Here is a 114742-nt window from a genome sequence, read left to right as displayed (position 1 = left end):
GACCAGTACCGCGCGTTCTGCCACGTCGACGACGCGACCGAGGCGATGGTCCGGTTGATGGCCAGCGAGCACGCGGCCGACCAGACCGTGCACATCGGCAACGACACCGAACAGACGAGGATCGGCGACCTGGCCCAGTTGGTGCTCCGCACCGCGGCCTTCGCCCCCGCGCCGGAGCTGCTTCCGGCGCCACCGGGCTCGGTGGTCAAACGCTGCCCGGACATCACGAAGCTGCGCTCCCTGACCGGGTTCGAGCCCAAGGTCTCGCTGGAAGAGGGCGTGCGGCACACGTTCGAGTGGTACCGGGACAACACGTCTTAAGGAGATCCACGATGGCGGGCGGGGAAATAGCCTTCTACTACGGCGCGGACCAGGCGGCCAAGCTGGCCGGATACCGGCGGGTCGTGCTGCAGGGCGACCTGTACACCACCGACGAGGTGCGCTGGCTGCTCGACCGAGACGTGCAGCCGCTGGGCTATCTCAGCCTCACCGAGGATCCCGGCCCGTCGATGCCATGGCAGCGCACCGAACACAACCCCGACTGGGGCGGCGCCTTCGTGTACGTCGACGACCCCGGCTGGGTGACGCACGTCCTCGACCAGGCCATGACCATGCTGCGTCGCGACTTCGCCGGCCTGTTCCTGGACACCCTCAACATCGAGCTCACGTTTCCCGATGAGGTCCCGCACCTGCTCGACCTGATGACTCGCCTGCGGGCCGAGACGTACCCCGCCTATCTGCTGGCCAACCGGGGCTTCGGGCTGCTGCCCGGCCTGGGCGAACTGGTGGACGGCGTGCTCTTCGAGTCGTTCTCGGTGCGCTGGACCGACGATGGCGGGTATTCGCCGTGGCCGCCGGACACGCTGACCGTGCACGCGCAGTACGCCGAACGGCTGCGGGAGCTGGACGTGGACCTGTACGCCCTGGACTACGCGGATACGGCGGAGCTCACCGAGTTCGCCGTTCGCCGGGCCCGCCAGTTCCACATGCCGTGCTTCGTCAGCAACCGGGAGCTCACACGGTTGTGAGCGCGTGCACCCAGGTCGCCTCGGCGGAGGCGGCCAGGTCGTATCTGGGGGCCCAGCCCAGCACCTCGGTGGTGTGGGTGAGGTCGGCGGCGATCCAGTCGACACCGGGCGACTTGGCGGATGGCGGGTCCGCCTCCAGCACCTCGCCGGCGTAGCCCGCGGCGTCGGCGAGCAGGCGGATCAGCGTCCGGGTGGGCACCGCGTCCCGGAGCCCATGTTGCACACCACCTCGGCCGGCCGGGCGGCGAACACCGCCGCGACCACGGCCGCCGCCACGTCCCGGACGTCCACGAAGTCGCGGTAGGCGCCCAGCGGGCCCAGCCGGATCCGGCTGGTGCCCTCGGCCAGCGCGTCGCGGATCTCCCGCACCGCCCGGCCGGCCACGTTCTCCGCCGGGAGTCCGGGCCCGACCGGGTTGAACACGCGCAGCACGATCCCGTCCAGCCGGCCGCCGGCGGCCGCGACCTCGACGAGTCGGGTGGCGGCAAGCTTCGTCACGCCGTACGCGCTGACCGGGCGGGCGCAGTCGGTCTCGCGCACCGGCCGGCCGCGCTCGACCACGCCGTACTCGGCGGCCGAGCCGAAGCTCACCAGCCGGAGCGGACGCTCCGGCGGTCGCCGCGCGTCGATCGTCTGCACCGCCTCGATCAGCGTCGCGACCGCGGCGGTGTTCGTGGCGAGCAGCTCGGCGGGCGTGCCGGCCAGCCGACCGGCGCAGTTGACGACCGCGTCGACCCGGGTGCTGGCGAGCAGGTCCGCGAGCTGCCCAGCCGAGCCGGTCACCAGGTCGTGCTGCACGCGGGGAACGCCCACGGCCGGTGACCGGCGGCCGGCCGCGATGACCTGGGTGACCCGTTCGTCGGCGGTCAGCGCCCGGCAGACCTGCTCGCCCAGGAAGCCGGACGCGCCGAACACGAGCAGCCTGGTCATGGGCGAGCGCCTTCGAGGACCTTGGGCAGCAGCAGGGGACGCAGCTCCTCGAACCGCTGGTTCGCCTCGTCGTAGTCGTCGGGCCGGCCGATGTCCAGCCAGAACCCGTCGAACTCGAAGGCGGCCGGGTGGCTGCCCCGGGCCAGCAGGTCCAGCACCAGGTCGTCGAAGCCGAACGGGATGCCCTTCGGGTACGGCGCCAGCGTCTTGGCGGACAGCCCGTAGACACCCATGCTCACCGCGTACGACTGGGTCGGCTTCTCGGTGAAGCTGACGATCTCGTGGACGTTGTTGGTTTCCAGGCAGCCGAAGTCGATTTTCACGCTGCGCCGGTAGGTCGCCACGGTCAATGGCGCTTCCGAGGCGATGTGCGTGTCGAGCAGCTCGCCATAGTTGAGATCGGTGAGTACGTCGCCGTTCATGACCAGGAAGTGCTCCGGGAGCTGGTCGATGATGTTGAACAGCGGGCCGATCGTGGAGAGCGGCTGGTCCTCGTCCGCGTAGTCGACGGTCATGCCCCAGCGGGAGCCGTCGCCGACGAACGCCTGGATCAGCGAACCAAGGTGCCCGATGGCGAGCGTCGCGGAGCGGAACCCGTACGCGCGCAGCTGTTGCAGGATGATGTCGAGGATCGCGTACTCGTTGCCGATCGGTACGAGTGGCTTCGGCAGGCACGTCGTGTACGGGCGCAGCCGTACGCCCCGACCTCCGGCAAGAATCACTACGTGCATGAGTTGTCCCCCTTCGTGTCGCTACCACCGGTAGAGCCGTACGGTGCTGACGCTTGTGCCCAGCACGACCACGAGCAGGGCCAGTAGCACCGCGTTGCTGGCCAGGAAGATCGGGACCTCGCCGTACGGCGCGAGGCGCTGGCTGAGGGTCGCGACGGCCGCCACGAGCCCGGCGAACACCATCCCCAGCACGCCGAGCACCCAGGGCAGCCGACCGTGGTTGATCAAGACAAAGCCGGTGAAGTACGCCCCGGCGAGCAGGACGTGCGCGGTTGTCACCTGCACGCCGCGCTGGGTCAGCAGATCGTGCTCCGCCAAGCCGATCAGCAGCGCGGCGGCGAACATGCCCGGTATCAGCAGGCTGACCGCGACCCCGCGGGCGAACGCCGCCCAGATCGGGGAGCGGAACTGCCAGGGGTAGCGGATCTGCCGGAGCAGCTTCACGCCCGTCTCCTGGAACCGGCGGGACCGCCATTCCACCGCGCCCATCGCGAGCACCAGCGGCGCCGCGCTGATCGCCAGCTCCGTCGGTGCCTCCAGGAACCGGACGTCGATGAAGAGCAGGTAGGCGGCGGACAGCGAGGCGTAGAGCGCCACCGGCAGCGAGCTGAGCACCTCCCGGGCCACGGCGGGCGGGAGGTCGGTGGTGACCCGGCCCGAGGGCCGCCGCATGGTGACGTAGGCGGCGACCACGGTCAGCCCCACCGACACGATCCCGACCGACACCACCTCGGCGTCCAGTGTGGACGGACGGCCGCGCACGATGTACAGCACGCCCAGCACGACCGTCGGCAGCATGGTCGCGAACACCACGACCTCCAGCCGCCGCATCACCAGCACGCCCACCGACAGCTGGAAGCCGATCTGCGCGACCACGAGCGCGATGACGCCCGCAGGCAGGTGCTCGACCCGGACCAGGAGCGCCGCGCCGGCGCCGGCGACGACCACGCCGAGCGCCACGCCCCAGCGCAGCACCAGCACCGACGCGTCCGGCCGGCCCTTGCCGAGCATCCGGTACGCGACGCTGCTCAGGCCCATGCCCCACACCCACCCGGTCGCGGTGGCGAAGACCATGCCGGCCACGAGAGCGGGTACGCCCAACAGGCCGAGCACCGCGGGGTACGCCGCACTCGGCAGCGCGTACAGCAGGCCGTGCGACAGTTCGCGGGCGGTCTGCCACCGGGTACGCGGCCGCGCCGCGCTCCGCACCTCGACGGCCGGCGGTACACGGCGGTGCACCTCGCTCGCCAGCACGAAGACGTCGCTGTACCCGTAGACGTCCCGGGCGATCCGGTCGGTCATGCCGTCGCTCTCCAGCACGGCGGCCACCTGCAACGCGTCCACCGCGGTGCCGCACAGCGGGCGTACCCGCGAGGCCAGATCCTCGACCGGGTCCACGCCGTGGACGGGGTGGTCGCTGATCATGAGAGCTCCTGGTAGACCCGGCGGTAGTCGTTGAGCGACTGATCGAGGGTGAACCTGTTCAGCACCCGCCCGCGCGCGGCGGTGCCGAGCCAGCGGCGCAGCTCGCCGTCGAGGAGCAGGGACAGGCAGCCGTCCGCGATGGCGCGGTGGTCGCGCGGCGGCACCACGAACCCGGCGTCGCCGACCGCCTCGGCCACCCCGCCCACGTTCGTGCAGACCACCGGGCGGCCGGTGGCCATCGCCTCCACCACCGTGTACGGGAAGCCCTCGGAGATGCTGCTGAGCACGACGAGATGGCCGGCGTGGTACGCCTCGGTCGGGCGGGTGACCCGGCCCTCGAACGTGGCGGCGTGCGCCAGACCCAACTCGTCGATCAGCGCGCGGCAGCTGTCGTAGTAGCCCCACTGGCCGGTCGCCACGGGCCCGAACATGCGCAGCCGGGCGTTGGGTACCTCGGCCCGGACGAGCGCGAACGCCTTGATGAGCGTGTGCAGATCCTTGATCGGGTCGACCCGGCCCATGAACACGACGGTGGGCACGTCCGGCTCGGTCTCGGCCACCGGAAACTCGGCCGGGTCGATCCCGTTGTACATCGTCCACATCCGGTCCTCGTCGGCGCCGTGGTACAGCGCCCACCGCCGGTTGTAGCTGGAGTGCGGGGCGAGCACGTCCGCGGAGATGTACGCGGCGACCGCCAGCGCGCGGAAGAAGTTGAGCAGCAACACCTTCACGGCGTGCGGCACGTCCTCGTCCACCATGCTCAGGTACCGCTCGCGCAGGTACACACCGTGCTCGGACATCACGATCCGCGCCCCACAGGCCCATTTGCTGGTCAGTCCCACGAGCGCCGAGAGACCGTTCATCGCGAGGTGGCAGATGTCCACGTCCAGCGGTGGCCGGGACAGCGGCCGGAGCGTGTGCTCGATGAGGTCGGACGCCATGAGCGCCTCGGCGAGTGTAAGCGAGCCGGCGCCGCCGGAGTGCGCGGCGCGGTCCACGCCGGCCGCCTGCCACGCGTCCATCAACTGCGTCAGTGCCCGGTCCGAGAGCAGCGCCGCTCCCAGGTCCGCGCGCTGGGCGTACTCGAAAAGACCTCGCAGCGCCAGCGCGAACGTCTCACCCGTGTGGCGGGTGGCCGCCGGGCCGGTCGCCGGCGGCGCGACCAGCGCCTGCGCGAACGCCTGGTACGCCTGGCCGAACCGCCAGCCGGGGACGCCCTGCCGCGCTCCGCGCGGCGCCTTGGGCGCCCGCCCCCACAGCGGCACGTTGATGACTTCGTCGAGGTTTTCCGGCTGCTCCCACAGGCTCAGCTCCTGGCCGGTCACCGTGAGCGCCACCGCCGTGAACCGGTGCTCCTCGATGCCACGGATGAGCTGATCGCACCAGACACTCACACCGCCCAGATGAAACGGGTACGTGCCTTCGGAGACCAGCGCGATGCGGAGCCTTTCCCCGCCGTGGCCGCCGGCCGGAATGACTATCCCTGGTTGGGACAGCTCCCGGCCGGTGGCCACCGCCGCGGCGGCGCCATCGAGTAGCTGTCGCGTGGCGACCTCGTCGCCGGTTCCGACCGCCATTGCCGCCTCCTTCAGACCAGAACCCGACTCACGCCGTGGTACGCGGTACCGGCGTGAAGGTGCGCGGCGTGTTCGCGCTGAGCGTCACCCACGAGATCGAGTCGGTGCCGTACGTGGCGAAGCCCGTCGCCCGGACACCCGTGAGGAACAGCCCGCCGGTCACCGGCGAGGTGGCCGTGAGCGTGTTCGCGGTGCGGTCCCACACCACGTCCGCGCCGCCGCTGCCGGTCGCGAAGTGACTGGTCCGGTTCGCCACGTACGCGGCGAGGTTCGGCCAGGTCGGAGTCTGCAGCGGCACCTGGTAGTAGAGGCTGTACTTGCGGGCGATCTCGTTGACCCAGTCGAACGTCAGGCTCTTGCCCGACGCGTACTGCCGCAGGTTGCCCTGGTGCAGCGTGTGCGCGTAGACCGAGCCGCTCATGACGTGCTGCAACGCGATGTCGGATTCGAAGCCGACGATCTCGTTGTATGTGAGGTCGCGCGGCCAGAACGGGAACTTGCCGTTCGGCCCGTAGAACGAGTTGTAGAACAGCGTTTCCTCGGCCGGCGCCGTCACGTGGTACGCGATGTTCGTCGGCCAGTCCGGCACGAGCAGCAGGCTGGGCTCCATCGGGTGGTAAATGCCGCAGTTGAAGCAGGACGGCACGTGCGACGGGAACGACATGTTGCCGTGCAGATACTTCACGCCCGCGTCCTTGGCCGCCCGTAGCAGGTCGGCGTTGGACGCCATCAGCCCGTGGTCGGTCGGCGGGTCGATGTCGTTGTTCGGATCCGGGTGGTAGACGCCAAGCCCGGAGTACTCGCCGGTCTTCAGCACCTCGGTCGGCACCGTGAAGCCGCGCTGGCGGGCCACCGTGAGATTCTGCTGGATCTCGGTGAGGTTCTCCGCGTACGGCGTGAAGTTCATCTTCGGATGGCTGTACGTGTGGTTGATCCACCGGAAGTTGTTGCGCAGGCAGCGCGAGTAGCTGGTCAGCGGATCCGGGCTCAGCAGCGACGTGCACGACCCGTGCGCGGTCCGGTGGATGCCCTCGCCGTTGTACGGGACGTTCAGTTGGAACTGGTTGGCCCGCGGGTAGCGGGAGCGCATCGCGTTCTGCTGCTGGTTGGTCGAGTTCGCGTCGGTGCCCGACATCCGGAAGCCGGGGTCCGTCTCCAGGTGCCCGTCGGGGAAGAGGTGGTCGGTGTAGTTGAACCAGTCGTCGACGTCGACCTCGAGGTAGTGCCGCCGCTCACCGACGAACACACCCTTGGTCGCCCAGCGGACGAGGCCGTACGCCAGCAGGAACGTCTGCACCAGGTACTGGTTCGAGGTGAACGTCAACGCGGCCCGCTCCCGGCCGTCGGTGGACGTGCTGATCACGCCGAGTGTGTTCGTACCGCTGTTCATGGTGGCCGTTGCGGTGCAGCCGGCCGCCAGCGTCGAGTAGTAGACATACGACAGCGAGATCGGCACCCGGACGGTCGGGATCAGGTAGTCGAACTGCTGCCGTCCGGTGGTGCTCAAGGTGGCGTTGATCGGTGTGTCGCCGACGCCGCCCTCGGTGCCGGCCCGCAGGCAGTAGTCCTCCGGGAAGGTGCCGTAGGCGGTGTAGAGCGAGACCTGGCGCACCTTGTAGTCCCGCTCGTACTGCCACAGCAGGTTCCACTCGTCGGCGTCGAACGCGCTGACGAACCCGCCGGCCCCGTCCGACATCAACAGCGAGTTGTTCGACAGCAGGATCGAGGTGTAACGCCCGCCGCCGTCGGCGCGGGTCAACCGCTCCCACGTGAGCGGCTCGCTCGCGGCGAGCAGCACGTCGTACGGCGTACCCATCCGGTCCAGCGTCGACTTCCAGGTGGCCAGCCCGAAGTCGGTGCTATCCAACGCGACTATGAGTTGGCGCAGTCCCACCTTCTCCGGTGCCACCGCGACCGCGGCCGCGGCCGCCGCGCTCGTGGACAGGCGGGAAGTGGACGTCGAAGGCTTCTTCGGATCCTTGATCGGGATCTTGGTTAGATTCGTCTTCGGTAGTGCCTTCGGGATCGTCGGCTTGGTCGGCCTCAGCTTGCCTCCGCCGAGCACACCGCCCTGGCCCGCGGCAACCAGGCCGCCGGGGTCGGGCGGGGCCTTTTTCGCGACCGCTTGGTTTCCGGCGCTCGCCATCACACACACCAGCAGCATCACCAGTACGGCGGCGATGCGTGCGGCAAAGCGTCCGGCCAAAACGCGAGTCTTCATGAGTATTTCCGCCTCCCAGGCCATGGCGGCCCCGTCATTGAGGTATCAGCTGATGGCCGTCCCGTACGGCCGACCACTGGAGTTCGTGTCTTATGGCTTCCGTCAACGACAGGGTCGGGCGCCAGCCGAGCAGCTCGCCCGAGCGCACACTGTCGTTGAAACCACCCGCGCAGTCCCCGAAACGCCGGGGCACTTCCCGGGCGCCGATAGACCGCCCGATGACCGCCTCGAACGCGCCGAGCAACTCGCGTACGGTGGTGCCCCGGCCGGTCCCGAGGTTGATCGCCGCATAGCGGTTCGGCCCGGCGGGCGGCACGACATCGTCGAACCGGCGCAGCGCCTGGACGTGCGCCCGCGCCAGGTCCCAGACGTGGACGTAATCCCGAACTCCCGACCCGTCGCGGGTAGGCCAGTCCACGCCCGTCACGGCGAACGGCTCGCCGCCGCGCGCCGCAGCCACCATCCTGCCGAGTACGTGGGAGGACTCGGCGGACTGCGGACCCGTACGGAGCTTCGGATCGGCCCCGATCGGGTTGAAATAGCGCAACGCGATGACCCGGACGGGATAGGCCCGCACGCAGTCCTGGAGGATCTGCTCCACCATGGCCTTGCCGTGGGCGTACGGGCTCGTCGGTGCGATCGGTGATGTCTCGTCTACGGCGAGGTCGCTACCGGCCTGGTAGACCGACGCCGAGGAGCTGAAAAGGACGCGGCCACAGCCGTTCTCGATGACGCTGTCCAGGAAGGCCACCGACTTCGCGACGTTCTCGCGGTAGTAGAGCAGCGGCTGGGCCACCGAATGAGGCACCACGATGAGCGCGGCGCAGTGGACGACGGCTTCGATCTCCGGATGCTCGGCGAAGATCTTGTCGACCAACCGGGCGTCCGCGATGTCACCCTCGTAGAAGATCCGGCCACGGACGAACTCCGTACGGCCCGCACTGAGGTTGTCGAGGACGATGGGCGTTATCGGTTGGCCCGTGCTCGCACCGGCCTCGTCCAGACAGGCCGACGCCACGGTGCTGCCGATGAACCCGGCACCGCCGGCGATCAGAACCTTCATCGCGACGGTCCTTCGCGGACTGTCGCGATGCGGCCAGTAGCGGGTCTGCGACTGCTCGGCATCCGTACTGGCTAGCACCGGGCGCGTGTTACCGGCGTCACCCTCGCGTTACGGCAAGGCCCGGTGGGCGTTCGACGCCCTTTGGCGGTGGTAATCCGTCCGGACAAGTGAGGCCGCACGGCACGACCTCCGGGAGACGCCCCCCAATCGGCTGACGAACACCTAATCCCTTCGTCATCCCCAGGCCGCGCGTGCTCCGTCCGCCCGCTGCGCCTGGGAGCGCGCCCGCTTGTGCTCGTTTGGTGAGTAGGGCGCCCCCAACACATATCGTGGGTATCGGTCTGATTTATACCCGGGGCGTACCGGGATCTTGGGCCTGGTTATGTCGGACACGTCCGTACGCAAGATCCCGCCCTGCCCCACCAAGTCCACTGCCAGCACCCAGGAACCCTTAACGCCGTCCACGGGGCAACTACTCGCCACGGTCGTGGATGGCCTGGGGTCTCGCGGTCGGGTATGCCGGATACGTCCGAGCGGCCGGCCCGATCGCCCCGGCCACGTCGAAGCTGCAAGTGGATCTAGACGAGAAATGGCTGAGATTGAACCATTTCTCGTCTAGATCTACTTGTTTCGCGTCAATCGTGGCGGCTTCCTGACCAAAGTCGGTGCCGCCAACTCCATGATCACGACAGTGCCGACACCGCTTGACAAGGGCCCAGTTTCCTTAACTACCCGGCCTTGGGGGCGCCCCTGTACAGCCCAGCGCGGGCCCTGCTCACCCAGCCGCGCCGATCAAGGATTTCCGCGCCGATCAAGGGCGAACGGTCGTGGATTGGAGATCCAACCACGACCGTTCGCCCTTGATCGACGCACAAGCGGGCGGGGCGCACAGCGGGGCGGGGCGCAAGGCGCGGCGGCCCTAGTCGGGGACGCGGCGGTAGGCGCCGTCGCTGGCGGAGGTGGCCATGGAGGCGTACGCGCGGAGCGCCGCCGACACGGAGCGCTCGCGGTTGACCGGCGTGTACGGGCGGTCGCGCTTGTCCTGGGCGATCCGGCGCGCGTCCAGGACGTCTTGCGCGACGTTCAGCGACAGGGTCCGGGCCGGGATGTCGATGGCGATCTCGTCGCCGTCTTCGACCAGGGCGATCAGCCCGCCGCCGGCCGCCTCGGGCGAGACGTGGCCGATCGACAGGCCGGACGTGCCACCGGAGAACCGGCCGTCCGTGATCAGCGCGCAGGCGCGCCCGAGCCCGCGTCCCTTGAGGAACGAGGTCGGGTAGAGCATCTCCTGCATGCCCGGCCCGCCCTTGGGGCCCTCGTAGCGGATCACCAGCACGTCGCCGGCCCGCACCTCCTTGGCGAGGATGCCGCTGACCGCGTCTTCCTGCGACTCGTACACGCGGGCCGGGCCGGCGAAGCGCCAGACCTCCTCGGGCACGCCGGCGGTCTTGACCACGCAGCCGTCCGGCGCGAGGTTGCCGTGCAGGATGGCGAGGCCACCGTCGGCGGTGTACGCGTGCTCCCGGTCGCGGATGCAGCCGTTCGCGGCGTCGACGTCGAGCCGGTCCCACCGGTTTTCGGTGGAGAACGGCTGGGTGGTGCGCACGCCGCCGGGCGCCGCGTGGAAGAGCTCGATCGCCTCCGGCGTGGCCTTACCGCTGCGGATGTCCCAGTCCGCGAGCCACTCGTCGAGGTTGGGCGCGTGCACCGCGCGAACGTCGCGGCGCAGCAGCCCGGCCCGGTCGAGCTCGCCGAGGATGGCGGGGATGCCGCCGGCCCGGTGCACGTCCTCCATGTGGTACTTCGGCGAGTTCGGCGCGACCTTGGACAGGCAGGGCACCCGGCGGGAGATCGCGTCGATGTCGGCCACGCCGAAGTCGAGCTCCGCCTCGCGGGCCGCCGCCAGCAGGTGCAGGACCGTGTTGGTGGAGCCGCCCATGGCGACGTCGAGGGCGACCGCGTTCTCGAAGGCGTCCCGCGACGCGATGGAGCGCGGCAACACCGAGGCGTCGTCGTTCTCGTACCACTGCTTGGCGATCTGGACGACCAGCTCGCCGGCCCGCTCGAAGAGCGCGCGCCGCGCGGCGTGGGTTGCCAGCGTCGAACCGTTGCCGGGCAGCGCGAGGCCGATGGCCTCGGTCAGGCAGTTCATCGAGTTGGCGGTGAACATGCCGGAGCAGGAGCCGCAGGTGGGGCACGCGGAGCGCTCGATGCCGTCGAGCTGCTCGTCGGTGACCGCGTCGTTGGACGAGGCGATCATCGCGTCGATCAGGTCGATCTTGTCGTGCACGATCCCCTCGATGGCGATCGTCTTGCCGGCCTCCATGGGGCCGCCGGAGACGAAGACCGTCGGGATGTTCAGCCGCAGCGCGGCGATCAGCATGCCCGGCGTGATCTTGTCGCAGTTGGAGATGCAGACGAGAGCGTCGGCGCAGTGCGCGTTGACCATGTACTCGACCGCGTCGGCGATCAGCTCCCGGCTGGGCAGCGAGTAGAGCATGCCGCCGTGGCCCATCGCGATGCCGTCGTCGACGGCGATCGTGTTGAACTCGCGCCCGACGCCGCCGGCCGCGGCCACGGAGTCGGCGACCAGGCCGCCGAGGTCTTTGAGGTGCACATGCCCGGGTACGAACTGCGTGAAGCTGTTGGCGATGGCGACGATCGGCTTGCCGAAGTCGTCGTCGGTCATGCCGGTGGCCCGCCACAAGGCGCGCGCGCCGGCCATCGTGCGACCATGCGTGGAGGTCCTGCTCCGCAGCTCAGGCATGAAACCAGTCTGTCACGGTCCACGTGCCGGGATAGACCCGCGTCCGATTAGGCGCTTCGTGCCAATCCGGGACAGGTCGCACACGCCGTCCCCCATGGGCGCTTGATATCCGGCAGCATGGGTTCGTGCACCTCCCCTCGGTGGTGGCGACCGCTGCGGCGGCCAGCGCGCTTTTCGCACTGGTTTGTGCCGGTTCGCTGGTCGCATCCGCGCGTCGACGCACGGGCGCGACCCGGCGTGCCCACCGGCTGCTCGCCGGCGGGGCCGCCGTCGGCGCGGTGACCGTCGCCGGCGGGATCGCGGCCAGCCTGGCCGTGCAGCAGCACGTCGTGCACACCCAGCATGACAAGACGTCGCTCGGCAGCCTGCTGGCCGTCGGGGTCGCGCTGAGCTGCGGTCTGCTGCTCCTCGGCCTGCTCACGCTGCCGGGGGCCGCGCCCAAGCCGGCCGGGGCGCTCCGGCACACCCTCGACGGGCTGGTGATCGCGGCGGCGCTCTGGTTCGTCGGCTGGGTGCTGGTGTCCAAGCCGACCCACCTGCTGGGCGACCACACGCCGTACTGGTGCAAGCCGCTGCTCATGCCGGCGGCCGTCGCGGCGCTGGCGCTCGGCGTGAGCGCGATTACGGCTATGCGCGCGCCACGGCCGCGCCGGCCGCTCGTGGCGGTCGGGGTCGGCGTCACGGCCGCGGCGGCGGCCGGGATCGGCCTGGCCGGCGGCGTCTGCCAGGGCATGACGCTGCTGGCTGACCTGAGCGCGATCGCGCTGCCGGCAGCCTTGGGCCTGGTGGTGTACGCGGCCCGCCGCGCCGACCGGCCCGAGGTCGACGACGAGGAGGCGGCCGTCGATGGCGACGTGACCCAGCGCGGCAGCGCGTACGCCTTCCTCCCGATGGCCGCGATGGCCACCTCCGCCCTCTACCACCTGGTGCGCGGCGGCGACTTCGACCTGGTGGGCATCGTGACCGGCAGCCTGGAAGGGTTCGCCCTGGTCGCGCGGCAGTGGCTGGCGCTGCGTGACGTCAAGGCGTACGCCGAGCGGCTGCAGGACCGGGAGGCGTACTTCCGCGAGTTGGCGCACACCGACCCGCTGACCGGGCTGGCCAACCGGCGCGGCCTGCTCTCCGCGCTCGAGGACGAGCACGTGGCCGGGGCTTCCGCCGTCCTGCTCGCGCTCGACCTCGACGGCTTCAAGAACGTCAACGATCTGCGCGGCCACGACGTCGGCGACGCGGTGCTGGTCGAGGTGGGCCAGCGCCTCCGGATGAACCTGCGCCCCGGCGACGTGGCGGCCCGGCTGGGCGGCGACGAGTTCGCGGTGCTCATGTGGGCGCGCCCGGCCGAGGCCAAGCGAGCGGCGACGCGCCTGCTGGGCGTCCTCGGCGGCCCGTACGAGCAGGAGCTCGGCACGGTCTTCCTGTCGGTCAGCATCGGGCTCGCGAGCTGCGCGACCGTCCCGGACGTGAAGGCGTTGCTGCGCAACGCCGATCTGGCGTTGCGCTGGGCGAAACAGCGCGGCAAGAACAGGGTCGAGCTCTACGACGTCGGGTACGACGCGAAGCTGCGCCGGCGTACGACGCTGGAGCACGAGCTGCGCGGCGCGATCGACCGGGACGAGCTGCACCTGCAGTACCAGCCCGTGGTGATGCTGCCGTCGGTGCGCCCGGTCGGCGCCGAGGCCCTGCTGCGGTGGAACCATCCGGTGCTGGGCAGCGTCGGGCCGGACGAGTTCATCCCGGTCGCCGAGGAGTGCGGGATGATCAACAAGCTCGGCGCCTGGGTGCTGCACCAGGCGTGTCACCAGCTGTCCCGCTGGCTGGCCGAGGGCCACGACGTGTGGGTGTCGGTCAACGTCTCGCCGCGTGAGCTGCACGCGACCTGCTACGTCGACCAGGTCAAGGAGGCGCTGCGGGCGCACCGGGTGCCGCCCCAGCGGCTCGTCCTGGAGGTGACCGAGCACGCGATGGCCGCCGACGTCGAAGAGCTGATCCGGCGGCTGGGTGACCTGCGCGCGACCGGCGTGCGCATCGCGCTCGACGACTTCGGCTCGGGCTACTCGTCGCTGGGCCAGCTGCGCCGGCTCCCGGTCGACATCCTCAAGATCGACCGCTCGCTCGTGGTCAAGCCGATGGTGCGGGTGATCGTCGAGTTGGGTCACCAGTTCGGCCTGGAGGTCATCGCCGAAGGGCTGGGCGAGCAGGAGGAGATGGCGATGGTCGTCGCGGCCGGCTGCCGCCTCGGCCAGGGCTACCTGTCCGGCTGGCCGGTGCCGGCCGAGCACTTCGAGGCGCGGCTGGACACCGCGACCTCGCCCGGTGCCCGGGCCGTCGCAGTTCCTGTGCAGGCAGGGCCCGGACAAGCGGGGCCTGGTCAGGTGGATCACGTAACGCGAAACGCTCAAAATGTGAGATCAGTTGACTCATCGCATGAGATGCGTCAGGCTTAGCCCCATGTCGACTTGGTCGTCTCGAGTACTTACCTGAGCGCACTCTCCCACTGGAGAGTGCGCTGGCCCTCGTGCGTTCGCACGCGGGCCTTTTTCATGTCTAGACCTCCCGAGACCGCCAACCACGAGCCCGAAGGCTGAATTGCCATGACGAGACCCACGCCAGAGACCCTCGCCAACCGCGCCCCCTCGCCGGCCACGCTCGCCGCGGCGGCTGCCTCCTCCGCATCGGTAGCGCCGGCCGCCCCGGCCAAGGTCACCGGGGCCGTCTCCCTCGTCAAGTCGTTGGAGGCGCTCGGGGTCGAGGTCATGTTCGGCATTCCGGGCGGGGCGATCCTGCCGGCGTACGACCCGATCTACGACTCGACGGTCCGGCACATCCTGGTCCGGCACGAGCAGGGGGCCGGTCACGCCGCCACCGGGTACGCCCAGGCCACCGGCAAGGTCGGCGTGTGCGTCGCCACCTCCGGGCCGGGCGCGACCAACCTGGTGACCCCGATCGCCGACGCGTACATGGACTCGGTGCCGATCGTCGCGATCACCGGTCAGGTCCCGCGGCCCGCGATCGGCACGGACGCCTTCCAGGAAGCCGACATCCAGGGCATCACGCTGCCGATCACCAAGCACAACTACCTCGTCACCACGCCGGAAGAGATCCCGCGGATCCTGGCGGAGGCGTTCCACCTGGCGGCGACGGGCCGGCCCGGGCCGGTGCTGGTGGACATCCCGAAGGACGTGCTCCAGGCGCAGACGACGTTCTCCTGGCCGCCGACCATGGAACTGCCCGGCTACCGCCCGACGCTGCACCCGCACGGCAAGCAGATCCGAGAGGCGGCCCGGCTGATGACCACGGCCCGCCGCCCGGTGCTGTACGTCGGCGGCGGCGTCCTCAAGGCCGGCGCCACCGACAGCCTGCTCAAGCTGGCCGAGCTGACCAACATCCCGGTCCTGACCACGCTGATGGCGCGCGGGGCGTTCCCCGACTCGCACCAGCAGCACCTGGGCATGCCCGGCATGCACGGCACCGTCTCCGCCGTGTACGCCCTGCAGAAGTCCGACCTCATCGTCGCGCTGGGGGCCAGGTTCGACGACCGGGTCACCGGCAAGCTCGACTCGTTCGCGCCGAACGCGGCGATCGTGCACGCGGACATCGACCCGGCCGAGATCGGCAAGAACCGCACCGCGGACGTCCCGATCGTGGGCGACGCCCGGCACGTCATCGACGAGCTGATCCAGGCGGTGACGGCCGAGCACGCGGCCGGGCACCGCGGCGACCACACCGAGTGGTGGGCGCAGCTGAACGACCTGCGCACCCGCTACCCGCTGGGCTGGGACGAGCCGACCGACGGCACGCTCTCGCCGCAGTACGTCATCAAGCGGCTCGGCGAGATCGCCGGCCCGGACGCGATCTACGTGGCCGGCGTGGGCCAGCACCAGATGTGGGCCTCGCAGTTCATCTCGTACGAGAAGCCGCACACCTGGCTCAACTCCGGCGGCGCCGGCACGATGGGGTACGCCGTCCCGGCGGCCATGGGCGCGAAGGTGGGCAAGCCCGACACCGTCGTGTGGGCGGTCGACGGCGACGGCTGCTTCCAGATGACCAACCAGGAGTTGGCCACCTGCGCCCTGGAGGGCATCCCGGTCAAGATCGCCATCATCAACAACGGCAACCTCGGCATGGTGCGGCAGTGGCAGACGCTCTTCTACGGCGAGCGCTACTCCAACACCGACCTGGGTACGCACAAGCACCGCATCCCCGACTTCGTCAAGCTGGCCGAGGCGCTGGGCTGCATCGGCCTGCGCTGCGAGAGCGCGGACGACGTCGACAAGACCATCGAGGCGGCGATGGCGATCAACGACGCCCCTGTCGTGATCGACTTCGTCGTCGGCAAGGATGCGATGGTGTGGCCGATGGTGGCCGCCGGCACCAGCAATGACGAGATCATGTTCGCCCGCGACATGCGCCCGAGCTTCGACGAGGATGACCTCTGATGACCAATAAGCACACGCTCTCCGTTCTGGTGGAGAACAAGCCGGGAATACTGGCCCGGGTGGCGGGCCTGTTCGCCCGTCGTGGGTTCAACATCGACTCGCTGGCGGTCGGGGAGACCGAGCACCCCGAGGTCTCCCGGATGACCATCGTGGTCAACGCCGAGGAGTCCCCGCTGGAGCAGGTCACCAAGCAGCTCAACAAGCTGGTGCACGTACTCAAGATCGTCGAGCTGGACCCGACCGTGGCCGTCCAGCGGGAGCTGCTACTCGTGAAGGTCCGGGCCGACCGCCCGATCCGTTCGCAGGTGCTGGAGACGGTCAACCTCTTCCGGGCGCGCGTCGTCGACGTCGCCCCGGACACGCTCACGATCGAGGCGACCGGCACGGCCGACAAGCTCGACGCGTTGCTGCGTGACCTCGAACCGTACGGAATCAAGGAAATGGTGCAGTCTGGCCTCGTGGCCATCGGGCGCGGCTCGCGGTCGATCACCACCGGACCGGCGCTGCGCGCCGCCTGACCCAAGAAAGGTACAAACGATCATGGCCGCTGAGGTCTTCTACGACGACGACGCCGACCTGGGCATCATCCAGGGCAAGAAGGTCGCCGTCATCGGGTACGGCAGCCAGGGCCACGCCCACGCGCTGTCCCTGCGCGACTCGGGTGTCGAGGTGCGGATCGGTCTGCAGGAGGGCTCCAAGAGCCGGCCGAAGGCGCAGGAGCAGGGTCTGACGGTCGGCACCCCGGCCGAGGTGAGCGCGTGGGCCGACGTCATCATGCTGCTCGCGCCGGACACCGCGCAGCGGAAGATCTACGCCGAGGACATCGCGCCCAACCTCACCGCGGGCAAGGCGCTCTTCTTCGGCCACGGGCTCAACATCCGGTACGGGCTGATCGAGCCGCCGGCCGACATCGACGTGGCCATGGTCGCGCCGAAGGGCCCGGGGCACCTGGTGCGCCGGCAGTACGTCGACGGCAAGGGCGTGCCCTGCCTGGTCGCCGTCGAGCAGGACGCCACGGGTGGCGCGCTGGCGCTGGCCCTGTCGTACGCCAAGGGCATCGGCGGCTCCCGCGCGGGCGTCATCAAGACGACGTTCACGGAGGAGACGGAGACCGACCTGTTCGGCGAGCAGGCGGTCCTCTGCGGCGGCGCGTCCGCGCTGGTGCAGACCGGCTTCGAGGTGCTCACCGAGGCCGGGTACACCCCCGAGGTGGCCTACTTCGAGTGCCTGCACGAGCTGAAGCTGATCGTCGACCTCATGTACGAGGGTGGCATCGCCCGGATGCGCTACAGCGTCTCGGACACCGCCGAGTACGGCGACTACACCCGTGGCCCGCGCGTGATCGACGCCCGGGTCAAGGAGGAGATGCAGCGGATCCTGGGCGAGATCCAGGACGGCAGCTTCGCCCGCGAGCTGATCGCCGAGGACGACGCCGGCCGCCCCAACTTCATCAAGTACCGCGAGCAGGGCGCCGCGCACCCGATCGAGGAGACCGGCAAGAAGCTGCGGGCCATGATGAGCTGGGTCGACCGCCCCATCACCGAAACCGCCTAAACCGCTTGATCAGGGCGTCCCTCACGTTGCTAGAGCGACTTGAGGGACGCCCTGATCACGGGTGGGGTGAGAGCGTGTTGCCGGCAGATTGCGCGGGCGTCAATTCAGCGAGGGACCCTATCGCTTACGCGCGCTTAATCGATGGCTCAGGTACCGTCGATTCATGCGTCTGGAGCAACCGCACCGAACCGAGCGCTTCGGCGCCGTCCGGATCCACGAGCTTCAGCGCGTCATCGAGCTCGACTCGGGCGCGCAGCGCGGCGCTGACCAGGGCGGAAGCCATAGCCAGATCGTTGCGCCGGATAACATCCGCGCGATCGAATCGGAATTGGTCGTCGTTATTCCGTGCATGAATGAGACACGCAGAGTAATTGAGGGCGTGCTCTCCGGAATTCCGCACGACTGTCTCATCATTCTCGTCAGTAACAGTGCTCGACAGCCGATCGATCGGTACGAGATTGAGGTGCAGAGCGTCGAGCAGTTCTGCCGGGTCGCGGAGCGTCCGGCGATGGCCATACACCAGCGCGACCCCGGCCTGGCCGCGGCGATCAAGGCGGCCGGCATGCCGGAGATGATCGACGACGAAGGGCTGGTCCGCACCGGCAAGGGCGAGGCCATGCTGATCGGCATGGCGATGGCGGCCATGACCGGCCGCCGGTACGTCGGCTACGTCGACGCCGACAACTACGTCCCCGGGGCGGTCAACGAGTACTGCAAGGCGTACGCCGCCGGGCTGCACCTGGCCTCGGCCGACAGCCCGTACTCGATGGTCCGGATCTCGTGGCACTCCAAGCCCAAGCTGCGCGACGGGCGCCTGTTCTTCAGCCGGCGCGGCCGCAGTTCCGAGGTGACCAACATGTTCCTGAACCGCCTGGTGGCGGAGTACTCGGGCTTCGGCACCGAGGTGATCGCCACCGGCAACGCCGGCGAGCACGCGCTCAGCCTCGACCTCGGCCTGCGCATGCGGCTGGCCGGCGGGTTCGCGGTCGAGCCGTTCGAGTACGTCGAGCTGTTCGAGCAGTTCGGCGGGGTGCTGCCCGTCATCTCGCCGCAGGTGCTGCCGCACTCGGTGCCGGTGCTGCAGATCGAGACCCGCAACCCGCACTTCCACGACAACAAGGGCGAAGACCACGTCAAGGGCATGCGGATGCAGGCCCTCAACGTGCTCTACCACTCGCCCGTGGCGCTGCCCGCGGTCCGCGAGGCCATCCTGGAGTTCATGGTCGCCGAGGGGGCGCTCACGCCGGGCCAGGAGCCGCCCCGCGAGCGGATCTACCCGCCGGTGGGATCGCTCGCGTTCGACACGTTCCTCGACGCGCTGTCGACGGAGGCCGAGTCGTTCCGGCAGATCGGGCGCCGGTTGGCGCGTGTCGATCGTCACCCCGTGGGGTAATGGCGCCGGTTGTGTCGGTTTTGTGAGGGCGCTCACGCTGAGGCGGGAGCGACGGAGGGTTCTCGTGCGCCTACGATCGCGGTGAGGGCGCACCTCCATCGAGATCCGTCCGCTCGCTTGGGGGAGGCGCAGGGCGCAGAGCGGCGCGCTGTCTCAAGGTGTGCGCCGACCCGCCCAAACGACTCTACGAGGACAGATGACTCCCGTCGTACTCATCGCTGAAGAGCTCGCTCCCGCCGCCATTGACGTGCTCGCGCACGACTTCGACGTACGCCATGTGGATGGCACCGACCGCGCGGCCCTCCTCGCCGCGCTGGCCGAGGCCCACGCGGTCATCGTGCGGAGCGCTACCCAGATCAACGCCGAGGCCATCGCCGCGGCGCCCAAGCTGAAGGTGGTCGCCCGCGCCGGCGTGGGCCTCGACAACGTCGAGGTCGCGGCCGCGACCGCCCGCGGCGTCATGGTTGTCAACGCCCCGACGTCCAACATCGTCTCGGCCGCTGAGCAGGCCGTCGCGCTGCTGCTCGCGGTGGCCCGCAACACGGCCAGCGCCAGCTCCGCGCTCAAGGCCGGCGAGTGGAAGCGGTCCAAGTACACCGGCGTGGAGATCCAGGGCAAGACCGTCGGCGTCGTCGGCCTGGGTCGCATCGGCGTGCTCTTCGCGCAGCGGATCGCCGCGTTCGGCACCCGCCTGATCGCGTACGACCCGTACGTCCAGCCGGCCCGCGCGGCCCAGCTCGGCGTGCGCCTGGTGGGCCTGGAGGAGCTGCTGCGGGAGAGCGACTTCATCTCGATCCACCTGCCCAAGACCCCGGAGACGGTCGGCCTCATCGGGGAGAAGGAGCTGGCCACCGTCAAGCCCGGCGTCCGCATCGTCAACGCCGCGCGCGGCGGCCTGATCGACGAGCAGGCCCTGGCTGACGCGATCGCCGAGGGCCGCGTCGGCGGTGCCGGCATCGACGTGTACGTCAAGGAGCCGTGCACCTCGTCGCCGCTGTTCGCGTTCGACAACGTGGTGGCGACCCCGCACCTCGGCGCGTCCACGGCCGAGGCGCAGGACAAGGCCGGCCTGTCCGTGGCCAAGAGCGTCAAGCTGGCGCTGCAGGGCGAGTTCGTGCCGGACGCGGTCAACGTGCAGGCCGGCGGCGTGGTGGCCGAAGACGTGCGTCCGCTGCTGCCGCTCGCCGAAAAGCTCGGCAAGGTCTTCACCGCGGTCGCCGGCGGGGTGGCCTCCAGCGTCACGGTCGAGGTGCGCGGCGAGGCCGCCGGCAACGACGTCTCGGTGCTCAAGCTGGCCGCCACCAAGGGCCTGTTCACCTCGGTGGTCGAGGAGCAGGTGACGTACGTGAACGCGCCGCTGTTCGCCGCCGACCGGGGCGTCGAGGTCGACCTGCACACGCACGCCGACTCGGCCGAGGAGCCGACCCTGGTGTCCGTGCGGGGCGCGCTGCCCGACGGCCGTACGGTCAGCGTCTCCGGCACGGTCGTCATCAGCGGCAGCCGGGAGACCATCAAGCTCACCGAGGTCGACGGGTTCGACCTGGAGCTGACCGCCGACGGCATCCTGCTCTTCTTCCGGTACGCCGACCGGCCCGGCGTGGTCGGCGCAATCGGTTCGCTGCTCGGCGAGCACGGCGTCAACATCGCGGCGATGCAGGTGGCCCGGCGCGAGGCCGGCGGCGAGGCGCTGATGACGTTGACCGTCGACGGGGCGGTGGGCGCCGAGCTGCTCACGGAGGCCGCGGATGTGATCGGCGCGACTGCGGCCAGCGCGGCCGACCTCCGCGACGAATAGCACCCTCTTCCGTGATCAGGGCGTCCTTCAAGTCGCTATAACGACGTGAAGGACGCCCTGATCACTGGGAGGACGCGACGCGGCTCGGCGGCGGGTAGACGGAGCCGTCCTGCAGGTCGAGGAGCATGAGGTTGTTTTCGCCGGCCAGGCGCTCGATGGCCTCCAGGACCGCGTCGGCGCACGACTCGGACAGGCACATCATGACGTGGTCGGGCGCGACGTGCAGGGGAGCGTCGGTCCATGGGCTGTCCGCGACCGGCTCCTTGTCGGAGTACTGGGCGGTGAGCTCGGCGTAGAAGGCGCCGATCCGGCGGTCGACCTGGCCCTCCGCGTGCTCACCTTCGCGGCACAGCTCATGCGCCGCCCGTACGTCCGCTGGCGTGGCGCCATCGTCCAGGGCCCACACGACGAGGTCAAAACTCACGGGCACAGATATTGCCATCCGGTGAACGTCAAGGGGACCCGCCCCATACGACACGCGGTGCGGGCGCTTGTCTTGCGTCGCCCGCGGCCGAATCGATACCGTGTTCATCCGGTTACACACCGCGTGGGCGCGTCTTCGGGTGACGTGGTCCACGGGTGTTGATCGCACCTCCCGTGTGCGCGAGCCACGCGTACTCGATCTTTGATCAGCCCTCGCGGTTCCTTGCCGAGACCGCGGGGGCTGGTCTTTAGGTGGCTCTTTCAGGTGGGGCGGCACTCGGCGATCAACATCCGGTAACCGTCCACTGTGGGAAACCAGCCCAGGCCGGCCGGACCGGCGGCGAAGAGGGCGGTCGCGTACGCGTCGGCCACGGCCAGGTCGGGCCCGGTGACGACGGCGGCGCCCTCGTGACGGACGATCTCGGCGACGTGCGGGTCGACCACGTGACCGCGGTGGCCGGTCAGTCCGGAGGCGCCCACCGCGCCCTCGGTCATCTCCAGGACCATGGCGATCCGGCGGGGCTCGCGCGGATGGTGGACGGCGACGCGCCATGGGCCGCCATGGGGCGCGTGCCCGCGTACCGTGAGATCCGCCTCGCTGACGACGGCGTAGTCCTCGATGCCGGCGGCGCGCAACCGCGCCGCGGCGCGGTCGACGGCCCAGCCCTTCAGCAGGCCGCCCGGGTCGAAGCCGCCGGGCACCGCCCAGGCGTCGAACCATCCGTCGGTGGCGGCGCGCATCGCGTCGCACCGGGCCACGATGTCGGCCAGCGGCGGGTACGCCTCGGCGGACACCTCGCCGCGGCGCAGCAGCGAGACCAGGCTGTTGCGGCGCAGCGGGCTGTAGGTGACGTCGATCGCGCGCAGCTCGGCGACCGCGTCGGCGATGGCCTCGCTGATCGCGCGGCGGCTCATCCACTCGGGCGCCACCAGCATGAGCGAGAAGTCGGCCGCGGAGGTGTGTACGGCGTGCCGGGCCACCACGCGCCCGGCGGCGGCCGCGGTCGAGGCGCCGAACGGACGGTTGGCCGGACCCTGGTAACCGAGCCACAGGTCGGCGCGGCCCCGGCCGTCCCTGATGGTGCTCCTCGGGGCCCGTGCGATGCTCGTGCTCGGCCCCGATGCCTGCTGGATCGCCATGGTGTTAGAAGGTAGGGGGTAAAGGTGACTGGATCATGGGTATTTTCTGAGAACCTCCTGTGTACCAAATGGCGGGAGGCTCGTACCGAAAATCGGGACGGGCGATTAACGTTCCTTCAGCACACTTCCGACGAAGGGGTTTGACGTGGCACGGATCGCGGTGGTGGCCGGGGATGGCATCGGGACCGAGGTAGTCGCGGAGGCCCGCAAGGTCATCGACGCCGTACTGCCCGGGGTGACCGCCACCGAGTACGACCTGGGCGCGGCGCGCTACCACCGCACGGGTGAGGTGCTGCCCGACTCGGTCCGCGACGAGCTGGCCGGCCACGACGCGATCCTGCTGGGCGCGGTCGGCGACCCGACCGTCCCGCCGGGAGTCCTTGAGCGCGGCCTGCTGCTCAAGCTCCGCTTCGACTTCGACCAGTACGTCAACCTGCGCCCCGCCCGGCTCTGGCCCGGCACCTCCAGCCCGCTGGCCCACGTGAAGGCCGGCGAGATCGACTTCGTGGTCGTGCGGGAGGGCACCGAAGGGCTGTACGCCGGCGCCGGCGGCACGATGCACCGCGACACGCCCGCCGAGGTGGCGACCGAGGAGAGCCTCAACACCCGGCACGGCGTCGAGCGGGTCATCCGCGACGCGTTCGCGCGGGCACAGCGCCGCGAGCGCCGCAAGGTCACCCTGGTGCACAAGACCAACGTGCTGACCCACGCCGGCTCGCTGTGGTCGCGCGCGTTCGACGCGGTGAAGGCCGAGTTTCCCGACGTGGAGACCGAGTACCAGCACGTCGACGCGGCCGCCATGTTCATGGTGACCCAGCCCCAGCGGTACGACGTGGTGGTCACCGACAACCTCTTCGGCGACATCCTCACCGACATCGCCGCCGCCGTGACCGGCGGCATCGGGCTGGCCGCGAGCGGGTCCATCAACCCGACGCGGCAGTTCCCCTCGATGTTCGAGCCGGTGCACGGCTCCGCCCCGGACATCGCCGGCAAGGGCGTGGCCGACCCGGTCGCGGCCGTGCTGTCCGCTTCGCTGCTGCTCGACCACCTCGGGCACGCCGACGAGGCCCGCCGAGTATTCGAGGCGGTCGCGACCGAGCTCGCGTCCCGTACCCCGGGCGTGCCGGTGCGTACCGCCGAGGTCGGCGACCGGTTGGCCGCGCAGGCCGCCTGACGCCCGCTGGACGTCGTTCCACCCCGCGCTTTGAACGAGCGTTCGGGGTATCCTGCATTCCCGTACCCTTTGGAGGTCCAACGCCATGAGCGGTGGTGACAAGCTCGACTTCGAGATCCGTCCGAATCCTCAGCCGGTATCGGCCGCCGAGCGCGCCGCGCTGATGGCCAACCCGGGATTCGGCCGCATCTTCACCGACCACATGGTCACGATCCGGTACGCCGACGGCAAGGGCTGGTACGACGCCCGCGTCGAGGCCCGGGCACCCATCCCGATGGACCCGGCGAGCGCGGTCCTGCACTACGCCCAGGAGATCTTCGAGGGGCTGAAGGCGTACCACGCGGCAGACGGTGGCGTGACCATGTTCCGGCCGGACGCCAACGCGCGCCGGTTCAACGCGTCCGCCGAGCGCATGTCCATGGCGCCCCTGCCCGAGCAGGTCTTCCTGGACACGCTGCACCAGATCATCGAGATCGACCGGGAGTGGGTCCCGACCAGCGACGACAGCAGCCTCTACCTGCGCCCGTTCATGTTCGCCAGCGAGGTGTTCCTCGGCGTCCGTCCGGCCCAGGAGTACCTGTACGTGCTGATCGCCTCGCCCGTGGGGTCGTACTTCTCGGGCGGGATCAAGCCGGTCGCGCTGTGGGTCTCGCAGGAGTACACCCGGGCGGCGCCCGGCGGCACCGGCGCGGCCAAGTGCGGCGGCAACTACGCCGCATCCCTGGCCGCCCAGGCGGAGGCCATCGAGCACGGCTGCGACCAGGTCATCTTCCTCGACGCGGTGCAGCGCAAGTACGTCGACGAACTCGGCGGCATGAACGTCTTCTTCGTGTACGACGACGGCACGCTCGCCACGCCGCCGCTGTCCGGCACGATCCTGCCCGGCATCACCCGCGAGTCGGTGATCACGCTGGCGCGCGCGGCCGGGCAGACCGTGGAGGAGCGGCCGGTCAGCATCGAGGAGTGGCGCGCGGACGCCGAGAGCGGCCGGCTGCGCGAGGTCTTCGCCTGCGGCACCGCGGCCGTGATCACCCCGATCGGCACCGTGCGCACGCCGGACGGCGAGTTCGTGATGGGTGACGCCGGCCCGGGTGAGGTGACGATGTCGCTCCGCCAGCGGCTGGTAGACATCCAACGCGGCCGCGCCACCGACCCCTACGGCTGGGTCCACCGCGTCCTCTAGCCCACTCCGCCCTTCTCTTAGCGCCTTCCGCTGGCGCCTTCTGCTAGGCGCCTTCTCTTGGCGTCGATCAAGGGCAAACGGTCGTGCTTTGATCTCCGAACCACGACCGTTTGCCCTTGATCGGCGAAGAAGTCCTTGATCGGCGCGCCGCGCAGTGGCGGGTAACCGGGCCTTCGGGAGAGCGGGCGGGGTGCGTCCCATGGGTGCGGCGCGGCCGCTGCGCGGTGCATAACCTCGCGAGGCCGCGGTGGGCGCCTAGCGGTCTGCGCGCCAGGGGCTTGCGGCGCGTCCGGCGTGCTGGCGCCTCCGCTATCCGGCCTCGCGCTGGGCCCGCCGCCTGCGCGCCCCGCAGGGGCCGGCGCCGAGCGATCGTGGCGAGCTATTGCCCCTCCAGGGGCAGCTAGTCGCCACAGTCCCGTCCGTGCCCGAACCACGAGGGAGGGCGCCGGCCCTCCGTCGATCAAGGACTTCTGCGCCGATCAAGGGGAAAGGGTCGTGGATCGGAGATCAAAGCACGGCCGTTTGCCCTTGATCGACGCAAAGAGGGGGCGGCGCCAAAAGGGCGGGGCCAAGAGGGGGCGGGGCGGCTGGGCTCAGGCGAGCAGGTGGGTGCGTAGGGCCTCGATCTGGTTCTTCGGGAGGCCGGCGGCCAGGAGGTAGCCCTCCGCCGAGCCGTGTCGCTCGCGCAGCTCGGCCAGGAAGAGGAGCATCGCCTCGGCGGGCGAGGAGAAGTACGGCTGCGGCACCTCGCGCTTGAGCCGGTCCTGCGCGCGCAGCCACGCCGTGAAGCGCTCCGAGGCGGCGGTGCTCAGGGCGTAGTCGGCGGCGATGTCCGCGTCGCTCACGCCCAGGACCGACAGGGTCAGCGCGCACACCACGCCGGTGCGGTCCTTGCCCGCGACGCAGTGCACGACGACCGGCGCGCTCTCCGCGTCCGCGATGACTCCCACCGCGGACGCGATCCCGGCGCGACCCTGCTCCGCGAGGTCGGCGTACCGGTTCGCGAGGTAGCGGGCGACGCCGAGCCGTTCCTCGTACGGGACCTCGTCCCAGTCCTGGTGCTCGGGGTGGATGTGGCGGTAGCCGAGTCCGTCGTACGCGGGGACCCGTCCGTCCCGGCTCACCTCGTGCGGCCGGCGCAGGTCGATCACGGTGCGGACGCCGAGCGCGGCGAACACCTCGTCGTCCGCCCCGTTCAGGCGGTGCAGGGAGTCGGAGCGGAACAGCCGCCGCCAGCGCACCTTGCGGCCCTCGTGGCCGGCGTACCCGCCGACATCCCGGAAGTTGAACGTGGTGGCGAAGGACAGCGTGCGATCCACGACCGCCACGGTAGCGCACAGCATGAAGCGCCCCCGCGATGCGAGGGCGCTTCATGATCTTTAATACATCCCGCCGTAGTACGACCCGAGCTTGTCGCGGTACGCGGGTTCGGCGTACGTCGTCTCGTCGAACTCCGGTGCGGACTTGATCTCGTCCTTGCTCCGGCCGACGTACACCTTGCGGTCGTCGTGGTCGACGTTGTTGACGACGCCCGCCGGCAGCATGACCTTCTTGCCGAAGATCCACGGACCGGTGTCGACCACCAGGTAGCTGGAGTTGACCTCATAGCTGCACCGGTCGACCTTGCCGATGCCGCCGTCGATCGCCTCCACCTTGTAGCCGACCAGGTCCGCGCCGGTTAGACCGGCATCGTCCCGATACGTCCACGGGTTGAATGGGCTCCGGGGGTCCAGGCTTTCCACAATCATCAACTCCTTTCGATAGTCTCCGTACCCGGTATCGAGGGAGCCCTAACCGTTCCCGGGATGTGGACTTAGCTACCCAAACGCGCGCAGGAAGTGGCAGAGTACGTTCCGTGACTCTCGCACTCATTATTGGCACCTAGCGCGCCGGCACCCCTCACGCCGAGCGCGCAGACCTCCCGCGACCGCGGGGGTCTTTTTGTTGGTTCAGAAAGAAGGGAGCCCCCAGATGACCTTCCAGGTGTTCGACACCACGCTGCGCGATGGGGCCCAGCGTGAGGGGATCAGCTACTCGGTCGTGGACAAGCTCGCGGTGGCACGCCTGCTGGATGAGTTCGGCGTCGGCTTCATCGAGGGCGGCTGGCCGGGAGCGATGCCCAAGGACACCGAGTTCTTCCGTAGAGCCCGGACCGAACTGGACCTGAAGCATGCCGTGCTGGTGGCCTTCGGGGCGACCCGCAAGGCCGGCGTCGCGGTCGCCGACGACCCCCAGGTGCGCGCTCTCCTCGACGCGGAGACGCAGGCCGTCTGTCTCGTCGCCAAGTCCGACATCCGCCACGTCGAGCGGGCACTCCGCACCACCGGGGCGGAAAATCTCGCGATGGTACGCGACAGCGTCGCCCACTTCGTCGCCGAGGGCCGCCGCGTCTTCCTCGACTGCGAGCACTTCTTCGACGGCTACCGCTTCGACCCGTCGTACACCTCCTCTGTCGTCTCCGCGGCGCTGGAGGCGGGCGCGGAGGTCGTGGTGATGTGCGACACGAACGGCGGCATGCTGCCCTCCCGCGTCACCGCGGCCATCGGCGAACTGGTCGAGCGGCTCGGCGTCGGCCCCGAGCGCCTCGGCATCCACTGCCAGAACGACACCTCCTGCGCCGTCGCCAACACCGTCGCCGCGGTCGAGGCGGGCGTGAAGCACTTCCAGTGCACGGCCAACGGATACGGCGAGCGCCCCGGCAACGCGGACCTCTTCGCCGTCGTCGCCAACCTGCAACTCAAGCTCGGGCTGCCCGTCCTACCGGACGGCTGCCTGGAACAGATGGTGCGCGTATCGCACGCCATCGCCGAGATCGCCAACATCGCCCCCGACACCCACCAGGCATACGTCGGGGCCGCCGCATTCGCCCACAAGGCGGGGCTGCACGCGAGCGCGATCAAAGTGGATCCGGTGCTCTACAACCACGTGGATCCGTCCATTGTGGGCAACGACATGCGGATCCTGGTAACGGAGATGGCCGGCCGGGCGAGCATCGAGCTCAAGAGCCGCGAGCTCGGTCTGGACCTGGCCGGCCATCCCGAGGCGCTGTCCCGCGTCACCAAGCGGGTCAAGGAGTTGGAGGCCGGTGGCTGGTCGTTCGAGGCCGCTGACGCGTCGTTCGAACTGCTCGTCCGCTCGGAACTCCCGGGCGAGAACGCCGCGCGGCCGTTCGGCCTTGAGTCCTACCGCGTCCAGGTCGAGCACCGCGAAGACGGCGCGGTCGTCTCCGAGGCGACCGTTAAAGTCCGGGTACGCGGAGAGCGCGTCATCGCTACCGCCGAGGGAAACGGCCCGGTGAACGCTCTCGACGAGGCGCTGCGGGTGGCGCTGAAGCGGCACTACCCGGAGCTGGCCCACTTCGAGCTGGCCGATTACAAGGTGCGCATCCTGGAAGGCAGCCACGGCACCGGGGCCATCACCCGGGTGCTCGTGGAGACAGTGGACGGTGGCGGTCGCGACTGGACGACGGTAGGCGTACACGAGAACGTGGTCGAGGCGAGCTGGCACGCGCTCGTCGACGCCCTCACCTACGGCCTGTCATACTCCGCCGCTTCCGTCCGGTAGCGCCAGTTCCGCCAGCACCGGGCGGTGGTCGCTGCCCGGCAGCCGCAACACGGACACGTCACGCACGCCGACGCGGCGGTCCACCAGCACGTGGTCGATGGCGACCGGCGGGATCCGGTCCCCGTCATATGGCCCCCACGTGCCGGTGAGCCCCGCGCCGGCGGCATCCGCGGCGTCCCGGTATCCGGAGTCCAGCAGGCGGCGCAGCGGCGCGTGGTCCAATGTGGCGTTGAAGTCGCCGGCCAGGACCCGGATCGGCCCTTCCGGGGTGGCTCTCGGCTGTCCATTGAGGTCGGTACGCCAACTGGGGACCATCGCCACGGAGTACGGCGCCGCCGGATGCACAGACTCCACAGTGACCGGTGCCGCATCCGGAGCGTGCACAGTCGCGTACGCCTGCGTGAAACCACCGTCGTTGCGACGTACGCCCCCGTCGGTGATCGGCAGCCGCGAGTAGAGCCCCGAGCCGGCGGCGCTGTCCACCGGGTTCAACTGCCGGTAAGGCATCAACTCGGCCAGCCCGTACGCGTCGAGCAGCGCGGCCGAGCCCGGCGTGAACTCCTGCACGGCCAGTACGTCGACGTCGTGCTCCCGTACCAACTGGGCGAGGACCGCCATGTCCGCGCCGCCGCCGAGGATGTTGGCGGTGAGCACCCGCAGCCGTGGGCCGTCGACAGGCTGCGTGGCGCCGACCGCCCGGGGCGCCACTACGCCGATCAGCGCCACAGCCGCCACGGCCGCGACGCCCGCCGGCCACCAGCGCCGCAGCCCGAGGGCCAGCGCCACCGGTACCAGGCTCCAGCCCGCCACGTACGGCGTGAACGCCAGCAACTGCACCAGCGGCCCACGCTCCACCCCCAGGAGCCGGACCGCCGCCCACAACAGTCCCGGCACGGCCAGCGCCCAGCAGAGCACCGTCAGCGCCCGAGTGATCCCCGGCGTCATGCCTGGCACGCTAGCCCGCCCGGTGACCCCATTGGCGGAGATCCCGTGAAGATCCTCCCGCCCCCCTGCCACCTCTCGCGCCTCACGCCGTCCCGGCGCCTCCCGGCGCCTCTCGGCGTCCCTCAGCGCCTCTCGGCGTCGATCAAGGGCAAACGGCCGTGCTTTGATCTCCGATCCACGACCGTTCGCCCTTGATCGACGCGGAATTCCTTGATCGGCGCGGGCCGGCCGCCCTGGGGCCGCGTGCCGCGCTGGGCTGGCCGCGGCGGCAGCGCGGACGAGCGTGGGCGGACGGCGTGCCCGTGACTGGAACACCAGTGCCGTAATAGGGCCCGGATAGCAGCACTGACGTTCCAGTCACGGAGGGCGCGCCTTGCCGGGCCCAGGTAGGACGGCAAAAGGGACTGTGGGAAATGGGTGGTTGGGGGAGAGGGATGGGATAGAACCTGGGTCCAGGTTGACGGAGATCGAGAGGGGAGGGATAAGGCCGATGTTTGCTGTGAGTCGCTTCTATCCCGGAGAGTGCTTTGAATTCAGGACTGACCATCCGGCCGATCAGTGGGCCGGACGAGATCGAGCTGTTTAACCGGCTGCCCTACGTACTCGATGACGAGCTGGCGGACGACCTTGCCGCCGGCCGCCGGCGGCGCGAGTGGATGTGGGTGGCCCTGCGGGGCGACCGCCTCGTCGCGCGCGCGGCGTGGTGGGGCCGGGGCGGAGACGCCGTACCCCGGTATTTTGACGTTTTTGACTTCGAGGCAGGGCGCGCGGACGACGGTGCGCAACTGCTGAGCGCCGCGCTGGCGGCGGTGGTGCCCGCCGAGGCCAAGCCGCCGGAGTACGGGCGGTTCGTGCCGCCGGACTGGCGGGACACCCCGGCGAGCCGTAGCGCGGTTGAGGAGCGTATGGCGCTTCTCGAAGGGGCCGGAGCGCGGCTGTTCGTGGAGCGGCTGCGGCTGGAGTGGTTGCCGGGTACGCCGATTCGGGAGCCGAGTGGGCGGTTGGCGTTTCGGCCGGTGCGCGACCGCGAGGAAGTGATCGAGCTGATGACGCTGGTGCTGGACGGCACGCTGGACGCGCACAGTCGCGAGGCGATGAACCGGCTGTCCTTGGTGGAGGCGGCGACCGAGCACTACGAGGAAGAACTGGCGCTGTATCGCAGCCCGCGCGAGTGGTGGCGGGTGGCCACGCTGCCGGACGGCGAGCCGGTCGGCTTCGTCACGCCGGCGCGCAACGACTACAACCCGATCATTGGATATCTCGCCGTGCTGCCCGCACACCGCGGGCACGGCTACATCGACGACATCCTCGCCGAGGGTACGCGCATCCTTGCGGCGCAGGGCGTGCCGCGGATCCGAGCCGCCACCGATCTGGGCAACGTGCCGATGGCGCGGGCGTTCGAACGGGCTGGCTATGTCAACTTCGAGCGAGCGATCAACATGGTCTGGGACGGTAAACTGGGCGAATGACTAACTGCTCGACGAAGGGCGCGTGCGCCCGCCACCGATGAGCACCGGCCGGTCGATCCGGCTCCGTTCCAACCGCGACTTGCGCGCCGCCCGGCGCCGTCGCGAGCACTCGTGTTGGGACCATCTGATCGCCGCTCCGCTGTGGCCGCTGCACGGGGCGAACCTCGGGACTCTGCTGCGAACGTGCGATGCCGTGGGCGCATGCCTTGCGGTGCCGCCGTTTCCGTGGGTGCCGGACGCGCTCGACAAGGGAAACACGCTGCGCCGGCCGGCCTGTGTGCACTGGGTGGGCAACCCGCTGGGTTGGCTGGCCAAGCAGCGGGCCGGCGGGACGCGCGTCCTCGGCGTGGAGTTGGCGGAGGACGCGGTCCGGTTGGCGGACCTGCCGGCGGCGCGACGGCGTACGGTGGCGGTGCTCGGCCACGAACAGACCGGCATTCCGCCGGACGCGTTGGACCTGCTGGACGACGTGGTCGAGATCCCCATGGTCGGCGTGGGCGCGAGCCTCAACGTGGCGGTCGCCGGGTCGCTCGTCCTCTACAAACTGGCCGGGATGTGCTGATCCCACGATAGGTTGGTGTGGTGAAGGCGGAGGAGGCCCGGCGCCGGTTCGCGGCGGCGCGGGTCGCGACACTGGCCACAGTGGACGGCACGGGCGCTGCGCATCAGGTGCCCGTGACGTTCGTTGTGGACGGTGACATGGTGTGGTCGGCGGTGGACGCGAAACCCAAGCGGGGTACGGAGTTGCGCCGCCACACCAACATCCGCGCCGAGTCGCGGGTGACGCTGCTGGTGCAGCACTGGGACGAGGACTGGTCCCGGCTGTGGTGGGTACGCGCCGACGGCCTCGCCGTGGTGAGCGACGCGCGGTCGGTTGTCGACCGTGCGGTGCGCCTGCTCCGCGAAAAGTACGCCCAGTACCGCGACGTCGACGTCCACGGTCCGATCATCGAGGTCGCGGTACAGCGGTGGCGTGCCTGGAGCGCGGCCGAAGGCTAGACCTCTACCGAGTCGCCGACGGGGATGCGGGCGTACTCGGTGTTGCCCTTCATCGCGTGCCAGCGGTCGATGATCTGCTCGCCGGTCGGGCTGAGCATCGCGTCGTGGATCGAGTACGCCCGCTGCGGCGCGACGGCGCGTATGAAGTCGATGCCCTCGGCGAGCTTGAGCCACGGTGCGGACGTCGGCACGAGGAGCGTGGTCACCGTCGCGTCCGGTACGAAGAGCGAGTCGCCCGGGTGGTAGACGCCCTCGATGACGTACCCGACGTTGGCGCAGCCCGGCAGCCCTTCGTAGATCTCGGCGTGCTGGCCGCCGACCGCGCGTACCGGAAAGCCACCGGCCTCGAACTCGTCGCCGGCCGAAACGGTGACGACTGCGTCGCCGAGCTTTTCCAACTGCTGGACGACCGCTGCGGGCGCGTACACCTTCAGGGCGGGGTTGGCCTGCTGTGCGGCGGCGAGGCGATCGGCGTCGACGTGGTCGAAGTGCTCGTGGGTGATCAGCACGGCGGAGGCGCCTTCGAGAGCGGCGCCTTCGCTCCACACGCCGGGATCGATCACCACCGTCCGCGGACCGTTGTCGAGCCGGACGCACGCGTGCGTGTATTTGGTCAAGCGCATACTCCGACCCTATCCCGGTGCCGGATACCCGACGCTTCGTGTACTTCAAGTGATCTCGCTGATACGCTTGGATGCGAGCCGTGACCGCCGCCGATCGGGACAACGCCTTTACCCACGTCCGCCAAATCCCGGCGTCCGGCAGGGAGGTCCGGGTGGCGTGGTCGCCGGACGGGAGCCTGCTCGCGGTGTCGACAGACAGGGTCATCCGGCTGTGGGACCACGGGTCGGGAACACAGACCCTGGCCATCGAGACCGATGACGATATCCGCCGCATGTCCTTCGCGCCGGACGGGGAGGCTCTCGCCAGCGCCGGGTACCAGCCGGAGTTCGCACAGGGCGGTGTCATCAGGTTCTGGGACTCGCGCAGTGGCCGCCTCCTGGCCAGCCACGTCACGTCGCTGGTCGAGTGCATCGCGTTCGCACCCGATGGCCGAGCCTTGGCCAGCGGGGGCGAGGGCGTGCAACTGTGGGACGTCGATCGCGACAGGATCCACCTTCGTGCCGACATTACTGACGCGCAGTTCGCGAGGGACCTTGCCTTCAGCCCCGGGGGGACCGCGCTGGTGACGGCCACGGACAGCGTTATCCACCTCTGGGACGTGGCCAACGGTGGCGCCTTGACGAGGACGCTCGGGGAAGAAGAGGACCGCGTGGACACCGTCGCGTTCCACCCCAGCGGCCGGTTCGTGGCGGCGGACGACGGATACCGAAGCATCAAGGTGTGGACCGCCGACGACGGTAACCTCGTGACGACGCTTGAAGGGCACACTAACGGTGTCTTCCGCGGCGCGTTCGTGGGCGGCGGACGGCTGCTGGCAACCCACGCCAGCGACGACACAGTGCGTTTTTGGAACGTGGAGACGTGGGCTTGCGTGGGCGTGCTACCGGTGCCACCCAGCACGGACTCGGTGCAGGCGGCCGCCTTCCACCCCAGCCTGCCCCGGCTGGCGGTCGTCACGTATCCGGATATCGACGGCGCCAACGCGACGGTTGGCGTTTGGGAGTACGACGCCGATGTCCTGCTGGGACGGGAACAGCCGACGGGCCACACGTACACCACTGCGAAGATCGTCTTGGTGGGCGAGTCCGGCGTGGGCAAGACCGGGCTGGGCTGGCGGCTCGCCCATGGCGCCTTCAAGGAGCACCCGTCCACCCACGGCCAGCAGTTCTGGCTGGTCGACGAGCTCGGTGCGACCCGTACGGACGGCGCGCAGTGCGAGGCGATCCTCTGGGACCTGGCCGGTCAGCCGGACTACCGGCTCATCCACGCGCTCTTCCTCGACGATGCCGATCTCGCCCTGGTGCTCTTCGACCCCACCCGCGACGACGCCCCGCTGCGCGGCGTCGAGTACTGGCTGCGACAGCTTGGTCTCCACAATGGACGATTGCGGCGTCCGGTGATCCTTGTCGCGGCTAGGAGCGACCGGGGCACCTCGCGGCTGGCCCCGGAGGAGGTCGAGCTGTTCTGCGCCCAGACCGGTGTCCAGGGCTGCGTCACGACTAGCGCGTTCACCGGTGAAGGGCTACCTGGGCTCGTCGAGCGGATGCGCGACGCTATCGCGTGGGACCGGCGGCCGACGACGGTCACGACCGAGACGTTCAAGCGGATCAAGGACTACGTGCTCGGCCTCAAGGAGCAGGGCCGGCCGGATCAGGTCATCCTGACCCCGGCCGAGTTGCGCCACCGGCTGGTCGCGGACCGGGCCGTCACGGAGTTCACCGATGCGGAGATGCTCACCGCGGTGGGCCACCTCTCCAACCATGGTTACGTATCGCGGCTGCGTACCTCGCAGGGTGAGGAACGGATCCTCCTGGCGCCGGAGTTGCTGAACAATCTGGCGTCCTCGATGGTGCTGGAGGCACGCCGTAACCCGAAGGGCCTGGGGTCCATTGAGGAGCGGCGCCTACTCGCGGGCGACTGCCACTTTCCGGAGCTGGATGGCCTGTCGCTGGACGAGCGGGAGGTGCTGCTCGACTCCGCGGTCGCCAGGTTCATCGACCACAAGGTCTGCTTCCGGGAGACCGATCCGCTCAACTCTCAGGTGTACCTGGTCTTTCCCGAGCTGATCAACTTGAGGAAGCCCACCGTCGACGATGGACAGAAGGTGGAGGAGACCGTGGCGTACACGGTCTGCGGCGCTGTGGAGAACGTCTACGCCTCGCTTGTGGTGCTGCTGGGCTACACGAGCACGTTCAACCGCGCCAACCAGTGGCACAACCAGGCCCGGTACGTCGTGGGCGACGGCCTCATCTGTGGCTTTCGGCTGGAGGACGAACGGGAGGGCGAGCTGGACTTCGTGCTCTACTTCAGCTCGAGCGTGGGCGCGACGGTCCGGGGTCTGTTCCAAGGGCTCTTCGAGAGCTTCCTCGCCCGGCGCGACCTGGCCGTTGATCGCTACGAGCAGGTCACCTGCCCGAACGGGCACCGGCTCAACCGGGCGGTCGTCCGGGAGCACCTGGCCGATGGCGACGAGCGGATCTTCTGTACCCGGTGCGGTGAGCCGGTCTCGTTGCCGAGGGCGAACGCGCCGATCGAGCTATCCCGCGTCCAGGCGGAGGACCTGGACACGCAGCGCCGCGTCGCGGCCCAACGGTCCCGGTTCGAGGAGGCATTGTTCCGGCTGAAGGCGTATGTGACGCAGGAGCAGATCAGCGTGCCTGAGTGCTTCGTGAGCTATGCCTGGGGCGACGCGGACCAGGAGCGGTGGGTGGAGCACGAGTTGGCCACCGACCTCGTGAAGGCGGGAATCACCGTCGTCCTCGACCGGTGGGAGAACGCCCGGATCGGTTCCAGCGTGCCGCGCTTCGTGGAGCGGGTGCAGAAGGCCGACCGCGTGATCGTGGTGGGAACCCCGCGCTACCGCGCCAAGTACGACAACGACGAGCCGATGCGCGGCTACGTCGTCGACGCCGAGGGGGATCTGATCGGCGTACGCATGATCGGGAGCAAGGCATGCAAGGAGACCGTGCTACCGGTCCTCTTGGAAGGCACGCCCGAGTCGTCCCTCCCGCCGCTGCTGCAGGGGCGCGTCTACGCCGACTTCCGCGAGCCCGAGGCGTACTTCGTCCGGGTCTTTGACCTGATCCTCAGCCTGTACCAGATCCCGCCGCAGCGCGCCGCCGCAGCCGGGCTGCGCGACCTGTTGGGTTCCTGAGCCCTTCCTCAGCCGCCTTCGGCTGTCTTTCGGTGCCTCCTGGTGACATGTACCCATGCGGGCGCCCAGGTTGCTGCCCCAGCGATTGGACCCGGGCGCCCGTCTCAGGTGCAGACGGAGGGACGCGACATCATGCGGATCAAAACCATCGTCGGACTCGCCTTCGCCGGAACGGCCGCGGCGGTCGTCGTCGCCGGGGGTGCGGCGTACGCCGCCGACGAGACGGGTTCCGACCGCGACGTGCGGATCACGAACCAGCAAGAGGACTGTCCCGAGAAGTCCGGTGAGTCGAGCGAGGCCGGTCTATGACGGCCACCATGGCAGACACCGAGGCCGCCGCGCCGCACGTGCAGCTGGAGCAGGCCCTTTTCGAGGTGAAGCGGGTCATCGTCGGGCAGGACAAGCTGGTCGAGCGGCTGCTCACGGCCCTGCTGGCGGACGGGCACACGCTGCTGGAGGGCGTGCCGGGCGTGGCCAAGACGCTGGCCGCGCAGACCCTGGCTACGGCGGTCGGCGGGACGTTCAGCCGGATCCAGTTCACGCCGGACCTGGTGCCGTCCGACATTGTCGGCACGCGGATCTACCGGTCGTCGAAGGAGACGTTCGACGTCGAGCTGGGCCCGATCATGGCGAACCTGGTGCTCGCCGACGAGATTAACCGGGCGCCCGCGAAGGTGCAGTCGGCGTTGCTTGAGGCGATGGCCGAGCGGCAGGTGTCGATCGGCGGCAAGAGCTTCAAGGTGCCCGACCCGTTCCTGGTGCTGGCCACCCAGAACCCGATCGAGTCCGAAGGGGTCTACCAGCTGCCGGAGGCGCAGCGCGACCGGTTCCTGATGAAGGTCGTGGTGGACTACCCGACCGACGAGGAGGAGCTGGGCATCCTGTACCGGATGGGCACCACGCGGCCGGAGCCGCGCACGGTGCTGGATCCGGGGCGGCTGCGGGCCCTGCAGGAGCTGGCGCGTGGGGTCTTCGTGCACCACGCGTTGGCCGAGTACGTGGTCCGCCTGGTGGTGGCGACCCGGCAGCCGGAACGGTTCGGTGCGGGCGACGTCAAGGCGCAGTTGGCGTACGGGGCGAGCCCGCGGGCCACCCTCGGTCTGGTGGCCGCCGCCCGGGCGTTGGCGCTCCTGCGTGGCCGGGACTACGTGCTGCCGTCCGACGTTACCGATCTCGCGGTCGACGTGCTGTCGCACCGGCTGGTGCTGTCGTTCGACGCGGTCGCCGACGGGGTGGCCGCCGAGTCCGTCGTGCGCCGGCTGGTCGAGGCGGTGCCACCGCCGAAGATCGCCCCGCAACAAGCGGAGAAAGCAGCATGAACGACGGGTACGCGACCATCCACGAGCTTGCTCCGGAACGGCGGCTGCGGCGGCTGGAGCTGACCATCACGCGCCGGCTGGACGGGCTCCTGCACGGCCAGTACCTCGGGCTGCTGCCCGGCGCCGGGAGCGAGATGAGCGGCAGCCGGGAGTACCGGCCGGGCGAGGACGAGGTGCGCCGGATGGACTGGGCGGTGACGGCGCGGACGGCCGTGCCGCACGTCCGCGAGGTCGACGCCGACCGGGAGCTGACCACCTGGGTGCTGGCCGACGCGACGCCCAGCATGGACTTCGGCACGGCCGAGCTGGAGAAGCGGGAACTGGCGGTGGCCGCCACGGCGGCGGTCGGCTTCCTGACCGCCGGCTCAGGCAATCGGCTGGGCGCGCACGTGCTCGGCACGGAATCGGTGCGTCGCTTCCCGGCCCGCACCGGGCGTACCCACCTGCTGGGGATGCTGCGCGCGCTGCTGGCCGTGCCCGGGGGTGCCGAAGGCGTGCGGCCGCCCGCGCTCGCGGAGGCGATCGCCGGGCTGCGGCGGTCGGCGCCCAGGCGGGGCCTGGTGGTCGTGGTCTCCGACTTCCTGGACGGACTGCCGGACGACGACGGTGCGGCGAGCCGGCCGGACTGGGAGGCGGAGCTGCGCCGGCTGGCGGTGCGGCATCAGGTGCTGGCCGTGGAGGTGGCCGATCCGCGCGAGCTGGAACTGCCGGACGTCGGGCTCATCACGCTGGTCGACCCGGAGAGCGGGCAGCGGCGCGAGGTGTCGACCGGCAGCCGCCGGCTCCGCGAGCGGTACGCGGCGGCCGCGTCCGCCCAGCGCGAGACGGTACGCCGGGCGCTGCGCCGGGCCGGGGCGGCGCACCTTCCACTTCGGACCGACCGGGACTGGGTGGCCGACATCGTGCGGCACGTGTTCGCCCAGCGCCGGCTCGCCATGGCGGCCGCGACCAGGAGGAATCCGGCATGAGCTGGGAGAGCCCGGTACGCCTGTGGCTGCTGCTCGGCGTTGCGGTTTTGGCCGTGGCGTACGTGTTCATGCAGCGGCGGCGCAGCCGGTACGCGGTGCGCTTCACGAACCTGCGCCTGCTGGACCGGGTCGCGCCGAAGCGCCCCGGCTGGCGCAGGCACGTGCCGGCGAGCCTCTTCCTGGCCATGCTGGGGCTGCTGATCGTCGGCTTCGCCCGGCCCAGCGACGAGGTGCGGGTGCCGCGGGAGCGGGCCACCGTCATCGTGGCCGTCGACGTCTCACTGTCCATGATGGCCACCGACGTGGACCCGGACCGGCTGACGTCGGCCAAGGCGGCGGCGCGCGAGTTCGTCGAAGGGCTGCCCGAGGAGTTCAACGTCGGGCTGGTCGGCTTTGCCGGCAACGCCTCGGTGTTCGTCGCGCCGGTGACCGACCGGCAGGCGATGTACGCCGGCATCGACCGGCTCGCCGAGGGGCGCACCGGCCAGCAGGGTACGGCGATCGGCGAGGCGATCTACGCGGCGCTGGAGTCGATCCAGACGCTTGACGCGCAGGCCGCTGAGGAGCCGCCGCCGGCCCGCGTGGTGGTGCTGTCGGACGGCGCCAACACGGCCGGGCGCGACCCGGGCGAGGCGTCGCAGGCGGCGACGGCGGCCGGCGTACCGGTGGACACGATCGCGTTCGGCACCGAGTCGGGCGTCATCGAGGGTGGCGCGGGCCGCACCATGACCGTGCCCGTGGACGGCGAGACGCTGCAGGCGGTGGCCGAGCAGACCGGTGGCGGATACCACGAGGCGGGCAGTTCCGAGGAGCTGCGCGCGGTGTACGACGACATCGGCAGCTCGGTCGGCTACACCACCGAGCGGCAGGACGTGTCGGCCCGCTTCATCGGCCTCGGCCTGATCCTGGCGTTGCTGGCGGCGGCCGCATCCATGTTCTGGTTCGCCCGCATCCCCTAGGAGACACTGTGCACAAAGGACTCGGAGAACCACGCGGGCCAGGGTTCATCTCACCCGAGCTGGACCCCTGGGCGACGCCCCGGCCCGGCGTACCCGGAGATGTCGCGGTGGCTGGCCCCGTGCGTTGGCCGCGCCTGCTGCTCGCGGGCCTGGCGGTGGTAGCTGTTTCGGCCACCTCCGGGGCGTTGGCCGGAGGCTGGGTCGCGGACGACGAGGCCGCGCCTACGCCAACGCCGGAGGGGCCGGTGCAGACCACACCGCCCCCGGCCACAGGGAACGTGCCGAGCGACCTCGTCGCCGCCGCGGCGACCGCGCTGCCGGGCGTGGTCTCGGTGCGGGTCGGCAACTCGGGCGGTTCGGGCTTCGTCATCGACAACCAGGGCCACATCATCACCAACAACCACGTCGTCGCGGGCGGCGGCGACGTGAGCGTGGTCGGGCAGGACGGGCGCCGGTTGCCGGCCCAGGTGGTCGGGCGCGACCCGAGCAGCGACATCGCGGTGCTCCAGGTGACGCCGTCGTCCGCGCTGCGCCCGCTCGCGCTCGCCCAGCCCGGCACCACCAAGGTCGGCGAGCCGGTGCTGGCGGTCGGCTCGCCGCTCGGGCTGTCCGGCACCGTCACGGCGGGTATCGTGAGCGCACTGGACCGGCAGGTGCGGCTCGGCGACACCGGCGCCCGGCGCGACGCGATCCAGACTGACGCCTCAATCAACCCGGGCAACTCCGGCGGCCCGCTGGTGAACGCCCGCGGCGAGGTGATCGGCGTGAACACCGCAATAGCCACGCTGGACGGCAGCGGCAACATCGGCATCGGCTTCGCCATCCCGATCGAGCAGGCCCAGCAGGCGGCTGAGCGGATCATCGGCAGCGGCGGATAGCGTTTCTGACATGCGGTTGCTGGTAGTCGAGGACGAGGAGGACCTGGCCGAGGCCATCCGCCTCGGTCTGGTCCGCGCCGGCCACGCGGTCGACGTGGCCGGCGACGCCGCGCAGGCGTACGACCGGCTGGGCGTCAACGCGTACGACCTGATGCTGCTGGACATCAATCTGCCGGACGCCGACGGCTTCGAGGTCTGCCGCGCGATCCGGCGCGCCGAGATGCCCGTGGTGGGCGGCACCGACCTACGGATCCTCATGCTGACCGCGCGCGGCTCGCTGCACGACCGGGTGCGCGGGCTGGACGAGGGCGCCGACGACTACCTCGTCAAGCCGTTCGCGCTGGCCGAGCTGCTGGCCCGGGTGCGCGCGCTGCTGCGTCGCGACACCGGCGGCGGGACGGCCGTGCTGGAGGTGGGCGAGCTGCGGCTGGACGTGGCCCGGCACGAGGTGCACCGCAACGGCGACGAGGTGCGCCTGACGCCGAAGGAGTTCGGCGTGCTGGAATACCTCATGACCCGTCCCGGACACGTCGTCTCCGCCGAGGAACTGCTCGAACACGTCTGGGACGAGAACGCCGACCCGTTCACGCAGACCGTGCGGGTGACCGTGGGCACGCTGCGGCGCAAGCTGGGCGGCGAGGCGATCGAGACGGTGGTGGGCAGGGGGTACCGGCTGAAGGAGGCGCCATGAGGCTGAAGCTGCCGCGGTTCGCGCAGTCGATCCGGTTTCGGCTGACGGTGCTCTACTCCACGCTGCTCTTCGCGCTCGCCGGGGCGGGGCTCGCCGTGACGTACGTCGCGGTCGAGCGCGCCACCGACCCCAAGCCGATCACCAAGTCGATCCGGGCCAAGGTCTACGACGGCAACCGGTTCACCGGCACGATGGACGTGGCGCAGGTCGACGAGATCGAGTCGGCGGTCAACTTCAACACCCTGCAGACGCTGCGCAACTACTCGCTGATCGCGCTCGGCGGGCTCTTCGTCGCCAGCCTCGGCATCGGGTGGGTGCTGTCCGGGCGGGCACTGCGGCCGGTGGGCAGGATCGCGCGCACCGCCCGGGAGATCCAGGCGACCGACCTGTCCCGGCGGATCCGGCTGGAGGGCGCGCACGACGAGCTGCGCGACCTCGGCGACACCATCGACTCGATGCTCGACCGGCTGGACGAGGCGTTCCGCGCGCAGCGACAGCTCATCGACGACGCCTCGCACGAGCTGCGCAGCCCGCTCGCGATCATCCGGGCCAACCTCGACGCGTCCCTTATGGACGCGCCGGACAGCACCGATCCCGAACGGGAGCGGGCCATCCGGGTCATCGACCGGGCCACCACGCGGATGTCGCGACTCGTCGAGGATCTGCTGGCCACCGCGCGCCGCAACGCCGTCGCGCTCGCCGACTCCGATGTGGACCTTGGCGCCGTCGCGCGCGAGGCCGGCGAGGAATTCGCCGCTATCGCCGCCGGGCGCACGGTCACGCTCCGGTACGACGTGAGCACGGAACTGGAGTTCATCGGCGACCACGACGCGGTGCGCCGGGCCGCCGGGAACCTGCTGTCGAACGCCGTCCGGCTCTCGCCCGAGGGCGGCACGGTCACCATCGCGACCGGGCGCACCGGCGGGTGGCTGTGGCTGGCGGTCGCCGACGCGGGGCCGGGCATCGCCGTCGACGACCAGCCCCGGGTGTTCGACCGCTTCTGGCGCGGCTCGCACCCGTCCCGCGACCGCCGTACGGGGCTCGGGCTCGCCATCGTCCGGCAGATCACCGAGTCGCACGGCGGTCACGTGGGCGTGTTCTCGTCGCTCGGGGCCGGCAGCACGTTCGTGCTGTGGCTGCCGGCCCGCGACCGCGCCGACGACACCCCCGCGCCGTCAACCTCCCCGCTCGCTGTGCAAGGAAGGGCCCCTTCCTAACGTTTTTTGCATAGGAAGGGGCCCTTCCTAACATCTAAACCTTGCCGTAGCCGGCGCCCGCGCGGACGGTGCTGGGCACGTTCGAGGGGCTGTCGACGGAGTAGGAGTAGTAGGTGCGCGGCTCGACCACCGAGCCGGCGACCTCGCACGGGCCCGAGCCGACGAACACGTTGTTGCGCTGGACCAGGCGGCCCGGCCCGCTGTCCGCGTACCCGCTCGCGGAGAAGCACGGGTACGGCACGTTCTCGAAGTAGTTGCCCTCGACGACCGCGCCCGCGCTCTGCACCGAGGCGACGCCGTACAGCTCGTTGCTCAAGAAGTAGTTGTTGAAGATGTGCACCGGCTCGCCGAAGCGGATGCGCGGGTGCCGCTGCCGGCTGTTGTCGAAGAAGTTGTTGTGGATGGTCACCTTCAGGTGTCCGGTGTCCGTCGAGGCCGCCCCGTCCGAGTGGCTGATCAGCATGCTCTTGTCGGAGTGGTCGAAGTGGTTCCACGACACCGTCACGAAGTCGGCCCCGCGCACGATGTCGACCGAGCCGTCGACCGCCCCGCGGAACGTGTTGTGGTCGACCCAGATGTGGTGCGACTCCTGGCCGACGTTGACCGCGTCGTCCTCCGCGTTGGTGAAGAGCAGGTTCCGCACGATCACGTTGTACGACCGGTAGAAGTCCAGCCCGCCGCCGTTGATGTGGCCCGAAGTGCCTACGCCGATGATCGTCTTGTTGGGGCGTACGCCCTGCTTGCTGGTGATGTCGATCTGGCCGGAGACGCGGATGACGAGCGTCTCGGTGCTGTCGATGTACTCCAGGAACTCGGTGGCGTTGGTCGCGGTGACCGTGCGCCCGCCGGCACCGCCCGTGGTGCCGTTCTGCCCCAACGTGTTGAGCGCGGCGAAGCCGATCGGGCCGCCGGTGGGGGCCGGCGGAGGCGTCGTCACCGGGGGAGTCGTCACGGGGGAAGTGGTGGGAGGCGCCGCCGTGGTCTCCACCACCACGTCGTCGAAGTTCGCCGCCGCGTAGTACGTGGCCACTCCGACTCCGCCGGCCGTGTACGTGGTGTCCGTCGCGGTCAGCGCCGTGCCCCCGTTCACCGTGCTGCGCAGCGTCGAGCCGGACACCTGCAGGCTCACCGTGTACGTCGTACCGGCCGCGACCGTCAGCGACGCGGAGGCGAGCGTGGTGGCCGTGCCGTTCACCAGCCGCTTGAGCTCCACCGTGTTGTTGGAGCGCAGCGCGACGTAGTAGTAACTGGTGGCCGACTGCGCACGCGCCAGCACCGCGGCGAAGCGGTTGGTGCCGCTGAACGCGGTGGGCTTGACCCGGGCGGTGACGGTGTAGTCCGTCCACGAGGCCGAGCCGGCCCGCGCCCGGGCGTCGCTGCTCGTACCGGATTGGCGCAGCACCTGCGAGCCGTCGGCGGCGACCGCCCAGGTGCCGCCGCTGGTGGTCCAGCCGGTGCTGTTGCCGTCCTCGAAGTCGTCCGAGAAGAGGGTGGCCGCCTGGGCGCCCCCGGCGAAGCCGACGGCGGTGACAGCGAGCAGTGTGGCCGCGACCAGGGCGGCGGCGAGGGTGGATCGGCGCATGCGGGGTCTGCCTCTCGGAGCGGGTGAGGTGGCAGACCCTCGAATGTGGAAAGCGCTTTCCAAGCACTTTAGGAACCAGATTGGCAGATGTCAAACCACAATGGACGAGTGACTGAACCCCTGTGGCGGCGACCGCACCCGGGCGAGCACCGGTCGCCGGTCGCGCTCGCCATCGCCGTGGCGATCGCGCTGCAGTGGGTGACCCCGCAACAGCTCGCATTCGACCCGAGGTGGCTGCTGCCCTCCGTCGAGATCGCCCTCCTGCTCGGGGTGCTCGCCGTCAACCCGTTCCGGATCAACGAGGAAACGAAGGCCGTGCGGGCCGCGAGCCTCGCGCTGAACGCGGCGGCGACCGTGGCCGTGATCTGGTCGACCGGGCGGCTGGTGCTCGTGCTGGTCCGGGGCGAGACCGAGCAGCCCGGCGACGTGCTGGTGAGCGGGGCGGTCATCTGGCTGACCAACGTGATCGTCTTCGCGCTCTGGTACTGGCTGCTCGACCGGGGCGGCCCGGCCGTGCGGGCCAGCGCCACCCGCCTGCAGCCCGACTTCCTCTTCCCGCAGATGACGCTGCCGGACCTGGCGCACGAGAAGTGGCGGCCGGTCTTCGTCGACTACCTGTACCTGGCGTTCACGAACTCGACCGCGTTCAGCCCGACCGACACGATGCCGCTGGCCCGCTGGGGGAAGATGGCGATGACGGTGCAGTCGTGCGTGTCGTTCCTCATCGTGGTCCTGGTGATCGCCCGCGCGGTGAACGCGCTTAACTAGTAGGCGTGCCCGACGACCTTCGCGTGACCGACCGCCTGGTGATCCCCGGCGCGGAGCTGAGCGAGCGCTTCTCGCGCTCCTCCGGGCCCGGCGGCCAAGGGGTGAACACCGCGGACAGCCGGGTCGAGCTGTCGTACGACGTGGCCGGGTCGGCGGCGCTCCCGCCACCACTGAAGGACCGCGCCCTGGACCGGCTCGCGAACCGGCTGGTCGACGGGGTGCTGACGATCGCGGCGAGCGAGTACCGCGCCCAGCTCGCCAACCGGGAGGCGGCCCGGGAACGCCTGGCCGCGCTGCTGCGGGAGGCGGTCGCCCCGCCGCCGCCCCCACGGCGACCCACCAAGCCGAGCCGGGCCGCGAAACAGCGGCGGCTCGACGACAAGCGCCGCCGTTCCCAGATCAAGAAGAACCGTCGAGTCGACTGATCGCCTCGATCAGCCGGAGCCGTATGGGAGCCGCTCGCTCCGCGAAGGCGCGCTGCGCCGACGCGTACTCAGATTTGCCTTGTGGGGTCTCGACCCGGACCGGCGGATAGCCCAGCTCGGCCAGGTCGTAAGGGCTGGCGCGCATGTCCAGCGCGCGGATGTCGCGCGCGAGCGCGAAGGCGTCCGCGACCAGCTCGCTCTCGACGAGCGGCGACAGCTTGTACGCCCACTTGTAGAGGTCCATGTTGGCGTGCAGGCAGCCCGGCTGCTCGTTCTCGTGCTGGGTCTCCCGGGTCGGGCTGAGCTGGTTGAGCGGGCGGGCCGGCGGCGTGAAGAAGCGGAACGCGTCGAAGTGGCTGCACCGCACCCGGTTGCTCTCCACCACGCGGGCGGTCTCGGCGGGGGACAGGCGCAGCGGCACCTGACCGTGGCGCACGCCGTCGGCGCGGTAGACCATCGCCCACTCGTGCATGCCGAAGCACCCGAAGTGGGCCGGTCGCTTCGCCGTCTGCTCCAGGAGCGTCTTGATCCACTGGGTGTTGAGCGTCACCTGCTCGCTGCTTTCGAGGACCTCGCCGTTTTCGAGGATGACGCCCGCGCCCGGGTGCCACCGCCGCAGCTGCGCCGGGCGGAACGAGTAGTAGGTGAACAGAAAATCCTCGACCGGGTGCTTGATCCCGGCGCGCCGGCGTTCCAGATGCGGGGCGATCCAGGCATCGACCCGGCGCTCGTGCGCCGCCCGCCGCGCCTTCCACACCGCCTCGTCCAGGACCAGCATCCGTCCAGGGTAGGTTGAACGTCGTGCGTATCGCTCGTTTCGTTCATGCCGGTGGGATGTCGTTCGGGGTCGTCGAGGGCGACGCGGACGGCCTGACCGTCGCCGAGACCACCGGTCTCCCGTTCGATGAGGTGCGGCTCACCGGGCAGCGATGGGCGCTGTCCGACGTGCGGCTGCTGGCACCGATCTTCTCCAGCAAGGTGATCGGGATCGGGCGCAACTACGCCGACCACGCCGCCGAGCTCGGCAACGAGCTGCCCAAGGAACCGCTGATGTTCCTCAAGCCGTCCACGTCGGTGATCGGCCCGCGCGACTCGATCAAGCTGCCGCCGCAGTCCAAGCAGGTCGAGCACGAGGCCGAGCTGGCCGTGGTGATCGGCGTGGGCCCGGTGAGCCGGCTGAGCCGGGCCGACGCGTCCCGGGTCATCTTCGGCTACACCTGCGCGAACGACGTGACCGCCCGCGACCTGCAGAAGGCGGACGTCCAGTTCACCCGGGCGAAGGGCTTCGACTCGTTCTGCCCGCTCGGCCCGTGGATCGTCACCGACCTCGACGTGAGCGACTTGGAAGTCCGCTGCGAGGTCAACGACGAGGTACGCCAACTCGGCCGCACCAAAGACCTGGTCTTCGACGTGCCCACCCTCGTGTCGTACGTCTCACACGTCATGACGCTGCTGCCCGGCGACGTGATCCTGACCGGCACGCCGGCCGGCGTCAGCCCGATCCTCGCCGGCGACACCGTGACGGTGCGGATCGAGGGAATAGGTGACCTGGCCAACCCGGTTGTGGCCGTGGAGTGACGTACGGGTCGATTTGGGCGCCGCCCCAGGGTCGGGTAGAGTTCCCCTCCGGTGCGAGCCTGCGGCACGCGCCAATGGGGTATGGGGTAATTGGCAGCCCAACTGATTCTGGTTCAGTTAGTCTAGGTTCGAGTCCTGGTACCCCAGCGCCGATGTCCTGCGAAGGCACCGGTGTTGGTCTCTGGTAGAGTTCAGCACCGTTGTCCTCCAAGGGCAGCGGAACGAAAGTCCTGGCCCCGTCGTCTAGCGGCCTAGGACGCCGCCCTCTCAAGGCGGTAGCGCCGGTTCGAATCCGGTCGGGGCTACATGCAAGGGCCCGCGCAGAGCGCGGGCCCTTCGTCGTCTTCCCGGTATGGCGCTGCGGGCGCGCGTTGCGCCGGCGGTCGTCGCCGGCGGTCCGCCGTCGCCGGCGGTCGGCGCGTCGCCGATCAAGGAATCCCGCGCCGATCAAGGAATCCCGCGCCGATCAAGGGCATACGGTCGTGGATCGGAGATCAAAGCACGACCATATGCCCTTGATCGGCGCGCAAGTCCTTGATCGGCGCGCAAGTCCGCGGGCCGCGGAACGCGGACGCGGAACGCGGGAAGCGCGCGGAGCGCGGGGAGCGGGCGGGTTACAAGCCGCTGAGGCGTTGGCCGGCGCGGACGACGGCCATGGCGTGGCGGTCTCCCGGGCGGCGGCCGAGGCGCTCTATCGGGCCGGACACGCTGATCGCGGCGATCACGCGACCGGTGCGGTCGCGGATCGGGGCGGAGACGCTCGCCACACCGGCCTCGCGCTCGGCGACGCTCTGCGCCCAGCCGCGGCGACGTACCTCGGCCAGGGTGCGGCCGGTGAACTTGCAGCGGGGCAGCAGGGGCATGACGGCCTCGGGCGGTTCCCAGGCGAGCAGGACCTGGGCGGCGGACCCGGCGGTCATGGGGAGCACCGCGCCCACCGGGACGGTGTCGCGCAGGCCGCTGGCGCGTTCGGCGGCCCCGACGCAGATGCGTTCGTCGGCGCGACGAAGATAGAGCTGTGCGCTCTCGCCGGTGGCGTCGCGGAGCGCGGCCAGGAGCGGCTCCGCGGCGGTCAGAAGCACGTCGGGGGCTGCGTTGGCGAGTTCGCCCAAGCGCGGCCCGGGACGCCAGCGTCCCTGGGTGTCCCGTACCAGCATTCGGTGGATCTCCAACGCTTGCGCGAGCCGGTGCGCGGTGGCTCGCGGCAGCTTGGTGCGATCAACGAGTTCGGCCAGGCTGGCGCCGTCTACGCAGGCGGCCAGGATGACCACCGCCTTGTCGAGAACGCCGACACCGCTCATACTGTGTCCCACAAGCCGAAACATACCTCCCAGAATTTAGGATGTCCAGATGGTGGGAGACACGCAGAAACCCAGGACCCTTGCCGAAAAGGTGTGGGACGCCCACGTGGTGCGATCCGCCGAGGGTGAGCCGGATCTGCTGTTCATCGACCTGCACCTTCTGCACGAGGTGACCAGCCCGCAGGCGTTCGACGGCCTGCGGATGGCCGGTCGCCCGGTGCGGCGCACGGATCTGACGCTCGCGACCGAGGATCACAACACGCCCACGGGATACGCCGACCCGGCGTTCAACACCCGTCGCGGTGACCTGTTGACGATCGCTGACCCGACCTCGCGTACGCAGATAGAGACCCTGCGGAAGAACTGCGCCGAGTTCGGCGTGAAGCTGCACCCGCTGGGCCACGAACAGCAGGGGATCGTGCACGTGATCGGCCCGCAGCTGGGGCTTACCCAGCCCGGTTTGACGATCGTGTGCGGCGACTCACACACCGCGACCCACGGCGCGTTCGGCGCGCTCGCGTTCGGGATCGGTACGAGCGAGGTCGAGCACGTGCTCGCCACGCAGACGCTGCCCCAGTCCCGCCCGAAGACGATGGCGGTGACCGTCACCGGTGAGTTGGGCCCGGGCGTCACCTCGAAGGATCTCGTGCTGGCGCTGATTGCCCAGGTGGGCACCGGCGGCGGGCGCGGCCACATCGTGGAGTACCGCGGCGAGGCCATCCGCGCGCTCTCGATGGAGGGCCGGATGACCATCTGCAACATGTCCATCGAGTGGGGCGCCAAGGCCGGCATGATCGCGCCGGACGAGACCACCTTCGCGTACCTGAAGGGGCGCCCCAACGCGCCGCAGGGCGAGGCGTGGGACGCGGCGGTGGCGCACTGGCGCGGCCTGGTGACCGACGAGGGCGCCACGTACGACACCGAGGTGATCCTCGACGCGACGCGGATCAGCCCGTTCGTCACGTGGGGCACCAATCCGGGGCAGGGCAGCGCGCTCGACGGCGCCGTGCCGGACCCGGAGGAGTTCGTCGAGGAGGTCGACCGGTCGGCGGCGCGGCGCGCGCTGGAGTACATGGACCTGCGGCCCGGTACGCCGTTGCGCGACATCGCGGTCGACGTCGTCTTCGTCGGCTCGTGCACCAACGGCCGGCTGGAAGACCTGCGGGCCGCGGCGGAAGTGCTCCGCGGCCACAAGGTCCACGACGGCGTACGGATGCTGGTGGTGCCCGGCTCGGCCGTGGTGCGCGAGGCGGCCGAGCATGAAGGGCTGGACAAGGTCTTCACCGACGCCGGCGCCGAGTGGCGGTTCGCCGGCTGCTCCATGTGCCTCGGCATGAACCCGGACACGCTCAAGCCCGGCGAGCGCTCGGCGTCCACCTCCAACCGCAACTTCGAGGGCCGGCAGGGCCGTGGTGGGCGTACCCATCTGGTCTCGCCGCCGGTCGCCGCCGCAACCGCCGTTGTGGGCCGCCTCGCCGCGCCCGCCGATCTGAACTGAGGCCGCAACGACATGGACAAGTTCACCGTGCACACCGGTACGGCGATCCCGCTGCGCCGGTCCAACGTGGATACCGACCAGATCATCCCGGCGGTCTACCTGAAGCGGGTGACCCGCACGGGCTTCGCCGACGGGCTCTTCAGCGCGTGGCGGGAAGATCCAAGCTTCGTGCTCAACAATCCCGTGTACGCGGGCGCCTCGATCCTCATCGCCGGGCCGGAGTTCGGGACCGGTTCCTCCCGCGAGCACGCCGTCTGGGCGTTGCGGGACTTCGGATTCAAGGCCGTCATCTCGCCGCGCTTCGGAGACATCTTCCGGGGCAACGCGTTGAAGGAGGGCCTGCTGCCGGTCGAGCTGGAACTCAAGGCTGTGGAAGCCCTGTGGGACCTGGTCGAGAGCGACCCGACCGCGCAGGTAACGGTCGACCTGACCAGTCGGGAGGTACGCGCGGACGACGCGACCTGGTCTTTCCCGCTGGACGACTTCAGCCGCTGGCGCCTGCTGGAGGGCCTGGACGACATTGGACTGACGTTGCGCCACGAGGACGCGATTACCGCGTACGAGAAGGGCCGTCTGCCCTTCCTGCCAGCCGTCTTGTAGCGCGAACCTAGCCGTTTTCGCCCCTGTCGGGTCATCCGACAGGGGCGAATCCGTTACGACACAACGCCTTTTTTCGGCAGGATGTTTGCCCCGAGTGGGCAAAGGGCATACCGTGCGCGCAGAATGGCTCGTGTTGAGTCCAATGTTAGGTACGGGAGGGAAGTCGTGAACAAGGCCGAGCTCATCGAGGCGCTCGCCGCCCGCTTGGGGGACAAGAAGGCGGCGACGGCGGCGCTCGACGCGGTGCTGGCAGAGGTCCAGAACGCTGTCACCAAGGGCGACCGGGTGGCGATCACCGGTTTCGGTGTCTTCGAGAAGCGGGTGCGCGGTGCGCGAACAGCTCGCAACCCGCGCACCGGCGAAGCGGTGAAGGTGAAGAAGACGTCGGTTCCGGCCTTCCGCGCCGGCGCCGGCTTCAAGGAGATGGTTGCCAGCGGCAAGGTGCCGAAGGTAGCCGCCGCCAAGAAGACCACCGGTACCGCGAAGGCGACCACTGCCAAGGCGACCACTGCCAAGGCCACCACCACTACCGCCGCGAAGAAGGCCCCCGCCAAGGCGGCCGCGACCAAGGCCGCCCCCGCCAAGAAGGCGACCACGGCCAAGTCGACCCGCGCGGCGGCGACCAAGGCCACCACCGCGCGCACCACGGCAGCGGCGAAGAAGGCCCCCGCCAAGAAGGCCCCGGCCCGCAAGGCCGCGCCGAAGCGCTGACCCAGGCGATACCAAAGGAGGGCACCCGATTCGGGTGCCCTCCTTGTCGTTCAGCCGGCGACGTCGTTCAGCCCACCAAAGCCGGTTCCCGCTCTTCTGAAACCTCGATCCGGCCATGCAATTTGCGCAACGGCGCGGGTGCCCACCAGTTGTACCGGTTCAGCAGCGTCATCGTGGCCGGTACCAACAACATCCGGACGACCGTCGCGTCGATCGCCACCGCCAGCACCAGTCCCAGCCCGATTCCCTTGATGGGCACGAAGCCGCCCGTGATGAAGCCGGCGAAGACGACCACCAGCAGCAGCGCCGCCGACGTGATGATCCGTCCGGTGCGCTGGATCCCTTCGGCCACCGCACGGTCGGCCGGTACGCCGGCCAACCACCGTTCCCGGATGCGGGAGAGCAGGAAGACCTCGTAGTCCACGGACAGCCCGAACGCGATCGCCGCCACCAGCACGGGCACGGTCAGGTTGACGTACCCCAGTCCCTCGGTGGCGAACAGGCCGGCCAGATGGCCCTGCTGGAACACCCACACCACGGCCCGAGCGCGGCGCCGATGCTGAGCGCGTTGGTGAGCACGGCCTTCAGGGGCAGCAGGACCGACCCGGTGAACGCGAACAACAGCACCATCGTGCCCAGCACCACCACGCCGGCGGCCCAGGGCGCGCGGCTCACCAGCATCGCCTCGTAGTCGACCAGCATGGCCGCGTCCCCGCCCACCAGCACGTCGAACCGCGCCGGCAGCGTGCGGATCTCTTCCACAGCCTCCTTCGTGCGGTCGGACGTCGGCGGCTCGACCGGGTACGCCTCCAGCAGCGTCAGGTCGGTCCCGACCGGTACCACCTCGACCCGGGAAACGCCGTCCACGCCGGCGATCCGGTCGCGCAGCGCGGCCAGGTCGGGATCGTCGGCGCCCACCGCGGCCGCCGCCTCGATCGGATCCGGCGCGTTCCCCTGCGGGTAATGGGTCTCCAGCGCCTCGTACAGCTGGCGGGTGGCCGAGTCGGACGGCAGCATGCGCGGATCCCCGAGGCCCAGCCGCAGATCCAGCGCGGGCAGCGCGACGAACACCAGTGCGGCCGAGGTCACCAGCAGCGTCACGACCGGACGGCGCTGCACACCGTGCGCCACGCGGGCGAAGAAGCCGCCGCCGCTACTCGGTGCCGCCGGCTTGATGCGGCGGCCGAAGAGCACCAGCATCGCCGGCAGCAGGGTCAGCGCGGCGAGCAGGTCCACGACCACGACCGCCATGCCGGCGAGCCCCATGGAACGCAGGAACGGATCGGGGAAGACGGTCAGCCCGGCCAGGGCGAGCGCGACCGTGAGCCCGGCGAAGAGCACCGTACGGCCGGCGCTGGCCGCCGTACGGGCAACCGCGCCCGGCACGTCCGGGTCGACGGAGCGCTCCTCCCGGAACCGGTTCACCACCAGCAGCGCGTAGTCCACGCCCAACCCGACGGCCATCATCGTGACGACCTGGATGGAGTACACCGAGACGTCGGTGACTTCGCTGAAGCCGTAGAGGATGCCGAACGCCCCGGCCACGCCGACCACGGCGATCAGCAGCGGCAGCCCCGCCGCCAGCAGGCCGCCGAAGATGAGCAGCAGCAACACGAGTACGACCGGGGTGGTCAACAACTCGGCGCGCTGCACGTCTTTCTCGGCCTGCGTGCCGTACTCGTCCTCGGTGAGCGGCCCGCCGGCGACGGTGACCCGCGCGGCGGTGATCTGCGCCAGGCGCGCCGCCGCCGCCTCTGCGGCCGAGTCGTCCCGAAGGGTGACCCGGAGGACGAACGCCTCGCCGGTCTCGGTGGAGGGCTGCGGCGGGCTCACCTCCGCCACCCCCGGAAGCGCCCGAATGTCTGTGACGGCGGCGTCGACGGCAGACCGGGAACCGCCCTCTACCACCGCCGTAATGGCGGGATCCTCGGCCACACCGCCCAGCCGCGCGTCGGCGCGGGCCGACTCGCTGCCCGACCCCGCGGAGATATCTCCCGTGAGGCGCCCGAAGACGCCGACGCCGATGCCGAAGCCGGCGACCAGTACGAGCACCCAGGCGGCGATGACCAGACGCGGCCGCCGGATCGCGAATCCCGTGACAGAGGTAAGCATGTGCTGATGCTCGTCCGGCACACCCCCGCGCCGGATCGCCGCGAGGAGCGGAACCTCAGCCTCCGTCGAGGGAGTGAGAAGCGCCGGGCACGACCAGTCCCGACTCGTACGCGAGAACGACCGCCTGCACCCGGTCGCGCAGACCCAGCTTGGTGAGCAGGTTGCTGACGTGCGTCTTCACGGTGTGCTCGGTGACGAAGAGCGCGCTCGCGATCTCGGCGTTGGACAGGCCGCGCGCCACCAGCCGCAGCGTGTCGGTCTCCCGCGCGGTCAACGCGGACAGCCGGCTCTCCGGCCGCGGCCCGGCCGGCGCGGCCCGGTCGCGGCTCACCATCTCGGCGATCAGCCGGCGCGTCACGGTGGGCGCGAGCAGCGCCTCCCCGGCCGCGATCGTGCGCACCGCCGCCACCAGCTCGTCGCGTCGCATGTCCTTGAGCAGGAAGCCGCTCGCACCCGCGTGCAGCGCGTCGTAGACGTACTCGTCCACGTCGAACGTGGTGAGCACCAGCACCCGCGCCGCCGTCTGCGCGCAGATGCGGGCGGTGGCCTGGATGCCGTCGAGCTTCGGCATCCGGACGTCCATCAGGACCACGTCCGGGCGCAGCGCCAGGGCCGCCGTGACGGCCTCTTCACCGTCGCCGGCCTCCCCGACCACCGTGATGTCCGGTTGGGCGTCCAGGATCACGCAGAAGCCGTCGCGTACCAGGGCCTGATCGTCGACGACGAGGACCCGCAGCGGCTCACCCATGCGTACCGACCGGGAGCGTGGCGGAGACCAGGAAGCCCTTGCCGTCCGGGCCGGCGCCGGTGCGCAGCGTGCCGCCCACGGCGTTCACCCGCTCGCGCATGCCGATCAGGCCGTGACCGCCGTTCGGCTCGCCCGGCCCACGCCCGTCGTCGCTGACCGCCACGCCCAACCGATCCTCCGCCCACTCCAACCGGATCCACACCTGGCTGGCGCGGGCGTGCCGGACCACGTTCGTCAGCGACTCCTGCACCACCCGGTAGGCGGTCAAACCCAGCTCCGGCGGCAGCGTCCGCGGATCGCCGCGCTCCTCGACCGCCACCGCGAGGCCGGCCTCGCGCGCCCGCTCGGCCAGCTCAGCGACCCCGTCGAGGTCGGGCTGGGGAGCGCGGCCGCTTTCTCCGCGCAGGACTCCGAGGGTACGGCGGAGCTGCGTCAACGTCTCGCGAGCGGTCTCTCCGATGGTGTCGAAGACCCGTTCGGCGCGCTCCGGGTTGGTGCGGACAAGAACCGGTCCCGCCTCGGCCTGCACCGCGATGAGGCTGATCGAGTGGGCCAGGATGTCATGCATGTCGCGGGCGATCCGTTCGCGCTCGCGGGATGCGGCCGACTCCCGTTCCTCGGCCTGCCGGCGGCCCCGCTCCTCCAGCAGCGCGATGCGGTCGTGCCGGGCCCGGGTGCTCGTGCCCAGCGCCCACGCCGCCACGAAGAGCGTCATGGTGATCGCCAACTCGCCGAGCTTGTTGCTCAGGTAGAGCACGCAGAACGCGGTGCCGGCCAACGTGCCGACGCCGCCCACCAGCCTGGCCCGCGCACCTGCGACGGCGGCGAGGGTGTACGTGGCGACCAGTTGCCCCAGCGGCATGTCGCCCAGCCCGTGGACGAGAGCCAACCCGATCGTCCCGGCCCCGCAGGCCACCGTGACCGGAAACGGGTACCGGCGGCGCCAGACGAGCGGGATCGACGCGAGCGCGGCGAGCAGCAGGGTGGCCGGGCTGGTCTCGACCACCTTGTGCGCCGGCAGCACGGTGGCCAGGTAGCAGGCCAACGCGATGCCCGCGTCCACCGCGCGCGGTGGCAACGCCGCCGCCCGCTCTCGAAGCGCCCGAACCCACCCCACGCCAGGAGTATCCCCGCTCCCGCACCCCCGCACCTCCCTCCAGAGAGCGAGCGGGTTAGGAAGGGCCCCCTCCTATGCAGAAAGCGTTAACAAGGTGCCCTTCCTTGCTAGGGGGTGAGGCGGTCGGCGGCGGTTAGGTGGGGGCCGGTGTAGGCGAGGAGCCAGCCGGTGCCCTTGGGGGTGGTCCAGGCTTTGGGGGAGCCCAGGGCGGCCATGCGGGCCAGCGCGCCCGGGATCACCTTGCCCTGGCTGCACACCACCGTGGTGACGCCATCGGTCGCCAGCGCGATGAGCCGGCCGGCGGCCTCGGCGGTCACGTCGATCGGGTCCTGGCCGGGCTTGGGCTCGTTGAGGGACGGGTCGGCTTCGATCGGGAGCTCCACCAGGGAGACAAGCGGGTCGAGGGTCTGGGTGCAGCGGCGCGGGGAGGCGGACACGAGCCGGTCGGGTGCCACGAGGGCGAGCAGCGGGGCGAGCGCGCGGGCCTGGGCGCGCCCCACCGGGTCGAGCGGCCGGGCGCTGTCCGGGCCCGGGTACGCGCCGCGCTTGCCGGCCTGGCCGTGCCGCACCAGGACCTGTACGGCGGTGATGGCCGGCAGGCTCACGAAGTGCCGCAGCACCCGGGCGTCGTGCGGATAGGTGAGCCGGCGGGCCGCCTGCTCGGGCGGGAGCCAGCGCAGCCGGTCCACCTCGGCGTTGCCCCGGAACCGCGGCACCGACAGCGCCCGCATCGACCAGTAGTCGACCACCTTCGGGATGCCATCCCGCCGATAGTGGGCGGACGGGAGGCGGACCTGCGGCTGCCCGCGTACGCCGGTCTCCTCCGCCACCTCGCGCACGGCGGCGGCCAGCGGGTGCTCACGGGCCATCAGCTTGCCTTTGGGCAGCGACCAGTCGTCGTAGCGCGGCCGGTGCACGAGGCAGACCTCGACGCCGCCGGCCGCCGGCCGCCACACGACGCCGCCGGCGGCCCGGATCGGGGTTACGGCAGCCAAGCTGTCATCCGCGGTTTGGCCGCCTTGTCCCACGCGTCGGGGAAGTCGGTGCGGACCGTGCGGATCGCGGCCCGCTCGCGCTCGAAGAGGCGGCCCGCGGTCACCGCGAGCGCGTGGTCGTCGGGGTCGGCCATCGCGATCGCCAGCCAGGTCTCGGCGGCGGTCGCCGCGTCCTGGTGCTCGCCGAGCAGGTCCTGCACGCCGGCGAGGGCCTTGGCCAGCTCCGGCGCCGCGCCGCCGAGCACGCCGGCGACGGCTTCTACGGCGTAGCGAGCGCGCTTGCCGTTGATCCGTACGGCGTGCCACTGCTCGTCGGGAGCGTACGGGTCGAGCTCGGCGGCGCCGTCGATGCCGCGCGAGCCGTGGGCGAACTGCCGCCACGGCCGGGACACCAGCTTCGGCAGTACGTCGACCGCGCGCGAGCGGGCCAGCGGGGTCAGGTGTGGCTCCTTTGCCGCCGCGACGAGGACCTCGACCAGCTTGACGTACCGGTCGGAGCGCAGCCCTTCGTCGAGCGCGACGAGCGCGTCCTCGTGGCGGGCGGCGAGGTCGGCGTCGATGCGCGCGACCGCGGCCTCGTCCGGCGGCGCCAGCGGGTCGGTTGCGGCGGTGCGGCGCAGCCGGGCGCGCAGCACCTCGGCGTCGCGGGCGCCGCCGAGCAGCCCGGCTATCCAGCCGAGCTCGTCGCGCAGCGGCTTCGCCCAGGAGGCTTCCACCAGCGGCCCGAACGTGCGCAGGTCGCTGCGCAGCCGGCGGCAGCCGACCCGCATCTGGTGTACGGCGGTGTCGTTGTCGCCGACCGGCGCGCGCAGCCGGACGAGCGGGTCGTGGGTGAGGATCCGGCCGATGCCGCGCCGGATCGCCGCGGTCACCACCTCGCCGGCCTTCGGCTTGCGCGGCACGTCGCTCGCGGACACCAGGTCGGGCGGGCCGGCCGCGGCCTCGCCGAGCGCGCGCACGTGCTTGGGGGTGAACCCGCCCGCGACCGCGCCGGCCTCGCGCAGCGCCTCCTCCACGCGGTCGAGCAGCTTGCGGCCGCCGGCCTTGCGCTCCACCTCGATCTCGCGGAACTTGCTCTTGACCTTCCGGCCGTCGAGCACCGAGACCGCGTCGTCGGCCAGCTCGGCGAGCATCCGGTCGTTGCCGTCGCGCAGCTCGTACGCCTGGCGGACCGTGCGCACGACGGTGGCGGGTTCGAGCGGCGCCCCGAGCGAGTACGCCGTCACCAGCGCGACCAGGTCAGCGGGCGGGATGTCCGGCCCGCCGCCGCGGGAGATCTCGTGCCGGACGCCGGGCACGTCGGCGGGCAGCTTGACCGTCCACGGCTCCGCGTCGCCACGCCGGTAGCGCAGCGACACGCCAGCCCGAGCCAGGCGCAGGTCGGGGGCGTCGTAGTAGGTGGCGGTGAGCGTGACAGCGGGCCGCTCGACTATCCGCCCGCCGGAGGGCAGGGCGCCGGTCAGATCCGGCAGCGCGAAGCGGGGCTCGACCTCGTACTTGCGTTCCTCCTCCAGCATCCGATCAGCCTACTTAACTTGGCGCGCCGACGATGCGCCGCAATAGCGCCTCCTGGAGGTGCACGTCTCGGCGGCGGCGGATCCAGTTGCCGTCGGGCTGCAACTCGAACGCCTCGCACTCGTCGCTCATCGCCAGCCCGATCACCTGGTCGAGCTCGGCGCGCGCGACCGGATCGGTGACCTGCACGAGCGCCTCGACGCGGCGATCCAGGTTGCGGTGCATGAGGTCGGCCGAGCCGATCCAGAACTCGGTGGAGCCGTTGTTGCCGAACCGGAAGACCCGCGAGTGTTCCAGGAAGCGGCCGAGGATCGACCGGACCCGGATGTTGTCCGACAGGCCGGGCACGCCCGGCCGCAGCGTGCACATCCCGCGGATGATCAGATCCACGTGTACGCCGGCGCGTGAGGCCCGGTACAGCGCGTCGGTGACCTGCTCGTCGACGAGGGAGTTCACCTTGATCTGTACCAGCCCGCGGCCGCCGAGGCGGGCGTGCTCGATCTCCCGGTCGATGCGGTCGACGATGCCGGCGCGTACGCCGTGCGGAGCGACCAGCAGCCGGCGGAACGCGGTCTGGCGGCTGTAACCGGTGAGCACGTTGAACAGATCGGTCACGTCGGCGCCCACCTCGGGATCGGCGGTGAGCATGCCGTAGTCCTCGTACAGCCGGGCGGTCTTGGGGTGGTAGTTGCCGGTGCCGATGTGGCAGTACCGGCGGATCTGGTTGCCCTCCTGCCGTACGACCAGCGCGGTCTTGCAGTGCGTCTTGAGGCCCACCAGCCCGTACACGACGTGGCAGCCGGCCCGCTCCAGCGTGCGCGCCCAGCCGATGTTGGCCTGCTCGTCGAAGCGTGCCTTGATCTCGACCAGCACCACCACCTGCTTGCCGGCGGCAGCCGCCTCGACCAGCGCGTCGACGATCGGCGAGTCGCCGCTGGTGCGGTACAGCGTCTGCTTGATGGCCAGCACGTTCGGGTCGGCCGCGGCCTGCTCGATGAAGCGCTGCACGCTCGTGGAGAACGAGTGGTACGGGTGGTGCACGAGCACATCCCCGTCGCGCAAGGTGGCGAAGACGCTCCGCGGCACCTCGCCCTCGGCGAAGCGCGGGTGGGTGGCCGGCACGAACGGCCGCTCCTTGAGCATCGGCCGGTCGACCGCGTTGTACACCTGCCAGAGCGACGACAGGTCGAGCAGGCCCGGCACGCGCAGCACGTCATGGCTGTCCATGTCCAGCTCGTGGACGAGCCGGTCGAGCATCTGGTCGGAGATGGAGGAGGCGACCTCCAGCCGCACCGGCGGGCCGAAGCGGCGCTGCGCCAGCTCGCGTTCGAGCGCCTGGAGCAGGTCTTCGTCGCGGTCCTCGTCGACCTCCAACTCGGCGTTGCGGGTGACCCGGAACAGGTGGCACTCGACCACCTGCATGCCGGAGAAGAGCTGGCCGAGCTGGGTGGAGATCAGCTCTTCGAGGGGCAGGAAGCGGCTGGTGCGGCCGGTGTTCTCGACGACGACGAAGCGCGGCACGTTGTTGGGCACCTTGACCCGGGCGAAGAGCTCCGGGCCGCCGTCGGGGTCGCGGACCGTGACGGCCAGGTTGAGGGACTGGCTGGAGATGTACGGGAACGGGTGCGCCACGTCGACCGCGAGGGGGGTCAGGACCGGGAAGACGACCTCCCGGAAGTACGTCCGCAGCCGTTCCCGCTCGGAACCGTCCAGGTCGTCCCAGCGGACCACCTGGATGCCCTCGGCGGCGAGCTTCGGCTGCACCTCGTCGCCGAAGCAGCCGGCGTGCCGTGCGACCAGCATGGTCGTCTTCTCGGCGATCAACTCCAACTGGGTGCGCAGCGGCAACTGGTCGCCACCGCGCATCGGCAGGCCGGCCTGGAGGCGCCGCTTGAGGCCGGCGACCCGCACCATGTAGAACTCGTCGAGATTGCTCGCGAAGATCGCCAGGAACTTGGCCCGCTCCAGCAGTGGCGTGTCCGGATCCTCGGCCAGGGCCAGCACGCGCGCGTTGAAGTCGAGCCAGGACAGCTCCCGGTTGAGGAACCGGTCCTCGGGCAGCGGCTCTTCGACAGGCGGCTCGTCGTCCGGCGGCGGGGCGTCGATGATGTCGCCGGCGGTCGCCGGGGTCGGCTCCTTCTCAGTCGCGTCCGTTTCGCCGCTGACGAACTTGCCGTCGGGGCCGCGCCGAGGAACGGTCGCCAAAACTTCGCCGGGGGCTCGGCGCGGGTGCGGGGTGCGTCGGGCTGGCGTTTCGCTCACCCCGTCATCATCACCCGAACACGGTTAACGCGAGATGAATTCGGCCCGCGAAACTCAGTCAAAGGTGGGCAACGTAACGCGGGTGACCAGCCCCGAGTCGTCGCGGTCGATGCGTACCCGCTGGCCTAGGCGCAGCAACCGCAGCCCGGACGCCGCGAACGCCTCGGCCGGGTAGGCCACCTCGGTGCCGTCGTCGAGCAGCAGGGTGCCCGAGCGGGTCTGCGGGTCGTACGTGGCGACGGTGCCTTGCACGGTTAGCACTGTACCGACGCGACGGCGCCGGTGTGTGGACCGAGCCCGAGCCGGGTCGCCGCGGCCAGGTCCGCCGCCGTGTCCACGTCGCGGCGCAACGTCGGCCAGTCGCCGGGCAGCGGGAGCGCCCCGGAACGCCGGTGGGCGGCGGCCGACCCGGGCCCGAACCGCGGCTCGAGCGGCACCCCCACGGGCGCGGTCAGCAACACGGTGCCGGTGCCGGGCGCGTCGGCGACGTACGACCGAGCGGTGGCGTCTCGCAGAGCGGCGGCCAGCTCCTCGGGGCGCAGCGCGGGCAGGTCGGCGGCCAGCGCGGCCACCGGCCGGCCGGGGAGGAGCGACGCCCCGTACGCGAAGGCGGCGTTGAGGCCAGCGCCGGGCAGGTCGGGCGCGATCCGGGCACCGAGGGCGGCGAGCGCGTCCGCGACGGTGGGATCGTCGGTGACGGCGAGCACCTCAGCGACGTACGGGCAGGCGACGGCGGCTGCGACGGTGTCCTGGGCGAGGGCGAGCGCCAGCCGTTCGTGCGGCACCGCGTCGACCGCCCCGCGCAGCCGGCTCTTGGCCACGCCGAGCCGCTTAACCGGCAGCACCACCCCCACTCCACGCGCACCATGGTGCCACGCAAGGAAGGGCACCTTATTATCGCTTTCTGCATAGGAAGGGGCCCCTGCTAACCGCGAGGGCCCAGCTAGGAGGAGAGCCGTGAAACGGCTGGGGCCATTGCGGCGGTTCGTGGTGATCCTCATCAAGTCGGTCGTCACCCCGATGACCAAGCGGACGTGGACCGGCTTCGAGCACATGCCGCAGACCGGCGGCGTGATCATCACGCCCAATCACCTGTCCCACGTCGACCCGCTGATCTGCGCGCACTTCGTATACGACGCCGGCCGGTGGCCGCGGTTCCTGGGCAAGGCGAGCGTGTTCAAGGTGCCGGTGGTGGGCCGGATCATCACCCGGGTTCAGCAGATCCCGGTCGAACGGGGCACCGTCGACGCGGCCAAGTCTGTGGAGACCCTGGTCGCGGCCGTCAAGGACGGCGGCGCCGTGATCATCTACCCGGAGGGCACGACGACCCGCGAGCCCGACCTGTGGCCGATGCGCGGCAAGACCGGGGCGGCCCGCCTGGCGCTGGCCACCGGTGCCCCGGTGATCCCGGTGGCCATGTGGGGCCCGCAGAGCTTCTTCGACACCCGCACCAAGAAGGTCCGGGTCAAGCCCCGTACGCCGATCTCCGTCGCCGCCGGGCCGCCGGTCGACCTCTCCCGGTGGGCCGGCGCCGAGCCCACCAAGGCCACCCTCGACGAGATGACCGACGAGATCATGCTGCGGGTCCGGGACCTGCTCGCCGGCATCCGCGGCGAGACTCCGCCGCCGCTGTGGGCGCCAGCCAAGGGAGAAAAGGCATGACTACCACCACCGCCGCCGTGCTCGGGGCCGGCTCATGGGGTACGGCGTTCGCCAAGGTGCTGGCCGACGCCGGCGCCGACGTCACCATCTGGGCCCGGCGGGAGCAGGTCGCCGCGGCCATCCGGGAGTACGGCACCAACCCGGACTACCTGCCGGCGGTGCGGCTGCCCGAGCGGGTCACCGCCACCTCCGACGCCGGGAAGGCGATCGCCGGCGCCGATCTGGTCGTGCTGGCCGTACCGTCGCAGACCCTGCGGGGAAACCTGGCCAACTGGGCCGCGTTCCTGGAGCCCGACGCCACGCTGGTCTCCCTGATGAAGGGCATCGAGCTGGGCACCACCAAGCGGATGAGCGAGGTGGTCGTGGAGACCGCCGGCGTGCCCGCCGACCGGGTGGCGGTGGTGTCCGGGCCCAACCTGGCCGCCGAGATCGCAGCCGAGCAGCCGGCCGCCACGGTGGTCGCGTGCATCGACATGGCTCGGGCGACGGTCGTGCAGCGCGCGGTGACAACGTCGTACTTCCGGCCGTACACCAACGAGGACGTGCTCGGCTGCGAGCTGGGCGGCGCGGTCAAGAACGTGATCGCGCTGGCGTACGGCATCGCGACCGCCATGCGCCTCGGCGACAACACGAAGGCGACGCTGATCACCCGCGGGCTGGCCGAGACCGCCCGGCTGGGCGTGGCGCTCGGGGCCGACCCGCTGACGTTCGCCGGCCTGGCCGGGCTGGGCGACCTGGTGGCCACCTGCTCCTCGCCGCTGTCCCGCAACCGGACCTTCGGCGAGCACCTGGGGCGCGGCGAGACGCTGGAGGAGGCGCAGGCGGCCACCCGGCAGACCGCCGAGGGCGTGAAGAGCTGCCTGGCCATCCGCGACCTCGCCCGTACGCACAATGTGGACATGCCGATCACCGAACAGGTGGAGAAGGTCTGCCACGAGGGCGTCGACCCGCGCAAGGCCCTGATCGCGTTGATGAGCCGGGAGACGAAGGCGGAATGACGGATCAGTATGGCGACGGCACCCGCTGTGTCCACGCTGGACTACCCGAGCCGGTGCCCGGCCAGCCGTTCCTGCCCGGACCGGTGTTCGCGGCGACGTACCACGTCGATCCGGTAACCGGGCCGGCCCGGGACGGCTACGGGCGCCCGGACAACGCGACCCGCCGGCTGCTGGAGACGGCGATCGGCGAGCTGGAGGGTGGCGACTGCCGGGCGTTCGCCAGCGGGCAGGCGGCCATCACGGCGGTGCTGATGTCCGTGCTGCGCCCCGGCGACACCGTGCTGCTGCCCTCCGACGGGTACTACGCGGTCCGCTCCTTCGCCGCCGCCACGCTGGAGCGGCTCGGCGTACGAGTGTCCTATGTGCCCACCGCCGGCCCGTACCCGCCGTTCGAGGGCGTACGCCTGGTGCTGCTCGAAACGCCGGCCAACCCGGGCCTGGACGTGTGCGACCTGGCCGCGCTCACCGAGGCGGCGCACGCGGCCGGCGCGCTCGTGGCCGTCGACAACACCGCGGCCACGCCGCTCGGTCAGCGCCCGCTCGACCTCGGCGCCGACGTCTCCGTCGCCTCCGGCACCAAGGCGCTGACCGGCCACTCGGACATGCTGCTCGGGTACGCCGCCACCCGCTCGCCCGACCTGCTGGAGCAGATCACGACCTGGCGTACGCAGACCGGCGGCATCCCGAGCCCGTTCGACGCCTGGCTGGCGCACCGCTCACTGGCCACACTGGACCTCCGGCTGGCCCGCCAGTCGGCCAACGCGGCGGCGGTCGCCGTGGCGCTGGCGGCCCGCTCCGATGTGGACCGGGTACGGTGGCCCGGCCTCCCCGACGATCCGTCCTATGTGGTGGCCACCCGGCAGATGCGACGGATCCCCGGCATCGTGTCGGTCGACCTCGGTACGGCGGACCGGGTGGCGCGCTTCCTCACCGCTTCGTCGCTGGTGTACGCGGCGACGTCGTTCGGCGGCCTGCACACGAGCGCCGACCGGCGCGCCCAGTGGGGCGACGACACCCCGCCGGGCTTCCTACGCGTCTCCTGCGGCGTGGAAGACCCCGACGACCTGGTACGCGACATCGAGCGTGCCCTGGACCAGTCCCCGCGCTAGAGCCGATCGAGTCCACGGGTCAGGCGGCGCGGTGTAGCGCGTCGAGGACGTGTCCGCGGAGGTCGTCCAGGCGGAGGCCGGCGTCGGACAGCACCTTGGCGGCCAGGCCGTCGCCCTCGCGCAGCAGGCCGAGCAGGATGTGCTCGGTGCCGATGTGCTTGTGCCTCAGGTGCAGGGCCTCGCGCAGCGACAGCTCCAGCACCTTCTTGGCCCGCGCGGTGAACGGGATGTGCCCGCGAACCGGGCCGAGCGGTCCCGGCTCGCCGCGGAGGAAGAGCCCGCGCCGGCGCGGCTGGCAGGTGTGCGGCGGCTCCAGCGCGCCCTCGCCGAAGGTCTCCTCGACCTTCGACCGGACGGCGTCGAGGTCGATGCCGATCGCCCGCAGCGCCTCGGCGTCCGCGGCGCCCAGCGGGTCGGGGTCGGTGCCGACGATGGCCCGGATGTCGGCGCGGACCTGCTCGGGGTAGACACCCGCGTCGCGCAGGACCGTGCCGGCGAGTCCGGCGTCGTCGGCGAGCAGGGCCAGCAGCAGGTGCTCGGTGCCGATATGCCGGTGTCGCAGCTGCCGGGCCTCGTCCTGGGCGCCTGTGACCACGCCCCGCGCCCGATCGGTGAACCGCTCGAACATCTACGCCTCCCGCCGTGCGTGCTTCTTGTGGACTGCCTGCCTGGTCACGTCGAGCACGTCGGCGATCTCCTGCCACGACCAGCCCTGCCGCCGGGCGTTGTCGACCTGCAGGAGCTCCAGCGTCTCCAGCAGCCGGCGCAGGGCCCGCACGGCGCGCAGCCCGGTCCGGGGATCGGTGCTGCCGGCCGCTGCCGCGAGCTCGGTTGCCTCACTCATGCTGTCAACTTACGTTGACAATCGTGCTGTGTCAACCCTGGTTGACATCTCCAGCTAACGCACAGCTTGCGCACAGGTCGGCGGTGGTGTGCGTTCCCTACTCTTGGGACATGAGGCGTCACCTGAAAGGCATGGTTCTCTCGTTCTTGGCGGCGAAGATCGGCCGCCTGCTCCACCGCCACGGCTACCGGCAGGGGTACGGGCACGGGCACGGATATGGCCCCGGCTACGGGCAAGGCCACGGGCGCGGGCACGGCCATGGGCAAGGCCACTACGGCTACCACGGCCACTACCGGTTCAAGGGGCACTACCGCAAGAAGCGCCGCGGCTACTGGTAACCGAACGCCGCCGCGAACTCGAAGAGCCATGCCGCCTGCGTGTCGTTGTCCGGCACTCGTAGCCCGCGGGCCGCGGAGATGAGCTGGAGCGCCTCGGCGGGCCCGGCACCCAGCGTGACGAGCGTGGCCCCGGCGAGCAGCGTCGCTCGCCCGATCCCCGCGAAGCAGTGGGTGACCACGAACCGGCCGGCCCGTACGTGGGCGGCCAGGCGTACCGCCAGCTCAGCGGGCTCCGGCCCGGGCTCCGGCACGCCGCGGTCGAGGATCGGAAACGAGACGAAGTCCAGCCCCGCGGCGCGCGCCGCCTCGCGTTCACCGGTGAGCGCGAGGCGGTCGTACTCGTCGGGGGTCAGCGCGGAGACCAGCACGTCGACGTCGGCCTCGGCCAGCGCGGACATCTCGTCCTCGAGCCAGTCCCCGCCGCGCGGGTGGGCCATGGTCGCCAGCCGCCCAGGGCCGTGCCACTCGACGACATGGAGTGTTGGTCTCATCGACTCTCCGCTCCTCGAACGCGAACGTGGCCTACGCAGAGTAGGGTCACCCGCGTGAGCAGCCCAAGGAAGACCCGCGTAGCCCTCGTTTTCGGCGGACGCAGCACCGAGCACGCGATCTCTGCGGTCAGCGCCGGCAGCATCCTCGCCGCTCTGGACCCGGACGAGTACGAGGTGGTCCCGGTCGGCATCACCCGCGCCGGCCAGTGGGTGCTCACGAGCGGTGACCCGGCCGAGCTCGCCATCTCCGACCGGCGGCTGCCCGAGATCACCGCGGAGACGGGTGCGTCCGTCGTGCTCCCCGCCGACCCGACGCGCGAGCTCATGGTCCTCGACCCGGCCGACGGCCCGCGGGCGCTCGCCGGGGTCGACGTGGTCTTCCCGGCCCTGCACGGCGCGTACGGGGAGGACGGCACCATCCAGGGCATGCTGGAGATGGCCGGCATCCCGTACGTCGGCGCGAACGTCTTCGCCTCGGCGGCCGCCATGGACAAGGAGTTCACCAAGAAGCTGGCGGCGGCCGAGGGCATCCCGGTCGGGTCGTACGCCGTGCTGCGCGCCGGAACGACGCTGTCCGAGGCGGACAAGGAGCGGCTCGGCCTGCCGGTCTTCGTCAAGCCGTCCCGGGCCGGCTCGTCGTACGGGATCACGAAGGTCTCCGACTGGGCCGAGCTGGACGTGGCCGTGGCCGAGGCCCGGCAGATCGACCCGAAGGTGCTCGTCGAGGCGGCCATCGTGGGCCGCGAGGTCGAGTGCGGCGTGCTGGAGGGCGAGGCCGGCGGCGCGCCCGAGGCGTCCCTGCTGGCCGAGGTGCGGGTCGTCGCCGACCACGAGTTCTACGACTTCGAGGCGAAGTACCTCGACGACTCCTGCGAGTACGACGTCCCGGCCAACCTGCCCGAGCGGGTCACCCGGCAGATCCAGGAGTACGCCTGCCGCACGTTCACCGCGCTGGACTGCGCCGGGCTGGGCCGGGTCGACTTCTTCGTCACGCCCGAGCTGGACGTCTACCTCAACGAGATCAACACTATGCCGGGCTTCACGCCCACGTCGATGTTTCCGCGCATGTGGGCGGCGACCGGTCTGGAGTACCCGAAGCTGGTGAGCCGGCTCATCCGTACGGCGCTGCGCCGCGGCACCGGCCTGCACTAGTCGGTGCAGCCGGTCGGTACGTCCTTTATCGACGGTACGGACGCCACCACCGGGTCGGAGAAGGCCAGCGTCCACTGGCCCGGCTGGTCGTACGACCCCGGCACGGTCACCTGGACCGGCACCTCGCGGTCCACTGTGGTCCACACGGTGGCGCCCGCGCGCTGGGCCGAGTGCCAGCAGACGCGGTTCAGCGGGTACACCCAGTCGGTCGGCGGGTACGACGTCGGCGGCACGCCACACGCGACCGTGATGGCCGGGTCGCCGTACGCCGCGTTCTGCTCCGAGCCGGCCGTGACCGGGCGCTGGCGCAGATCGCGTACCGCGTTCGGCAGTTGCGACAGCAGCGCGCGGCAGACGACGGCGGCGCGCTCGGACAGGGCCGGCGCGGCCATCTGTACGGGCGCGGTCGACCGCGGGGCCGGCGACGCGCTGGGCGACGGGCTCGGCGCGGCGGCCGGTGTGTCGTCGTCGGGGCGTACGGCGAAGAAAGCGACGACGGCGACGAGTGCCGTCAATGGCACAGCCACCACCGTTGCCCACAACGCCGCTTGGCGGGTGGTCCTATCCACCTATAAGTGCACCACCGAACAGGTCAGCGTCCGGGTGATTCCCGGCACCATCTGGACCTTACTCACGATCATCTTCCCGAGCTCGTCCACCGTATGCGCCTCCGTGAGAACCACCACGTCATACGGCCCGGTGACGGCGTCGACCCGCACGACTCCGGAGACATCATTGATCGCTGCGGCCACGTCACGCGCCCGTCCGACCTCGGTCTGGATGAGGATGTATGCCTGGACCACGATCCGACTCCTCTCCGCCGCAGCGAGCGGCTCGAACGTGAAACTACCGTACGGAGCAGGTCGGAAAGGTCTTGGTGCCTGAGGAGGCGGTTTTGTGAGTGTGGCGAAAGTCGGTGAGTTCGGTCTGATCGCCCGGATCACTACTCGCCTGCCCGTCGGGCCGACCGTGCTACTCGGTCCCGGCGACGACGCGGCGGTGGTGACCGCCGCCGACGGGCGCGTGGTCGCGTCGACCGACGTGCTGGTGGAGGGGCGGCACTTCCGGCGCGACTGGTGCACGGCGCAGGACGTCGGCCACCGGGCCGCCGCCGCCAACCTGGCCGACATCGCCGCGATGGGCGCGGTGCCGACCGCGCTGCTGGTGGCGCTGTGCGTACCCGCAGACCTCGAGGCGCTTTGGGCCGAAGGGCTCGCCGACGGCCTGGCGGCGGAGGCCGGGCTGGTCGGTGCCAGCGTCGTCGGCGGCGACATGTCCGGCAGCCCGACCCTCACGATCTCGGTCACCGCGCTCGGCGACCTCCAGGGCCGGGCGCCCGTCGTGCGCACGGGGGCCCGGCCGGGCGACGTCGTCGCCATGTCCGGCCGCACCGGGTACGCCGCGGCGGGCTACACCGTGCTGTCGCGCGGCTTTCGTACCCCGAAGCTGCTCGTCGACGCGTACCGCCGGCCGGAGGTGCCCTACGCCGCCGGACCGGAGGCGGCCACGCTCGGCGCCACCGCGATGGTCGACGTGTCCGACGGGCTGCTGTCCGACCTCGGGCACATCGCCGCGGGCAGCGGGGTGGGCGCCGACGTGCGCCGGGACGCGTTCGACATACCGCGCCAGATGCGGGACGCGGCGCACGCGCTGGGCGTCGACCCGTACACGTGGGTGTTGGCGGGCGGCGAGGACCACGCGCTCGTGGCGACGTTTCCCGTGGACACCGCGCTGCCGGAGGGCTGGCGGGTGGTGGGCGAGGTACGCGAGGGTGCCGGCGTGACCGTGGACGGCAGGGCGTACAAGGGCCCGACAGGGTGGCGGCACTTCTAGGGCCTGTGTCGAAGTGGATGACCGGGCTGCGGCGGACCCAGACGACGACCGGCGGCACCGGGCGGAAGGCCGCATACAACACCGGTATGCGACCTTCCGCCCGGCACCACCGGACCGCCGCCTGGGCCTCGCCTCGCTCCGGCCCCCACTTCGACACAGGCCCTAGACCCGGGGAACATCGGGGCGGCGCGGTGGCAAGAAGGGACATGACAACGCCGACGTTCCCCGTGGTGGTCGACCCGACCGACCTCGCGGGGATGTTCGACCGGTACGCCAGGGAGCTGCTGCGCTACTGCACGCGGCGAGTGGGGGAGCAGGCCGCCGAAGACGTGGTGGCCGAGACCTTCCTCGTCGCGTACGAGCAGCGGCACCGCTACGACACGGGTCGGGGCGAGATGCTGCCGTGGCTGTACGGCATCGCCACCAACCTGTTGCGGCGGCACCGCCGTACCGAGATCCGGGCGCTGCGAGCGCTCGCGCGCGGGGACGGTGGGTCATCCACCGTCGACGGGCCGGGCCAGCGCGCCGCCGACCGCGTGGACGCGGAGCGCACCGTGGCGCGGCTGTCCGCCGTACTCGCGAAGTTGCCCAGGCGGCAGCGCGACGTGCTGTTGCTGTACGCGGTGGCCGAGCTGGAGTACGCCGAGATAGCGGCGGCGCTGGAGATTCCCCTCGGGTCGGTCCAGTCGGCCCTGCACCGTGCCCGCGCCAAGGTGCGGGCCGCCCTCACCTCAGTCGTCCAAGGAGAAGCCCCATGAACCGCATGGACTCAGACATCACCGCCGTCCGCGACCTGCCCCCCGGCCGGCTGGAGCCGACCGACGAGTCGGTCAGCCGCACGTGGCACCAGGTCATCCGCCGCCGGGCGACGCCGGCGCGGCGCTCGTCCCGACTCCTCGCACCGGTGCTGGCGGCGGCGGTGGTCGCCGGGCTCGCGGTGGGCGGCGGCGTGGTGTTCAGCTCGACGGAGGCGCCGTGGGGCTTCGGCTCGCCGTCCGGCACCAAGACCAAGGACGCCAACCGGGCGGCCGCGCCGGCCGAGACCGTCGCCGCCCTGAACGCGCTCGCCGACAAGGCCGCGGCCGGCGCGGCGGGCGCCACGGTCCAGCCGGGCCAGTACATCTACGTCAAGCACGACGGCTGGGCCGCGTCCTTCGAGATCGCCAACGCGACGCCGGGGAGGACGAGACGGGGCTGATCAAGCCGCAGCCGCGCGAACTGTGGTTCGACCCGCAGGGGATGGTCGCGCAGGAGCAGGCGGGTGGGGGTGCGCCGGCACAGTCCGTCCAGCCGGAGTCCACCGCCTCGACCGGGCCGAGCTTCGCGCATCCGACGCCGGAATGGGTGGCGTCGCTGCCCACCGACCCGGACGAGCTCCGGGCGAAGCTGCGCGGCGAGATGGGCGACGAGGACGCCTGGTCCACCGACCACCAGGTCTGGAGCGCGATGCAGGAGTTCTACGCGAGCAGCGACCTCCTGCTGAGCCCGCAGGTGCGAGCGGGGCTGCTGCGGGCGTTCACGGGGCTGCGCGGGATCACGTCCAGCGAGGTGCAGGTGGACGGCCGGCGCCTGGTGGCCGTGCGGCACACCGAGCGGGAGAGCGGCGACGAGATCCTCTTCGACCCGGCGACGGGGCACGCGGTTGGCCTCCGCAGCGTGACGATGAGCAGCAAGGTCACCCTGGTGGAGCCGCCCAACGGTCCGGCCCTGGACCCCGGCGTGATGTACCAGGCCACGTGGACCCAGAAGGTGGTCTCCGCGGTGGGCGCGCGCTAGCTCTTACGCCCTCCCTCTCCTAAGCGCCGATCAAGGGCTTTCCCGTCGATCAAGGGCAAATGGTCGTGGTTCGATCTCGGATCCACGACCATTTGCCCTTGATCGGCGTGGAAGTCCTTGATCGACGAGCAAGATCGCGGAGCAAGATCGCGGAGCAGCATCGCGGACACACACACATAGCCGCCGGATCATCCGATCCGGCGGCTATGAAAGCGTTTGGTGTGGGCGGGGCGCCTTAGGCGCGGACGACCTTGCCCGCCTTGATGCACGAGGTGCACACGTGCAGCTTGCGGGTGGTGCCGCCACCGGCCGGCGTACGGACCGTCTGGATGTTCGGGTCCCAGCGCCGCTTGGTCTTCTTCTTGGACCACGGCACGTTGTGGCCGAAGCCCGGCCCCTTGCCGCAGACGTCGCACACGCTAGCCACGGAACACTCCTGGGATTGTCGATCATGAGGTCACCGGCGGGCCCAACCCGGGGCAACCTGACCAGGGTAGCCGATCCCCACGGTGCCAGGCCAATCGCCCCCGGCCCGCCCGGCGGCGCCGCGGGCCGCGGCCCGCAGCGCCGCGTCGATCAAGGACTTTCGCGTCGATCAAGGGCAAACGGTCGTGGATCGGAGATCAAAGCACGACCATATGCCCTTGATCGACGGGAAAGAGGGCGGGAAGAGGGCGGGGCGGGGGCGGGAAGAGGGCGGGTCGGCGCGGACGGAAGGCGGTGTCGGGGGGCGACAGTAGGCTCATCGCGTGCTGGACACGTTCGATGCCGAGGCGGTGCGGCGGTGGTGCGCGGCCGGGTTGGCTTCGCTGCGCGCGCATCAGCACGAGATCGACGAGCTCAACGTCTATCCGGTGCCCGACGGCGACACCGGCACCAACCTGGTGCTCACGGTCACGTCGGCGCAGCAGGCGATCGCGCTTGATCTTGACCCCGGGCCGGAGGGCGCGCAGACGCCGCACGGCCGGGTGCTGCGGCTGATGTCCCGCGGCGCGCTGCTCGGGGCCCGGGGCAACTCCGGGGTGATCGTGTCGCAGATCCTGCGCGGGATGGCCGAGTCGCTCGCCGAGGTCGGGACGGTGCGCGGGGAGGCGCTGGCCGGGGCGCTTCGGGAGGCGGCGAGCGCGGCCCGGGCGGCGGTGGCCAAGCCGGTCGAGGGCACGATCCTGACCGTCGCCACCGCCGCCGCCGAGGGCGCCGCCGCCACCGGCTCCGACGATCTGGACGCGGTCGCCCGATCCGCGGCGGGCGCGGCGGCGCGGGCGCTGGCGCGTACCCCGGAGCAGTTGCCGGCCCTGGCCCGCGCGGGCGTCGTCGACGCCGGCGGACGCGGCCTGTGCGTCCTGCTCGACGCCCTGGTGGCGGTCATCACCGGCCAGGAGGTCGAGACCCCGCCGGTCACGGTCCGACCGGCGGTCACCGTCACGCGCGAGACCGGTTCGTCCGATTTCGCGTACGAGGTGCAGTATCTTCTCGATGCCGACGAGGCGGCTGTCGAGCGGCTCAAGTCGACCCTGGCCGGGCTCGGCGACTCCCTGGTGGTGGTCGGCGCACCCCCGACGTGGAACGTGCACGTCCACGTCAACGACATCGGCGCCGCGTTTGAGGCGGGGGTGCGGGCCGGGCGGCCGCACCGGATCTCGGTGACCCGCTTCGAGGACCAGGCGCCGCGGCTCGACCCGGACGGGCGCGGCGCGGTCGTGGTGGCGGCCGGGCCCGGCCTGGCCACGCTGTTCGGCGGCGAGGGCGCGCGGGTCGTCCGGGGCAACCCGTCCACGGCGGAGATCCTCGACGCGGTGCTGGCCACCCGGGCGGCCCGGGTGGTGGTGCTGCCCGACGACCCCAACACGCAGGCGGTGGCCGGGGCGGCGGCGAAGGAGGCGCACGCGCGTGGCGTACGGGTGAGCGTCGTGCCGACCCGCTCGCCGGTGCAGGCGCTGGCCGCGCTGGCGGTGCGCGACGTGGGTCGCCGGTTCGAAGACGACGTGATCGCGATGGCCGAGGCGGCCGGTGCGTGCCGGTACGCCGAGATCACGTACGCCAGCCGCGAGGCGCTCACCATGGCGGGCCGCTGCCAGCCGGGCGACGTACTGGCGCTGGTCGAAGACGAGGTGCACATCATCGGGTCCGACCTGCCCGAGACCTGCCGCGGCCTGCTCGACCGCATGCTCGGCGGGGGCGGCGAGCTGGTCACCCTGCTGCTGGGCGCCGAGGCGCCGGCAGGGCTGGCCGACGACCTGTGCGCCCATCTGTCCGAGGCGTGGCCGTTCGTGGAGGTGCAGGTGTACGACGGCGGCCAGCCGCACTATCCGCTCCTGGTAGGCGTCGAATGATGGACACACCGCTGAAGAAGTTCCTCGGCGACAAGACGGCCAAGGCGCTGGCCACCCACCTCGACCTGCACACGGCCGGGGACCTGCTCTACCACTTCCCGCGGCGGTACGACGAGCGCGGCGAGCACACCGACATCCGCACCCTCGAGGTGGGCGAGCAGGTGACCGTCCTCGCCCAGGTGCTCGCCACCAACCGGCGCAAGATGAAGGGCGGCACCGACGAGATGCTCGAGGTGACCGTGAGCGACGGCGCGGGCGGCGTGCTGGGCCTCACGTACTTCGGGCGGCGGCAGGTGTGGCGCGAGCGCGAGCTGCGCCCCGGCCGGTGGGGCTGTTCGCCGGAAAGGTCACCGAGTTTCGGGGCAAGCGCCAGCTCAACGGCGCCGAGTACGTCCTGCTGGCCGACGAGGGCGAGGCGTCCGAGGAGATCGAGGAGTTCGCCGGGGCGCTGATCCCGGTCTACCCCGCCGCGGCGAAGCTCCCGACGTGGACGATCGCCCGGTGCGTGCGGGTCGTGCTCGACGCGTTCGAGCCGCCGGAAGACCCGCTGCCGGGCACGGTCCGGGCCGAACGCAACCTGGTGGGGCTCGCCGGGGCGCTGCGGGAGATCCACCGGCCGTCGACCAAAGAGGAGCTCTTCCGGGCGCGCCACCGGTTGAAATGGGACGAGGCTTTCGCCGTACAGCTGACGCTTGTGCAGCGCAAGCACCGCGCCGCGTCGTGGCCGGCGAAACCGCGACCACGCCTGTCGGCCGGCCTGTTGGCGGCGTTCGACGCCGCCCTGCCTTATGAGCTGACCGGCGGGCAGCAGGCGGTCGGCGACGAGATTTCCGCGGATCTGTCCGGAGCGCACCCGATGCACCGGCTGTTGCAGGGCGAGGTGGGCTCGGGCAAGACGCTGGTCGCGGTGCGGGCGATGCTGCAGGTGGTGGACGCCGGCGGGCAGGCGGCGATGCTGGCACCCACGGAGGTCCTGGCCGCGCAGCACTACCGCGGGATCGCCGAGCTGCTCGGCCCGCTCGGTCGCGCCGGCGAGCTGGACTCGGCCGACGGCGCCACCCGCGTGACGCTGGTCACCGGGTCGCTCGGGGCCGCGGCCCGGCGGCGCGCGCTGGAGGAGATCGCCGCCGGCGACTCCGGCATCATCGTGGGTACGCACGCGCTGCTCTACGAGGGCGTCGACTTCGCCGATCTGGGGCTCGTGGTGGTCGACGAGCAGCACCGGTTCGGCGTGGAGCAGCGCGACGCGCTGCGGGCAAAGGCCGAGCAGCCGCCGCACGTCCTGGTCATGACGGCCACGCCGATCCCGCGCACGGTGGCCATGACCGTGTACGGCGATCTGGAGACCTCCACGCTGTCCGAGTTGCCGCGCGGACGGTCGCCGATCGCCTCCCACGTCGTGCCGGCCGCGGAAAAGCCGGCCTACCTCGACCGGGCGTGGCAGCGGATCCGCGAGGAGGTGGCGGCCGGCCACCAGGCGTACGTGGTGTGCCCGCGGATCGGCGACGCATCGTCCGATGAGGACGCCCCGCCCGAGTCGGACAACGGGGGCCGGCGCCCGCCGCTGGCCGTGCTGGACGTGGCGCCGCTGCTGTCCGACGGCCCGCTGCACGGGCTGCGGCTCGGGGTGCTGCACGGGCGGCTGCCGGCGGACGAGAAGGACGCGGTGATGCGGTCCTTCGCCGCCGGCAAGATCGATGTGCTGATCGCCACCACGGTGGTCGAGGTGGGCGTCAACGTGCCCAACGCCACGGTCATGGTGGTGCTCGACGCCGAGCGGTTCGGCGTGTCGCAGCTGCACCAGCTCCGCGGGCGGGTGGGCCGGGGTTCGGCGGCCGGGCTGTGCCTGCTGGTGAGCGAGGCGGTGGCCGAGTCACCCGCGCGTGAACGGTTGGACGCGGTGGCGTCGACGACCGACGGGTTCCGGCTGGCCGAGATCGACCTGGAGCAGCGGCGCGAGGGCGACGTGCTGGGCGCCACGCAGTCCGGCCGGCGCTCGCACCTGCGGCTGCTGTCGCTCCTGCGCGACACCAAGCTCATCGGCGAGGCGCGGCTGGAGGCGATCTCCCTCATCGAGGAGGATCCCGAGCTCGAGCGGCACCCGGCGCTGGCGGCGTCCGTGGCGGCGCTGGTCGACGAGGAGCGCGCGGAGTACCTGGAGAAAGGCTGAAGCGGGTGCGGCCCGCGACGACCGGGGGAGTCGTCGCGGGCCGCTTTCGGGTGTAAAGCTTGTGCGATGAAGGTCATCTTGCGCGGCGCGCACGACCTTAGCGGTTCCCGAACAGCCACATAGGACTTGAGGGCCAACTAAGCATCCCGTTACCAATTCTTGACGTTCGATCCGCATCCAGCGTTCGGCCGATGCCTGTGTGTAGCGGAGTGACGGATGTGACGAGCGCGCCGCGTGGCGTAGCGTCGGTCCCATGACCCGCATCGTGGCCGGCACCCTCGGCGGCCGCCGGATCTCGGCGCCGGCCGGCGACCGCACCCGTCCCACGTCCGACCGGGTGCGCGAGGCGCTCTTCAGCGCGCTCGAATCGATGATCGACCTGGATGGCGCCCGGTTCGCCGACCTGTACGCCGGCTCGGGGGCGGTCGGGCTGGAGGCGCTGTCCCGCGGTGCCGCACACGTCCTGCTGGTGGAGTCGGACGCCCGGGTCGCGCGGGTGATCCGGGCCAACATCGCCGCGCTCGGCGCCGCGCCGGCCGCCCGGTTGGCCACGGCGAAGGTGAGCACCGTGCTCACGGCCGGCCCGGAGGACGGCCCGTACGACGTGGTGTTCCTGGACCCGCCGTACGCCGTACCCGACGAAGAGGTCACGGCGGCGCTCGTCGCGCTGGTGGGCGGCGGCTGGCTGGCGGCGGACGCCTTGGTGGTGGTGGAGCGGTCGACCCGGTCCGGGGCGCTGACCTGGGTGCAAGGGATCACGGGCGAGCACAGCCGACGATATGGGGAGACGACGCTTTGGTACGGTCGCCGATCGTGAGACGTGCGGTATGTCCCGGCTCGTTCGACCCGGTCACCAACGGGCACTTGGACATCGTCGGCCGGGCGAGCCGGCTATTCGACGAGGTCATCGTCGGCGTGCTGATCAACCAGTCGAAGACCGGCCTCTTCACCGAGGACGAGCGCCTCGACATGCTCGGCGAGGTGACCAAGGGGTACGCCAACGTGCGGGTGCTGTCGTTTCGCGGGCTGCTCGTGGACTTCTGCCGGACCCATGAGGCCGCGGTCGTGGTCAAGGGCCTGCGCGCGGTCAGCGACTTCGACTACGAACTACAAATGGCGCAGATGAACATCGGGCTCGCGGGGTGGAGACGCTGTTCATGCCGACGAACCCGCTCTACTCGTTCCTCTCCTCCAGCCTGGTCAAGGAGGTCGCGAAGTGGGGCGGCGACGTGTCGGCGCACGTGCCCGACGTGGTGGCCGCCCGGCTGACCGAGCGGTACGCCCGGTAAGCCCATGCTTCACAATGGGCGACGCGCCGCGTGAGGGTGGGTAGGGACACTTCGCATCTCCCGGCCGCATCATTGGGTGGTCGGCTGTAGAACGACAGGGGTGAGGTGCCGGTGGACCCGCTCGACCGCATCGACGAGATCATCGCCATTCTGGAGGCCGCTCGTTCGGTCCCGATGTCGCGTACCAACTGCATGGTGGACCGCGGCGAGATGATCGGCGCTCTTGACCAGCTCCGCGCCGAGTTGCCCAGCGAGCTGCGCCGGGCCACGGCGCTCCTCGACGAGCGCGACAAGATCATCGACGCCGGCAAGCGGGAAGCCGAGCGGATCATCAGCGAGGGGAGGCCGAGCACGCGCGGCTCGTCTCCGTGAACGAAATCACTGTCTCCGCCGAGCACGAGGGTGCGCGGATCATCGGGGAGGCGCGGGCCGAGGCGCAGCGGCTCCGCGAAGAGGTCGACGACTACGTGGACACCGCGCTGGCCAACTTCGAGCAGTTCCTGACCAGGGCGTTGGCGTCGATCGAGCGGGGCCGGGACAAGATGCACGCGCTCCGGGAGATCGGCACCTTCGTCGGCGAGGAGAACGAGCGCCCACTCCCGTTCTGACGCTCTCGTCGCGCTCGTCGCTCTCGGCGCCGCCGGGCTCGGCGGCGCGTCGATCAAGGACTTTTGCGTCGATCAAGGGCATATGGTCGTGGTTTGGAGATCAAAGCGCGACCATATGCCCTTGATCGACGGGAAAGCCCTTGATCGACGGCGCCCGCCGCGGCGGGCGGGGGCCGCGGCGGGCGGAGCTGCGGGCGAGCCGCGATCGGCGGTGAGGGGTGGGGAGGCGGAAGGGGGACGGTCGGGTAACCTAGACCGTCGGCCTCTACCAGGCCGGAGTCTTACGATGCCCAATCATTCGCAGACCCACCTCAACCCCAGGTCGCCGCTGGTCCTCGACACGAGGGAGCTGCCGCGCCGGCCTGGTGCGATGCGTACGGTCAGTCGGGTGGCGCCGGCGCCGGCGGACCTCGGACTGGAGCTGATCGGGGTGCCGGAAGGCGCCGACCTCGTTCTCGAGCTGAGGATGGAGTCGGTGTCGGAGGGCGTGCTCGTCTCCGGGTCCGTGACCGGACCCGTGACGGGTGAGTGCGGGCGGTGCCTGCGCCCGATCAGCGACTCGGTGGCCGTCACGATCCAGGAGCTGTACGCGTATGAGCACAGCGCCACGGACGAGACGACCGACGAGGACGAGGTGGGCCGGCTACAGGGCGACCTGATCGACCTGGAGCCGGTGCTGCGGGACGCGGTGGTGCTCGCGCTGCCGACCAACCCGCTGTGCCGAGACGACTGTCCCGGGCTGTGTACCGAGTGCGGGATGCCCTGGGACGAGCTGCCGGCTGACCACAGCCACCAGCAGGTCGACCCCCGGTGGGCGGCCCTGACGCAACTGAGTCGGAAAGAGGAGTAAGAACCGTGGCGGTTCCCAAGCGCAAGATGTCGCGCAGCAACACCCGGTCGCGCCGGGCGAACTGGAAGGCCACCGCGGTCGCGACCGTGGCGTGCCCGCAGTGCCGGTCGCCGAAGCTGCCCCACGCGGCCTGCACCGTCTGTGGCACTTACAACGGTCGCCAGGTCATCGAGGTCTGATTCTAGGTCGCGCGTGACTCGCCCGACGTCGGGTCGGGCAGCACCGGCCTCTGAGCCGGAAATCGCGCGGATCGCCGTTGACCTCCTCGGCGGGGACGGGGCACCCGCCGTCGTGGTTGACGGCGCTCTGCGGGCCTGCGAAGCCGATCCCGACCTTCACCTGCTGCTCGTCGGTCCACCCGAGGTGGTGGACGACGAGCTAGCGGCGCATGCCCGGGTCACCATCCGCCCGGTCCGGTCCGCTGTTGGCATGGCCGACGCCGCCGCGAAGGCGAAACGCGCCGACACCACCGTCCGTGCGGTCGTCGCGGCCGTCGCGGAGGGGAGCGCCGACGCGCTCGTCTCGGCCGGGGCCAGCGGCGCCACGGTCACCGCCGCCGTGCTCGGGCTTGGCCGCTGGCCGGGGGTACGCCGTCCGGCGCTCGTCGCCACCCTGCCGGCCGTCGCCGGGCCGGTCGTCCTGCTCGACGTGGGCGCCTCCGTCGAGGCCCGGCCGGGCACCCTGGCACGCCACGCCGCCATCGGAGCCGCGTACGCCGCCACCGTCCACCACGTGAAGTCTCCCCGGGTCGGGCTGCTGTCGATCGGCACCGAGCCGGGCAAGGGAGACCGGGCCCGCCGCGCCGCCGACCCGTACATCGCGGCGCAGGAGCTGCCCTGCGAGGCCCGGTACGCCGGCCTCGTCGAGGGCTACGAAGCCTCCTCCGGCGAGCGGGCAGATGTGATAGTCACCGATGGGTTCACCGGAAACGTGCTGCTCAAGGGCATCGAAGGCGCGTACCAGATGATCGGTGACCCGGCCGGGGCGCCGCCGCGCGCCGCGGCCCTGATCGGTGTCGGCGGTGTCGTGGTCGTGTGCCACGGCGCCGCCACCGGCGCGGACGTCGCCTCCGGCATCGCCCTCGCCGCCCAGCTTCACCGCCGCGCCGCGGCTACCGAGATCGCCACTTTGTTAGGGGTGAGTCATGGATAAGCGCAAGCGGCCGCCGGCCGTGCATCTGGAGGGGGCCTTCGGCGTCGCCGTCGACGCCGAGCTGCTGGAGCGGGCGCTGACGCACCGGTCCTTCGCGTACGAGAACGGCGGGCTGCCCACCAACGAGCGGTTGGAGTTCCTCGGCGACTCGGTGCTCGGCGTGGTGATCACGACGGCGCTCTTCCACAACCACCCCGACCTGCCCGAGGGGCAGCTCGCCAAGCTGCGCGCCAGCGTGGTCAACATGCGGGCGCTGGCCGACGTGGCGCGCGGGCTGGGCCCGCACGGGCTCGGGCCGTACCTGCTGCTCGGCAAGGGCGAGGAGACCACCGGCGGGCGGGACAAGGCGAGCATCCTCGCGGACACGCTGGAGGCGCTGCTGGGGGCGATCTACCTCCAGTACGGCCTGGACATCGCCGCCGAGGTGATCCACCGGCTGTTCGATCCCCTGATGATCGAGTCGGCCGGCCGGGGCGCCGGGCTGGACTGGAAGACGAGCCTGCAGGAGCTGACCGCGTCGCTCGGGCTCGGGGTGCCCGAGTACCGCATCGACGAGGCCGGTCCCGACCACGCCAAGACGTTCACTGCCTGGGTGGTGGTGGCCGGCGACCGGTACGGCGGCGCGGAGGGCCGCAGCAAGAAGGAGGCGGAGCAGCGGGCGGCGGAGGCGGCGTACCGGACGCTGTCCGCGAAGTTCGGCGAGCCGTCCGTGGTGGAGACCGGGGCGGACGATGCCTGAGCTGCCCGAGGTGGAGACGGTCCGGCAAGGGCTGGCCAAGTGGGTGGCCGGCCGCCGGATCGCGTCCGTCGAGGTGCGCCACCCGCGGGCCGTACGCCGGCATCTGCTCGGCGCGGACCACTTCGCGGACGCGCTGGCCGGGCGGATGGTCGTCGACGTGTGCCGGCGCGGCAAGTACCTGTGGCTGCCGCTCGACTCGGGCGACGCCGTCCTGGGCCACCTGGGCATGTCGGGGCAGCTGCTGATGCAGCCGGCGACCGTGGCGGACGAGGCGCACCTGCGGGTCCGGTTCACGTTCGACGACGGCGGGCCGCAGCTGCGCTTCGTGGACCAGCGCACGTTCGGCGGCCTGTCGTACTCGGAAGGGGGCGCCGAACTGCCCGCGGAGATCGCCCATATCGCCCGGGACCCGATGGATCCGCTGTTTTCCGACGCGGAGTTCGTGGCGGCGCTGCGCCGCAAGCGCACCGAGGTCAAGCGGGCCCTCCTGGACCAGACCCTGATCTCCGGGGTGGGCAACATCTACGCCGACGAGGCGCTCTGGCGGGCCCAGCTGCACTGGGCGCGGGCCACCGACGCGCTGACCAAGCCGGCCGTGGGCCGGCTGCTCGGGCACGTCCGCGACGTCCTGTCCGAGGCGCTGGTCGCGGGCGGCACGAGCTTCGACGCGCTCTACGTCAACGTGAACGGCGAGAGCGGCTACTTCGACCGCTCGCTCAACGCGTACGGGCGGGAGGGGGAGCCCTGCCCGCGGTGCGGCACCCCGATGCGGCGCGAGCCGTTCATGAACCGCTCCTCCTTCTCCTGTCCCCGGTGCCAGCCACGCCCGCGTAGGGGTATTTCCCCCGCATCGAGATCCGGGGTGGGGCGGGGCCGTCCCGGATGTAGTTCGACGGATGACTCCCTAGCGTCAGAGCCTGACAACAGAGACTTGACGCTAAGGGGGAGCCCGCGATGGGCAAGCGACCGATGACGGTACGGGTCGCGCGGTGGAGCGCGGAACACCCGTGGCGCGCCATCGCGCTCTGGGTGGTGTTCGTGGCGGTGTGCTTCGTCGGCGGCAACGCGGCCGGCCTGAACGAGGCCACCGACGAGGACGAGGCGATCGGCGAAGCGGGCCGCGCCTCGGTGATCGAGATCCACGGCGACTTCGACAACCCGGCGGTGGAGAACATCCTCATCACCGCCCCTAGTGGACAGCTGGACCGGGCGGCGGCGGACGCGGCGGCGGCCGACGCGATCACGCGGATGAAGGCCACCGCGGGAGTGGCGAGCGTGGCTGACCCGATCCCGGCCCACGACGGCTCGGCGCTGCTGGTCGCGATCACCATGGCCGGCGACCCGGACACCGCGTCGGACCGGCTGCAACCCTTGCAGGACACCACTTCCGCCGTGCAGAAGGACCACCCTGGGGTACGCGTCGAGGAGGTCGGCGGGCCGTCGATCGGCAAGGCGCTGGACGACACGCTCGGCGAGGACTTCAAGCGGGCCGAACTGCTGAGCCTCCCGGTCACGCTGCTCATCCTGATCGTCGCGTTCGGTGCGCTCATCGCCGCCGGCGTACCCCTGCTGCTGGCCATGTCGTCGGTGTTCGCGGCGATGGGTCTGTCCACACTGGCCTCGCACGTGCTGCCGTCGACCGACACGACCAACAGCGTGATCCTGCTGATCGGTCTCGCGGTCGGCGTGGACTACTCGCTCTTCTACGTCCGGCGCGAACGCGAGGAACGGGCCAAGGGCAAGAGCCACCTGGACGCGGTGGAGATCGCCGCGGAGACCTCCGGGCACGCGGTCGTGGTCTCCGGCATCGCCGTGATGATCGCGATGGCCGGCCTTTTCCTGGCCACCGACGTGGTGTTCTCCTCGCTGGCCGTGGGCTCGATCCTGGTGGTCGCGGTCGCGGTGATCGGCTCGCTGACCGTGCTGCCGGCGCTGCTGGCCAAGCTGGGCCGGTGGGTCGACCGGCCGCGGGTGCCGCTGATCTGGCGCCTGCAGGCCCGCCGCTCCGGCGCGCCCCGCTTCTGGCCGGCCGTGCTCCGCCCGGCGCTGCGCCACCCGAGGATCGCCCTCGCCGTCTCGGTCGGCCTGCTGCTGGCGCTCGCGGTGCCCGCGTTCGGCATGAAGATGAAGTTCCCGGGCATGGAGGACCTGCCCCGCACCACCCCGGCCATGCAGGCGTACGACCGGCTGACCGCGGCGTTCCCGAGCACCGGCACCACGCACTTCGTCGCGGTGGAGGCACCGGCTTCCGAGGCTTCTTCGGTCAAGGCGGCTCTTACCGGGCTCGCCGAGAAGGCCGGCGGTGACAAGCTCTTCGCCCCCGTCGAGGCGGACGGGCCGGAGATCCAGCAGTCCGCCGACGGCACGGTCACCACGCTGGAGGTCGCCACGCCGTTCCACACCCGTACGGACGAGGCCCGGCAGTCGCTGGAGAAGCTGCGCGGGGAGTACCTGCCCGAGGCGATGCGTGGACTGTCCGGAGTGGAGTACGCGGTCGGCGGCGACGTGGCCGGCAGCGTGGACTACGCCGCGCACATCAAGAAGAAGCTGCCGCTGGTGATGGCGTTCGTGCTGGTGCTGACGTTCCTGGTGATGCTGCTGACGTTCCGCTCGGTGGTGATCGCGCTGACCGCCATCCTGCTGAACCTGCTGTCCGTCGCCGCGTCGTACGGCCTGCTGGTGGTGGTCTTCCAGGGCACATGGGCGGAGGGCCTGCTGGGCTTCACGTCGATGGGCTCGATCGTGACCTGGTTGCCACTATTCCTCTTCGTGGTCCTCTTCGGACTGTCCATGGACTACCACGTCTTCGTGGTCAGCCGGATCCGCGAAGCGGTACGCCGGGGCGTGTCCAACCGGGACGCGGTGGCGTACGGGATCACCAGCTCGGCCGGCGTGGTCACCAGCGCCGCGATCGTGATGGTGGCGGTGTTCTCCATCTTCGCCACGCTGAGCACGATCGACATGAAGCAGCTCGGCATCGGGCTCGCCGCGGCGATCCTGCTCGACGCGACGATCATCCGGGCGGTCGTGCTGCCGTCGGTGATGACGTTGCTCGGCAAGGCGAACTGGTGGGCGCCGCGCTTCCTGCGGGAGCGCCCCGAGGCGAAGCACGCCGCCGAGGAGCCCACGCCGGAACTGGTAAGCGTGCGTTGACCTGTGTGCGTTAGCAAGGGCCCCTGTTAACAGCTGTTAGCAGGGGGCCCTTGCTATGCAGAAAGCGTTAACAGGGTGCCCTTCCTTGCACCAGCACGGGGGTGAAGCCGGAGCGCCGCGCTACCCGCACCGCCAGGGCTACCGCGCCCGCCGCCCACGCGCCGTCCGGCACCCGGTCGAGGAGTACGCCGCCGGGCGCCGCCGCAGCCAGGCGTTCCAGCTCGTCGAGCACGTCGGCGAGGGGCCGCTCGCCCCACTCGAGGTCCACCCGGACCAGCCGGTCCATCAGTAGCGGTCGGGGTCGACGACGGCGTGCACGGCCGGGATCAAGCCCACCAGGTAGGTCACCGCGAGCCCCACCACCAGCACCGGCGACACGGCGGACAGCGCCGCGCCCAGCGCCACCGCGGCCGCCACCACCGGCCGCCCCCGCGCGATCAGCAGCGCGGTCAGCGCCAGCACCCCGCACAGCAGCAGCCCCGCCGCCAGGCCGAGCACCAGGGCCCGCGCCTCCGGATGCCCGGACAGCCGGTACGGCAGCCGATACGCCGCCCCGCCCAGTGCCACACCGGCCACGAGCGGCGGCGCCAGCGCCCCCAGGGTCACTGTCGCCAGGTCACGCACCTCGCGCCGGAACGCTCGGGCATCGTCGTGCGTGTCCGCCGCCGTCGCGGCCCGCGCCGCGTACCAACGCACAAAAAGGACAATCAGGGGTACGCCCAGCACGAGCACCGCCGCGGCAGGAGCGGCTCGCCAGACGAGCACCGCCGCGGCGGCCTGCGGGAGCGCCGCCAGGGCGGTCCCCAGCCAGTGGCGTCCGCGGCCGGCCACCCAGGCGAGCAGCAGCGCGCCGGCGGGCAGCGCCCAGCCGACCCGGTCGAGGTGCCCCGCGACGATCAGCGCCCCCAGCACCGGCACCAGCAGGAGCGGCCACGGCCGGAGGCGCCGCGCCGGCCGTGGGGGTGCGCCGGCGGCTGGTGCAGGCGGGCGAGCACCGCCTCGCCGAGCGCGAACACGTCGGGCACGCCGTACCGCAGCGCCGCCGCGCGGTCGTTGATGCCGGCCGCCTCCAGCGCGGCCACCAGCTCGTCGAGGTCCACCACCCGGGCGAACCGCGCGGCCAGGTCATCCACCGACGCCATCATGAGGCCACCGCGTCCCGGTAGAGGTGGTCGTACGCGCGTCGCATCGGGTCCACGGTGAAGTGCCGCAGGGCGCGGGCTCGGCCGGCGCCGCCCAGCTCGCGGCGGCGGACCGGGTCGGCCAGCAGCTCCACGCACGCGGTGGCGAACGCGACCGGGTCGGCCGGGGGGACGACCAGCCCGGTGTCGCCCACCGCCTCGGCGACCGCGCCCACGTCCGTACTGACCGTCGGGCGGGCGCACAGCATGGCCTCGATCAGGGTGTCCGGTGTCCCCTCGGCGACGCTCGACAGCGCGGCCACCTGCCCGGTGGCGTACGCGTGGCGGCTGGTCGGCGCCGGCCCGGCGAATTCGACCGTGCCGCCCAGGCGCAGCCGGTCGACGAGGCGGCGGCAGGTCTGCGCGTACCCGGCGTCGGTGGCCGGCCCGACCAGCCGCAGTCCGGCGTGCGGCACCGCCTCGCGGATCCGGCGGAAGGCGCGGATCAGCGTGTGCAGGTCCTTGTGCGGCGCGATGTTGCCGACCCAGACCACGGTCGGCGAGGGCGGCTCGGTCTCCAGCGGCGCGTACCGCAGCGGCTCCACGCCGCCCGGCACCACGACGATCTTGGCGGGGTCGGCGCCGTTGCGCAGCTGCCAGCGCTGGTGGAAGCGGCTCGCCGTGGCGACGAGCGCGGCCTCGGCGTACCCGAGCCGGGCGAGCGCGCGGTAGAAGCGCAGCATGAAGGGCCCGGAATCGGTGCGCAGGTACGTACCGTGCTCGGTGAGCAGGAACGGCGTCCCCGCCTGCCACTGCGCGGCCAGGGCGACCAGCAGCGGCCGCCCGGCCGACACGGCGTGCGCCAGGTCCACGGCCGGCAGCCGTACGGCGAGCGGGCGCACCGCGTACTCCAGCAGCTCGGCGGCGGTGCGTGCGTCCCGGACGGACAGCCGCGGCAACGGCGGCTCGGTGGCGACCGCCCCGCGAGCCGCCTGCCAGGCGTCGAGGAGCACATCGGCGAGGGGTACGCCGTACATCGGAATCGTGCCGCCACGGGCCAGCTCGGCGAGGCGGCGCAGGCCCTCGGCGAAGAGCGTCGCGCCCTGGTCGCCGCCGGCGAGGACGCCGCGGCAGAGCAGCACGGCGGCGGCGGTCGCGGCCCGGCGGTGCCGGTTACGGGCCGCCCGGCCGGCCGGCGCCGGCGGCCGCTCCGGGACCGGGTGCGTGGGCGTGCCGGCCGGGACCGTGTACGCGGGTTCGCGCCGGCCCGCGTGGAGCGCCACGACCTCGAAGGCGTGCCGGTCGAGCCCGTGCAGCAGCCGGTGGCACCAGTCGCCGACGCCGCCGGGACGTACGGGTAGGTGTCGTCGGTGATGAGCGCGACCCGCATGCAGGGCGCAACGATCGAGGTCGAACCCTGGCGGGTCGGTTGTCAGCTAGGCGACAGACCCGAACATCTGCGTCCAGTAGGGACTGCCGTCGCTCGCGTACGCCAGACCGACGCCGATGGCCTTCGCATCGCAGTTGAGGATGTTGGCACGGTGGCCGTCGCTGTTCATCCAGCCGTCCATGACCGCGGCGGGGGTGCGGTACCCCATGGCCACGTTCTCGCCGATGGCATTGTCGTAGCCGGCGCGGCCGGCCCGGTCCCAGGGGAGCTGCCGTCGCTGCCGGTGTGCGACATGTTGTTGTGTTCGGCCTGGTCCTGGCTGTGCAGCCGGGCGGCGCTGGCGAGCTTGGCGTTCACCGTGACCTTGCCACAGCCGGCCGCCGCGCGCTCCTGGTTGGTGATCTCGACGACCTTGTTCTCGTCGGCGGACTGGGCGGACGAGCCGGAGCCGCTGCTCCCGGTCCCGGTGGACTTCGACGGCGTTCGGCTGGGCGTGCGCTTGGGCGTCGTGTTGGCCTTGCGGGTGGGGGTGGCCTTCGCGGTGGGGCTCGGGGTGGCCGAGGTGGGGGAAACCTCGGGCGACGCCGTAGCGGCGAGGTTGGTGCCGAAGCCGCCGGTGCCGCCCGAGGTCCCGGTGGTGCTGGCGTTCCGGTCGGCGCCGGGCGCGCCGCCTGCCAGGCTTGGCCGCAGCACCGTGGCTCCGGCGCCGAACGCGAGCAGCAGGACGGCGACGGCCACCGCCAGGCCGAGCGGGCCGGGCAGGCGACCGGCCTGCCGGTGGCGCCCAGCGTGTCGCGGCGGTGCGTCGGGGTCCGTGGGCACGCGTCTGCCTCCGGTCCAGTCGGGGATGGGCCGAAGCGGACGGTACGGGCGCGTACCGGCTCGGGCAATCCGCCTAAGGAAGATCTAAGCCCAAGCCAAGGATGTGGTCAGGGGGATCGGCGATGCTGGAGGGAGTGATCTAGGCCCGACCAACTTGACGAAAGGCGACGATCGGCGGAGTATAGGGACGTCGCCAGTCGCGCCCATTCATGCCCACGCGTGCCCGTGGGCTGAAAGTCGCGAAGATAACTGGGCGCGCGTTGGCCGGCCACTCCGGCAGCGCATTACAAGGAGACGATATGGCGAAGGCCCTCTACGGCCACGTTGGTGGGGCGCCCGATCGGCGTCTGCTCGACGAGGTCACCCGACTGCGTGCCAGGGTTCAGGCACTGGAGTTTGAGGTCACCCGGCTTCGCGCCGAGAACGATCGGCTCGAGGCAGCGGCCGCCGAAGCAGGAGATCTGCTGCGGCTTCCGGAACCGGCCTTGACCTAACCCGCGAGGGCGTCGGGTCACCCTGGCGCCCACGGCCTGACATCTCAATCGCACCGCACCAATCGCGCGCCGACACATACGTGGCGGCGCGCAGCTTTTTGTGCTAGGGCCGGCCGCGGTGCGCGGCGTACCCGGTGGACCTGCGGGAACCGGGTTACCCTGCCTGGAGAAAGTACCCCGGGAGTGGATCGGAAGACGTGCATTTAAAGAGCCTGACGGTGAAGGGTTTCAAGTCCTTCGCCTCCGCGACGACGTTACGGCTGGAGCCCGGCATCACCTGCGTGGTGGGGCCGAACGGTTCCGGCAAGTCCAACGTCGTCGACGCGATCGCCTGGGTGCTGGGCGAGCAGGGCGCGAAGGCGCTGCGCGGCGGCAAGATGGAAGACGTGATCTTCGCCGGTACGGCCGGCCGCGCGCCGCTGGGCCGCGCCGAGGTCACGCTCACCATCGACAACACCGACGGCGCCCTGCCGATCGACTACACCGAGGTGTCGATCACGCGGCGGATGTTCCGGTCGGGCGAGAGCGAATACGAGATCAACGGCAACTCGTGCCGGCTGCTCGACATCCAGGAGCTGCTGTCCGACTCCGGCATCGGCCGGGAGATGCACGTGATCGTCGGGCAGGGGCAGCTCGACGCCGTCCTGCACGCCAAGCCGGAGGACCGGCGCGCGTTCATCGAGGAGGCGGCCGGCGTCCTCAAGCACCGCAAGCGCAAGGAAAAGGCGCTGCGCAAGCTCGACGCGATGCAGGCCAACCTCAACCGGCTCACCGACCTGACCGCCGAGCTGCGCCGCCAGCTCAAGCCGCTGGGCAAGCAGGCCGAGGTGGCCCGCCGGGCCGCCGGCATCCAGGCCGACCTGCGCGACGCCCGGCTCCGGCTGCTGGCCGACGACCTCGCCACGCTGCGCTCCACACTGGACAAGGAGATCGCCGACGAGACCGCCCTGCGCGAGCGGCGCGAGCTGGTCGAGCACCAGCACGGCGAGGTCGAGCGGCGACTGTCCGAGCTGGAGGCGGCCCTCGCCGAGGACGCGCCGCTGCTCGCCGCGGCCCAGGACACCTGGTACAAGCTGTCCGCGCTGCAGGAGCGGTTCCGCTCGACCGAGCAGCTCGCCAGCGAGCGGCTGCGGCACCTGTCGGCCACGCCCGACGACGAGCGGCCCGGCCGGGACCCCGAGCAGCTGGCCGCCGAGGCGGAAAAGGTCCGGGCCCAGGAAGACGACCTGCGCTCCGCGCTGAAGGCGGACCAGGAGCACCTCGCCGAGGCCGTGGAGCGCCGCCAGGAGCTCGAACGCCAGCTCGCCGACGCGGAGCGGGCCCTGCGCGCGGCCGCCAAGGCGATCGCCGACCGGCGCGAGGGCCTGGCCAAGCTGACCGGGCAGGTCAACGCCGCCCGGGCCCGTACGACCAGCGCGGCCGAGGAGATCTCCCGGCTCGCCACCGCGCACACCGACGCCCAGGGCCGGGCCGACAAGGCGCAGGCCGATGTGGACGCCGTCGCGGCACTGTCCACCGAGGCCGACCGGGACAACGCCGACCTCGACGCCCAGCACGCCGAGGCGATGGCGACGCACGAGGAGGCGGCCGCCCGGGTGCGGGCCCTGAACGACGCCGAGCGCATGGCCGAGAAGGAAGCGGCCACCTGGAAGGCGCGCGAGGAGGCCCTCGCGATGGGCCTGCGCCGCAAGGACGGCGCGGGCGCGCTGCTGGCCAAGGCCGACCAAGTGCCCGGCCTGCTGGGCAGCCTCGCCGGGATGCTCACCGTGGCGCCCGGCCACGAGGCGGCCCTGGCGGCGGCGCTGGGCGGCCTCGCGGACGCGGTCGCGGTCGCCGGCGTCGACGAGGCCACCGAGGCGATGCGGTTCCTCAAGATCCAGGATGCCGGGCGGGCCAGCCTGCTGGTGGGCGGTGTCGAAGGGCCCGGCATGATCGGGCCGCTGGACGCGCTCCGTCCGGCCCTGCCCGACGGGGCGAAGTGGGCGCCGGACATCGTCAGCTGCCCCGAACGGATCCGTCCCGCGGTGCACCGGGCGCTGCGCGACGTCGTACTCGTGCCGGATCTTGCCGCCGCGGGACGGCTGGTGGCCGCGAACCCCGAGCTGCGCGCGGTCACCCCCGACGGCGACGTGGTCGGCGCCTACGCGGCGGCCGGCGGTTCCGGCGCGGCGCCCAGCTACATCGAGGTCCAGGCCGCGGTCGAGGAGGCCCGGGCGCGGCGGGCCGAGGCCGAGGACGTCATGGCCGACGCCCGGGAGGAGCTGACCCAGGCGCGCGCCGAGGTGTCCGCCCACAAGGAAGTCGTCGCGGTCGCCGCCGCCGCCAAGAAGGAGGCCGAGAGCCACCGCAACGCCGCCGCCCGGCGCCTCGCCGAGCTGGGCGCCGCGGCCCGCTCCGCCAAGGCCGAGACCGAGCGGCTGGCCGCGTCCCGGGCCAAGGCCGAGGAGGCCCGCGAGCGCGACCTGACCGCCCTCGACGACCTGGAGGAGCGGCTCCGGCTGGCCGAGGACACCGCGATCGACGACGACCCGGACACCGACGAGCGCGACCAGCTCGCCGCCGCGGTCCCGCAGGCCCGGCAGAACGAGATGGAGGTACGCCTCGCGGTCCGCACCGCCGAGGAGCGGGTCGCCTCGATCGCCGGCCGGGCCGACTCGCTGGCCCGCCAGGCCGCCGCCGAGCGCGCCGCCCGCGAGCGCGCCGCCGCCCGCCGGGCCGCCCGTGCCCGCGGCGCCACGATCGCCCGCGCCGTCGAGGTCGGCGCCCGCGAGGCGCTCGCCCGGGTCGCGGTGTCGCTGGCCAGCGCCGTGCGCACCCGCGACGAGATCGCCCAGTCCCGGTCCGCGCGTGAGGCGGAGCTCTCCGAGGTACGCGGTGCCGCCAAGCGCCTCGGGGCCGACCTGGAGCGGCTGACCAGCGAGGTGCACCGCGACGAGGTGGCGCGCGCCGAGCAGCGCATGCGCATCGAGCAGCTGGAGATCAAGGCGGCCGAGGACTTCGCGCTGGACGTGGAGACGCTGGTCGCCGAGTACGGCCCGCAGCAGCCCGTGCCGCCGACCCAGGCCGAGGTGGCGGCCGCAGCGGCCGCGGACAAGCCGGAGCCCGAGCCGGCGGCGTACCACCGGCCCACGCAGGAGAAGCGGGCCGCCAAGGCCGAGCGCGAGCTGACCCTGCTCGGCAAGGTCAACCCGCTGGCGCTGGAGGAGTTCGCGGCGCTGGAGGAGCGGTTCAAGTTCCTCTCCGACCAGCTCGAAGACCTCAAGGCGACCCGGCGGGACCTGCTCACCGTGGTCAAGGACGTGGATGACCGGATCCTGGAGGTCTTCGCCAGCGCGTACGAGGACACCGCCCGGGAGTTCGAGAAGGTGTTCACCGTGCTCTTTCCCGGCGGCGAGGGACGGCTCGTCCTCACCGACCCGGAAGACCTGCTCACCACCGGCGTCGAGGTCGAGGCCCGGCCGCCCGGCAAGAAGATCAAGCGGCTGTCGCTGCTGTCCGGCGGCGAGCGCTCGCTGACCGCGGTCGCGATGCTGGTGGCGATCTTCCGGGCCCGGCCCAGCCCGTTCTACATCATGGACGAGGTGGAGGCCGCGCTCGACGACGTCAACCTGGGCCGCCTGATCACCCTGATGGCCCAGCTGCGCGAAAAGAGCCAGCTGATCATCATCACGCACCAGAAGCGCACGATGGAGGTCGCCGACGCCCTGTACGGCGTGACCATGCGCAACGGTGTCACCGAGGTGATCAGCCAGCGCCTGTCGAACACCGAGGATGCTTAATGCCTGTCCAGGGGATCTGGTCGGAGCGAGCCGAGGCCCAGGCGTCGGCTGGCCAAGCCCGCGACGCCGCCAGGCGGCGTCTGGGTCCGGCGCAGCCCGGCCAAGATTCCCTGGACAGGCACTAAGTGCCGCGGACGAAGCCGACCGCGCTGCTGGTGGACATGGACGGCGTACTGCGGCGGTGGGATCCGGACGTGTCCGAGGCGGTCGAGCGCAAGCACGGGCTGCCCGCCGGCGTGATCCTGAAGACCGCGATGGAGTGGTCCCGCCTGCAGGCCGCGGTCACCGGGCGGATCACCCACGCCGAGTGGATGGCCTCGGTGGCCGCCGCGCTGGGCGGGGCCGACGAGGCGGTCGCGGAGTGGTCCGCGTACCCCGGCGAGGTGGATCCCGACGTCCTGGCCTTCGTACGGGACGTGCGCGCCGCCGGCGTGCCGGTGGGGCTGGCCACGAACGCCACCGACCGGCTGGACGCGGACCTCGCCACGTTGGGCCTGGTGGGCGAGGTCGACCACGTGATCAACTCATCGGTGCTGGGGACCGCCAAGCCGTCCGCCGAGTACTTCGCCGCCGCGTGCCTGGCGCTGCGTACGCCGCCGGATCGGGTGCTCCTGATCGACGACTCCGACCGTTTTGTGCGGGGTGCCAGGGTTGCCAGGTTGCCCGCGTACCGGTGGAACGGGTCGGCGGACCTGCCGTACCTGCGTGCGGCCTTCGCGTAGCCGACCTCGCCGCGATTGAGTGCCGCCGTGGTACGCCTGCACGCATAGTGAGCGCGCCGTCACTTTTGTCCTTCCTTCAGCCGCCGTAAGAAGATGAATGCCACTCGGTTATTTTTGATATTGGGTGGGTCCTTCGCATGAGGGCTCACTCGTGTCCTGACCGGGGAGGGCGGCATGCGGATCGAGACCCACAAGGTCTTGCCGGCGGTGTTGCTGCAGGATGCGTGGCGCCTGTACAGCGAGGCGTTCGACGAACTGCGGGTGGTGGCCGTCCAGCGGCATGTGATGCTGCGGCAGGAGTTCGACGAGCAGATGGCCGACGGGCGGGTGGACAAGTATCTCGTCGTGGACCCGGGGCCGGACCGGCTTGCCGCGCTGGCGACGATCACGAACGACCTCGACACGATGCACCTGATCTCACCGGACTACTTCCGGCACCGGTGGCCGGAGCACTACGCCGAGCGCCGGATCTGGTACGTCGGCTTCAACGCCATCCACCCCGACTACCGCGGCAGCGGCATCTTCGAGCTGATCATCGAGGCGATGCACAAATTCATCGCCCAGCACCCGCCGAGCGTGGTCGGGCTGGACTTCTGCCGCCGCAACGAGGAGACGTACCACCTGCCGCAGGCGATCCACGCCGTGCTCGCGCAGCTGGACGCCGTACAGAGCCACCGGGCCGACACCCAGGCGTACTGGTGCTATGAGCTGCCCGCGGCGTCCTGACCACCGTCGGGGATGACCGCGAGGGCCAGCCAGCGCTCGGTGAACTGGTCCGCCGGGACGGGGGCGCTCCACAGGTGCCCCTGACCCACCGTCACCCCGAGCGCGGCGAGCACGTCCTGCTGGGCCGGCGACTCGACGCCCTCGGCGACGATGGTGAGCTTTAGTGCGGTGCTCATCGCCACGACCGCCCGGACGATCTCCTCGTCTTCGTCGTCGGTGCCGAGCCCGTCGACGAACGACCGGTCGATCTTCACCCCGGTCACCGGGTGCCGGCGCAGGTACCCGAGGGCCGAGAACCCGGTGCCGAAGTCGTCGACGACGATCTTCACGCCGAGCCGGCGGAGGTCGAAGAGCACCTGGTCGGTCACGCTGGACGCGTCGATCATCACCGACTCGGTGATCTCCAGGACGACCGCGCCGGTCGGCACCTTCCAGCGTTCGAGCGCCTCGGCGACCTGCGTCGGCAGGGAGGCGTCGCGGAGCTGGCGGGGGAGACGTTCACCGAGACCCAGAAGTCGGCGGAGATCAGGTCTTCCTCCCGCCACGCGGAGACCTGACGCAGGGTCTCGTCCAGCACCCACTTGCCGATCGCCGAGATGAGCCCGCTGTCCTCCGCGATCGGGATGAACACGGCCGGCGAGACCGTGCCCCGGCTGGGATGCGTCCACCGGATCAGGGACTCCGCGCCCACCAGCCGGCCGGTGCTCAGCTCCACGATCGGCTGGAACGCCAGCCGGAGCTGCCCGGTGGCCAGGGCGTGGCGCAGGGCCAGCTCGATCTCGACCCGGTCGCGGACGCGTTCGTGCATCGACGCGTCGAACTCGGTCCACCGGCCGCGCCCGTCCGACTTCGCCCGGTACATCGCGGTGTCGGCGTCGCGCATCAGCGCCTCCGCGGTCACCGCGGCGACGGCGGCCACCGGCGCCATCCCGGCCGGCGCCCCGACCACGCCGATCGACGGGGTGATCACCACTTCGGCGCTGCTCACCTGCACCGGGGCGCTCAGCCGTTCCATGATCCGCTCGACCAGCGCGACCGTGTCGTGGCGGCTGCCGACCCGCGCCACGACGAACTCGTCGCCGCCGACCCGCGCCACCATGGCCGGCCGCGGGACGGTCGCGCGCAGCCGGGTGGCCACCTCGATCAGCAGCTGGTCGCCGGCCTCGTGGCCCCACGAGTCGTTGACCAGCTTGAAGCCGTCCAGGTCGAGGAAGAGCACCCAGACCGCGGGCTCGCCGGCCGAGGACGAGTTGCTCGGCGGCGCGGTCGCCAGCAGCCGGCTGATCTCCCGGGCCAGCATGAGGCGGTTGGGCAGCCCGGTCAGCGGGTCGTGCGTGGCCTGGTGCTCGGACTTGAGCTGAGCGGCGGCGTAGTCCTGGACCGCGGACACCGCCCGGGTGATCAGCAGCGCCACCATCGCGGTGCCGCCCACGGCCACCACCACGCGCGCGGCCAGGGGTCCTTCGGTCACCACCGCGGTGAGGACGAACGGCACGACCAGCGCCGGCACGATCAGCAGCAGCCGCCGCCACGACCACGCCTGGACCCTCATCACCGACGCGCGCCCCAGGTCGGCCACCGACGGGTGCAGCGCGGCCGCACCGATCATCGTGCACGAGACGAGGAACGGCAGGTCGAGCAGCGGCGTGCCGGTGAGCTGGCCGGACACCCCGATGATCGCGTACGCCAGGTCGCCGACCAGCAGCGCGAGGATGCCGCACAGGAGCAGCACGTAACTGGGGCGCAGCCCGACCGTCGTGAACGCCAGGTTCGCCAGCAGCAGCACCAGCACGACGTCGAAGAGCGGATACAGCCCAGCCAGGACGGACACCACCGCCGGCCGGTCGTCGATCGCGGCGGCGGGCATCGCCAGCAGCAGCGCCGACGCCAGCCCGGCGCCCACACACACGATCAGCCCGTCGATCACCGCGTGGCGTTGCATGCTCCCGCGCGCGAGGAGCAGCCCGGCCAGCGACAGAAACATGAACAGGTAGCCCGGCACGGTGAACGCGTCGCTCAGCAGCGCGGCCCAGCCCGTACGCTCCGACGACCAGGGCCGGATCAGCGCCCCCACCACGAACGTCGAGCCCGCCGCGCCCAACAGGTACCAGGGGTGCCGCGGTCGCGCCCGGTGCAGCCACGGCGCGCTCAGCGCCGCGGCGACCGCGCCGAACGCCACGGCGGCGAAGGCGATGGCGGCGATCACGGTCGATGACCTGGCCACGTAGAGTACGCTCGCGGCTACGCCAGCGGCGACGAAAAGGGCGGACGCCACCCCAGAGGCTCTGCCATCCCTTGGCGTGGCCGGCTCCTGTATCGGTATCGCCCCCTGCCAGCACTGCGCCACGGGCTGATCAACAGCGCACACAGTATCAAGCGCTACACGCGCGCCGCCGGAAAACTTTCTCAGGAAATCGGCCAGTGTCCGATCAAACCAACGATCCGTTGACGGATGGGGTCATCGTTGCTCCTGTGACTGTCCGTTATCGGCCGGCGGGTCCAGGCCCAGCCGCCGGAGCAGTCCGTCGGCGCCGGCGGCCAGCTCCGCCAGCATCCGGTACGCCGTGTTCAGGGCCCGGAGCAGCTCGGCGGCGACCTCGGCGCACTCGGCTCGGGCCAGCCAGCGCGGGTCGACGTCCACCGCGACGACATCCCCACTACGTACGGTGACGGTCGCGTGGGCGCTCCGACCGATGGCCTCCTGGGTGGGCGGCGCGGCGACGAAGGCCGCCACCTCGTCCAGGAGCGCGAGCAGTTCCCCCGGATGGGCGAGGCCGGCCGGCCCGCTCACCGCCGGTAATGCACCGGCCGGCGGCGGTGTAGGCGCGGTTGCCGCCTCCGCCCGTGTGGCCCGGGGTGCGGTGGCCGCCTCCGCCCAGGCGGCCCGGGGTGTGGGTGCGGTGGCCGCCTCCGCCCAGGCGGCCAGGCGACGGGTCGCGGCGTCCGAGAATGCCTCGACCACGGCCGCGCCGAGCCGGTCGGCGGGTAGTGCCGTGCGCCAAGAGGCGGCGACGTGGACCGCGGTCACCCGGCCGGCGCGGTCGAGGTCGATCCGGACCGCCCCGGACGCGTCGTGTCCACTGTGGGCGGCGCCCGCCAGGCTGCCCGCGACCCGCGCCGCCAACGCCGCCGCGTCGCGCCGCAACTCATCCACAGCCGCCGATCGTAGCCCGCTCGGCGTCCTGCCCGCCGCCCTGCTGCGGGCTCGCCTGGCGTGGCGCGGGCGGTAGCCCGACTGTCGTGGTGATCATGAAGTTAGCGTCAGGGCAGGCGCTCTCCCCACCGCTAACTTCATGATCACGGCATGCTGGCGTCGATCTAGGAAGAATCGTGGGTATCGCGTCTGATTTATACCCACGATTCTTCCTAGATCGATCCGGTTGTGCCCCACCAAGTTCACTCCAGCAAAGAGATCAGCCGGTGCGGATGTCGGGGCTGCGACGAGGCGGGTAGATCTAGACGAGTTAGGGCTCGATGTCAGCCATAACTCGTCTAGATCTACCCGCCGGCCTCGACTTGGTTAGGGCGGGCTGGGCCTGCACCCGGATGTATCCGACATAACCGGCCGCTAGATCTCGGTCCGCATACCTGGTCGGTGGTGTGTTCGACGGCCGGGCGGACCTACGCCACGGCCGTGGCGAACAGTTGCCCCTGGGCGGGCATTTTTCTCGACACAGTCACCAAAGTCGAGGCGACCCCAACAGGGGTCCCCGACGGCGGGCGCCGCGCGCCGCGCGCCGCCCGCCTCCTGCCCGCTCCCTGCGCCGATCAAGGACTTTGCCGTCGATCAAGGGCAAACGGTCGTGGAAAAGAGATCGAACCACGGCCATATGCCCTTGATCGACGCGGAAGTCCTTGATCGGCGCGGCGACCGAAGCGGCGGGGAGCGGCGGGGGGTTAGGTGAGTGGGGGGTGGGGAGGGAGCGTTCTAGGTAGGCGGCGCAGCGGAGGTCGCCGATGGTCTCGCCGACGGGGCGGTCGAGGTACGTCTCCTCCAGCTCGGACAGGCGGGTGGCCGGGCCCAGGTGCCGTACGTAGTCGAACGCCTCACCGGTCAGCTCCAGCAGGGGCCGGCCGCCCACCACGCTCAGGTCGGGACGGCGTACCCGGTTGAGGTCCGCCTGGCTGAGGAACGGCACCTCCTCGTGGGCCTCGACCAGCATGCGCCGGTACAGCCGGACGTAGTCCTGCTGGCTGGTCCCGCCCACGGCGACCACCCGGGCAGCAGGCAGCGTACGAGGTACGCGAGCACGCGGTCGGCGTACAGGACGCCGGTGCGGAGCGCCTCGATCACCGCGGCCGGCTCGAACGGCACGGGCAGCGGCGCGCCGTTGGTCTCCACGATCCACTGCGCATCCGGCCCGGTGCCCACCAGCTCGACCTGGTGCAGGCGGGGCCCCTTGCGCAGCCACACGAAGTCCGGGGCGGCCCGGTTGACCGTCAGGTTGGACGGGTCCGCCACGAGCCGCCGCTTGGCCCGCAGGAACGCGTCGCGCACCTGCGGGTCGAAGAGCAGCCGGTAGACCGGGCCGTCCGGGTCGGCCAGGTGCAGGGCGACGCACTCGGACACCACGGACTCGTCGATCGAGACCCGCCGTACGCCGTGGTCGACGGCCAGGTCGCGCCAGATCATGTCGTTGGCCTGGCGGTACGCGGTCGGCCCGTCCGGGGCCGTGTGGCCGGCCAGCCGCGCGAACACGGGGTCGGTCGCGACGTCCGGGTGGTTGCCCTCCATGAAGTCGAACGTCATGGTGACCGGCCCCGGGATCCCACAGAACGAGGAGTTCTTCAGGGCGGTCTTGGACATCGGCAGCACGCTGTACAGGGAGGCGCGGCTGCGCAGGAACGTCGGACCGAGCACCGGCGTACGGCGGGCGAGGCAGCTCACCGTCGAGCACTGGTTGGTCACGGCCACCCGTACGCCGGCCTCGCGGGAGGCGAGGTGGAACAGGTAGTTGTTCAGGAACGTCTCGTGGTCGAGCAGCAGGTTCGAGTGGTCGGCCTGCTGGATCACCGGCGTGTGCAGGAGGTGGTCACACACCGCGTCGACGTCGTGGTCGCCATGCCGGACCAGGTATCCCTCGACCGCCCGGACCAGGCGCATCCGGTGCACGTTCGGCCACGCCTCCGGGCCGGGCACGAGCGACCGGAGGTACTCCCGCAGCGGCAGGTCGGCCGCGCGTTCGAGCTGGACGGCGAGGTCCGATCCGTGCTCGGAGAGGAGGCGCAACCGGCCGCTGGCCCGGTATACCCGCCGTTCCAGCAGCGTCGCTGTGTGCGTTGACAATCCAGCCTCCGTACGTGAAAGGTCCTTCACCTCTCATGACGGATTCAGCATCTGCCAAGGTTGATTGTCGTGAATTAGATTTTGATCTAGTTCCAATGCCGCTCAGTTAAGCGTGTGTGGCGTCGTCAAGGCTCTGGGCACGAGGATGTCGATGCTGATCGTGGCCTGGTAGGTCTTCCGGTCGATGTTGGGCCTTTGGCGTTGTACTTGGAGATCGCTCGTTGACGATCCGCGGGCGCGCCTGGTCCGACGCTCGGGCATGAGGTTGGCTAGGACTCGCCGGCCGATCGCGCCGACCAGGTCGATCACCGCGCCGGTGATGGCGTTCGCCGCCTGCACGACCAGGTCACGCGCCGCGCTCAAGGCGGTAGTGAAGCAGGCCCGGTCGGGGTCAAGGTCGGGCTGGGTGTCGGTGGCGTCGGCCATGGCCAGGCGGATGGCCTGGTAGGTCACCAGCAGGGCGTAGACCTCCTGGCGGACCCGGCCGGGGTCCTGGCTCGTAGTACCCGCCCGCCCAGGATCGTCGATTTCAGTTCCAGGAACGCTGTTTCGACCTCCCACCGTTCGTGGTAGAGCCGGACCAGGTCGAACGCCGGATAGTGGTGGTGCTCAATCAGCGTGGTGACGAGGCGGTACATGGTCGTGGCACGCCCGGCCGTGGTCTGCACGTGGATTTGACACTCCACCACGCGGACCCGCAGTTGGCCGATCACCGATAGGTATGAGCCGTCCGGCAGCCGCTGTATCACCGGCAGTTTCCGGTTGTCCTTGACCCGCACCACCAGGTATGCCCTGGCCTGCGCGATCGCCTCGATCAGGTCCGCCGCCCCAAAGGCCCGGTCCAACAGCACGACCATCGACGGACGCAGGCTGGCCACCAACCGTTTGGCGTAGGGCATCTCCCCCACCCCGGTGGGCCCGAAGATCGCGTCGATGACGGTCCGGGTTCCGCAGCACACCAACACCAGCAGCCGCAGCTTCGGATAGCCCGACCCGCCATGGTTGCAGCGATGCGGGGTGTACTCGGCCAGATTCGCCGCGCTGGCCGGGACAGCCGCGCTGGTCCCGTCTATAGCGCAGACCAGCAGCCCTCGCCACCACCGCCCACGGGTACGCGGCGCCGGACCCGGTCCCCGCACCAGGTCGAACAAGGCCCGCAAAGGAGCCGGTCCCATGCGTTGGCGGGCCTGGGCCAGCACACCCGAGGTCGGGTTCGCCACCGGCACACCGTCCAGGGCCGCTACCAGCTTGTCCCAGACTGCCGGTAGCCACCTCGGCGACAACGCGCCGGCTAACAGCAGGTAGACCACAACCGGGCTGGTACCTCACGCACACGGGACTTACCAGACCGGCCTCCGCCAACGCGGCATCGACCATCTCGAACGGCACATGCTGCGTCAACTCCCCAACGTGCCCTGGGCGAACACACCCGCAGCGACCTGATCATCCGGCGGGTGACAAATACGTGGACAGCGAGGCTCCCTACAGATCATGACCGTCTTGTGAGGACAGCCATGTCTACCGGAGCCTCGCTGCCCGTCTACCCCGGCCCATCACAACGCCCGGCCAGACCTTAACTGAGCGCATTGGATCTAGTTCTTGTGAAGACCAAAGATTGACGGATGTCTCTCAGTGTCGGATCGTTGCACCATGAGTTACCGGATGCGGATCTCGGCCCTCCTAGCTGCGCTTTTCTGCATGTTCGCGGTCGCGGCGCCGGCTCGGGCGACCCCCACGCCCGACGGCCTCTGTGACGTCACGGTCACGGTTCCGGCCCAGTGGTCGAACGGATACTCGGTGGCCGTCACCGTGCGCAACATCTCTATCCGGCCGGTCACGTGGCGGGCCAGCGTCGCGGTGCCACCGCCGGGCTACATCGTCCAGGGCTGGAACGCGACCTTCCAGTACGTCGGGTCCACGGTCTGGATCTACCCGCCGCCGTACCCCAGCGGGGTGCTGCAGCCGGGTCAGAGCCATAACTTCGGGTACCTGGGGTCCGGCACCATGCCCGCCCTCCCCGTGGTCACCTGCTCGTAGGCGGGGTCAGCTCGACGGCGGCCACGGTGCGCAGGTCGCCGGCGGTCGTGGTGCCCTCGATCACCACCCGGGCGCTCCGGGACTCGTGCACGAGGGTGCCGACGGCGTTGCCGAAGTAGGGGCCGGCCAGCTTGCGCCACCGCACCGCCGGGGGCGCGACCCGAGCCGCGCGCGCCAGCAGGCGGGCCGCGGCCGCCGCGCCGCGCCACCAGCCGACGCGCAGCACCGGCCGCATGAACGCCTGGATCTGGTTGTGCACCGGTGAGCAGGTGAGCTGGTACACCGGTGCGGCGACCGGCCGGCGGAAGCGGGCGCGGGCGACGTACGAGTGGTGCACGTCGCCGGACAGCACGCTGACCGAGGCCCGGTCCGCGGTGGCGACCTCGGCGAACAGGTCGGCGAGCCCGTCGAACGAGCGCCGGAACGCGGCCCAGTGCTCCAGGTCGAACGCGCGGCGCTGCCGCTCGGCGAAGCCGGCCACGCGGGGACGGTCCGACTCGGCCAGCCGCTCGTTCCAGGTCTCCAGGTGGTGGATGCCGGGCGGCAGCAGCCAGGGCAGCGACGAGCCGACCACCAGGTGGTCGTACGCGCCGCGGGCCTGGTCGGCGAACCACGCCCACTCGCCCGGCGGCAGCATCGCCCGGGTTTGCGGGTCGAGCACCCGGCTGCACCGGTTGTCCAGCACGACGACGCGGGTGCGGCCCAGGTCGAGCGCGTAGCTCCACTGGTACCCGGGGGCACCGTCCGCCTCCTTGTCGACGGCCGAGCCGAACTCGCGCAGCACCTCGGTGGCGTCGCCGGCCGCGGCCAGCACCTTCTGGTAGACCGGGTCGGCGGCGATCTGGTCCGGGTCGAGGTTGCCCAGGTGCTGGTAGACCCAGTACGAGGCGAGGCCGCTGGCGATCCGCTCCGGCCACCACGGCTGCTCGCGTACCTCCGCGCGCCACGACGCGGACGAGTTCCAGTCGTCGATGATCTCGTGGTCGTCGAAGATCATGACGCTCGGCACGGTGGCGAAGAGCCAGCGGATCTCCGGGTCACGCCACGACTCCAGGTACAGCTTCGTGTACTCCTCGTACGTGACGACCTCATGCTCGGGCCCGTCGTGGTCGTGGGCCCGGCTCTTTTTCAGGAAGCGCTTCACGGCGGGCGACGGGATGTCCGCGTACACCTGGTCGCCGAGCAGGACCAGCAGGTCCGGCGCCGGCTCGTCGCCGACCATCATCCGCCGGGCGTACGCGTCCAGGGCGTCCGGCGGCAGCTTGCGATGCGTCGCGTGCTGGGTGGTCTCCCGGCACGAGCCGAAGACCAGCCGCACCGGCTGGTCGGCATCCTCGCGCTCGCGGGTGCGGATCACGCTGATCGGGTACGGCGAGTCCGGCTCGGGCCAGACGAGCTCGTCGTCGATGAGGACCTCGTACGGCGTTTCCGCCCCCGGTTCGAGCCCCTCCACGACGACCAGGGCGTAGTGGTGGCCGTACGCGGAGAAGGTGGTGGCCTGCCCGCCACCGCCCCCGGCCAGGACGCGCACGGCGGCCGGCGCGCTGGTCTCCACCCAGATGGTCGCGCGGGTGCCGACGACCCGGCGCAGTACCGGGCCGATGAGGAGCTGAGCGGACAAGGACGACCTCCCGGCGTTGAATCGTGACCATCCTCTCTACCGGGTGAGCCTGTGCGCCAGCCATCAGGGCTCGCCGTGTCCTCGCGGCGGGCATCTGTCAGGATTTCCGCATGGAGTACCTCGTCCTCGCTCTCGTTCTGCTGGGCGTGCTCGTACTCGGTGGTGTGGGGCTCGTGGTGCCCGCCTGCGCCGCCGGGCCGAGCTGCCACCGCCGCCGCCACCTCTGCCGTCGGTGGAGGCGCCGGTCGGGATCGAGCCCGAGGCCCCGACCGCCGAGGCGGTGCCGCTGGAGACGCCCGAGCCGACCGCCGGGCGTCTCGTCCGGCTGCGCGCCCGGCTGTCCCGCTCGCAGAACGTCTTCGGCAAGAGCCTGCTCGGCCTGCTCGCCCGGGACCGGCTCGACGACGACGCCTGGGACGAGGTCGAAGAGAGCCTGATCAGCGCCGACGTCGGCGTCGAGGCGACCCGCGAGATCGTCGAACGGCTGCGCGAGCGGACCCGGGTGCTCGGCACCCGCAGCCCCGACGAGCTGCGCGGGCTGCTGACCGACGAGCTGGTCGCGGCGCTCGAACCGGACCTGGACCGGTCGCTCAAGACCGACGGCAAGCCCACCGTGGTGCTGGTCGTCGGGGTCAACGGCTCCGGCAAGACCACCACCTGCGGCAAGATCGCCCGGGTCCTGGTGGCCGACGGGCACACCGTGCTGCTCGGCGCGGCCGACACGTTCCGGGCCGCCGCCGCCGACCAGCTCGCCACCTGGGCCGGCCGGGTGGGCGCCGAGGTCGTACGCGGGCCGGAGGGGGCCGACCCGGCGAGCGTGGCGTTCGACGCGGTGCGCCGCGGCGTCGAGACCGGGGTCGACACGGTCCTGGTCGACACCGCCGGCCGGCTGCAGAACAAGGTCGGCCTCATGGACGAGCTCGGCAAGGTCAAGCGGGTGGTGGAGAAGCACGGGCCGGTCGACGAGACGCTGCTCGTGCTCGACGCCACCACCGGGCAGAACGGCCTGGAGCAGGCGCGGGTCTTCACCGAAGTGGTGGACGTCACCGGCGTCGTGCTCACCAAGCTGGACGGGACCGCCAAGGGTGGCATCGTCATCGCCGTACAGCGCAAGCTGGGCATCCCCGTCAAGCTGGTCGGCCTGGGCGAGGGCCCGGACGACCTCGCGCCGTTCGACCCGAAACAATTCGTGGACGCGTTGCTTGGCACGGACGCGTAACCTCGGGTGACTTACCGCGATCAGGCGCCGCGCCTCGGGAGACCGTACGTGACTTCGCAAGAGATCCCGCTCCGCGGCGGGAACGTCAGCACCGTGGTGCGGGTGGGGGACACGGTGCGGCGCAATGCCGGCCCGTGGACCCCGTCAGTACATGCGTTGTTGCGCCATCTGGAGTACGTCGGGTTCACCGGCTCGCCGCGGGCCCTCGGCATGGACGAACGCAACCGCGAGGTCCTCTCCTATCTGGAGGGTGAGTGCGGCGAGTACCCGCTCGCCCCGCACTGGGTCACCGACGAGGCCCTGGTGACCGTGGCCACGATGCTGCGGATGTTCCACGACGCGCAGTACGGCTTCAACCCGCCCGCGGGCGCGGTCTGGCGCTCGTTCGGCCCGCCACCGCCGGACACCGAGGTGATCTGTCACCACGACGCCGCGCCGCACAACGTGATCTGGCGGCCGGACGGCACCCTGGCACTGATCGACTTCGACCTCGCCTCGCCGGGCGCGCGCATCTACGACGTGGCGTACGCGGCGTGGACCTGGGTGCCGCTCTTCTCCGACCGGGACTCGTACACCCTGGGCTGGAAGCGCCCCAACCGGCCGCGGCGGCTGCGGCTGTTCGCCGACGCGTACGGCCTGATCCCGCGGGACCGGCACCGCCTGGTGCGCACCATCCGGAAGCGGATCGTGGATCACGTCGAGGGGATCCGCCGGATGGCCGCTGCCGGAGATCCGGCTTTTGTCCGCATTGTACATAAAGGTCACCTTCGGCGGCCTATGCGAGACTTGCGGCTCTTGGACTACGAGCGCCACACTCTTGAGTACGCCCTGCGCTGAGGTAATGAGCCTTTCTTCACACGTCCGAAACAAAGCGTCACCTGGCGGAAACCGAGCAGGCACTCTGCGCGAAACAGCGACCTTGGAAGCTTCCGCGCAACCGGCGTGGGGCAACGCTGCCCAGTTTTCAGCCGGAGGGAGGCATACCAACCGAGAGGAGGCAGCGTGGAGGTCGACCCCGGGCAAACTGCCTGGCTACTTCTGTCGTCTGCACTCGTGCTGCTCATGACGCCGGGTCTGGCCCTGTTCTATGGGGGCCTCAACCGGTCCAAGGGCGTACTCAACATGATGATGATGAGCTTCAGCGCCATCGGGCTCATCTCCGTACTTTGGATTCTCTACGGCTTCTCACTGGCGTTCGGCACCAACAGCAACGCCGGCCTGCAGAACATCATCGGCAGCTTCAGCACGTACACGGGCAACAAGAACTTCATGGCCGAGATCTGGCTCTTCGGCGGCCAGCCCATCGGCATCCCCACGTACGTCTTCCTGGCGTTCCAGATGATGTTCGCCATCATCACGGTCGCCCTGATCAGTGGTGCGGTATCCGACCGGATGAAGTTCGCCGGCTGGCTGCTCTTCGCATTCGGCTGGTTCACGCTGGTCTACATCCCGGTCGCGCACTGGATCTGGGGCGTCGGCTTCATCAACACCAAGATCCAGGCGCTGGACTTCGCCGGTGGTACCGCCGTGCACATCAACGCCGGTGCGGCCGCCCTCGGCCTCATTCTGGTGCTGGGCAAGCGCATCGGCTGGCCGAGGGAGAGCTTCAAGCCGCACAACGTGCCGATGGTGGCGCTCGGCGCCGGCCTGCTGTGGTTCGGCTGGTTCGGCTTCAACGCCGGCTCGGAGCTCACCGCCGACTCGCTGACCGCGGTGGCCTTCGTCAACACCCAGGTCGCCACGGCCGCCGCCCTGATGGGCTGGATCATCATCGAGTGGATCCGGGACGGCAAGCCGACCCTGGTGGGTGCCTCGTCCGGCGCCGTCGCCGGCCTGGTCGCGATCACCCCGGCGTGTGGCTTCGTCGCCCCGTGGGCCGCGGTGATCATCGGTCTGATCGCCGGTGCGGTCTGCGCCCTGGCGGTCAGCCTGAAGTACCGGTTCGGCTTCGACGACTCGCTCGACGTGGTCGGCGTCCACTTCGTCGGCGGTTGGATCGGCTCGCTGTCGATCGGCTTCTTCGGCACGCTCCAGATCAACTCGCTGCTGAACGACCCCGCCAGCTTCAACGGCGCGGGCGAGGGACTGTTCTACGGCGGCGGGGTGACCCAGCTGCTGCGGCAGGCGGCCGCGAGCGGCATCGTCTCGGTCTACTCGTTCGGGGTGGCCGCGCTGATCGCCCTCGCGATCAAGTTCACGATCGGTCTGCGTACCACGGCCGAGGCCGAGGTCGAGGGCATCGACGTCGCGGAGCACGCGGAGAGCGGCTACGACCTCTCGCCGACGACGGGTAGCGCGTTCGCGCAGGCGGGCATCGCCCCGTCCAGCAACAGTGCGGCGCCGGCTACGGCGCCGGCCAGCGAGAAGGTCGCCGGTTAACCTCAGACCGATGGAGGGATTGAGCATGAAGCTGGTGACCGCGGTCATCAAGCCGTACCAGCTCGACGCGGTAAAGGAGGCTCTGCACGCCCTCGGCGTCGCCGGCCTCACCGTGAGCGAGGTGCAGGGGTACGGGCGCCAGAAGGGCCACACCGAGGTGTACCGGGGTGCCGAGTACACAGTGGAGTTCCTTCCGAAGATCCGGGTCGAGGTGCTGACCGACGAGATCGACGTCGAGAAGGTCGTCGACGCGGTCGTCACGGCGGCGCGTACCGGAAAGATCGGTGACGGCAAGGTGTGGGTTACGGCGGTGGAAGACGTCGTCCGGGTCCGCACCGGCGAGCGCGGCCTGGACGCGCTCTGATAGAGATCACGAAGAATGTCGGTGCCGCCGCACGCGTGGAGCGTGCGGCGGCGCTTGACATGTGGCTGTCCTCGCTGGTGCCGCAGTGGCCACCGGGCGTGGCCCTGGTCGCGTTCGGCGGGCTCGGCCGGCTCCAGTGCGCCCGCACAGCGACCTCGACCTGATCCTGCTGCACACCGGCGTGCCCGGCATCGAGGAGCTCGCGTCGTCGATCTGGTACCCGGTCTGGGACACCCGCATCGGCCTCGACCACTCGGTTCGCACGATCCCGGAGGCGCTCTCCGTCGCCCACGACGACGTGAAGGTCTCCCTCAGCCTGCTCGACGCCCGGCACGTGGCCGGCGACCGCGACCTGTCCAGCCAGCTCGTGGAGGCCGCCGCCGAGCAGTGGCGGCGCACCGCCGTACGCCAGCTGGCGCGGCTGCGGGAGATCACCCTGAGCCGCTGGAAGGCGCACGGCGAGCTGGCCTTCCTCCTGGAGGGCGACCTGAAGGAGGCGGCCGGCGGCCTGCGCGACGTCGGCATCCTGCGGGCCATCGCGCAGGCCGGGCTGGCCGACACGATGCGCCCGGCCGTACGCGCGGCCCACCTGCGGCTGCTGGACACCCGCGACGCCCTGCACGCCACCGTCGGCCGGCGGGTCGACCGCCTCGTGGCCCAGGAGCGCGCGGCCGTGGCCAGCATGCTCGACCTCGACGACGGCGACACGCTGCTGCGCCGGGTGGCCAGCGACGCCCGCACCATCACCCACGCCCTCGACGACGGCTGGCGTACGGCCGACCGCCTCCGCTCCGGCCGCCGCGCACGCGGGTCGGACGGCAAGCCGCAGCGCCGCCCGGTCGCCCGCGACGTCGTGGAGCAGGACGGCGAGCTGGTCCTGGCGCGTACCGCGATCGGCGCCCGCCCCGACCCGAGCCTGTCGCTGCGGGTCGCCGCCGCCGCGGCCGTCACCCAACTGCCGATCGCGCGGGCCACCTGCGAGTGGCTCGCCGCGTACAGCCCGCCGCTGCCGTCGCCGTGGCCGGCCGCCGCCCGCGACGCCCTGGTCACGCTGCTCGGCGCCGGCCTCGGGCTGGTGCCGACCTGGGAGACCTGCGACCGGTACGGCCTGGTCGACGGCTGGCTGCCCGAGTGGACCCGGATGCGCAGCCTGCCGCAGCACAACGCGGTGCACCGCTTCACGCTCGACCGGCACCTGGTGCAGGCGGCGTACGAGGCGACCGCGCACACCCGCGAGGTCGGACGGCCGGACCTGCTGCTGCTGGGTGCCTTCCTGCACGACGTGGGCAAGGGGCTGCCCGGCGACCACAGCCTGGTGGGCGCGCCGATCGCCGCGGCGGTGGCTCAGCGCATCGGCCTGCCCGCCGAAGACGTCGCCGTCATCGAAAAGCTCGTCCGGCTGCACCTGCTGCTGCCCGACGTCGCCACCCGCCGCGACCTGTCCGACCCGGTCACCATCCGCGGCGTGGCCGCCGCCGTCGGCGACACCACCACGCTGAGCCTGCTGCACGGCCTGGCCCGCGCCGACGCCCAGGCCACCGGCCCGGCCGCCTGGTCCGACTGGAAGGGCCGGCTCATCGCCGAGCTGGTCCGCCGGGTGCACACCGCGCTCGACACCGGCGCGCTGCCCGACCCGCCGAAGCCCGATCCGTCGCTGGTGGCGGGGCCCCTACCCGTCGTACACCTGGATGGAGAGCGAGTGGCGGTGGCCGCGGCGGACCGGCGCGGGCTGCTCGCGGCGGTGGCCGGTTGTCTGGCGCTGCACCGGCTGGAGGTGCTGACCGCGGACGCGTCCACGGTGGACGGCCGGGCGCTGGTGGAGTTTCGGGTGCAGCCGCGCTACGGCACCCCGCCCGACGCGGTGGCGCTGGCCAACGACCTGCGCCGGGCGGTGTCCGGCGACGTGTCGGTGACGCAGCGGCTGCGCGGGCGGGCACTCGCCGCGCGGCCGGGCGGCAGCCACGCGGCGCCGAGGGTCGTGTGGCACCGGGAGGCGGCCACGGACGCGGTGGTCGTCGAACTGCGCGCGGCCGACGCCCCGGGCCTGCTGTACCGGGTGACGTCCGCGCTGGACGAGGCCGGCGCCCAGGTACGCGCGGCGCGGATCTCCACGCTGGGCGGCGACGTGGTGGACGCGTTCTACCTGGTCGGCACCTGGGCCGACGAAACCGAACGCGAAAAGGTCGAAGCCGCCGTCCTGGCCGCCGCCGGCTAGGTGCAAGGAAGGGCACCCTGTTATCGCATTTTGCATAGGAGGGGACCCTTCCTAACACGTACGTCAGCGCGCGTACACGGGGAGCCGCTTTGAGGGGGATGTAGCCAGGGGGTGCGGGGGCAGGCTCAAGGGCATGTTTCCTGTTGAGACGCATCTTCTTACCAAGCGGTACGGGGAGCTCGTCGCCGTGGACGGGATCTCGCTCACCGTGCACGGCGGTGAGATCTACGGCTTCCTCGGGCCGAACGGGGCGGGCAAGACGACCACGCTGCGCATGCTGCTCGGGCTGGTCCGCCCGACCTCGGGCACCATCCGCCTCTTCGGCAAGGGGCCGGGGCACCTGGAAGAGGTCGGCGCGCTGATCGAGGGGCCGGGCTTCTATCCGTACCTGTCCGGGCGGGACAACCTGCGCGTGCTGGCCCGCTACGCGGGGTGCGCGCCGGGGCGGATCGACACCGTGCTGGAGCTGGTCGACCTGGTGAGCCGGGCCAAGGACCGCTACTCCACGTACTCGCTGGGCATGAAGCAGCGCCTCGGCGTGGCCGCCGCGCTGCTCAAGGATCCGCGCCTGCTGATCCTCGACGAGCCCACCAACGGGCTGGACCCGGCCGGCATGGCGGACATGCGCACGCTGATCCGCAGGCTGGGCGCGGCCGGCACGACCGTGCTGCTCTCCAGCCACCTGCTCGGCGAGGTCCAGCAGATCTGCGACCGGGTGGGCGTGGTCTCCCGCGGCCGGCTGGTCGCCGAGAGCACGGTTGCCGAGCTGCGCGGCGGGGCGCGGCTGCGGGTGGTGGCGGACCCCATCGAGGACGCCGCCGCGCGCGCCCGCGCGCTGCTGGGCGAGGACCGGGTACGCCTCGACGGTGCCGGCCTGGAGCTGGACGTCACGCCGGAGAAGGCGTCCTGGATCAACGCCGAACTGGTCCACGCCGGCATCGCGGTCAGCGAGCTGGGCGTACGCGAACGAGAGCTCGAAGACGTCTTCCTGGAATTGACAAACGGAGGGCTGACCCATGTGGGGTAGCACGCGAGCCGAGATCACCAAGCTGGTACGGCGCCCGGCGAGCTGGCTGCTGCTGGCCGTCGCGATCGTGCTCAGCCTGACCTTCACGTACCTGGTCCCGTACGCCGGGGCGAACGGCGCCTCCGAGGGCGTGCCGAGCGCCGAACGGGGCGTCGCCGCGACGCTGCCGGATCAGCTGGTCGGCAACTCGATCGGCGGCCTGCCGGTCTTCGCCGGCGCGATCGTGCTGATCCTGGCCGTGCTCGCGGTCGGCGGGGAGTACGGCTGGGGCACCTGGAAGACCGTGCTCGCCCAGGGCCCGTCCCGGCTCACCGTGTACGCCGGGAAGATCACCGCGATCGCCGCGGCGGTCCTCGTCTACGTGCTGGCGCTCTTCGCGGCCGGCGCGGTGACCAGCGCGTTCATCGCGGCAGCCGAGGGCGCGCCGGCGAACTGGCCCTCGTTCGTCGACCTCCTCGGCGGCGTGGGCGCCGGGTGGCTGATGGCGATGATGTGGGCCGGGCTCGGCGTGGTGCTGGCGGTCGGGCTGCGCGGGGTGGCCCTGCCGATCGGGCTGGGCCTGGTCTGGCTGCTCGCCGTGCAGAACCTGCTCACCGGCATCGCCGCACCCCTGCTGGACTGGGTCGACCGGCTGCAGGAGTGGCTGCCCGGCCCGAACGCGGGCTCGCTGGCCGCCTCGCTCGGCAGCTCGGCCGACGCGCCCGGGGTGGCGGTCCTGGTCGGGGACGCGCACGCGGTGGCCGTCATGGCCGCGTACCTGGTGCTCTTCGTCGGGCTCGGTGGGCTGTTGCTGCGCCGCCGTGACGTGATCTAGCAGGATGGGGCCCGTGAAGCTCGTCGACGGCCTGCTCGCCGCCGTTCTGCTCCTCATCGGGCTGGGCGGCACCGGGCAGGCCGGGCGGGTCCAGGACATCCACGTGACGCCCTGGATGTACGCCTTCGTCGTGGTCGCCGCGCTGGCCTTGACCGTGCGGCGCCGGTGGCCGCTCGGCACGCTGGCGGTGGTGGCCACGGCCGCCTCGACGTACCTGGTGATCGGTGGGCCGTACGGGCCGATCCTGCTGTCGTTCCTGGTCGCGGTCTACACGGTCGCCCGGCACCTGCCGATGCGCCGCGCCGTGTTCGCCGCCGGCGCCGCGCTGCTGGTCCTGCTGGCCCACGTCGTCGTGAGCGCGGAACTGGCCGACCTGGTGCCCGCGTCCGCGTGGGTGGCGGTGCCGTTCGCGGTGGGCGTCACCATCCGGCTCAGCCGCGAGGCCGCCGCCCGCGCCCAGGCCGACCTGGCCCGGCAGTACGCCGACGAGGAGCGGCTGCGGGTCGCCCAGGAGGTGCACGACGTGGTTGGCCACGGCCTGTCCGCCATCAACATGCAGGCCGAGATCGCCCTGCACCTGCTCCCCAAGCAGCCCGAACAGGCGGAGGCGGCGCTCACCGCGATCAGCCGCACGAGCCGCGAGGCACTCGACGAACTCCGGGTAACGCTCGCGCTCGTACGGCGTACCAAGGATGGCGAAACCAGATCGGCCACGGCGGGCCTGGCCCGTCTGGACGACCTGGTGTCCCGGATGTCCGAGACCGGCGTGCCGGTCACGGTCGAGACCGTCGGCGAGCGGCGGGACCTTCCGGCGGCGATCGACCTGGCAGCATATCGGGTGGTGCAGGAGTCGCTGACGAACGTGCTGCGGCACGCGGGGGCCGCCACCGCCCGGGTGCGGCTGGAGTTTCGTCCCGAGGAGGTGAGCGTGGAGGTGATCGACACCGGCCGCGGGCCGTCCGGCCCGCCTTCCGGCGGGCACGGCCTCGCCGGCATGCGCGAGCGGATCGCCGCGCTGGGTGGGGAATTCAGCGCCGGGCCCGCGCCGGTCCAGGGCTTCCGGGTGTACGCCAGGGTGCCGTTGCCATGATTCGAGTGGTGATCGCGGACGACCAGGATCTGGTGCGGCTGGGCCTGCGCACGCTCGTGAGCAGCGAAGACGACCTGACCGTGGCCGGCGAGGCGGCGGACGGGCTGGCCGCGGTGGACGTGGCCCGGCGCGAACGCCCCGACGTGGTGCTCATGGACGTGCGGATGCCCGGCATCGACGGCATCGAGGCGACCCGCCGGATCGTGGCGGACCCGGCGCTTTCCGATACCCGCGTGGTCGTGCTCACCACCTTCGAGCTGGACGAGTACGTCTTCGACGCGCTCCGGCACGGCGCCAGCGGCTTCTTGATCAAGGACACCAAGCCGGCCGAGCTGCTGCGCGCGATCCGGCTGGTGGCGGGCGGCGAGGCGCTGCTGTCGCCGTCGGTGACCCGCCGGGTGGTGCGGGAGTTCGCGACCCGCCCGTCGCGGGTGGCCAAGCCGCACCCCCAGCTGGACACCCTCACCGAGCGGGAACGCGAGATCGTCGGGCTGGTCGGCGAGGGGCTGAGCAACGACGAGATCGCCGAACGCCTGGTGGTGAGCCCGGCGACGGCCCGCACCCACGTGTCCCGCGCGATGATCAAGCTGAGCGCGCGGGACCGGGCCCAACTGGTGGTCTTCGCCTACCAGTCGGGGTTGGTGGATATGTAGGGCCGGCTACTCTTGAGCGCGTGTTTGACACCTTGAGCGACCGGCTCTCCGGGATCTTCAGCAAGCTGCGGGGCAAGGGCCGGCTGACCGAAGCCGACATCGATGCCACCGCGCGCGAGATCCGCCTCGCGCTGCTGGAGGCGGACGTAGCGCTGCCCGTCGTCAAGGCGTTCATCGCGAACCTCAAGGAGCGGGCGCGCGGCGCCGAGGTCTCCCAGGCGCTCAACCCGGCCCAGCAGGTCATCAAGATCGTGCACGAGGAGCTGGTGGCCGTCCTGGGCGGCGAGGCGCGGCGGCTCCGGTTCGCCAAGCAGCCGCCGACCGTGATCATGCTGGCCGGCCTCCAGGGCTCCGGTAAGACCACCCTCGCGGGCAAGCTGGCCCGCTGGCTCAAGGCGCAAGGTCACCAGCCGCTGCTGGTCGCCGCCGACCTCCAGCGCCCCAACGCCGTCGGGCAGCTCCAGGTGCTCGGTGGCCGCGCCGGCGTCGAGGTGTACGCCCCGGAGCCCGGCAACGGCGTCGGCGACCCCGTGAAGGTGGCCCGCGACTCCGTCGAGCACGCCCGCCGGGTCGCCCGCGACATCGTCATCGTCGACACCGCCGGCCGACTCGGCATCGACGCCGAGATGATGGCCCAGGCGGCTTCGATCCGCGACGCGATCGACCCCGACGAGATCGTGTTCGTCATCGACGCGATGGTCGGCCAGGACGCGGTCACCACCGCCGAGGCGTTCCGCGACGGCGTGGGCATCACCGGCGTCGTCCTGTCCAAGCTTGACGGTGACGCCCGCGGCGGTGCGGCGCTGTCCGTACGGCACGTGACCGGCGAGCCGATCCTCTTCGCGTCCACCGGCGAAAAGCTGGAAGACTTCGACGTCTTCCACCCCGACCGGATGGCCAGCCGGATCCTCGGCATGGGCGACATGCTCACCCTCATCGAGCAGGCCGAGCAGGCGTTCGACGATGATCAGAAAGAGAAGATGGCCGCCAAGCTCATGGGCGGCCAGACATTCACGCTGGAAGATTTCCTCGACCAGCTCATCGCCGTACGCCGGATGGGACCCATCGCGAACGTGCTCGCCATGATGCCGGGCATGGGTCAGATGAAGGACCAGCTGGCCGACCTGGACGACAAGCACTTCGACCGGGTCACCGCGATCATCCGCTCGATGACCCCCGGCGAGCGCACCAACCCGAAGATCATCAACGGCTCCCGCCGAGCCCGCATCGCCGGCGGCTCGGGCGTCACCGTGATGGACGTCAACCAGCTGCTCAACCGCTTCGCCGAGGCGCAGAAGGTGATGAAGCAGATGGGCGGCATGATGGGCCTGCCCGGCGCCCGCCGCAAGGCGACCAAGTCCCCGAAGAACAAGCGCAAGGGCGGCCGGAGCGGCGGCGGCCGGCCACGCATTCCCGGCGGCGGTTTCCCGGGTGGCATGCCTGGTGGGATGCCGCAGTTGCCACCGGGAATGGACCCTGGCGCATTGGGCGGCGGCACCGGCGGATTCAAGGCGCCGAAGTTGGATTTCGGCAAGCTGGGTAGGAAAAAAATGGGGGACTCGGACCAACCCTGATGGGGCGGCAGAATCATCCGTGAGGTGATTAGGGTGACGCTGAGTCTGCCGCAGCGCGAGGTGTGGACCGTCGACGACCTGGCCGAGTTGCCGCCCGACCTTCCGTACGAGCTCGTCAACGGAAGGTTGATCCTCTTGTCGCCCACGACCCTTCACCAGTTCCTGTGCCTTGAGATTGCGTTGGCGCTCCGAGTCAGTTGTCCGGCCGCCTATCTCCCCGTCTTCGATCTTTCGCTCGACGTCAGCCGCTTCTGCGAGCCGCGGCCCGACGTCGTCGTGATTGATCCGGCACACATCGACAAGCATCCGCCGCCCGTCGAGGACGCGCTCCTAGCTGTCGAGATCGTTTCGAAGGATTCGAAAGTCCGGGACCTTTACGACAAGGCCGGCATGTACGCCGCCGCAGGCGTCGACCGGCACTGGGTGATCGACCCGCTGGGTGACAAGATTTCCCTTGCCGAGCACGTCCTGGAGCCGAAGCTGCGCCGCTACGCGATTGTCCGGCAGACGACCGACGTGTTCACCACCAACGAGCCGTACTCGATCACCGTCGACTTGCCGGCACTGACGGCCCGCCGCGACGAGTTGTTGGCCCGGACCAAGACGGGGGAGTGACGATCGGGTAGGACTGTGCGCATGGCGTTACATGTGCGCGGGGTCCTGCTTCCGGACGACGAAGAGCGCGACCTGTGGCTGGTCGGCGACACGGTGACCTTCACCCCGGTCCCTGACGCGGAGACCATCGCCGGCGGCGGGTACGTGCTTCCGGGGCTGGTCGACGCGCACTGCCACATCGGCATCGCGCCGGGCGGGGCGCCGATCTCCGGGATCGCGGAGGCCAAGGAGCTCGCCGCCAAGGACCGGGACGCCGGCGTGCTCGCCATCCGGGACGCCGGCTCGCCGTACCCGTACCCGCAGCTCGACGACGACCCCGACGTGCCGCGGCTGGCGCGCGCCGGCCGGCATGTCGCCCCGCCCAAGCGCTACCTGCGCGACATCGGCGTGGAGGTCGGCGCGCCGGACGTACCGGCGGAGGTGGCCGCGCAGGCGCGGGCCGGGAACGGCTGGGTGAAGCTGGTCGGCGACTGGATCGACCGCGGTGTAGGTGACCTGGCGCCGGCATGGGACGCGGCGACGCTGACCGCGGCCGTACGGGCGGCGCAGGCGGCGGGGCGCGGATCACGGCGCACACGTTCTCCGAGGAGGCGGTGGCGGTGCTCGTACGGGCCGGCATCGACTGCGTGGAGCACGGCACGGGGCTGTCGGTGGACCTGATCGACGAGATGGCCCGGCGGGGGACGGCGCTGGTGCCCACGATGATCAATATCGCCACGTTCGGCGGGATCGCGGCGCGGGCCGAGGAGAAGTTCCCCGCGTACGCCCAGCACATGCGCGCCCTCGGCGACGGCTTCCCCGAGGTGGTGCGCGCGGCGTACGACGCGGGTGTCCCGCTCTACGTCGGCACCGACGCGGGCGGCGGGATCGCCCACGGCCGGGTCGCCGACGAGATGCTGCGCATGCACGAGGTGGCCGGCATCCCGGCGGGTGACGTTTTGCGGTCGGCGTCGTGGGGGGCCCGGGCGTGGTTGGGCTTCCCCGGCCTGGTCGAGGGCGGTTTGGCCGACCTGGTCGTGTACGACTCCGACCCTCGCGAGGACCTACGCGTGGTCCGCGCCCCGAAGCGCATCGTGCTCCGCGGCCGCGTCCTCCTCTGACGGCTGCTCGGCCAGGCCCCCGCCACCGCGCCGATCAAGGACTTCCACGCCGATCAAGGGCAAACGGCCGTGGAAAAGAGATCAAACCACGACCGTTTGCCCTTGATCGACGCCAAAGTCCTTGATCGACGGGCAAGCGCCGAACCTGTCGACGTCCGCCATCCCCAAAGCGGACACGGACGCCGCCCGATGAGGTTGCACACCGGCGCCGGACTAGGATGTCGGCTCATGGCACGTGTGCTCACTCCCCGGACGGAAGACTTTCCCCGCTGGTACCAGGACGTCATCGCGAAGGCGCAGCTGGCTGACAATGGCCCGGTGCGCGGCACGATGGTGATCCGCCCGACCGGGTACGCCATCTGGGAGCGCATGGTCGCCGAGATGGACGCCCGGATCAAGGCGGCCGGCGCGGAGAACGCGTACTTCCCGCTCTTCATCCCGGAGAGTTACCTGCGCCGCGAGGCCGAGCACGTGGAGGGCTTCTCGCCGGAGCTGGCGGTGGTCACCCACGGTGGCGGCAAGCAGCTCGCCGAGCCGGTCGTGGTGCGGCCGACCAGCGAGACGGTGATCGGCGAGTTCATGGCCAAGTGGGTCGACTCGTACCGGGACCTGCCGCTGCTGCTCAACCAGTGGGCCAACGTCGTGCGCTGGGAGCTGCGTCCGCGGATCTTCCTGCGGACGAGCGAGTTCCTGTGGCAGGAGGGGCACACCGCCCACGCCACCGAGGCCGACGCGCGGGCCTACGCCCGCAAGATCCTCCATGAGGTGTACGAGGACTTCATGGTCGGCGTGCTGGGCATCCCGGTGCTGGTCGGGCGCAAGACCAACAGGGAGCGGTTCGCGGGCGCGACCAGCACGTACACGCTCGAAGGCATGATGGGCGACGGCAAGGCGCTGCAGCTGGGCACGTCGCACGAACTGGGGCAGAATTTCGCCCGCGCGTTCGACATCACGTTCACTTCGTCGACCAGCACGGTCGACCACGCCTGGACCACGTCCTGGGGCACCACCACGCGCATGATCGGCGGCATGATCATGGTGCACGGCGACGACAACGGCCTGCGCGTGCCGCCGCGGCTCGCGCCGATCCAGGCGTACCTGATGGTGGTGAAGGAAGGGGACGGCGTGGGCGAGGCGGCGGCCAAGCTCCGCGACGCCTTGCGCGACGCGGGGGTCCGCGTCGGCTTCGACGACCGCGTCGACACCCCTTCGGCCGCCGGGCCGTCGACGCCGAGCTCAAGGGCTATCCGGTACGCGTAGAGCTCGGTCCCCGCGACCTCGCGGCCGGCAACGCGGTGGTGGTCCGCCGGGCGGACGGCTCGAAGACCCCCGTGCCGGTGCCGGACGTCGTCTCGGCGGTGCTCGCCGCGCTCCAGGCCGACCAGCAGAAGCTGCACGACGACGCGCTGGCGTTCCGTCTCGACCGCACCGTCGAGGTCAAGACCCTGGCGGAGGCCATCGAGGCCACCGCCACCGGGTGGGCCCGGGTGCCGTGGTCGGTGGTCGGCGCGGCGGGCGAGGCGTCGGCCAACGCGGAGGGCGTGACCGTGCGCTGCCTGGTACGCCAGGACGGCTCGGTCCCCGACTCCGAGGACGAGCCCGACCTGGTGGCTGTGCTGGCTCGGGCGTACTGAGTTCGCGCGTTCCGATGCCTTTTTCGCCTGGCCGGCTGATCGTTCACCGCAACGTCCGCCGCGGCCGCATCGGCTGGGTACGCCCCGCCCGCGTGGTCAGCGACGACGAGCGCGGCCTGCTGCTGTGGGTCGCCCGCGGCACACCGGTGGCCAGCGAGGTCACCGACGACGGCAAGAGCATGCGCGAGGTCCCGTTCGCCGAGTTCGTCACCCGGTCGTACCGCCTGCTGCCGGGCACCTGGGCGGGCCCGCCGGTGCTGATGTTCCTCCCGGTCGGGGCGCCGCACTCGGTGTGGTGGTTCCGGGACGACGCCGACCGCTTCGCCAACTGGTACGTCAACCTGGAAGAGCCCGGCGTGCGCTGGGACGACGGCGCGGTGGCCGGGGTCGACATGGTGGACCAGGACCTCGACGTGGTCGCCTGGCCGGGCGGCACCTGGGAGTGGAAGGACGAGGAGGAGTTCGCCGAGCGGCTGGGCTTTCCCGAGCACTACTGGGTCGCCGACGAGGCGGCGGTGCGCGCCGAGGGCCAGCGTGTGATCAAGCTCATCGAGGCGGGCGAGTTTCCGTTTGACGGGACGTGGACCGACTTCGTGCCCGACCCGGCCTGGGCGACGCCCGCGGCGCTGCCCGCCGGATGGGATCGCCCCCGGCCATCTAGCGGGCCGCCGTGTCTGGCACAATGGGACGCTGGTATGCCGGCACGCGTCCGCGCCCTCTAAC

100 protein-coding genes, 2 tRNA genes and 11 pseudogenes (1 of these 113 running past the window's edge) are annotated in these 114742 nt (G+C 71.1%); 69 read left to right on the top strand and 44 right to left on the bottom strand.

Features of this window, described 5'->3' with window-relative positions:
- Together Prum_RS13245 and Prum_RS13240 are read left to right on the top strand one after the other, a co-directional pair.
- Nucleotides 1-321, top strand: the end of a protein-coding gene (locus Prum_RS13245; RefSeq protein WP_173076833.1) for an NAD-dependent epimerase/dehydratase family protein. 636 nt of this gene lie to the left of the window's left edge; the window shows 321 of its 957 coding nt (coding positions 637-957); its start codon lies beyond the left edge, outside the window; the stop codon is at nucleotides 319-321.
- 11 nt (nucleotides 322-332) lie between these two features.
- Nucleotides 333-1028: a putative glycoside hydrolase gene (locus Prum_RS13240; RefSeq protein WP_173076831.1), complete on the top strand. Its 696-nt coding sequence runs from the start codon at nucleotides 333-335 to the stop codon at nucleotides 1026-1028.
- Here Prum_RS13240 and Prum_RS51400 read toward each other — a convergent pair.
- From Prum_RS51400 to ilvD, 8 genes are all read right to left on the bottom strand, one after another.
- Entirely contained in the window at nucleotides 1015-1227 is a 213-nt protein-coding gene (locus tag Prum_RS51400; protein WP_246277866.1) for a hypothetical protein, read from the bottom strand. The genes Prum_RS13240 and Prum_RS51400 overlap by 14 nt on opposite strands.
- Entirely contained in the window at nucleotides 1209-1958 is a 750-nt protein-coding gene (locus Prum_RS51395) for an NAD-dependent epimerase/dehydratase family protein (RefSeq protein ID WP_246277865.1), read from the bottom strand. Before Prum_RS51395 ends, Prum_RS51400 begins: the two co-directional genes overlap by 19 nt.
- Nucleotides 1955-2689 (bottom strand): nucleotidyltransferase family protein, encoded by a 735-nt coding sequence (locus Prum_RS51390; protein WP_246277864.1) that lies wholly within the window; start codon nucleotides 2687-2689, stop codon nucleotides 1955-1957. The genes Prum_RS51395 and Prum_RS51390 overlap by 4 nt, the downstream gene beginning before the upstream one ends.
- Nucleotides 2690-2710: 21 nt before the next feature.
- Nucleotides 2711-4114 (bottom strand): hypothetical protein, encoded by a 1404-nt coding sequence (locus Prum_RS51385; protein ID WP_246277863.1) that lies wholly within the window; start codon nucleotides 4112-4114, stop codon nucleotides 2711-2713.
- Nucleotides 4111-5691: a GT4 family glycosyltransferase PelF gene (pelF, locus tag Prum_RS13230; RefSeq protein WP_173076829.1), complete on the bottom strand. Its 1581-nt coding sequence runs from the start codon at nucleotides 5689-5691 to the stop codon at nucleotides 4111-4113. The genes Prum_RS51385 and pelF (Prum_RS13230) overlap by 4 nt, the downstream gene beginning before the upstream one ends.
- 28 nt (nucleotides 5692-5719) lie before the next feature.
- Entirely contained in the window at nucleotides 5720-7912 is a 2193-nt protein-coding gene (locus tag Prum_RS13225) for an Agd3-related carbohydrate deacetylase (protein ID WP_173076827.1), read from the bottom strand.
- A 34-nt stretch (nucleotides 7913-7946) separates the two neighbouring features.
- Nucleotides 7947-8975 carry a UDP-glucose 4-epimerase GalE gene (gene galE, locus Prum_RS13220; protein WP_173076825.1) on the bottom strand — a complete coding sequence of 343 codons (1029 nt, stop codon included), beginning with the start codon at nucleotides 8973-8975 and terminating at the stop codon, nucleotides 7947-7949.
- 919 nt (nucleotides 8976-9894) lie between these two features.
- Nucleotides 9895-11742, bottom strand: a complete 1848-nt coding sequence (gene ilvD / locus Prum_RS13215) for a dihydroxy-acid dehydratase (protein WP_173076823.1) — start codon at nucleotides 11740-11742, stop codon at nucleotides 9895-9897.
- Nucleotides 11743-11921: 179 nt separating this feature from the next.
- On the opposite strand from ilvD, the gene Prum_RS13210 reads away from it, so the two are divergent.
- The 6 genes from Prum_RS13210 (at nucleotide 11922) to serA (ending at nucleotide 20920) form a co-directional block, all read left to right on the top strand.
- Nucleotides 11922-14186, top strand: a complete 2265-nt coding sequence (locus Prum_RS13210) for a putative bifunctional diguanylate cyclase/phosphodiesterase (RefSeq protein ID WP_246278561.1) — start codon at nucleotides 11922-11924, stop codon at nucleotides 14184-14186.
- A gap of 147 nt (nucleotides 14187-14333) precedes the next feature.
- Nucleotides 14334-16178, top strand: coding sequence for an acetolactate synthase large subunit (locus Prum_RS13205; RefSeq protein ID WP_173076821.1), 1845 nt, complete (start codon nucleotides 14334-14336; stop codon nucleotides 16176-16178).
- On the top strand, nucleotides 16178-16696 hold the full coding sequence (ilvN, locus tag Prum_RS13200; protein ID WP_173076819.1) for an acetolactate synthase small subunit: 519 nt from the start codon (nucleotides 16178-16180) through the stop codon (nucleotides 16694-16696). The genes Prum_RS13205 and ilvN overlap by 1 nt, the downstream gene beginning before the upstream one ends.
- Nucleotides 16697-16718: 22 nt before the next feature.
- Nucleotides 16719-17732: a ketol-acid reductoisomerase gene (ilvC, locus tag Prum_RS13195; protein ID WP_173076817.1), complete on the top strand. Its 1014-nt coding sequence runs from the start codon at nucleotides 16719-16721 to the stop codon at nucleotides 17730-17732.
- A gap of 163 nt (nucleotides 17733-17895) precedes the next feature.
- Nucleotides 17896-19125 carry a mannosyl-3-phosphoglycerate synthase gene (gene mpgS / locus Prum_RS13190; protein WP_173076815.1) on the top strand — a complete coding sequence of 410 codons (1230 nt, stop codon included), beginning with the start codon at nucleotides 17896-17898 and terminating at the stop codon, nucleotides 19123-19125.
- A gap of 196 nt (nucleotides 19126-19321) precedes the next feature.
- Nucleotides 19322-20920: a phosphoglycerate dehydrogenase gene (gene serA, locus Prum_RS13185; RefSeq protein WP_173076813.1), complete on the top strand. Its 1599-nt coding sequence runs from the start codon at nucleotides 19322-19324 to the stop codon at nucleotides 20918-20920.
- Nucleotides 20921-20981: 61 nt separating this feature from the next.
- Here serA and Prum_RS13180 read toward each other — a convergent pair whose 3' ends face one another.
- Entirely contained in the window at nucleotides 20982-21344 is a 363-nt protein-coding gene (locus Prum_RS13180) for a hypothetical protein (RefSeq protein ID WP_173076811.1), read from the bottom strand.
- 260 nt (nucleotides 21345-21604) lie between these two features.
- On the bottom strand, nucleotides 21605-22483 hold the full coding sequence (locus Prum_RS13175; protein WP_173076809.1) for an FAD:protein FMN transferase: 879 nt from the start codon (nucleotides 22481-22483) through the stop codon (nucleotides 21605-21607).
- Nucleotides 22484-22628: 145 nt separating this feature from the next.
- On the opposite strand from Prum_RS13175, the gene Prum_RS13170 reads away from it, so the two are divergent.
- On the top strand, nucleotides 22629-23657 hold the full coding sequence (locus Prum_RS13170) for a 3-isopropylmalate dehydrogenase (protein WP_173076807.1): 1029 nt from the start codon (nucleotides 22629-22631) through the stop codon (nucleotides 23655-23657).
- 85 nt (nucleotides 23658-23742) lie between these two features.
- Nucleotides 23743-24840 (top strand): branched-chain amino acid aminotransferase, encoded by a 1098-nt coding sequence (locus Prum_RS13165; RefSeq protein WP_173076805.1) that lies wholly within the window; start codon nucleotides 23743-23745, stop codon nucleotides 24838-24840.
- Between the two features lie 593 nt (nucleotides 24841-25433).
- Here the strand turns inward: Prum_RS13165 and Prum_RS13160 are convergent.
- The gene (locus tag Prum_RS13160) at nucleotides 25434-26183 is read right to left on the bottom strand and encodes a tyrosine-protein phosphatase (protein WP_173076803.1); all 750 of its coding nucleotides are present in this window, start codon (nucleotides 26181-26183) and stop codon (nucleotides 25434-25436) included.
- Between the two features lie 36 nt (nucleotides 26184-26219).
- Complete coding sequence (locus Prum_RS13155; protein ID WP_173076801.1) at nucleotides 26220-26588, bottom strand: PRC-barrel domain containing protein; 369 nt, start codon at nucleotides 26586-26588, stop codon at nucleotides 26220-26222.
- A 223-nt stretch (nucleotides 26589-26811) separates the two neighbouring features.
- On the opposite strand from Prum_RS13155, the gene cimA reads away from it, so the two are divergent.
- On the top strand, nucleotides 26812-28404 hold the full coding sequence (gene cimA, locus Prum_RS13150; RefSeq protein ID WP_173076799.1) for a citramalate synthase: 1593 nt from the start codon (nucleotides 26812-26814) through the stop codon (nucleotides 28402-28404).
- On the opposite strand, the gene Prum_RS13145 is transcribed toward cimA, so the two are convergent.
- The gene (locus Prum_RS13145) at nucleotides 28378-29349 is read right to left on the bottom strand and encodes an endonuclease/exonuclease/phosphatase family protein (RefSeq protein WP_173076797.1); all 972 of its coding nucleotides are present in this window, start codon (nucleotides 29347-29349) and stop codon (nucleotides 28378-28380) included. The genes cimA and Prum_RS13145 overlap by 27 nt on opposite strands.
- 527 nt (nucleotides 29350-29876) lie before the next feature.
- On the opposite strand from Prum_RS13145, the gene Prum_RS13140 reads away from it, so the two are divergent.
- The 3 genes from Prum_RS13140 to Prum_RS13130 all read left to right on the top strand — a co-directional run bounded on the left by Prum_RS13140 (nucleotide 29877) and on the right by Prum_RS13130 (nucleotide 31817).
- Nucleotides 29877-30818 (top strand): GNAT family N-acetyltransferase, encoded by a 942-nt coding sequence (locus Prum_RS13140; protein ID WP_218577223.1) that lies wholly within the window; start codon nucleotides 29877-29879, stop codon nucleotides 30816-30818.
- Between the two features lie 124 nt (nucleotides 30819-30942).
- The gene (locus Prum_RS13135; RefSeq protein ID WP_308785430.1) at nucleotides 30943-31380 is read left to right on the top strand and encodes a TrmH family RNA methyltransferase; all 438 of its coding nucleotides are present in this window, start codon (nucleotides 30943-30945) and stop codon (nucleotides 31378-31380) included.
- 20 nt (nucleotides 31381-31400) lie between these two features.
- Nucleotides 31401-31817, top strand: coding sequence for a TIGR03668 family PPOX class F420-dependent oxidoreductase (locus Prum_RS13130; protein ID WP_173076795.1), 417 nt, complete (start codon nucleotides 31401-31403; stop codon nucleotides 31815-31817).
- Here Prum_RS13130 and Prum_RS13125 read toward each other — a convergent pair.
- Entirely contained in the window at nucleotides 31814-32440 is a 627-nt protein-coding gene (locus Prum_RS13125; protein ID WP_173076793.1) for an MBL fold metallo-hydrolase, read from the bottom strand. The genes Prum_RS13130 and Prum_RS13125 overlap by 4 nt on opposite strands.
- Nucleotides 32441-32520: 80 nt before the next feature.
- Here Prum_RS13125 and Prum_RS13120 point away from each other — a divergent pair, with 80 nt between their 5' ends.
- The 8 genes from Prum_RS13120 (at nucleotide 32521) to Prum_RS13085 (ending at nucleotide 41627) form a co-directional block, all read left to right on the top strand.
- Entirely contained in the window at nucleotides 32521-35595 is a 3075-nt protein-coding gene (locus tag Prum_RS13120; RefSeq protein WP_173076791.1) for a TIR domain-containing protein, read from the top strand.
- Nucleotides 35596-35727: 132 nt separating this feature from the next.
- Nucleotides 35728-35904 (top strand): hypothetical protein, encoded by a 177-nt coding sequence (locus Prum_RS13115; protein WP_173076789.1) that lies wholly within the window; start codon nucleotides 35728-35730, stop codon nucleotides 35902-35904.
- An 8-nt stretch (nucleotides 35905-35912) separates the two neighbouring features.
- Nucleotides 35913-36914 (top strand): AAA family ATPase, encoded by a 1002-nt coding sequence (locus tag Prum_RS13110; RefSeq protein ID WP_371871230.1) that lies wholly within the window; start codon nucleotides 35913-35915, stop codon nucleotides 36912-36914.
- Nucleotides 36911-37882: a DUF58 domain-containing protein gene (locus Prum_RS13105; RefSeq protein ID WP_173076785.1), complete on the top strand. Its 972-nt coding sequence runs from the start codon at nucleotides 36911-36913 to the stop codon at nucleotides 37880-37882. Before Prum_RS13110 ends, Prum_RS13105 begins: the two co-directional genes overlap by 4 nt.
- Entirely contained in the window at nucleotides 37879-38841 is a 963-nt protein-coding gene (locus Prum_RS13100) for a VWA domain-containing protein (RefSeq protein ID WP_173076783.1), read from the top strand. Before Prum_RS13105 ends, Prum_RS13100 begins: the two co-directional genes overlap by 4 nt.
- Before the next feature lie 8 nt (nucleotides 38842-38849).
- Nucleotides 38850-39719, top strand: a complete 870-nt coding sequence (locus tag Prum_RS13095) for a S1C family serine protease (protein WP_173076781.1) — start codon at nucleotides 38850-38852, stop codon at nucleotides 39717-39719.
- A 10-nt stretch (nucleotides 39720-39729) separates the two neighbouring features.
- The gene (locus tag Prum_RS13090; protein WP_173076779.1) at nucleotides 39730-40410 is read left to right on the top strand and encodes a response regulator transcription factor; all 681 of its coding nucleotides are present in this window, start codon (nucleotides 39730-39732) and stop codon (nucleotides 40408-40410) included.
- Nucleotides 40407-41627: a sensor histidine kinase gene (locus Prum_RS13085; protein ID WP_173076777.1), complete on the top strand. Its 1221-nt coding sequence runs from the start codon at nucleotides 40407-40409 to the stop codon at nucleotides 41625-41627. Before Prum_RS13090 ends, Prum_RS13085 begins: the two co-directional genes overlap by 4 nt.
- A gap of 34 nt (nucleotides 41628-41661) precedes the next feature.
- Here the strand turns inward: Prum_RS13085 and Prum_RS13080 are convergent, their stop codons facing one another.
- Entirely contained in the window at nucleotides 41662-43209 is a 1548-nt protein-coding gene (locus Prum_RS13080) for a pectate lyase family protein (protein ID WP_173076775.1), read from the bottom strand.
- A 108-nt stretch (nucleotides 43210-43317) separates the two neighbouring features.
- Here Prum_RS13080 and Prum_RS13075 point away from each other — a divergent pair, with 108 nt between their 5' ends.
- Both Prum_RS13075 and arfB read left to right on the top strand, forming a co-directional pair.
- Nucleotides 43318-43977, top strand: coding sequence for a DUF1345 domain-containing protein (locus Prum_RS13075; RefSeq protein WP_246277861.1), 660 nt, complete (start codon nucleotides 43318-43320; stop codon nucleotides 43975-43977).
- 5 nt (nucleotides 43978-43982) lie between these two features.
- Nucleotides 43983-44402 carry an alternative ribosome rescue aminoacyl-tRNA hydrolase ArfB gene (gene arfB, locus Prum_RS13070; protein ID WP_173076771.1) on the top strand — a complete coding sequence of 140 codons (420 nt, stop codon included), beginning with the start codon at nucleotides 43983-43985 and terminating at the stop codon, nucleotides 44400-44402.
- On the opposite strand, the gene Prum_RS13065 is transcribed toward arfB, so the two are convergent.
- Nucleotides 44377-45180: a 3-methyladenine DNA glycosylase gene (locus Prum_RS13065; RefSeq protein WP_173076769.1), complete on the bottom strand. Its 804-nt coding sequence runs from the start codon at nucleotides 45178-45180 to the stop codon at nucleotides 44377-44379. The genes arfB and Prum_RS13065 overlap by 26 nt on opposite strands.
- Nucleotides 45181-45203: 23 nt before the next feature.
- Between Prum_RS13065 and Prum_RS13060 the strand changes: the two genes are divergently transcribed.
- The 3 genes from Prum_RS13060 (at nucleotide 45204) to Prum_RS13050 (ending at nucleotide 46285) form a co-directional block, all read left to right on the top strand.
- Nucleotides 45204-45980, top strand: coding sequence for a fumarylacetoacetate hydrolase family protein (locus Prum_RS13060; protein WP_173076767.1), 777 nt, complete (start codon nucleotides 45204-45206; stop codon nucleotides 45978-45980).
- 75 nt (nucleotides 45981-46055) lie between these two features.
- Nucleotides 46056-46127: transfer RNA gene (locus Prum_RS13055), tRNA-Gln, on the top strand.
- A gap of 85 nt (nucleotides 46128-46212) precedes the next feature.
- A tRNA-Glu gene (locus Prum_RS13050) sits at nucleotides 46213-46285 on the top strand.
- 309 nt (nucleotides 46286-46594) lie between these two features.
- Here Prum_RS13050 and Prum_RS13045 read toward each other — a convergent pair.
- Nucleotides 46595-47281, bottom strand: a complete 687-nt coding sequence (locus Prum_RS13045) for an IclR family transcriptional regulator (protein ID WP_173076765.1) — start codon at nucleotides 47279-47281, stop codon at nucleotides 46595-46597.
- A 49-nt stretch (nucleotides 47282-47330) separates the two neighbouring features.
- Here Prum_RS13045 and leuC point away from each other — a divergent pair, with 49 nt between their 5' ends.
- From leuC to Prum_RS13030, 3 genes are all read left to right on the top strand, one after another.
- Nucleotides 47331-48779: a 3-isopropylmalate dehydratase large subunit gene (gene leuC, locus Prum_RS13040; RefSeq protein ID WP_173076763.1), complete on the top strand. Its 1449-nt coding sequence runs from the start codon at nucleotides 47331-47333 to the stop codon at nucleotides 48777-48779.
- Nucleotides 48780-48791: 12 nt separating this feature from the next.
- Nucleotides 48792-49379, top strand: coding sequence for a 3-isopropylmalate dehydratase small subunit (gene leuD / locus Prum_RS13035; RefSeq protein WP_173076761.1), 588 nt, complete (start codon nucleotides 48792-48794; stop codon nucleotides 49377-49379).
- Between the two features lie 165 nt (nucleotides 49380-49544).
- Complete coding sequence (locus Prum_RS13030) at nucleotides 49545-50090, top strand: HU family DNA-binding protein (protein ID WP_173076759.1); 546 nt, start codon at nucleotides 49545-49547, stop codon at nucleotides 50088-50090.
- 67 nt (nucleotides 50091-50157) lie between these two features.
- Here Prum_RS13030 and Prum_RS49460 read toward each other — a convergent pair whose 3' ends face one another.
- From Prum_RS49460 to cofC, 9 genes are all read right to left on the bottom strand, one after another.
- Nucleotides 50158-50628 carry an MMPL family transporter gene (locus Prum_RS49460; RefSeq protein ID WP_218577222.1) on the bottom strand — a complete coding sequence of 157 codons (471 nt, stop codon included), beginning with the start codon at nucleotides 50626-50628 and terminating at the stop codon, nucleotides 50158-50160.
- Complete coding sequence (locus Prum_RS13025) at nucleotides 50556-52202, bottom strand: MMPL family transporter (protein ID WP_218577221.1); 1647 nt, start codon at nucleotides 52200-52202, stop codon at nucleotides 50556-50558. Before Prum_RS13025 ends, Prum_RS49460 begins: the two co-directional genes overlap by 73 nt.
- Nucleotides 52203-52257: 55 nt before the next feature.
- On the bottom strand, nucleotides 52258-52950 hold the full coding sequence (locus Prum_RS13020; protein WP_173076757.1) for a response regulator: 693 nt from the start codon (nucleotides 52948-52950) through the stop codon (nucleotides 52258-52260).
- Nucleotides 52943-54067, bottom strand: a complete 1125-nt coding sequence (locus Prum_RS13015) for a sensor histidine kinase (RefSeq protein ID WP_173076755.1) — start codon at nucleotides 54065-54067, stop codon at nucleotides 52943-52945. Before Prum_RS13015 ends, Prum_RS13020 begins: the two co-directional genes overlap by 8 nt.
- 107 nt (nucleotides 54068-54174) lie before the next feature.
- Nucleotides 54175-55062 carry an NUDIX domain-containing protein gene (locus Prum_RS13010; RefSeq protein WP_173076753.1) on the bottom strand — a complete coding sequence of 296 codons (888 nt, stop codon included), beginning with the start codon at nucleotides 55060-55062 and terminating at the stop codon, nucleotides 54175-54177.
- Nucleotides 55050-56579, bottom strand: a complete 1530-nt coding sequence (locus tag Prum_RS13005) for a CYTH and CHAD domain-containing protein (RefSeq protein ID WP_173076751.1) — start codon at nucleotides 56577-56579, stop codon at nucleotides 55050-55052. The genes Prum_RS13010 and Prum_RS13005 overlap by 13 nt, the downstream gene beginning before the upstream one ends.
- Nucleotides 56580-56592: 13 nt before the next feature.
- The gene (locus Prum_RS13000) at nucleotides 56593-58782 is read right to left on the bottom strand and encodes an RNA degradosome polyphosphate kinase (RefSeq protein ID WP_173083705.1); all 2190 of its coding nucleotides are present in this window, start codon (nucleotides 58780-58782) and stop codon (nucleotides 56593-56595) included.
- A 111-nt stretch (nucleotides 58783-58893) separates the two neighbouring features.
- Nucleotides 58894-59091: a cold-shock protein gene (locus Prum_RS12995; protein ID WP_425571401.1), complete on the bottom strand. Its 198-nt coding sequence runs from the start codon at nucleotides 59089-59091 to the stop codon at nucleotides 58894-58896.
- Nucleotides 59092-59093: 2 nt separating this feature from the next.
- On the bottom strand, nucleotides 59094-59693 hold the full coding sequence (cofC, locus tag Prum_RS12990; RefSeq protein WP_371871229.1) for a 2-phospho-L-lactate guanylyltransferase: 600 nt from the start codon (nucleotides 59691-59693) through the stop codon (nucleotides 59094-59096).
- 112 nt (nucleotides 59694-59805) lie between these two features.
- Between cofC and Prum_RS12985 the strand changes: the two genes are divergently transcribed.
- Genes Prum_RS12985 through Prum_RS12975 form a run of 3 tightly spaced genes read left to right on the top strand, consistent with a single transcriptional unit; the run spans nucleotide 59806 to nucleotide 62608 of the window.
- A complete protein-coding gene (locus tag Prum_RS12985; protein ID WP_371871367.1) occupies nucleotides 59806-60501 on the top strand; it encodes a lysophospholipid acyltransferase family protein in 696 nt (231 codons plus the stop codon).
- On the top strand, nucleotides 60498-61499 hold the full coding sequence (locus Prum_RS12980) for an NAD(P)H-dependent glycerol-3-phosphate dehydrogenase (RefSeq protein ID WP_173076745.1): 1002 nt from the start codon (nucleotides 60498-60500) through the stop codon (nucleotides 61497-61499). Before Prum_RS12985 ends, Prum_RS12980 begins: the two co-directional genes overlap by 4 nt.
- The gene (locus Prum_RS12975) at nucleotides 61496-62608 is read left to right on the top strand and encodes a cystathionine gamma-lyase (protein WP_173076743.1); all 1113 of its coding nucleotides are present in this window, start codon (nucleotides 61496-61498) and stop codon (nucleotides 62606-62608) included. Before Prum_RS12980 ends, Prum_RS12975 begins: the two co-directional genes overlap by 4 nt.
- A gap of 34 nt (nucleotides 62609-62642) precedes the next feature.
- Here the strand turns inward: Prum_RS12975 and Prum_RS12970 are convergent.
- Nucleotides 62643-63236, bottom strand: a pseudogene (locus Prum_RS12970) (Clp protease N-terminal domain-containing protein); the annotation flags it as partial.
- Nucleotides 63237-63452, bottom strand: a complete 216-nt coding sequence (locus tag Prum_RS12965; protein WP_173076739.1) for a helix-turn-helix domain-containing protein — start codon at nucleotides 63450-63452, stop codon at nucleotides 63237-63239. It lies immediately after the preceding pseudogene.
- 131 nt (nucleotides 63453-63583) lie between these two features.
- On the opposite strand from Prum_RS12965, the gene Prum_RS12960 reads away from it, so the two are divergent.
- Nucleotides 63584-63790: a hypothetical protein gene (locus tag Prum_RS12960; RefSeq protein WP_173072742.1), complete on the top strand. Its 207-nt coding sequence runs from the start codon at nucleotides 63584-63586 to the stop codon at nucleotides 63788-63790.
- On the opposite strand, the gene Prum_RS12955 is transcribed toward Prum_RS12960, so the two are convergent.
- Complete coding sequence (locus Prum_RS12955; RefSeq protein ID WP_173076737.1) at nucleotides 63781-64281, bottom strand: protein-tyrosine phosphatase family protein; 501 nt, start codon at nucleotides 64279-64281, stop codon at nucleotides 63781-63783. The two genes, Prum_RS12960 and Prum_RS12955, sit on opposite strands and share 10 nt — an antisense overlap.
- 54 nt (nucleotides 64282-64335) lie before the next feature.
- Here Prum_RS12955 and Prum_RS12950 point away from each other — a divergent pair, with 54 nt between their 5' ends.
- Nucleotides 64336-65433, top strand: a complete 1098-nt coding sequence (locus tag Prum_RS12950; RefSeq protein WP_246277859.1) for a D-alanine--D-alanine ligase family protein — start codon at nucleotides 64336-64338, stop codon at nucleotides 65431-65433.
- On the opposite strand, the gene Prum_RS12945 is transcribed toward Prum_RS12950, so the two are convergent.
- Together Prum_RS12945 and Prum_RS12940 are read right to left on the bottom strand one after the other, a co-directional pair.
- Nucleotides 65430-65954: a DUF3515 family protein gene (locus Prum_RS12945; protein ID WP_246277858.1), complete on the bottom strand. Its 525-nt coding sequence runs from the start codon at nucleotides 65952-65954 to the stop codon at nucleotides 65430-65432. The two genes, Prum_RS12950 and Prum_RS12945, sit on opposite strands and share 4 nt — an antisense overlap.
- Before the next feature lie 48 nt (nucleotides 65955-66002).
- The gene (locus tag Prum_RS12940) at nucleotides 66003-66236 is read right to left on the bottom strand and encodes an Lrp/AsnC ligand binding domain-containing protein (protein ID WP_173076731.1); all 234 of its coding nucleotides are present in this window, start codon (nucleotides 66234-66236) and stop codon (nucleotides 66003-66005) included.
- 94 nt (nucleotides 66237-66330) lie between these two features.
- On the opposite strand from Prum_RS12940, the gene Prum_RS12935 reads away from it, so the two are divergent.
- The 4 genes from Prum_RS12935 (at nucleotide 66331) to Prum_RS12920 (ending at nucleotide 69042) form a co-directional block, all read left to right on the top strand.
- Entirely contained in the window at nucleotides 66331-67266 is a 936-nt protein-coding gene (locus Prum_RS12935) for a thiamine-phosphate kinase (RefSeq protein ID WP_173076729.1), read from the top strand.
- Nucleotides 67267-67472: 206 nt separating this feature from the next.
- The gene (locus Prum_RS12930; protein WP_218577220.1) at nucleotides 67473-68024 is read left to right on the top strand and encodes an RNA polymerase sigma factor; all 552 of its coding nucleotides are present in this window, start codon (nucleotides 67473-67475) and stop codon (nucleotides 68022-68024) included.
- Nucleotides 68021-68464 (top strand): hypothetical protein, encoded by a 444-nt coding sequence (locus tag Prum_RS12925; protein WP_173076725.1) that lies wholly within the window; start codon nucleotides 68021-68023, stop codon nucleotides 68462-68464. The genes Prum_RS12930 and Prum_RS12925 overlap by 4 nt, the downstream gene beginning before the upstream one ends.
- Nucleotides 68465-68505: 41 nt before the next feature.
- Nucleotides 68506-69042, top strand: a complete 537-nt coding sequence (locus Prum_RS12920; protein ID WP_173076723.1) for a hypothetical protein — start codon at nucleotides 68506-68508, stop codon at nucleotides 69040-69042.
- A 235-nt stretch (nucleotides 69043-69277) separates the two neighbouring features.
- Here the strand turns inward: Prum_RS12920 and rpmB are convergent, their stop codons facing one another.
- A complete protein-coding gene (gene rpmB / locus Prum_RS12915) occupies nucleotides 69278-69469 on the bottom strand; it encodes a 50S ribosomal protein L28 (RefSeq protein ID WP_173076721.1) in 192 nt (63 codons plus the stop codon).
- 322 nt (nucleotides 69470-69791) lie between these two features.
- Between rpmB and Prum_RS12910 the strand changes: the two genes are divergently transcribed.
- From Prum_RS12910 to Prum_RS12860, 11 genes and pseudogenes are all read left to right on the top strand, one after another.
- Complete coding sequence (locus tag Prum_RS12910; RefSeq protein WP_173076718.1) at nucleotides 69792-71375, top strand: DAK2 domain-containing protein; 1584 nt, start codon at nucleotides 69792-69794, stop codon at nucleotides 71373-71375.
- Nucleotides 71372-73545 (top strand): annotated as a pseudogene (gene recG, locus Prum_RS12905) (ATP-dependent DNA helicase RecG). Before Prum_RS12910 ends, recG begins: the two are co-directional and overlap by 4 nt.
- A gap of 253 nt (nucleotides 73546-73798) precedes the next feature.
- A complete protein-coding gene (gene rsmD, locus Prum_RS12900) occupies nucleotides 73799-74362 on the top strand; it encodes a 16S rRNA (guanine(966)-N(2))-methyltransferase RsmD (RefSeq protein ID WP_173076716.1) in 564 nt (187 codons plus the stop codon).
- Nucleotides 74359-74834 (top strand): annotated as a pseudogene (coaD, locus tag Prum_RS12895) (pantetheine-phosphate adenylyltransferase). Before rsmD ends, coaD begins: the two are co-directional and overlap by 4 nt.
- Before the next feature lie 111 nt (nucleotides 74835-74945).
- Nucleotides 74946-75442 (top strand): annotated as a pseudogene (locus Prum_RS12890) (ATP synthase subunit B family protein).
- Nucleotides 75443-75728: 286 nt separating this feature from the next.
- Nucleotides 75729-76292: a YceD family protein gene (locus Prum_RS12885; RefSeq protein ID WP_173076714.1), complete on the top strand. Its 564-nt coding sequence runs from the start codon at nucleotides 75729-75731 to the stop codon at nucleotides 76290-76292.
- A 5-nt stretch (nucleotides 76293-76297) separates the two neighbouring features.
- A complete protein-coding gene (gene rpmF / locus Prum_RS12880) occupies nucleotides 76298-76471 on the top strand; it encodes a 50S ribosomal protein L32 (RefSeq protein WP_173076712.1) in 174 nt (57 codons plus the stop codon).
- Nucleotides 76472-76484: 13 nt separating this feature from the next.
- Entirely contained in the window at nucleotides 76485-77444 is a 960-nt protein-coding gene (locus tag Prum_RS12875; protein ID WP_173076710.1) for a phosphate acyltransferase PlsX, read from the top strand.
- Nucleotides 77437-78183: a ribonuclease III gene (rnc, locus tag Prum_RS12870; protein ID WP_173076708.1), complete on the top strand. Its 747-nt coding sequence runs from the start codon at nucleotides 77437-77439 to the stop codon at nucleotides 78181-78183. Before Prum_RS12875 ends, rnc begins: the two co-directional genes overlap by 8 nt.
- Nucleotides 78176-79024 (top strand): annotated as a pseudogene (mutM, locus tag Prum_RS12865) (bifunctional DNA-formamidopyrimidine glycosylase/DNA-(apurinic or apyrimidinic site) lyase); the annotation flags it as partial. The gene rnc and the pseudogene mutM, both read left to right, overlap by 8 nt.
- Before the next feature lie 113 nt (nucleotides 79025-79137).
- The gene (locus Prum_RS12860; RefSeq protein ID WP_173076704.1) at nucleotides 79138-81336 is read left to right on the top strand and encodes an MMPL family transporter; all 2199 of its coding nucleotides are present in this window, start codon (nucleotides 79138-79140) and stop codon (nucleotides 81334-81336) included.
- Nucleotides 81337-81403: 67 nt separating this feature from the next.
- On the opposite strand, the gene Prum_RS12855 is transcribed toward Prum_RS12860, so the two are convergent.
- The 5 genes and pseudogenes from Prum_RS12855 to Prum_RS48805 form a co-directional block, all read right to left on the bottom strand.
- Nucleotides 81404-81622, bottom strand: coding sequence for a hypothetical protein (locus tag Prum_RS12855; protein ID WP_173076702.1), 219 nt, complete (start codon nucleotides 81620-81622; stop codon nucleotides 81404-81406).
- Nucleotides 81622-82254, bottom strand: coding sequence for a hypothetical protein (locus tag Prum_RS12850; protein ID WP_173076700.1), 633 nt, complete (start codon nucleotides 82252-82254; stop codon nucleotides 81622-81624). Before Prum_RS12850 ends, Prum_RS12855 begins: the two co-directional genes overlap by 1 nt.
- Nucleotides 82233-82469: a hypothetical protein gene (locus Prum_RS12845; RefSeq protein ID WP_173076698.1), complete on the bottom strand. Its 237-nt coding sequence runs from the start codon at nucleotides 82467-82469 to the stop codon at nucleotides 82233-82235. Before Prum_RS12845 ends, Prum_RS12850 begins: the two co-directional genes overlap by 22 nt.
- 8 nt (nucleotides 82470-82477) lie before the next feature.
- On the bottom strand, nucleotides 82478-83851 hold the full coding sequence (gene pelF / locus Prum_RS12840; RefSeq protein ID WP_281369123.1) for a GT4 family glycosyltransferase PelF: 1374 nt from the start codon (nucleotides 83849-83851) through the stop codon (nucleotides 82478-82480).
- A gap of 42 nt (nucleotides 83852-83893) precedes the next feature.
- Nucleotides 83894-84204: pseudogene (locus Prum_RS48805) on the bottom strand (CAP domain-containing protein).
- A 764-nt stretch (nucleotides 84205-84968) separates the two neighbouring features.
- Between Prum_RS48805 and Prum_RS12830 the strand changes: the two are divergent.
- The 4 genes from Prum_RS12830 to Prum_RS12815 all read left to right on the top strand — a co-directional run bounded on the left by Prum_RS12830 (nucleotide 84969) and on the right by Prum_RS12815 (nucleotide 90390).
- Nucleotides 84969-85163: a hypothetical protein gene (locus tag Prum_RS12830; RefSeq protein WP_173076696.1), complete on the top strand. Its 195-nt coding sequence runs from the start codon at nucleotides 84969-84971 to the stop codon at nucleotides 85161-85163.
- Nucleotides 85164-85360: 197 nt separating this feature from the next.
- Nucleotides 85361-88942: a chromosome segregation protein SMC gene (gene smc / locus Prum_RS12825; protein ID WP_173076694.1), complete on the top strand. Its 3582-nt coding sequence runs from the start codon at nucleotides 85361-85363 to the stop codon at nucleotides 88940-88942.
- A gap of 125 nt (nucleotides 88943-89067) precedes the next feature.
- The gene (locus tag Prum_RS12820; RefSeq protein ID WP_173076692.1) at nucleotides 89068-89664 is read left to right on the top strand and encodes an HAD family hydrolase; all 597 of its coding nucleotides are present in this window, start codon (nucleotides 89068-89070) and stop codon (nucleotides 89662-89664) included.
- Between the two features lie 174 nt (nucleotides 89665-89838).
- The gene (locus Prum_RS12815; protein ID WP_173076690.1) at nucleotides 89839-90390 is read left to right on the top strand and encodes a hypothetical protein; all 552 of its coding nucleotides are present in this window, start codon (nucleotides 89839-89841) and stop codon (nucleotides 90388-90390) included.
- Here the strand turns inward: Prum_RS12815 and Prum_RS51380 are convergent.
- The 6 genes and pseudogenes from Prum_RS51380 to Prum_RS12785 all read right to left on the bottom strand — a co-directional run bounded on the left by Prum_RS51380 (nucleotide 90366) and on the right by Prum_RS12785 (nucleotide 96987).
- Nucleotides 90366-91690, bottom strand: a pseudogene (locus Prum_RS51380) (putative bifunctional diguanylate cyclase/phosphodiesterase). The gene Prum_RS12815 and the pseudogene Prum_RS51380 overlap by 25 nt on opposite strands.
- Nucleotides 91691-92848: 1158 nt before the next feature.
- Nucleotides 92849-93544: a hypothetical protein gene (locus tag Prum_RS12800; RefSeq protein WP_173076686.1), complete on the bottom strand. Its 696-nt coding sequence runs from the start codon at nucleotides 93542-93544 to the stop codon at nucleotides 92849-92851.
- A gap of 523 nt (nucleotides 93545-94067) precedes the next feature.
- Nucleotides 94068-94553, bottom strand: coding sequence for a hypothetical protein (locus tag Prum_RS12795; protein WP_173076684.1), 486 nt, complete (start codon nucleotides 94551-94553; stop codon nucleotides 94068-94070).
- The gene (locus tag Prum_RS12790) at nucleotides 94478-95677 is read right to left on the bottom strand and encodes a hypothetical protein (protein WP_173076682.1); all 1200 of its coding nucleotides are present in this window, start codon (nucleotides 95675-95677) and stop codon (nucleotides 94478-94480) included. The genes Prum_RS12795 and Prum_RS12790 overlap by 76 nt, the downstream gene beginning before the upstream one ends.
- A 102-nt stretch (nucleotides 95678-95779) precedes the next feature.
- Entirely contained in the window at nucleotides 95780-96130 is a 351-nt protein-coding gene (locus Prum_RS51375) for a hypothetical protein (RefSeq protein ID WP_246277857.1), read from the bottom strand.
- Nucleotides 96127-96987 (bottom strand): IS4 family transposase, encoded by an 861-nt coding sequence (locus tag Prum_RS12785; protein ID WP_246277856.1) that lies wholly within the window; start codon nucleotides 96985-96987, stop codon nucleotides 96127-96129. Before Prum_RS12785 ends, Prum_RS51375 begins: the two co-directional genes overlap by 4 nt.
- Nucleotides 96988-97327: 340 nt before the next feature.
- Here Prum_RS12785 and Prum_RS12780 point away from each other — a divergent pair, with 340 nt between their 5' ends.
- Nucleotides 97328-97714: a cellulose binding domain-containing protein gene (locus tag Prum_RS12780; RefSeq protein ID WP_173076680.1), complete on the top strand. Its 387-nt coding sequence runs from the start codon at nucleotides 97328-97330 to the stop codon at nucleotides 97712-97714.
- Here Prum_RS12780 and Prum_RS12775 read toward each other — a convergent pair.
- Nucleotides 97701-99335, bottom strand: a complete 1635-nt coding sequence (locus Prum_RS12775; RefSeq protein WP_173076678.1) for an alkaline phosphatase D family protein — start codon at nucleotides 99333-99335, stop codon at nucleotides 97701-97703. The two genes, Prum_RS12780 and Prum_RS12775, sit on opposite strands and share 14 nt — an antisense overlap.
- A 110-nt stretch (nucleotides 99336-99445) precedes the next feature.
- On the opposite strand from Prum_RS12775, the pseudogene ftsY reads away from it, so the two are divergent.
- The 14 genes and pseudogenes from ftsY (at nucleotide 99446) to Prum_RS12705 (ending at nucleotide 114741) form a co-directional block, all read left to right on the top strand.
- Nucleotides 99446-100554: pseudogene (gene ftsY, locus Prum_RS12770) on the top strand (signal recognition particle-docking protein FtsY).
- A 6-nt stretch (nucleotides 100555-100560) separates the two neighbouring features.
- On the top strand, nucleotides 100561-101391 hold the full coding sequence (locus Prum_RS12765; protein WP_173076676.1) for an aminoglycoside phosphotransferase family protein: 831 nt from the start codon (nucleotides 100561-100563) through the stop codon (nucleotides 101389-101391).
- 165 nt (nucleotides 101392-101556) lie between these two features.
- Nucleotides 101557-102933, top strand: a complete 1377-nt coding sequence (locus Prum_RS12760) for an ammonium transporter (protein WP_173076674.1) — start codon at nucleotides 101557-101559, stop codon at nucleotides 102931-102933.
- Between the two features lie 25 nt (nucleotides 102934-102958).
- Nucleotides 102959-103297, top strand: coding sequence for a P-II family nitrogen regulator (locus Prum_RS12755; protein WP_173041812.1), 339 nt, complete (start codon nucleotides 102959-102961; stop codon nucleotides 103295-103297).
- Nucleotides 103294-105512 (top strand): annotated as a pseudogene (locus tag Prum_RS12750) ([protein-PII] uridylyltransferase). Before Prum_RS12755 ends, Prum_RS12750 begins: the two are co-directional and overlap by 4 nt.
- Nucleotides 105513-105645: 133 nt before the next feature.
- Nucleotides 105646-106539, top strand: coding sequence for an ABC transporter ATP-binding protein (locus tag Prum_RS12745; RefSeq protein ID WP_173076670.1), 894 nt, complete (start codon nucleotides 105646-105648; stop codon nucleotides 106537-106539).
- On the top strand, nucleotides 106529-107353 hold the full coding sequence (locus tag Prum_RS12740) for an ABC transporter permease (RefSeq protein WP_173076668.1): 825 nt from the start codon (nucleotides 106529-106531) through the stop codon (nucleotides 107351-107353). Before Prum_RS12745 ends, Prum_RS12740 begins: the two co-directional genes overlap by 11 nt.
- Before the next feature lie 4 nt (nucleotides 107354-107357).
- Nucleotides 107358-108443, top strand: coding sequence for a sensor histidine kinase (locus tag Prum_RS12735; protein WP_173076667.1), 1086 nt, complete (start codon nucleotides 107358-107360; stop codon nucleotides 108441-108443).
- The gene (locus tag Prum_RS12730; protein ID WP_173076665.1) at nucleotides 108440-109096 is read left to right on the top strand and encodes a response regulator transcription factor; all 657 of its coding nucleotides are present in this window, start codon (nucleotides 108440-108442) and stop codon (nucleotides 109094-109096) included. The genes Prum_RS12735 and Prum_RS12730 overlap by 4 nt, the downstream gene beginning before the upstream one ends.
- 20 nt (nucleotides 109097-109116) lie before the next feature.
- The gene (gene ffh, locus Prum_RS12725) at nucleotides 109117-110670 is read left to right on the top strand and encodes a signal recognition particle protein (protein WP_173076663.1); all 1554 of its coding nucleotides are present in this window, start codon (nucleotides 109117-109119) and stop codon (nucleotides 110668-110670) included.
- Nucleotides 110671-110703: 33 nt separating this feature from the next.
- Nucleotides 110704-111285, top strand: coding sequence for a Uma2 family endonuclease (locus Prum_RS12720; RefSeq protein ID WP_246277855.1), 582 nt, complete (start codon nucleotides 110704-110706; stop codon nucleotides 111283-111285).
- A gap of 21 nt (nucleotides 111286-111306) precedes the next feature.
- A pseudogene (locus tag Prum_RS12715) lies at nucleotides 111307-112385 on the top strand (amidohydrolase family protein).
- A gap of 228 nt (nucleotides 112386-112613) precedes the next feature.
- Nucleotides 112614-114019 (top strand): annotated as a pseudogene (proS, locus tag Prum_RS12710) (proline--tRNA ligase).
- A gap of 14 nt (nucleotides 114020-114033) precedes the next feature.
- The gene (locus Prum_RS12705) at nucleotides 114034-114741 is read left to right on the top strand and encodes a ribonuclease FAU-1 family protein (RefSeq protein ID WP_173076661.1); all 708 of its coding nucleotides are present in this window, start codon (nucleotides 114034-114036) and stop codon (nucleotides 114739-114741) included.
- Nucleotide 114742 lies beyond the last annotated feature (1 nt).

The organism is Phytohabitans rumicis (assembly GCF_011764445.1).
Classification (GTDB): domain Bacteria; phylum Actinomycetota; class Actinomycetes; order Mycobacteriales; family Micromonosporaceae; genus Phytohabitans; species Phytohabitans rumicis.
The sequence above is the reverse complement of the archived record's forward strand: the minus strand, read 5'-3'. Positions and strand labels throughout refer to the sequence as shown.

What these genes read in the sequence shown, in the direction of transcription:
- Prum_RS12730 (WP_173076665.1), top strand. Translation starts at nt 108,440, where the DNA reads ATGATTCGAGTGGTGATCGCGGACGACCAGGATCTGGTGCGGCTGGGC.
- rnc (WP_173076708.1), top strand. Translation starts at nt 77,437, where the DNA reads ATGGATAAGCGCAAGCGGCCGCCGGCCGTGCATCTGGAGGGGGCCTTC.
- Prum_RS51390 (WP_246277864.1), bottom strand. Translation starts at nt 2,689, where the DNA reads ATGCACGTAGTGATTCTTGCCGGAGGTCGGGGCGTACGGCTGCGCCCG.
- pelF (WP_173076829.1), bottom strand. Translation starts at nt 5,691, where the DNA reads ATGGCGGTCGGAACCGGCGACGAGGTCGCCACGCGACAGCTACTCGAT.
- Prum_RS12745 (WP_173076670.1), top strand. Translation starts at nt 105,646, where the DNA reads ATGTTTCCTGTTGAGACGCATCTTCTTACCAAGCGGTACGGGGAGCTC.
- Prum_RS13085 (WP_173076777.1), top strand. Translation starts at nt 40,407, where the DNA reads ATGAGGCTGAAGCTGCCGCGGTTCGCGCAGTCGATCCGGTTTCGGCTG.
- Prum_RS12735 (WP_173076667.1), top strand. Translation starts at nt 107,358, where the DNA reads ATGGGGCCCGTGAAGCTCGTCGACGGCCTGCTCGCCGCCGTTCTGCTC.
- Prum_RS13005 (WP_173076751.1), bottom strand. Translation starts at nt 56,579, where the DNA reads ATGCTGGAGGAGGAACGCAAGTACGAGGTCGAGCCCCGCTTCGCGCTG.
- Prum_RS12740 (WP_173076668.1), top strand. Translation starts at nt 106,529, where the DNA reads ATGTGGGGTAGCACGCGAGCCGAGATCACCAAGCTGGTACGGCGCCCG.
- Prum_RS13205 (WP_173076821.1), top strand. Translation starts at nt 14,334, where the DNA reads ATGACGAGACCCACGCCAGAGACCCTCGCCAACCGCGCCCCCTCGCCG.
- Prum_RS12975 (WP_173076743.1), top strand. Translation starts at nt 61,496, where the DNA reads ATGACGGATCAGTATGGCGACGGCACCCGCTGTGTCCACGCTGGACTA.
- Prum_RS12830 (WP_173076696.1), top strand. Translation starts at nt 84,969, where the DNA reads ATGGCGAAGGCCCTCTACGGCCACGTTGGTGGGGCGCCCGATCGGCGT.
- Prum_RS12860 (WP_173076704.1), top strand. Translation starts at nt 79,138, where the DNA reads ATGGGCAAGCGACCGATGACGGTACGGGTCGCGCGGTGGAGCGCGGAA.
- ilvC (WP_173076817.1), top strand. Translation starts at nt 16,719, where the DNA reads ATGGCCGCTGAGGTCTTCTACGACGACGACGCCGACCTGGGCATCATC.
- Prum_RS51395 (WP_246277865.1), bottom strand. Translation starts at nt 1,958, where the DNA reads ATGACCAGGCTGCTCGTGTTCGGCGCGTCCGGCTTCCTGGGCGAGCAG.
- Prum_RS12795 (WP_173076684.1), bottom strand. Translation starts at nt 94,553, where the DNA reads ATGCTGGTCGAGGCCCACGAGGAGGTGCCGTTCCTCAGCCAGGCGGAC.
- Prum_RS12930 (WP_218577220.1), top strand. Translation starts at nt 67,473, where the DNA reads ATGACAACGCCGACGTTCCCCGTGGTGGTCGACCCGACCGACCTCGCG.
- Prum_RS13240 (WP_173076831.1), top strand. Translation starts at nt 333, where the DNA reads ATGGCGGGCGGGGAAATAGCCTTCTACTACGGCGCGGACCAGGCGGCC.
- Prum_RS12920 (WP_173076723.1), top strand. Translation starts at nt 68,506, where the DNA reads ATGGTCGCGCAGGAGCAGGCGGGTGGGGGTGCGCCGGCACAGTCCGTC.
- Prum_RS12705 (WP_173076661.1), top strand. Translation starts at nt 114,034, where the DNA reads ATGCCTTTTTCGCCTGGCCGGCTGATCGTTCACCGCAACGTCCGCCGC.
- Prum_RS12960 (WP_173072742.1), top strand. Translation starts at nt 63,584, where the DNA reads ATGGTTCTCTCGTTCTTGGCGGCGAAGATCGGCCGCCTGCTCCACCGC.
- mpgS (WP_173076815.1), top strand. Translation starts at nt 17,896, where the DNA reads ATGCGTCTGGAGCAACCGCACCGAACCGAGCGCTTCGGCGCCGTCCGG.
- Prum_RS12855 (WP_173076702.1), bottom strand. Translation starts at nt 81,622, where the DNA reads ATGGACCGGCTGGTCCGGGTGGACCTCGAGTGGGGCGAGCGGCCCCTC.
- Prum_RS13115 (WP_173076789.1), top strand. Translation starts at nt 35,728, where the DNA reads ATGCGGATCAAAACCATCGTCGGACTCGCCTTCGCCGGAACGGCCGCG.
- Prum_RS13160 (WP_173076803.1), bottom strand. Translation starts at nt 26,183, where the DNA reads ATGCTGTGCGCTACCGTGGCGGTCGTGGATCGCACGCTGTCCTTCGCC.
- ilvD (WP_173076823.1), bottom strand. Translation starts at nt 11,742, where the DNA reads ATGCCTGAGCTGCGGAGCAGGACCTCCACGCATGGTCGCACGATGGCC.
- Prum_RS13090 (WP_173076779.1), top strand. Translation starts at nt 39,730, where the DNA reads ATGCGGTTGCTGGTAGTCGAGGACGAGGAGGACCTGGCCGAGGCCATC.
- Prum_RS13155 (WP_173076801.1), bottom strand. Translation starts at nt 26,588, where the DNA reads ATGATTGTGGAAAGCCTGGACCCCCGGAGCCCATTCAACCCGTGGACG.
- Prum_RS13175 (WP_173076809.1), bottom strand. Translation starts at nt 22,483, where the DNA reads ATGGCGATCCAGCAGGCATCGGGGCCGAGCACGAGCATCGCACGGGCC.
- serA (WP_173076813.1), top strand. Translation starts at nt 19,322, where the DNA reads ATGACTCCCGTCGTACTCATCGCTGAAGAGCTCGCTCCCGCCGCCATT.
- Prum_RS13145 (WP_173076797.1), bottom strand. Translation starts at nt 29,349, where the DNA reads ATGACGCCGGGGATCACTCGGGCGCTGACGGTGCTCTGCTGGGCGCTG.
- Prum_RS12755 (WP_173041812.1), top strand. Translation starts at nt 102,959, where the DNA reads ATGAAGCTGGTGACCGCGGTCATCAAGCCGTACCAGCTCGACGCGGTA.
- Prum_RS12925 (WP_173076725.1), top strand. Translation starts at nt 68,021, where the DNA reads ATGAACCGCATGGACTCAGACATCACCGCCGTCCGCGACCTGCCCCCC.
- Prum_RS13065 (WP_173076769.1), bottom strand. Translation starts at nt 45,180, where the DNA reads ATGCTGGTCCTGGACGAGGCGGTGTGGAAGGCGCGGCGGGCGGCGCAC.
- Prum_RS13125 (WP_173076793.1), bottom strand. Translation starts at nt 32,440, where the DNA reads ATGCGCTTGACCAAATACACGCACGCGTGCGTCCGGCTCGACAACGGT.
- Prum_RS12815 (WP_173076690.1), top strand. Translation starts at nt 89,839, where the DNA reads ATGCGGATCGAGACCCACAAGGTCTTGCCGGCGGTGTTGCTGCAGGAT.
- rsmD (WP_173076716.1), top strand. Translation starts at nt 73,799, where the DNA reads ATGACCCGCATCGTGGCCGGCACCCTCGGCGGCCGCCGGATCTCGGCG.
- Prum_RS13045 (WP_173076765.1), bottom strand. Translation starts at nt 47,281, where the DNA reads ATGAGCGGTGTCGGCGTTCTCGACAAGGCGGTGGTCATCCTGGCCGCC.
- Prum_RS12980 (WP_173076745.1), top strand. Translation starts at nt 60,498, where the DNA reads ATGACTACCACCACCGCCGCCGTGCTCGGGGCCGGCTCATGGGGTACG.
- leuD (WP_173076761.1), top strand. Translation starts at nt 48,792, where the DNA reads ATGGACAAGTTCACCGTGCACACCGGTACGGCGATCCCGCTGCGCCGG.
- Prum_RS13110 (WP_371871230.1), top strand. Translation starts at nt 35,913, where the DNA reads ATGGCAGACACCGAGGCCGCCGCGCCGCACGTGCAGCTGGAGCAGGCC.
- galE (WP_173076825.1), bottom strand. Translation starts at nt 8,975, where the DNA reads ATGAAGGTTCTGATCGCCGGCGGTGCCGGGTTCATCGGCAGCACCGTG.
- Prum_RS13165 (WP_173076805.1), top strand. Translation starts at nt 23,743, where the DNA reads ATGAGCGGTGGTGACAAGCTCGACTTCGAGATCCGTCCGAATCCTCAG.
- Prum_RS13080 (WP_173076775.1), bottom strand. Translation starts at nt 43,209, where the DNA reads ATGCGCCGATCCACCCTCGCCGCCGCCCTGGTCGCGGCCACACTGCTC.
- ilvN (WP_173076819.1), top strand. Translation starts at nt 16,178, where the DNA reads ATGACCAATAAGCACACGCTCTCCGTTCTGGTGGAGAACAAGCCGGGA.
- Prum_RS13100 (WP_173076783.1), top strand. Translation starts at nt 37,879, where the DNA reads ATGAGCTGGGAGAGCCCGGTACGCCTGTGGCTGCTGCTCGGCGTTGCG.
- Prum_RS12955 (WP_173076737.1), bottom strand. Translation starts at nt 64,281, where the DNA reads ATGAGACCAACACTCCATGTCGTCGAGTGGCACGGCCCTGGGCGGCTG.
- Prum_RS12780 (WP_173076680.1), top strand. Translation starts at nt 97,328, where the DNA reads ATGAGTTACCGGATGCGGATCTCGGCCCTCCTAGCTGCGCTTTTCTGC.
- leuC (WP_173076763.1), top strand. Translation starts at nt 47,331, where the DNA reads ATGGTGGGAGACACGCAGAAACCCAGGACCCTTGCCGAAAAGGTGTGG.
- cimA (WP_173076799.1), top strand. Translation starts at nt 26,812, where the DNA reads ATGACCTTCCAGGTGTTCGACACCACGCTGCGCGATGGGGCCCAGCGT.
- Prum_RS13025 (WP_218577221.1), bottom strand. Translation starts at nt 52,202, where the DNA reads ATGCTTACCTCTGTCACGGGATTCGCGATCCGGCGGCCGCGTCTGGTC.
- Prum_RS12965 (WP_173076739.1), bottom strand. Translation starts at nt 63,452, where the DNA reads ATGAGTGAGGCAACCGAGCTCGCGGCAGCGGCCGGCAGCACCGATCCC.
- Prum_RS12885 (WP_173076714.1), top strand. Translation starts at nt 75,729, where the DNA reads ATGCCCAATCATTCGCAGACCCACCTCAACCCCAGGTCGCCGCTGGTC.
- Prum_RS13225 (WP_173076827.1), bottom strand. Translation starts at nt 7,912, where the DNA reads ATGAAGACTCGCGTTTTGGCCGGACGCTTTGCCGCACGCATCGCCGCC.
- Prum_RS51385 (WP_246277863.1), bottom strand. Translation starts at nt 4,114, where the DNA reads ATGATCAGCGACCACCCCGTCCACGGCGTGGACCCGGTCGAGGATCTG.
- Prum_RS13105 (WP_173076785.1), top strand. Translation starts at nt 36,911, where the DNA reads ATGAACGACGGGTACGCGACCATCCACGAGCTTGCTCCGGAACGGCGG.
- Prum_RS13020 (WP_173076757.1), bottom strand. Translation starts at nt 52,950, where the DNA reads ATGGGTGAGCCGCTGCGGGTCCTCGTCGTCGACGATCAGGCCCTGGTA.